Here is a 115,343-nt window from a genome sequence, read left to right as displayed (position 1 = left end):
TCGCTCCTGCACCGATCCAATCGAACCGGCGCGGAGTGGAGTTGCTTCTGCTCGGCGCTGCAGTTCTGATCACGACGATCTCGTTGGTGTTGGTCGAGGCCAGCCAGGAGCAGACCATCACCTGGGATCTCGCGAAGTACGCGCTCGCGTATCTCGCACTGATGACCGTGGCGCACTTGGCCGTACGACGCTTCGCCCCGCATGCCGATCCGCTGCTGCTCCCGATCGTGGCACTCCTCAACGGCCTCGGGCTGGTGCTCATCCACCGACTCGACCTGGCCGATCAGCAGCAGGCGCAGTATCTCGGCAACCCGATTCCGTCGCTCGACGCCAACCAGCAGGTGCTGTGGACGACGCTGGCGATCGCCGGTTTCGTGGCGTTGTTGGTGCTGCTGCGCGATTACCGCACGCTGGCCCGCTACGGCTACACCGTCGGGCTCGCGGGCCTGATTCTTCTCGCCATCCCGGCGATGCTGCCGTCCGCGTTCTCGGAGGTCAACGGATCGAAGATCTGGATCCGACTGCCCGGCTTCAGCATTCAGCCCGGCGAGTTCGCGAAGATCCTGCTGCTCATCTTCTTCGCTTCACTGCTGGTCGCCAAGCGCGAATTGTTCACCGTCGCGGGCAAACACGTGCTGGGGATGGACTTCCCGCGAGCCCGCGATCTGGGTCCGATTCTGGTCGTCTGGATCGTCTCGGTCGCAGTGCTGGTGTTCGAGAAGGACCTCGGCACATCGCTGTTGATCTTCGGAACCGTGCTCGTGATGATCTACATCGCGACCGAGCGGGTCGGCTGGTTGATCATCGGGTTCGGCCTGCTGATCGTCGGATTCCTGTTCGCGTATCAGGTCTTCGGCCACGTCAAGATCCGAACCGACACCTGGCTGCACCCGTTCGACGACTACAACGACACCGGCTATCAGATCGTCCAATCGATGTTCAGCTTCGCCACCGGCGGATTGGCGGGTACCGGACTCGGAAGCGGCCGGCCGTCCCAGGTGCCGTTCGCCAAGACGGACTTCATCATCGCAACCGTCGGCGAAGAACTCGGCCTCATCGGTCTGACTGCAGTGCTGATCCTCTACTTGCTGTTCATCATTCGGGGCCTGCGCACAGCGCTGGCCGTCCGGGACAGCTTCGGCAAACTGCTGGCCGCCGGCTTGTCGTTCACCATCGCAATCCAACTGTTCGTCGTCGTCGGCGGCGTCACCAAGCTCATTCCGCTCACCGGACTCACCACGCCGTTTCTGTCCTACGGAGGATCTTCGCTTCTCGCCAACTACCTGCTGCTCGCACTGCTGATCAAGATCTCCGATGCAGCCCGTGAGCCGGCAACCCCGAAGAAGAAGCCCACTCCTGCAGCACCTATCGCGGACGCTCCGACCGAAATGGTGAAGCGCCCATGAACACTCCTCTGCGCCGCGTGTCCATCGCCGTGATGGTCATGGTCGTCGCGTTGCTCGCCAACGCCACCTACCTCCAGGTCATCAAGGCCGACGATCTGCGAACCGACCCACGCAACTCGCGTGTGTTGCTCGACGAGTACTCACGCCAGCGCGGTCAGATCTCGGCCGGCGGCCAGGTTCTGGCCTCCTCCGTCGCGACCGACGACCGCTACAAGTACCTGCGTACCTACCCGCAGAACTCGATCTCTCCGGCCAGCCCACAGGCCAACGCCCCGATCACCGGCTACTACTCGATGCTGTACTCGAGCAACGGCCTCGAGCGGGCCGAGGACCCCGTGCTCAACGGATCCGACGACCGCCTCTTCGGTGGGCGCCTGTTCGACCTCATCTCGGGCCGAGATCCGCGCGGCGGCAACGTCGTCACCACCATCGATCCCGTCGTCCAGCAGGTCGCATACGACCAACTCACCGCCAAGGGGTACACCGGTTCGGTGGTGGCACTCGATCCCGCCACCGGCAACGTCCTCGCCATGGCCAGCACCCCCAGCTACGACCCCAACCTGTTGGCCAGCCACGACGGCAGCACGACGACTGCAGCGTGGGAGAACCTGAGCAACGACCCGGCCAGGCCGATGGTGAACCGGGCCATCTCGCAGACCTATCCCCCCGGATCCACCTTCAAGGTGATCACCACCGCCGCCGCACTCGAATCGGGTGCGACGCCCGATACCCAGCTCACGGCCGCGTCGAACATCACGTTGCCGGGAACCTCCACGACACTCGAGAACTACAACGGTTCGACGTGTGGGGGCGGCCAGACGGCAAGCCTGCGCGAGGCGTTCGCACGGTCGTGCAACACCGCGTTCGTGGAGCTCGGCATCGACACCGGAGTGGACAAGATGCGCGACGCCGCAGCCGCTTTCGGTATCGGCGAGGACACCTCCATTCCGCTCCCCGTGGCCGACAGCACCATCGGCCCGATCGACGACGACGCGGCCCTCGGCCAGTCCAGCATCGGCCAACGCGACGTTGCGCTGACCCCCTTGCAGGACGCCGTCATCGCCGCCACGGTCGCCAACGGTGGCGTACGGATGGCGCCGAACCTGGTGCAGCAGCTGCAATCTCCCGACCTGTCCGACCTGTCGAGCTACCAGCCGAAGTCCATGGGAGAGGCCATCAGCTCCGATACCGCTGCAACCCTGACCGATCTGATGATCGGATCCGAGAACAACACCAGTGGTGAGGGAAAGATCCCCGGAGTCCAGATCGCCTCGAAAACCGGTACCGCAGAGCATGGTTCCGATCCACGCAATACCCCACCCCATGCCTGGTACATCGGATTCGCGCCCGCGAGCGATCCCAAGGTCGCCATCGCAGTCATCGTCGAAGACGGTGGAGACCGAGCGTTGGCCGCAACCGGTGGCTCCGTGGCCGCACCCATCGGGCGCGCCGTCATCGCGGCCGCATTGCAGGGGAGGTGACATAAGGTGCCATTGAGCAACGGGGCCGTAATCGCCCAGCGCTATCGACTGCTGCGCCTCATCGCCACCGGCGGTATGGGGCAAGTGTGGGAGGCGATGGACAATCGTCTCGATCGCCGAGTGGCGGTCAAGGTACTCAAGGCCGAGTTCTCCGAGGACCCGGAGTTCTTGCAGCGCTTCAGGTTCGAGGCTCGGACCACGGCGCAGCTGAACTACCCGGGGATCGCGGGAGTCTACGACTACGGCGAGACTCGTGACGGCGCAGGCGAATCTCTGGCCTATCTCGTGATGGAACTGGTCAACGGTGAGCCGCTCAACGCAGTGCTGGGCCGCATGTCCAGATTGCCACTGGGCCATGCCCTGGACATGCTCGAGCAGACCGGCCGCGCTCTGCAGATCGCACACACGGCCGGCGTCGTGCACCGTGACGTCAAGCCCGGCAACATCCTGATCACCCCCACCGGTCAGGTCAAGATCACCGACTTCGGCATCGCCAAGGCCGTCGACGCATCCCCGGTGACCAAGACCGGAATGGTCATGGGCACCGCGCAATACATCGCCCCCGAACAGGCACTCGGCGAAGAGGCCACCTCGGCCTCCGACGTCTACTCACTCGGTGTCGTCGGATACGAAGTCCTCGCAGGTTCGAGGCCGTTCGTCGGAGACGGAGCCCTCACCGTCGCGATGAAGCACGTACGCGAGCAACCGGCACCGATGCCGGTCGACCTGCCGCCTGCCGTACGCGAACTCATCGAGATCACGATGGTCAAGGACCCGGCCGCGCGCTACGCCAACGGCGGCGAATTCGCCGACGCGGTCGCCGCCGTCCGTGCGGGTCGCCGCCCACCCGCGCCAGGGAACTCCCGAGGCTCGGGTACCGGCCGGGTCATGATGCCCGGCGTCGTGCCGAGTCCGCAGCCGCCTCCGCCGTCGAGCACCCAGATGATGCCCACGTCCCAACGCGAGTACCGCGGGCCGGCCACCGGGGCGGCTGCCGCAGCAGTGCCGGAGCCCGCCGGAATGTCCTCGGCACAGAAGGGACTGGCCTGGGGTGGCGGTGCCCTGCTGCTTCTTGCCATCCTCATCGGCGGTTACGTACTGCTGACCGGGGGTAGGGACGATACGCAGACACCGTTCGTGCCGCCGACCACCACGACGCAGCCGGTCACGACCACACGAACGACCACCGAGCCGACGACGACCACCACCGAAGAGACCACCACCGAAGAGACCACCACAACTACCACCACCACGACCACCGAACCCACCACCACCACGACGAGCCCCACCACGACGTCGGAGGAGCCGACGCAGACGACGACCACTACCCCCCGGCCGCTGTTCGAGAATCCGTTTCAGCAAGAGCCACAAGGACAACGATGACGACTCCCCGTACGCTCTCCTCTCGCTACGAGCTGGGCGAGATACTCGGTTTCGGCGGTATGTCCGAGGTTCATCTGGCTCGCGACACCCGACTCGACCGCGACGTCGCCATCAAGGTCCTGCGCGCCGATCTCGCCCGCGACCCCACGTTCTATCTGAGGTTCCGACGCGAGGCCCAGAACGCCGCTGCCTTGAATCACCCCGCCATCGTCGCCGTGTACGACACCGGTGAAGCCGAGACCGAAGCCGGTCCGCTCCCGTTCATCGTCATGGAGTACGTCGACGGCGACACCCTGCGCGACATCGTCCGTGCCGAAGGCCCCATGCCGCCGCGCCGGGCCATGGAGGTCATCGCCGACGTCTGTGCCGCGCTCGATTTCAGCCACCGCAACGGCATCGTGCACCGCGACGTCAAACCCGCGAACATCATGATCAACAATGCCGGCGCAGTGAAGGTGATGGACTTCGGCATTGCACGCGCCATCGCCGATTCCTCGTCGCCGATGACTCAGACCGCCGCCGTGATCGGAACCGCGCAGTACCTCTCGCCCGAACAGGCTCGCGGCGAGCAGGTCGACGCTCGGTCGGACGTCTACTCGCTGGGCTGTGTGCTGTTCGAGATCCTCACCGGGGAACCACCGTTCAAGGGAGACTCGCCGGTCGCCGTCGCCTACCAGCACGTACGCGAGGATCCACAGCTGCCGTCCCTCGTCAACGACACGGTGCCGCGCGAACTCGACTCGATCATTCTCAAGGCGATGGCGAAGAACCCGGCCAACCGATACCAGAGCGCTGCCGAGATGCGGACCGATCTGGTTCGCGTTCTCGGCGGTCAACGGCCGAGCGCCCCGATGGTCATGAACGACGAGGACCGCACCACCATCCTGGGTTCGGTCGACTCCCGCCAGGCCGACTTCTCGGGCCGGGACAAGCCTGCCGCGGCCGCCGAAGCATCTCGCCCCTCGCGGCACGCCGGACCCGACGAGGAGCGCCGGAGCCGGCGCGGCCTGAAGATCGGCCTCGTCTCGCTCGCGGCCGTGATCGTCGTCGCCATCGTCGGTGCCTTCCTGTGGTCGCTCGGACCCGGTGCGGACCCCAAGACCGTCACGGTGCCGACCGTCGCTGGACTGGCCGCGGACGAAGCCCAACGCCAGCTCGAGGAGGCCGGACTCCGCGTCACGGTCCAGGAGAAGCCCGATGCGTCGGTGCCGGAAGGATCTGCGATCGGTACCACTCCGGCGGCCGGGTCGCAGACCGAGTCCCCGGGAGCCATCTCGCTCGACGTGTCCTCCGGACCTCAGCAAGTGCAGGTTCCGCGACTGACCGGACGAACGCAACAGCAGGCGTCGGACGCATTGAACGAGGTGGGGCTCGAACTCGATCCCACCATTGCCCGCGCGCCGTCGACGCCGGAGAACCTGGACAAGGTCGTCGAGCAGAATCCGTCGTCGGGCGTGAGCATGAACGCCAACTCGCAGGTGCGCATCACCCTGGGATCCGGACCGGCGCAGGTACGCATGCCCAATGTCGTCGGCCAGCTCGTCGACGTCGCGCAGCCCAACGTGGAGGGTGCCGGCCTACGCGTGCAGGTCCAGAACATCGACTCCTCGCAGCCGGTGGGTCAGGTCGTCTCGACCGATCCCGGAGGCGGCACCAACGTCGCCGAGAACACCGTCGTCACGCTGCGGGTGTCGAACGGCGACAAGATCCCGATGCCGGACCTGTCCGGCCTCACCGAAGCGCAGGCTCTGACGGCACTGGAAACGGCAGGTTGGACCGGGACCGCGTCGAACCTGTCGGCGACGAGGCAGGCGACGCTGGATCCATTGATGGTCGGGCGAGTTGTCAGCCAGACTCAGCCTGCCGGCTCGGAGATCAGCAAGACCGACACGATCACCGTGAGCATCGGGGCGCTGGGAATTCCTACCGGCTAGGCGTCAGCTCAGGCGAAGGCTTCGGATACCTGAGCTTCGAGTGCGGCGACGAGGCCGGCGTCGGTGGGCATACCGCAGACGGCGAGCCAGTTGGCCAGCATCCGGTGCCCGCCCTCGGTGAGGATGGACTCCGGGTGGAACTGAACCCCGTGAATCGGGAGCTCGGTGTGCCGCATCGCCATCACCAGACCCGATTCGGTGCGGCCGATGATCTCGAGTTCCGCAGGAATCGTGTCCTCGCGGACGGTCAGTGAGTGATACCGCGTGGCGGTGAACGGATCGCTCATTCCTTCGAGTACACCGACGCCCGAATGATGCACCAGACTGGTTTTTCCGTGCAGCAGTTCCGGAGCTCTCTCGACGGTCGCACCGAATACGGCTCCGATGGCCTGGTGCCCGAGACAGACTCCCAGCAGCGGCGTCTTCGCGCGGGCGGCGGCCGACACCAGATCCATCGTGGCACCGGCGCGCTGCGGCGTACCCGGCCCGGGACTGAGCAGAATTCCGTCGAACTGCGCCGCGATCGCATCGCGATCGGTGAGGCGGTCGTCATCGTTGCGCCAGACCTCGACATCGACGTTCAGCTGGCCCAGGTACTGGACGAGGTTGAAGACGAAGCTGTCGTAGTTGTCGACGACGAGAATGCGCATGTCGACAGCGTACTCAGCGTGGCTGTGCGTACCGCATGCGCACCGATTCGGTGTACGCGGGCACCGAGACGTCCGCTGAGGTCTCGACGTCGTAGCGCAGGCCGTAGCGCAGCGCGTACTGCTCGTACAACCGCACGCCGGGCTCGTTCTTCAATGCCGCGCGCAACCGGTCCTGGTCGCCGATCGCCGTCATCACGTACGGCGGACTGTACGTCCGGCCGCCGAGCAGCAAGGTGTTGCCGATGCAGCGCGGAGCAGACGACGCCACCAACCGCTGATCCTGCATCGCGATCGCCGAGGCACCGCCGGCCCACAACGCGTTGAGGACACTCTGCACATCGACCTGATGGACCACCAGATCGTTGGGCGAGGCGTCGGATGCATAAGACCCGTCAGGGCCCCGGGGCGCGTCGGCCATCGTCACGGTCAGGCCGGCCCCGGACGCGGCCTCACGGCCCGCCGCATCGGAGAGGGCATCGATGCGGGCCAACGCGTCGGCGACGTCGGTGTCGCCGGAGGCGGTGCGCTGCTGGATGGTGTCCACCTGTTGCTCGAGCGCTTCCCTGCTGCGCCGAGCCTCCTCGTTGCTCCCACGAGCCGCGTCGACGAGATCGGCGAGACGGGTGGTGTCACCACTGCGCAACTCGTTGCCGTCCGAGACATGTCTGGTGGTACCGAGGAGCAGACCCACAACGGCACACACCACGACGGCGAGAACCCACCAGCGGGTGTCGGCGCGGGTCGATCGTCGTGTCACGGGTGCTCGCAATTTGTCCGATGGGTCGGTGCTGGGCTCACCTGGGTTAGCGTGTACAGCAACTGGGTCGGTGACCGTCACAGTCCTCGGGAAGACAATAGCCTGGGGATGAGCGACACCTGCCGATCCACAGGTCCCGTCGTCAGTTGTCCACAGGTCGGTCGCAGGACCGACAGCCGCCAAGAACGCGAAGAGGAAGCAATGCCGAAGTCGAAGGTACGGAAGAAGAACGACTACACGACCAACCCGGCGAACCGTACGCCGGTGAAGGTCAACGCCGGGCCGTCTCCGGTCTGGTACGTGGTCCTGATGCTGGGATTCATGCTGGTCGGCCTGCTGTGGCTGATCGTCTACTACCTCGCTGCGGACGACATCGCGTTCATCGGAAACCTCGGGGCCTACAACTTCTTGATCGGCTTCGGCTTCATGGTCGTCGGGCTCGTCATGACCATGCGGTGGCGCTGACAGTCGAGCGAGTTACACCGATGTCATTCATCCCCAATGTGGATAAACCCTGTGGATAACTTCTCGAACGATCCTCAGGGTGTGTACGAAGAGCGCTGGGCAACACCTGTCGTCGCCATCGGAGCACTGGTGGTGGGCGGTCTTGCCCTCGGAATCGGTGCCGTGCTGTCATCGACCGATGCCGCCGGAGCGTTCCTCGTCGGACTCGCAGCCGTCGGAATGTGGGTGATCGCCGCACTCGCCGCCGCGCAGCGTCCGCGACTGGCCATCACACGCGACGGTTCCCTGACGATGAAACGTCTCGGCGGCGTGCGTACGTACTCCCGCGCCGACATCGTGCGCGTCAAAATCGTGCGCTACCCGCGACTGGGCCGACGCGTCCCGATGCTCGAACTCGACCTCCGCCCACCAGGCGAGGACGACGACCGGCTGATCATCTTCGGTAGATGGGACCTCGGCACCGACCCGCGGGATGTATTCGACGCACTGAACACCCACGGTCTGGTGCCACCGAACTCCTGAAGGCCGACCGCCCCGGGGTACTCGATGTGACGTTCAGTGGCCTTTTCGGGGGTCAATGGCACATCGAGTGGACTCAGGGGCTGGGGGTCGGGGGACGGCGGAGGGTCAGATACCCATCTGCGCGCGGAGGTCGAGCACTCGCACCGCGATGATGCCGAGGGTCACCACAGCAACCGCGATCACCGAAATCCAGGCCATGGACACACCGGCCGAGGTTCGTGGACTCTCCGGCCCGCGGCGCCTGTTGGGGAGAAACACCAAGCCGGCGGTGGCGGCGGCACCGGCGACGAGTCCGCCAGTATGGCCCCACAGCGAGATGCTGGGGATCGAGATGCTGATGAAGATGTTGAGTGCGATGACGATCAGAACCGGTGCCGGGCTTCGCTTGAGTCTGAGCAGAATGACGGCCTGAGCACCCAGTAGCCCGAACACCGCACCGGACGCTCCGGCGGTGAGAGACAGTGGGTTCTCGAACACCATGACCGATGCGCTGCCGCCGAGCAGCGACAGGAAGTAGACAGCGAGATATCTGCTGCGCCCCAGGACCAGTTCGACATCGCGACCGATGAGATACAGCGCGAACATGTTGACCAACAGATGAATCGGCCCGATGTGCACGAAGCCACTGCCGATCAGGCGAAACACTCCGCCATCGGCCACGATCAGACTGTTCAGAGACCAGGCCTGAGCCAGAGCAGAACCGGTGAAGTTGCTGGTGACATTGCCCGACTGGGCGGCGGTGATGCCGAATACCACGACGTTGATCGCGATCAAGGCGTAGGTGAACGGGGTTTTGGCAGATCGCGTGACCGGCGCTCCGGCGACCGTCTGCGCAGTGCGGACGTTCTTGTTGCCCTCGCGTACACAATCGACGCAATGCTGACCTACAGCGGCGGCCTGCAGGCATTGCGGGCACGCCGGGCGACCGCACCGCGAACACGCCAGGCCTGTGGGGCGGTCGGGATGGCGGACGCACACCGACTGGGGTGGGTTGGGTTGGTCACCGTACGGGCCACCCCAGCCGGGGTTCGTCATCGTGAATCTTTCTGTGGAACTAGATCAGGCGATCGTGACGCTGTTGATGACGACCTCGTCCACCGGACGGTCACCGCGGCCGACCTGCGTGCTCGAGATCGCGTCGACGACCTTCTTGGACGCCTCGTCGGTGACCTCACCGAAGATGCTGTGCTTGCGGTTGAGGTGCGGGGTCTTGCCGGTGGTGATGAAGAACTGCGAGCCGTTGGTGCCGGGGCCTGCGTTCGCCATGGCGAGCAGGTACGGGCGATCGAACGACAGTTCGGGGTGGAACTCGTCCTCGAACTTGTAGCCCGGTCCACCGGAGCCGGTGCCGGTCGGGTCGCCGCCCTGGATCATGAAACCGTCGATGACGCGGTGGAAGACTGCGCCGTCGTAGAACGGTCCGGTCTTGGCACCCGATGCGTTCTGCGTCGTGTACTCCTTGGATCCGTCCGCGAGGCCGACGAAGTTCGCGACGGTCTTGGGGGCGTGATTGCCGAACAGTTCGATGACGATGTCGCCGCGGTTGGTGTGCAGCGTTGCCGTTTGGGTCTTGTTTGGTGAAGTCACGCCCCCCATCGTGCCATCTCGGGCGTCCGGGTAGTGAGCAGGTCGTGTATCGGGCGGGCCGGCGGGGGTCCTGTTGTGGAACAGTGAGGGCATGACGAGCACTACGAAAACCGAGCAGGTTCACTCCTCCACCGGCGCGGCGGCATCGACGCTGCTCGGTGCCGCTTCTGTCGTGAGCAAGGGACCTGCCGGAGTGGGTCTGCTGCTCGCCAAGCGCGGCTACGGACTGGCACGCAAGCAGGCCGCACAGCGTCGCGCTGCGACTGCGGAACGGATCGCCGAGGCCAACCTCACCAGGACGGCGTTGACAGTCGAGCCGAAGTCGGGAAACAAGCGCCGCGTTCTGGTGCTCGGCGTTGCCGCTGCGGTCATCGGTGGTGTCGTGTTCTACCTGGGCCGTCGCCGAAACGAAGTACCGCCACCCGCCGACGTTCCGCCGAGCCTGGCCGACTACGACGACGGCTCGTCATAGATACAGGAGCTTCTGCAGTAGGTCGTACAGGGCCGGCCTGGTTCTGATCACGGCGTCCTCGCTGCGGCCGGCCACAACAAGCGCGGTGTTCTGTCGACTGGTCGATCCCTCGGCGAAGTAATCGCTGTGACCGATCGACCCGGTGCGCCCGTCGGAGCCATCGGTCGAAAGCAGCGTGACCCCGTCCAACGTGCCCGGATCGCGGCCGAAGGCACCGAGGTCGGCCACGATATCGCCGACGGCTTCGGCCGAGAACACGTGCCCGTCCGGTAGCCGGAGGTCCGCGGCCGTGTGAGTACCCCACCCTGGGGATCCGAGCGCCACGAAGTCGTCGACCCCGGTGTCGGCTCGCAGTGCCGACGCTGCGGTGAGCGACCCGTAGGAGTGCGCCAGCACCGACAGGTGCGGATCGCTCGCCCGCGCTGCGTCGAGTCCGTCCAGAAATGGACCGAGCCGTTCTGCCCCCACGTCCGCCGCCGTCGCGGACAACACGGTTCGGCTGGGGTCGAGCAAATTCCAGCCGAGCTGCGGGGCCTGGTAGTTCATCCACGTCACGACCGCCGCAGTCTCCCCCTGGACTCCTGGAAGTAGCTGCTGCACAGTCGACTTCAACCCCTCCATATCTGCGTCGTAGCTCTCGATGTCTCCGTGCACGGTCGAACCGAGACCGGGTACGAATACGGCGACGTGAGTGGCTGTATCCACATCACCCACAGCAACAGCCGCTGTGGTCTCCTCGTACGAGGTGTTGTCCAACACCAGAAGTTGCCGATCTCCCTGCGCCAATACAGATTCGATCGCATCGAGCGACGCGAGTCGCTTGCGCGTCTGGTCCAACCCCGCGTCTGCGTCACTGAAGATTCCTCCGAACACGTTGCCGTCCAACTCGTTCCGTAGCTCGGCCTCGGCCGTGAGGAGGCGCGACCGCTCGGCAGCCAGTACCCGGCGGTTCGCACTGTCTCGCACTCGACCCGGCACACCGTCGAGATTGCCGATCAGCCCTGGTTTCTCCACCATGAGCCGGGTGCGCGCGGCAGGCGAGAGCGCGCTCCAGAACGCAGCATTGGCAGCCGAAGTCGCGCCCGGAGTCACCGAGGCCGTTACTGCGGTCGCGACCTGCATCTCCGAGGTCGCCCCGACGAGGCGTCGGGCAAAGGTTTCGTCGAAAGCCGTGGCTGTGCGCACCAACTGGCAGATTCCTGCCGCCAACTCCTCACGAAGACGCCGACGATCACGCGTCGTCGACCAGAGGTCCGAAAGCGCAACCGAGTACGACTCGAGCGTGTCGGTCACCGAACCGTCGGAGTCGATCCCGAACCGTGACTCGACGGCCTCCTGCTCCACCGCCCGTAGAGCCGCGATCAGACTCGCCACATCGATCGAGGCGTCGGCGATGCATATCGCGATCCGAAGCAGCTCGTCGGAGGAACTGCGTGCGTCGGATCGCACGTCTCTCATCAACTTTCGGGCCGCATCGGCGGCCGCACCGACCCATTCGTCGCCGAACGCGGCGTCCGGAAACGACCGATGTAGGACGACCAGTTCGCGCCATTGCCGCATCAGACCTTCGGAGGCCGTGATCAACTCACCGCTGTTCCACGATCTGAACTCGTCGAGTGTGACCATCGTGAATCCCCCGCAGCGTCGTCGTATTCGACGAGTCAACGCGACGGACGAACCTCGGTGCACAATCTATCCCCAGCCTGTGGATGAAATCTGGGGATCAAGGAGGCCAGGAGCGTCCTGTGCACATCACTGCGCGATTCGGTGAACCGGTCCGCTGAAGCCGTCTCCTGGGTCGGTCGGGCGACTGGCCCGAGGCGGCCTGCTCCGTTTCGCCCGGTAAAGATCTGCGTCGGCCGCCCGGTAGATCTCACCCCACCGACGACCCGCCGGCATGCACGCGAGGCCGACGCTCCATTCGGCCCGGTGGGCATGGCGCAACCGATCGATGATCTGCAAGGCTTCTTTCTCGAGAACCCCGGGCATGAACAACACGAACTCGTCTCCCCCGAGGCGACCGAGAACATCTCGTTTGGTCAGCTGCCCCTTCCACGCTTTCGAGACCCGAGTCAAAAGTACGTCACCCGCGATGTGGCCGTACTCGTCGTTGATCTCCTTGAAATTGTCGAGATCGAGCACCGCCAGGCTGACCGACAGTCCGCGGGCGGCGCAGGACGGAAGCATCTTTTCTATCTTGGACTCGAAGCCGAAGCGGTTGAGCAGCCCGGTCAATGCGTCGTGGGTCGAGAAATACCGCATCCGGCGTGCGAAGACGCCGAACACCTCGGTTGCGCCGACGATTCCGAGAGCGACGAGAATATAAGAGATGAACGGTGTCCCGTACGGCGCGATCGCAGCACCGATCACTGCTGAAACAGCAAGCACCGCAACCCAGATGCCTGCGTTTCGCTCCGACCAGAAGGCACCGATGTGCATTCCGAGGAACATCGCGGCCTGCACACAGATCAAGAAGGCCGGCATGGTGTCGCTGCTACCCAGCGCACACGCGAGTCCCACCACCGACAGCGCAGTCGCACAACCCACCGCCCGTTTCGGGCTGGGCACGCCCGCACGCACCAGAACCGCGATCGCCAGGGGACCCATTGCCAACGCAAGCGCGGCCAGAAACTGCTGGGGACCGGACAGGTTGGACCACGATGCGACAGCGCTCGCGGCGTAGAGGACGGTGGTCACGGCCGCGAACACTGCGAGCATGCGGCCGGATTCGTCGAACCTCAACCTGCTCACCAGTCGGTGCCGGTTGCGTCGAGCGATGCCTGCTCGCGGCAACGCACACCGAAACCAGCCACACCTCTCACCTGATACCCCCCAGGCACCATCGGGCCTCCCCACGCACTAGGGCCATCGACTCACATGACCCAACGATGCCCGGACTCTAACACCTCGAAGGCGCGACCACGACTCTGCGCGGGGAAGACGCAGCAGGTCAGGAAGCCTTCTCGGCGCGCTCGGCCTCCCTGGCGAGCAAGCGATCCCTGGACTCCTCGAACTTGGTCGCCTTGGATTCCAAGTCCTCCACGAACGCGGCCAGCCGATCGCGATCCCGCTCGCCCTCACCGGTGAAATCGTTGCGCTCGAAGACGTTCCACTTTCGCAGAACGGGCATCAGCACTTCGTCCAAATGCTGACGGAGGTCGTAGATTCCATTCTTGGCCAGAATCATGGCGTTCTTGCGGAAATTCGGCATGTTCAGGCCGGGCATCTGGAAGTCCGTTGCGACATCGGCGATAGCGCGAACCATCTGATCGGGCACGAGATCCAACGACGCCTCGCCGAGGTTGCGATAGAAGATCATGTGCAGATTCTCGTCCGCAGCAACACGAGCCAACATTCGATCAGCCACGGGATCCCCACACGCCAACCCCGTATTACGGTGCGACACCCGAGTCGCCAACTCCTGGAATGTCACGTACGCCACCGAATGCAGGAAGTTCGCCCCGTCCATCGGCGCATCCACGCCCACGGTCATGTGATGCATCCGAGCCCGCTCCAGCTCCACCGGGTCGACTGCACGTGTCACCACCAAATAATCGCGCATGACGATTCCGTGGCGATTTTCTTCCGCAGTCCAACGCCCCACCCACGTGCCCCAGGCACCGTCCAGCGAAAAGTTGTCCGCCAATCCTCGGTGATACGACGGCAGATTGTCCTCGGTGAGCAAATTGGTGATCATCGCGGTGCGGGCCAATTCCGACAGCGACGACTGCTCGAGAGACCAGTCCTCCCCACCCATCGCGGCGAAATTCCGGCCGAGATCCCACGGAACGTAGTCATGCGGATGCCATTCCTTGGCCATAGACAGATGGCGATTCAAGTTGGCTTCCAGGGTGCCGTCGAGTTCGGTCAACAGCTCTTCATGATCGAGAACACGTGTCATCTGCGGGGCTCCTTCGAACATCGAGGTGCCCGAACCGCCAATCGATTCGAGACAGTGGCGAACGACGTCCGCCGAGACAGTTGCGACGGCACACCCCCCTGCGGTGTGCCGTCACGACCGTTCACGCCGATCGTGGGACCGACGTTCTTGCACACCGACCACGCTAGGGACGACGCTCCCAATAGGAAACAGAACAGTCGAGGGTCTGGACATATGGGCGCCGGTGACAAGCGCACTTGGGTGCGGTCACAACCCCCTTCTGCGGTCGCCTCGGGTCCATCGGCACTCGATGTCACATTTGGTGGCCTTTTCGGGGGTCAATGGCACATCGAGTGGACTTTGGGCGGCGGTGTGGGTGCACACAAAAAAGGACGCCCACGAAGTGGACGTCCTTTTGATTGTGGAGCCTAGGAGATTCGAACTCCTGACATCTGCCTTGCAAAGGCAGCGCTCTACCAACTGAGCTAAGGCCCCGGGTGTTGCGGTTGAACGTGCACGAACATTACACGTTCGTTCCGAGCGACTGTCACCCGGTGGAGATGCTGTGCCAGACGCCGTCCGAGCTGCGCGTGGAGCGCACCTTCGATATTGTCACCACTGCGATCACCACCGATGCGACACGAAGAAGGATTTTCACGTCCTGCCTCTTTTCGTTCGTTCGGTGTGGGCCTAGGAGGACTTGAACCTCCGACCTCTTCCTTATCAGGGAAGCGCTCTAACCGCCTGAGCTATAGGCCCTCATCACTGCTTTGGGCCGAAGAATTGCTCTCCTCGAACCGAGGGATGAGATTACCGTATCGGGCCGCTGTCTTCCAAAACGGCCCGATACGGCTACTCGTTGTGCAGGTCAGTCGCGGTCTGCCAGTGTCACTTCGACACCACCGACCAGGTCCGACGACAGGTTGTAGATGAACGCACCGATTGTGGTCAGAGCGGTGAAGAGTACGACATTGATCACACCGATCACCGCTGCGTACCCGAACACCTGACCGGCGCTGACGAGTCCGCCGTCTCCGGACTCGTTGACGATCTCGGTGAACGCACTGTTGAGACGGTCCCAGACGCCCATGCCGTCCAGCACGGCGTACAGCAGGCCGACGGCAACCATCCACACGAAGAACAGTGACACCGCGATGACGAGTGCGATCTTCAGCGTCGACCACGGATCGATCTTGCGAATCTGAATAGTCGCGCGCAGGGGATTCCCGTCCGCGCTGGGCACCGCGGAGATGGCGGCGGGCACCGCGCGGTCGGTCTGGGTCTGTTCGGGATGTCGGACAGCGGACAGATCGGGCATGTCCTTCGCCAGATCCTTGCGTTCGATGTGACGGGTCGGCCCGTCGATCACCGCTGCCTTCGACCGGGCGGCCTCGCGCCGTTCGGTCTTGTCCTCGGTCGCTTCACGCTGAGCGGGCTCGGCGGTCGTGCGGGCAGACCGGTCGAACTCGGCATTGGGTGGAAGGGCAGCCCCGCGACCGGACAGATTGGTCTGAGGCTGGTTCTGCGGCTGCTGACGGTCCTCCGAGCCCTGCTGCGTCGGACGCTGACCGGCACCGCGCTGCCACGGCGGCGTTCCCGACCCACCCTGCTGACCTTCCGACTGAACGGGCATCGCCGCTGTAGCGGAGTGGTCCTGCTCACGAGCAGCCGGAGAAACCGATCGATCGGCGCGCGTCGCGTCGCCCCCGGCCGACCTCTCCGGTGCCTGTGATCCCTCGGTGACTGCCGGACCCTGCGGTGGGGCCGGACGAGAAGGCGGTCCTGCAGGTGCCTGTCGCTGTGTGGGCTGCCCGTTCGTCGGTCGATCCGCGGTGGCCTGGCCGGCACCGGGCTGATTCGGCCGAGCGGGCGGACCCTGGTTGGCCGCCCCCGGAGGAGCCTGCGGCGGGCGTCCCTGGGGTGCAGGCGGTCCCTGGGGTGCAGGTGGACGCTGCGGCGGTGAACCCTGCGTCGGTCGTGCCGGGCCGTTGGGAGCACCCTGTGCCGGACGCACCGGCGGGCGAGAGTTCCCCTGGGGAGCCGGTCCGCGGCCGGCTGCGGGTGCCGGACGAGCGGCGGGCTGCGGGCGGTTGCCCGGACGAGCACCCTCGGGCGGCGCAGGACGCGCGGGCTGCTCGGCCCGCGGTGCCTCGCGACCGTCCGGTGCGCCGCTGGGGCCGGGCCTGCTACCAGGCCGGTTGGGAGTGCTCACTTACGACTCCTTCGCTGCATCGTCTTCGGTGCCCACGGCATCCGGTTCGATCTCGTCGGCGTTGCGCGCGATCGCGAGCAGTGTGTCGCCTTCACCGAGATTCATCAACCGCACGCCCTTGGTCTGTCGGCCGGCTTTCCGGACCTGCTTGGCAGCAGTCCGAATGACACCACCACTGGACGTGATGGCATACAGCTCGTCCTCGTCGTCGACGATGAGAGCTCCCACCAGCGTGCCACGCTTGGGGTCGTACTGGATTGTCAGTACTCCCTTTCCGCCGCGGCCCTGCTGCGGGTAGTCCTCCATCGCAGTGCGCTTGGAGTAGCCACCCGAGGTCGCGACCAGCAGGAACTTGCCCTCGGCGACGACGTTCAGCGAAAGCAGCTCGTCCTCGCCGTTGAAGCGCATGCCCTGCACACCGGATGTCGCACGGCCCATGGGCCGGAGCACTTCGTCGGTGGCGGAGAATCGGATCGACTGACCGAGTGCGGACACCAGCAACAGATCGTCTTCGTTGCTGCACAACACCGCACCGACCAACTCGTCGTCGCCGCGCAGGTTGACCGCGACGATCCCGCCGCTGCGGTTGGAGTCGAAATCGGTCAGCCGTGACTTCTTGACCAGACCACCCTTGGTGGCAAGCACCAGGTAGGGAGCATCCTCGTAGGTCTTGATCTGGATGACCTGCGCGATCCGCTCGTCGGGCTGGAACGCCAGCAGGTTGGCGACGTGCTGTCCGCGAGCCGTTCGGTTCGCCTCGGGCAGTTCGTACGCCTTGGCCCGGTAGACGCGGCCCTTGGTGGTGAAGAACAGAATCCAGTCGTGCGTCGAGCAGACGAAGAACTTGCTGACGATGTCGTCCTGCTTGAGCCCTGCACCCATCACACCCTTGCCGCCGCGTTTCTGCGAACGGTAGAGGTCGGTTCTGGTGCGCTTGGCGTATCCGGTTTCGGTGATCGTGACGACCACGTTCTCCCGGGCGATCAGATCCTCGTCGTTGACGTCACCGTCCGCGGCGATGATGCGCGTACGACGGTCGTCGCCGAACTTCTCGACGATCTCGGCAAGCTCGTCCCGGACGATCTGACGCTGTCGCTCCGGCTTGGCCAGGATGTCCTGCAAGTCGGCAATGGTTCGTTCGAGTTCGGCCAACTCGTCGATGATCTTCTGACGCTCGAGAGCTGCGAGGCGCCGCAGCTGCATGTCGAGGATCGCCTGGGCCTGGATCTCGTCGATATCGAGCAGATCGATCAAGCCCTGCTTGGCCAGATCCACCGTCTGCGACGCGCGGATCAACGCAATGACCTCGTCGAGCGCGTCGAGGGCCTTGACGAGTCCGCGCAGAATGTGGGCGCGCTCCTCGGCTCTACGCAGCCGGTACCGAGTGCGCCGCACGATCACGTCGAGTTGATGAGTGACGTAGAAGCGGATCATCTGGTCGAGACGCAGAGTGCGCGGCACGCCGTCGACGATCGAGAGCATGTTGGCACCGAAGCTGGTCTGCAGCTGCGAGTGCTTGTAGAGGTTGTTGAGCACCACCTTCGCGACGGCGTCGCGCTTGATGGTGACCACGATGCGCATGCCCACACGATCGGACGACTCGTCGTCGATCTTCGAGATGCCGGACAGCTTGCCGTCGCGGACCTGCTCGGCGATCGAGGTAATTAGATTATCGGGGTTGACCTGGTAAGGCAGTTCAGTGATGACGATCGTGGTGCGACCGTTCGAGTCTTCCTCGATCTCGACGACGCCGCGCATGCGGATCGAACCGCGTCCGGTCGAGTACGCGTCCTGAATACCCTGACCGCCGACGATGAGACCGTGCGTGGGGAAGTCCGGGCCCTTGACGCGCTCCATGCAGGCCGCGAGGGTCGCTTCCTCGTCCGCCTCGAAGTTGTCGAGAGCCCAGAACACCGCGTCGCCGAGTTCACGCAGGTTGTGCGGGGGGATGTTGGTGGCCATACCGACGGCGATGCCGTTGGAGCCGTTCATCAACAGGTTGGGTACCCGCGACGGAAGTACCGTCGGCTCTTGGGTTTTGCCGTCGTAGTTGGGGATGAAATCGACGGTTTCCTCGTCGATGTCGCGCAGCATCTCCATCGCGAGCGGCGTCAGACGCGCCTCGGTGTATCGCATGGCGGCGGCGCCGTCGTTGCCGCGCGAGCCGAAGTTGCCCTGACCGTCGACCAATGGGTAGCGCATCGACCACGGCTGAGCCAGTCGCACGAGTGCGTCGTAGATCGAAGTGTCGCCGTGGGGATGGTAATTACCCATCGTTTCGGCAACGGGGCGTGCGGATTTCACGTAACTACGATCGGGCCGGAAGCCCGAGTCGTACATCGCGTACAGCACGCGTCGGTGCACCGGCTTGAGGCCGTCGCGGACCTCGGGCAATGCGCGGCCGACGATGACGCTCATCGCGTAATCGATGTAGCTGCGCTGCATTTCCTGCTGAATATCGACCGGATCGATCCGGTCTCCACCCTCGGCGTTCGTGGTAGAACCCGGCGGGGGTCCTACCGGCGGTTCGGTGATGTCAGACATACAAATCTCCTCGAGAAACGGTCACCCGCACGCGCCGAGAGCACTCGTCGGTGCGTGCGGGGAAGTGACTAAACGTCAAGAAAGCGAACATCTTTCGCGTTGCGGGCGATGAAGCTTCGGCGTGCGGACACGTCCTCGCCCATCAGGACGCTGAACAGTTCGTCCGCGGCAGCAGCGTCGTCGAGGGTGACCAGACGCAGCACTCGCACCGCCGGATCCATGGTGGTTTCCCACAGTTCCTTGGCGTTCATCTCGCCGAGGCCTTTGTATCGCTGGACGCCGTCTTCGACGTTGATCTTGCGCTTGTTGGCGAGACCGGCTTCGAGCAGTCCGTCGCGCTCGCGGTCGGAGTACGCGAAATCCGGTTCGCCGCGGCTCCACTTGAGCTTGTACAGCGGCGGCATCGCGAGATAGACGTGGCCGTTCTCGATCAGCGGGCGCATGAATCGGAAGAGCAACGTCATCAGCAGCGTCGAGATGTGCTGGCCGTCGACGTCGGCGTCGGCCATCAGCACGATCTTGTGATAGCGCAGCTTGCTGATGTCGAACTCGTCGTGGATGCCGGTACCGAACGCGGTGATGATCGACTGGACTTCGTTGTTCTTCAGCACGCGGTCGATGCGGGCCTTCTCGACGTTGATGATCTTTCCGCGCAGCGGCAGGATCGCCTGGAACATCGAATCACGACCGGATTTCGCCGAGCCGCCGGCGGAGTCGCCCTCCACGATGTAGATCTCGGACTTGCTCGGATCGTTCGAGCGGCAGTCGGCGAGCTTGCCGGGCAGGCCACCGATGTCGGTTGCGCTCTTGCGCCGCACCAACTCTCGTGCCTTGCGCGCGGCCATGCGGGCCTGCGCGGACGACACGGCCTTGTTGATGATGGTCTTCGCGTCGGCCGGGTTGGACTCGAACCAGTGCGAGAGGTGCTCGTTGCACGCCTTCTGCACGAACGACCGAATCTCGGTGTTACCGAGCTTTGTCTTGGTCTGCCCCTCGAACTGCGGCTCGCCGACCCGCACCGAGATGACGGCGGCCAAGCCCTCGCGGATGTCGTCGCCCGTGAGCTTGACGTCCTTCTCCTTGACCAGCTTCTTCTCGATCGCGTACTTGTTGACCGTCGAGGTCAGAGCGGTACGGAAGCCCTCTTCGTGGGTACCGCCCTCGTGCGTGTTGATGGTGTTGGCGAAGGTGTGCACCGATTCGGAGTAGCCGGCGTTCCACTGCATGGCGATCTCGACCTCGTGGCCCTCGCCCTTGCCGGTGAAGCCGACGACAGAATTGTGGATTGCCGTCTTGGTGCGGTTGATGTGCTTGACGAAGTCCACCAGACCGTCCGGGTAGTGGTACGTCCGCTTGCGCACCTTGGCCGGCTTCGCGTTGGCCGCGTCGGCCTGTTCCTCTTCGGCGGTCTTCGGCGCCTCGGCCGTCTCACCGAGTTCTTCCTCGGTCGCGTCGGTCGCTGCCACTCGCTCGTCGGTGAAGTTGATGGTCAGTCCCTTGTTCAGGAACGCCATCTCCTGCAGGCGGCGGTGCACGGTCTCGAAGCTGTAGTCGAGGGTCTCGAAGATCTTGCCATCGGCCCAGAAGCGCACCGTGGTGCCGGTCTCCTTGGTGTCGCCGACGGTCTCGAGGGGGCCGGGCTTGGCGTAGTCGTAGGTCTGCTTGTAGCGGTGTCCGTCACGCGCGATCTGCAACTCGACCTTGGTGGAGAGTGCGTTCACCACGGAGATACCGACGCCGTGCAGTCCGCCGGAGACGGCGTAGGAGTCGGAGTCGAACTTGCCACCGGCGTGCAGCTGGGTCATGACGACCTCGACGGTGGGAACACCGGAGGAGTGCATGGCGACGGGGATACCGCGGCCGTCGTCCTTGACCTCGACACTGCCGTCTTCGTGAATGGTGACGTCGACGGTGGAGGCGTAGCCGGCCATGGCCTCGTCGACGGAGTTGTCGACGACCTCCCAGATCAGGTGGTGAAGGCCCCGTTCACCGGTGGAACCGATGTACATACCGGGCCTCTTACGAACTGCTTCCAGGCCCTCGAGGACCGTGATGGAAGACGCGCCGTAATCCTTGCTGTTCTCACTGTTACCTGACTTCTGGGCAGCCACGGTTAGCTGGTTCTCCTTCTACGCGTCCACTACCCCGCTCACACCTGTTCCAGGTGCTACCGCAGAGGGTCGGCACGGGCTTTCGACCGTGCGCGTTCCATGCGTTTGTTCCGGGCTTGATGTCGTACCGGTCCATAGTACTGGTTGGTTGCGACAGCATGGGCACGATGACACCCCTAAAAGGCCCCTGATTGCCTCACAGGCGCATTTTTTCGGTATCGGACGACAAAGATGAAGGGTAAAACGGACCGCTCGGCTACAGATCGAGCACGATCCGTTCGCCGTCGGAGCGCGACACGCAGATCAACATCTCGTGCTTCTGCTCCTCGGACGTGAGGCGATTCTCCCGGTGCTGCGGTGTTCCACTGAGCACTCGCACCCGACACGTACCGCAGAACCCCTGTTGACACGAGTACGCGATGTCGGGCCGCACCCGTCGAATCGCATGCAGCGCAGTCTCTTCCGCACCGACAGCCAGGATCTGTCCCGAGTCGACGAGCTGCACCTCGAAGTTCGTACCGTTCTTGACCGGTGGCGGCGAGAAGCGCTCGAAATGCAGATGCGTCGCCGGGAGGGCGTCGAACGACGCGCGAACCAGATCGATCATCGGCGGTGGACCACACACATAGACCGATCCTCCCGGTGCCGTGGCTCCGAGCAAATCCATGCTCGACGGCATGCCGTCCACGTCGTCGGTGCGGACGGTCACTCGTGCAGGATCCCAGCCTGCGATCTCCTCCAGAAACGGCATCGACTCACGCGAGCGGCCGCAGTAGACGAAGTGCCAGTCCATCCCGAGATCACGCGCTCTGCGCACCATCGAGATGATCGCGGTGATACCGATTCCGCCGGCCACGAACACTGCATGTTCGGACGGTACGAAAGGAAATCCGTTGCGCGGCCCCCTGATCGACACCGGAGTGCCGACCGTCAGCGAGTGCATTTCCGCAGATCCGCCGCCGCCGTTCGGGACGAGTCGCACTGCGATCGAATACGTGTTCTCACTCGGCAGACCGCACAGCGAATACTGACGTCGACGACCGGACGGAAGGTAGAAATCCAAGTGCATTCCCGGCGCCCACGCGGGTAGAGCAGACCCGTCGGCCGCAGCGAAGGTCAACTGCACCACCTGTTCGTCCATGCAGAGCACCTCACGAGAGACCAGAATCAGTTCTCGGGTGCGCACAACCGGAGGTGCCGCGAAAGAGCCGTCGTACTCGTCGTTGTCGAGTAGGGCGAACCACTTGTCGAGCGCGTCGGTGACCAGAGACACCGTCTGATCAGGTTCGTTCCGCCCGTACAGATTTTGCGGAATCGTGCGACCGACTCGAAACGAGTCGACCTTCTGAGCCATTGCGCCGAGCCTGCTCCGCAACGTGCGTTTGGTCATCGATCAGCGGACCGCGCCGCCGGAGAGGTAGCGAGGTACTGCACGGCTTGAGCGGTCGAGCCTTCCTGGGACGGATGATAGGTGCTCTTGAAGTACCGCAACGACGCCTTGACCATGGACATCGGCGTGGGAAACAGACCGGCCTTGGTCACTCGTCGGAATTCACGGAACGACGGCGTGCGCTCCTTCGGCGACAGATGCGCCAACGTCGGATCCTGGCTCATGAGGTAGCGGACACCGCGCGTCCAGAACCAGACGAGAGTGGGTGCAATGACCACGTAGGTACGGATACGCCGGGCCGGCCGAACGTCGAAGTAACGCATCACCTCGTATGCCACCGAACGGTGCTCCACTTCCTCGGCACCGTGCCACCGCAACAGGTCGAGCATCACCGGATCGACGTCGGCGTCGTCGAGCTCGCGCGCGTTGAGAACCCAGTCGCCGAGGAACGCGGTCAGATGCTCGGCGGCAGCGATCAAAGCCAGCCGCTCGACCAGGCTGTTCTGACCGTGGCCCGAACGATTACCGAGCGCGCGACCGAACAGGAACTTCATCTGATCGACGTACGGATCGACATCGATTCCGTGCGTACGAAGCTGATCGTGGACCTCGGTGTGGGCCTGTGCGTGCATGGCTTCCTGGCCGATGAAGCCGATCACGTCGTCCCGCAGCTGGTCGTCGTGAATCAGTGGCAACGCTTCCTTGAAGGTGCGCACGAACCACTCCTCGCCCTCGGGCAGGAGCAGGTGCATCACGTTGATCAAGTGCGTCGCGAGCGGGTTGCCGTCCATGTAGTGCAGCGGCAGCGAATTCCAATCGAACTCGACGTTGCGTGCGTGTAGAAGGACCCTGTCTTCGGGGGTTCCGTCGACATCGACCGCTACTGTCGATGCTTTCTTCGTGGGTGCAGACACAACTTCTCCTCGTCCGATAGCCGCGCAGAACTTGTACTCGGTCCCCGACCGCTACGTGTTCCGAATCACGCTACGCACAAGGATCATCTCACAGCAACACCGGCCCCAACATCTGTTGAGGATCACGTGTACCAGGCAGTTCGCGAAGCTTATGTTAGGAGCTGTCACTATCCGTACGTGTCCCGCGGACCCCGCCCACGCACGTGCCGTTCACCTTTTCGCCAACTCTGAGTCGTCGGCCCGGTAATCCGGAGAGATGTCACCACACCATGACCGACCGCCGCCGCGATCTTCGCCAGAATCTGCGACTGCATCAGCCTGAGCTGCGTAGCCCAGGCCGTCGACTCGGCGGAGATACTGAGCACTCCGTCCTTGAGCCCGGTGGGTTCGGCGTGCGCCGAGATGTCCTCACCGACGACGTTGGCCCACCGCCCCAGCACAGCACCTTCGGACACCTTGGCCGACCAACCGCGCTTGGACGCGATGGAGTTGGCCAGCGCACCGAAGGCCTGCGGATCTCGGTCGTCGGGCCCGGCTCCCGACCAACCTCGACGCCGACGCCCCCGCAGCGCACGGACGCCCCCCGTCGGAGACGACCGCCCTTGCCCCACCGACTTACCGCTGGCTTTGGCCGCGGCGCGCGCATCCTCGAGTGCACGACGCGCGAGATCGACGCCCTTCAACTCCGGCGTCTCACCCTTGTCCGCAGCCGCTCCTTCGTCGTCGTTCATCGAACCTCGCTCTCCTCGCGTGCGGTGTCGATGGTGGCCGACAGGTCGGTGATGCGCGAAATACGCCCTGCTGCACCAGATTCCGACCTCTGCTGTGCTTCGACGCCATAGCGGCGAGCGTCGAGCTCGGGTGGTACGTCTTCCGGAACCGCGGCAGTGATGAGCACCTGCTCGGCGCCGGCCGCCACCGTCGCCAGCGCAGCTCGTCTCTTTCGGTCGAGTTCGGCAAACACATCGTCGAGCATCAGCACAGGATCCGTTCCGTCCTCGCGCAGCAAGCCGAACGAACCCAGCCGCAACGACAGCGCGTACGACCACGATTCACCATGACTGGCAAAGCCTTTGGTCGGCTGATCACCGAGCATCAAATCGACGTCGTCCCGATGGGGCCCTACCAGACATACGCCTCGTTCGATTTCTCGCTGTCTCATCACCGAAAGTTGGTGTAGGAAAGCAGCTTCCAACACATCGATGTCGTCCGGTTCCGGGGCCCGGTCGGCGTCGGAGAATTCCGGCGGCAACGCTTCGGCAAGACTGCAACGATAGGACAGTGTTGCCGGCCGTGATTCCGGCGCGATGGACTCGTAGGCCTGCTGCACGAAGGGCATGAGCTCGTGTACCAAACCTATTCTGGCTGCCAGCAATCGAGCACCGTGTGCCGCGAGGTGCCCGTCCCAGACATCGAGAGTGGCCAGAGCACTCGCACCGTCGCTCGACGACGATCCTCGACGCAACGAGCCACCGGCAGTCTTGAGCAGTGCCGAGCGTTGACGCAGAACCTTGTCGTAATCGACACGGACAGTAGCCATTCGAGGAATCCGACTGGTGAGCAGTTCGTCCAGGTACCGTCGGCGTTCGCCGGGATCACCGCGTACGAGCGCCAGATCCTCGGGAGCGAACAGCACACTCTGCAGCACACCCAAGATCTCCCGCGGCCGCCGCAACGGCGAGCGATTCATCCGCGCCTTGTTGGCCTTGCCCTCGAGCAGCTCCACATCGATGATCAGCTCGCGACCGTGATTGACCACGGCGCTGCCCACGAACGCCTTGGCGGCACCGGCCCGAATCATCGGAGCGTCCGTCGACACGCGATGCGAAGACAACGTCGACAGATAGTTGAGCGACTCGAGCAGGTTCGTCTTACCGTGCCCGTTCGGTCCCACGAACACGGTCGAGCCCGGTCCGAGGTCGACGGTGACGTCGTCCCAGGATCGGAAGTCGTGTAGTTGCAGAGACCGGACGAACACTTACTCGTGTTTCGGAGCCGGTGCGCGCAGAGTCTCGTCGGCGTCTGCCTTCTTGACAGCGTGCCCGCCGAACTGATTTCGCAATGCCGACACTGCCTTCATGGCCGGTGAATCTTCTTGTCGCGACGCAAATCTCGCGAACAGCGCCGCCGATATCACCGGGGCCGGCACAGCATGCCGAATGGCCTCCTCGACCGTCCAACGACCCTCGCCGGAGTCCTCGGTGTAGCCGGAGATCTCACTGAACTCCGGATCCTGACCGAGTGCTTCGACCAACAGGTCGAGCAACCAGGACCGCACCACTGTGCCCTTGCTCCATGCCCGCAGCACACCTTGTACGTCCTGCACGAGCTCTTCGGCTTCGAGAATTTCGTAGCCCTCGGCGTATGCCTGCATCAATCCGTACTCGATGCCGTTGTGCACCATCTTGGAGTAGTGACCTGCACCGACCGGGCCGGCGTGTACGAATCCGTCCGCGCGTTCACCTTCCGGACGCAAGGCGTCGAAGATCGGCATCGCGCGGGCGACGTGGTCGTCCTGACCGCCGACCATCAATCCGTAGCCGTTCTTCAGGCCCCACACGCCACCGGACACACCGGCATCGATGTAGCCGATTCCTTTGGCGTCCAACAGCTCTGCGTTGGGCTTGTCATCGGTGAATCGTGAGTTTCCACCGTCGATCACCAGATCGCCGGGCTCGAGAACGTCCGCCAGACCGGTGATGGTGTCGCGGGTGATCTGGCCGGACGGGACCATGACCCACACCACCCTCGGCGCCGTCAATGCCTGAGCCAGACCGGCCAGCGACGGGGTGTCCGTCACCTCCGGTCGGGGGTCGTAACCGATGACCTCGTGACCATGCTCGCGCAGCCGCTCGCGCATGTTGAAGCCCATTTTTCCGAGACCGACCAAGCCCAGCTGCATGATGACGCGTCCTTGTCTGTGTCAGGTGCGAAAGTGTCCGCGGGTTCAACAGTAACCAGGCAGGGTCAGCCCGGCAGCCTGACGGGCATCAGCAGATACGTGTATTCGGATTGCGGTGCCGCGAACTTACCCGAGTCGTCGGCGACCAGTTCTTCGTCCGATGTCGGGCGCAGCACTGCAGGTCGGCTCGGCGTCGTGAATCCGAATGTCACCTTCTCGCTGTGCAACGAGGACAACCCGTCGATGAGGTATCCCGGGTTGAAGGCGATGGTCAGTGCCTCGCCCTGGAAGTCGGCAGGCAGAGCTTCTTCGGCGCGACCCGCGTCGTCGCCGCCTGCGGACAGCAGGACACCGTCCGAGTTGAATTCCAGGCGAACCTGCGCACCACGCTCGGCCACGAGTGCCACACGCTTGATGGCCTCGATCAGCGATGCGATCTCCAGAGTCGCCACTGCAGTGTGCTCGGCCGGCAGCAACTGCCGGAACTTCGGGAATTCGGCGTCGAGCAGACGCGTCGTGGTGCGGCGCCCGTCGCTGACGATGCCCAACAAACCGTCGCTTCCGATGGACGAACCGGAGCCGAGAGCCAGCTCGACCGGTGAGCCGGCGTTACCGCCCAGAGTTTTGGCCGACTCGGACAATGTCTTGGCCGGGATGAGCACCGCAGTCGTGGTGTCGGCCCCGGCGGGAGTCCAGTCCACCTCACGAACCGCCAACCGAAAGCGGTCGGTGGCAGCGAGCACGACGTTGGTGCCGTCGATCTCGACGCGGATACCGGTGAGCATGGGAAGCGTGTCGTCCTTGCCCGCCGCAATGGCGACCTGGGCAATGGCCTCGGAGAAGACATCACCGGCCAGCGAACCGGTGTTGCTGGGCAACTCCGGGAGCTGCGGATAGTCCTCGACCGGCATCGTGGGCAGGGAGAACTTGGCGCTTCCGCAGTTGACCAGAACGCGGGTGCCGTCGACCGTGACGTCTACCGGCTTGTTCGGCAGCGACTTGGTGATATCGGCAAGTAGCTTGCCCGACACCAGAACTCGGCCTGCCGTGGCGACCTCGGCCGACACCTTGACCTGAGCGGAGACCTCGTAGTCGAATCCGGAAACTGTCAGACCCTGCTCGTCGGCGGCAAGGAGAACTCCACCGAGAACGGGAACCGGCGGCCGCGACGGCAGGCTACGGGCTACCCACGCCACGGAATCGGAAAAATCTTCACGAGCAACGCGAAACTTCAAACTTCCAAGCTCCATCGCTCGGCATTTCCTCTCGTTCGGTGGCGTTCGTCCTCACGGCCGGAGCGGTGCAACCACGATGGTTGCTGCTCGAACCGATGCAACGACGAGTGTGGCACATCCAGCGCAAGCACACCGTATGCCCTCCGAACCCGAGACGAAAGCTCGAGGTTCGTGCCGGACGTGGGATTCGGGTGATCCGGCGGGCCTGTGAACGGATCGCTCCCCAACACCTGTTTTCAAAGAAGTTCTTTCAAGGAGAAAACAGAAGTATTAATAGGTCCTGTGCAATCTGTGCACGGACGGTTCGATCTGCTGGTCGCCTCGCGTGGTGTCGTGGGGATGAATTCGGGACCAATATGCGATTGACGTTCGGCTGCCTGTGGACGAATCCCATCGGTGCACAGGCGCCCACACTCCATCCCCAGATCTTCGATGTTGTCCACATGGTTATCCACAGGTGTGAATCAATGGTCGAAGCAGAAAAATTGGGTCGCGATCGAGTCGGAAATCGGACCCGATCGCGGACGAGAGACAGCAACGGCACCGAACCCGCGATGGGATTCGGTGCCGTCTTCTGCGTTCGTATGTGCCCGGTGGGCTACCGCTTCGAGCGCTGCTTGATGCGCGCAGTGAGCTCTTGGACCTGGTCGTACACCTTGCGGCGCTCGGTCATCTCTTTGCGAATCTTCTTGTCCGCGTACATGACGGTCGTGTGATCTCGGCCGAACGTCTGACCGATCTTGGGCAGTGACAGGTCGGTGAGCTCGCGGCAGAGATACATGGCGATCTGCCTGGCCATCGCCAACGCCCTGGCCTTACCCGGGCCGCACAGGTCCTCGATGGAGGTGTTGAAGTACTCCGCGGTGACCGCCATGATCGTCGCGGCATTGATCTCGAGACTCGACGAATCGGGAATCAGATCGCGCAGCACCACCTCTGCCAGAGTGAGGTCGAGGGCCTGCCCGTTGAGCGATGCGAAGGCCGTCACGCGAATGAGGGCACCTTCGAGCTCACGAATGTTGCGTTCGATGCGGCTGGCGATGAGCTCGAGGACGTCGTGGGGCACGTCGAGGCGGTCCATCCGAGCTTTCTTGCTCAGGATCGCGATGCGTGTTTCGAGCTCGGGCGGCTGCACATCGGTGATCAGGCCCCATTCGAAGCGGGTCCGCAGCCGCTCTTCCAGGGTTGCCAGTTGTTTGGGGGGACGGTCGGACGAGACCACGATCTGCTTGTTGGCGTTGTGGAGGGTGTTGAAGGTGTGGAAGAACTCCTCCTGGATGCCTTCCTTGCCCTCGATGAACTGAATGTCGTCGACGAGCAACACGTCCGTCTCGCGATAGCGGCGCTTGAACGCCACCTTGCGGTCGTCACGGAGACTGTTGATGAAGTCGTTCGTGAATTCCTCGGTGGAGACGTACTTGACCCGCATTCCCGGGAACAGTCGCTGCGCGTAGTGGCCGGCAGCGTGCAGAAGATGAGTCTTGCCCAATCCCGACGCACCCCAGACGAAGAGGGGGTTGTACGCGCGGGCAGGTGCTTCGGCGATGGCGACGGCGGCTGCATGAGCGAATCGATTGGAGGCGCCGATGACGAACGTGTCGAAGGTGTACTTCGAGTTCAGGCTGTTGGCGCCCGACGACGGGGGCGTCGATTCAGGGGGTTTGGTGAAATACGTCGGCCACGAGTTCTGCACGCTGGCCAGCGCCTCGCGCTCGTCGTCCACCTCTTCGTAATCGGCGGTCTCGGAGTCGGAAGGTTCGTCGTCTCTGCTGGTCAGGATGCGGCGCCGGTAGGTGGGTGAACTGACGGCGTCGGGAAAGGCCGAGCGATCCGAGTCGATCTTCTCGTCCTCGGGAGCGGAGATGCGTACACCGAGGCCTTCGACGCCCTGACCGAGATGTCGGCCGAGTGCGCCCAGGATCGGCTCTCGAAGGTCTCGCTCGATGGCTTCTTGAGCGAAGGTCGAGGGAACGGCAAGCAGGGCGAAACCCTGCGTCAGCGTCAGCGGTTTGACCAGCGCGAGCCACGCTTTCTGGCCCTTGGTCAGCGGAGAGCCACTGTGTCGGTCGGAAGTGAGCTCCGCGACCACCTCGGGCCAGATACGCGCAAGCGCATCCGGATCGTCGTTCACGTCGATCCCTCCGTTGTCGAGCATCGGTGTCTCGGCGGTGGTTGGACCGTCGAGCGTTGGTCTCGGATGGGTACGACGCGTGAAACTCGTGCGTCGTTTCCGGTCCGCGCGGCGGCATCGTCGGATAGCGTCGTCGATCGTGCGTCGCCGCGGCTGAGACCAGGGTCCGTGGGTGGACCCCGCAAGGTACGAATATGCCACCTGATCTGTGTTTCCACACAATTATCCACAGGTGTGGATAAACGACACCGATGTGAGCCCAGGGCCGTTCCTGGCTCGTGCTATCACGCACGCACCAGTCTGACCTGCATCGATCGTTGCTGTCTGTCGTGCGATCGGACTAACCGCGTCGACTCGATGTGGCGTCGGCGAACGATGTCGGTGCGGATCACGCTCTCGGTGGCCGAATACGCCGGTGCCTGTGCATGAACTGCCGAGACGATCGGTCCGGAGCGAGTTTGACCACCGGTGACTCGATCAGTACTCTCGAACAGTCACCCAATAGCGAGGTGGCCGATGCTTGCTGGCTGCACACAGTCTGTCTTCACTCGGATTTCTCGCTCGGGAGGCAAGCGACTTCATCCGAACTCGCTGGAACCTTTACAGCAGGCGTCGATAGATCGGCGTCTTCGAATCTCGAGGAGTGTTGACCGTGGCCAAGGGCAAGCGGACGTTCCAGCCGAACAATCGCCGCCGCGCGCGCGTTCATGGCTTCCGTCTTCGTATGCGTACCCGTGCGGGTCGTGCAATCGTTTCCGCACGTCGCGGCAAGGGCCGCAAAGAACTCACAGCCTGATATTCGTTCGTCCGGACCTTGGAGCTCGGGATGCTTCCTGAGCCGAATCGACTACACCGAGCACGTGATTTTTCCGTAGCGGTGCGTCGAGGACGCCGAATGGGTAGATCGAATCTGGTCGTTCACGCCGTTGTGCGGGACGAGCAAGACATCGCATCCACCGTTCGGGGACCACGATTCGGACTGATCGTCAGCAAGGCAGTCGGGCCGGCCGTAACTCGCCACAGAGTTGCGCGCCGGCTTCGGCATATCTGTAGCGACGTGATCGGTGAGCTCCCCGAGAATACCGACGTGGTCATCCGCGCATTACCGGGTGCTGCGATCGCGTCGTCGGCAGATCTACTGGTTCAACTGCGTTCAGGATTGAAGAAGCTCGGTCTTCTCGAAGCTCCGAAGGGTCCGCCGTCATGACATTCATGGGCAACCTTCGTTCCATTCCTGCGCGATCTCTCATGTACTTCATCGGGTTGTACCGAACCTACGTGTCCCCGATGAGACCCCCTACCTGTCGCTTCTCCCCCACCTGCAGTGAATACGCCATCGAGGCGCTTCAGGTCCACGGGATGATGAAGGGCTCGTTGCTGGCAGTCGTTCGCCTTCTCAAATGTGCTCCCTGGCACTCTGGAGGATGGAACCCGGTGCCTGAGCCCGGTAGGTGGCGCGCGAGCGTCACCGAGATGACCGAAACCGAAGAACACCACGATCTCGTGCGAGTGGAAGAACAGAGGAGTACATAGAGCCGTGCTCGACTTCATTTACTATCCGGTTGCCTGGATTCTCTGGGTATGGCACAAGGTGTTCGGCTTTGTGTTCCAGGACCCCAGCAATGGATTCGCCTGGGCGCTGTCCGTCGTCTTCCTCGTCTTCACCTTGCGCTTGATTCTGTACAAGCCCTTCGTCAAGCAGGTTCGTACCACGCGGCAGATGCAGGAGCTGCAGCCGCAGATCAAGGCTCTGCAGAAGAAGTACGGCAAAGACAAACAAAAAATGGCCGTCGAGATGCAGAAACTGCAGAAAGAACACGGCTTCAACCCGCTGATGGGCTGTCTACCCGTGTTGGCACAGGCACCGGTGTTCATCGGTCTGTTCCACGTGCTTCGTTCGTTCAACCGCACCGGTACCGGCTTCGGTCAGCTCGGATTGACTCCCGAGGAGAACCGCGAGCTTTCGAACTATGCGTTCAACGTGTCCGACGTCCAATCCTTTCTCGACGCTCGCCTGTTCGGCGCTCCGATTTCTGCGTGGATCACCATGCCGCAGGATCAGCTCAACGCCTTCGCAGTAGGCCCTGACGCGTCCATTCCGGCCACGTGGGTCATTGCCGCTGTGTCGATCCCGCTCATGATCATTGCGGCCGTGATGACGCACCTGAACTCACGTGCGTCCGTGGCCCGCCAGAGCGCCGCAGCGGCTGCGAATCCGCAGTCCGCGATCATGAACAAGCTCGCGCTGTACGTGTTCCCGCTGGGTGTGCTGGTGTTCGGCGCCCTGCTCCCGATTGCGATCCTGCTGTACTGGGTGAGCAACAACACCTGGACTTACGCACAGCAGCACCTGGTATTCGGAAAGATCGACAAAGAAGAAGCTGCCAAAGCTGCCGCAGCGGTGGAGAAGCGTTCCGAGAATGCGCCCAAGCCGGGAGTGAAGCCGGTATCGGTGAGCAAGCCGAAGCCGGGTGCACGGCCCAAGCTGTCCAAGATGGCGCCGGTGGACAACGATTCGGCGGGCGACGTTGTCGACACCTCGGGTACGAACAACGGAGCAGCAACTCCGGTGAAGCCGAGACCGCAGGCGAACCGGAACAAGTCGACCAAGCGCAAGCGGCGCTGACCGACACGTCGAGAGAAGGACGAACATGGCAGCGGACGTAGACGAAACCCAGAACGACGAAGTACAGAAGCCAGTCGGTGCGGTATCCGGGGATGGAGTGAATGACGTGATGGTCGAGGCCGATCAGCTCAGTGCGGTCGATGCGGATGCGGATGGCAAGTCCGTGAACGAAGAAGCCGCCGTTGCCGAGGTGGTCGAAGAGAAGTCCGTGGATGCCGCGTCGGACGATGATGATGATGATGACGACGAGGACTACTTGGTCGAGGAAGGCGAGATCGCCGGCGATTACCTCGAACAGCTTCTCGATGTGCTCGACTTCGACGGCGACATCGATTTGGACGTCGAGGGTGACCGGGCCATCGTCAGCATCGACGGTGGGGACGATCTCGCCAAGCTCGTTGGCCGCAAGGGTGAGGTTCTCGACGCTCTGCAAGAACTGACGCGCTTGGCTGTCCAGCAGTCGACCGGAGAGCGCAGCAAGCTGATGCTCGATGTTGCCGGTTGGCGAGCGAAGCGTCGCAGCGAACTGGGCAACCTCGGTGCTGAAGCCGCGCGTCGCGTGTTGGAGTCGGGTGAGCGAGAAGAGCTGACTCCGATGACGCCGTTCGAGCGCAAGATCGTGCACGATGCAGTCGCGAAAATTGACGGTGTTGCCAGCGAGAGCACCGGCGTCGAACCGTCGCGACGGGTAGTTGTCGTCAAGGCATAGCAGCGTCGTTCAGCTTCACGATCTGATGGCCCCCACTTCGGTGGGGGCCATTGTCGTATCTGGACTAGGTCCGGCAGGCTCGGGCGGAATCACATCGGTGTAATTCGGCGGTGAGGAGATGGTGGAAGATGGATTTTCGATCAATCTGGTCGCCGGAAATTCGGATCCAGGTATGCGCAACGCTTTCGTCACTGTGACGCGTGTGCCGGCGACTGATTACCAGGCGTCCATAGAGTCGAACGCGTGGTTTCACGTGAAACAGACGACCGGCATCCTCAGGGGTTGAGAGGTAGCTCTGCAGCTCGTTGGTACCGATATGCGCGCCTTCGACATGTACGTATGTTTCACGTGAAACTGAGAGTACGTAGAGCTGGTGCACATCGGATCCCAGTGCTTGTCGTCGCCGGCCGATCATAAAACGCCTCTGGAGCTTTACTGTTCGAGTCGAGACGTGCCTTTCTACGTCCCGCCCGGGGCAGCGTCGCCTGACGGGTGTCGGATAGAACCGGGTCGCGACAATGGCCGCGTACATGATGGAGCGGGGTTCAACGACGAACGAAGAGTTGCTTCCATCTCGTGTCCGCCGTTTCCCAGCGGACTATCGTGATCGAAAGACTGATCCAAGAAAACGCGAGCAGCTGCCAGTAATTGATTACACGGAGACTGGGCATCGTGTGCGCGTAAACCCGCCGACAATGTCTGCGAGTGTGTAGACCGTCGAGTAAATTCGTCTGTGGACGTTGATGGCGCTGTGCAGCGGTCACCCCTCAGCCGGTACACCGCAACCGGCGTACTGCGTCGGACCATCGGAGATGTACCGAATGCGCGCCGGGGGCATCCGGTCGAGGACCTGTCACTGCGGCAACCGACCGCACCATGCTCTTTTATGATGTAGCGCTGCCCCCAGGCCGAAACGTGACCGTACAGTGCGACCCCATTGGCTCGCAGAATGTGGCTCGTCGGAGCCGCGATGTTTCACGTGAAACAGGAAGCACAGAGAGCTACTGCGCATAGAACTTCCTTTTGCTCGAGGCTGATCATGAAGAGGTCCTGCGCATCGAGTGCTCGAACCATGACCAGACTTCCTTGGCTCCGCAGGAGCAACGTCTCGCGTGCAGTGTCGAATACGAACCTGGGGTGGTGGGCAGAGCCCGGGAGAGAATGCGGCGAGGTCGACGACGACGGAGAAGTGCCCTGATCTGCTGTCCAGCTGATCTTGGTGAATGGTCGAGAGACGATCAGAGGAAACGGAGCACTCGCCTGTGTTCGGTTGCTCCGGTACTGGGGCGTCGTGCGCGCGGAACTCGGCGGATTGCGGACATGATCTGCGAGTGTGCAGACCGTGTGGTTGGTCTCTCTGTGATCGTCCTTGTCGCTATGTCGTGGTCCACTGGTGCCGGTGCCGCCCATCGCTGCGCATGACGCGTCGGCCCAACCAAGTCGAGCCGGCCTCCGCGCCGATGGTCCCAAATATCTGGAGCCGGTCGTGAATCGTTCCCCCGGCTTTTCCCCACAGGGTTCGGATTGTCTTTCGCGGCAAGAGGACGTGACAATCTTCGTGATGGGCACCCCGTTCCTCGAGTCCGACTCGCGACCGCCGGGTGCCACCCATCGGAGGGGGCCGATCTGGCGATGGAGTATTCGGTCGGTTTTACCTAAAGGTTCGGTCCCAGGAATTGCGGAGCTTGTCAGGTTCGACGAACTTCCGTCCTGTGGTGCACGCGGGTCGGATCAGAAGTCGCCGGACATGAAGGTGTGTCGGTTCATCCGCTGCGGCCATCATCACACTGGATTTGCTCCTCCCCTACCCAGAGCCTTCGGTCTTCGAGGAAGGCGACACCGGCAGAAGTCCGGGTGTGCCGAACCGCAGACGTTTCACGTGAAACATGGTTCCGCCGAATAGCCGGGAGCCACGGGACTCGACGGGCTGATGGGCATCAGGTGCTTCTCCAGAAGGGCGCACGATGCGTCGAGCGTGCAGTGTTCGTCAATGTGTCGACACCGTCCCGCGTGACAAAGGTCCACTCGCTCCTATCAAGTTTCTGTGGCGGTCGATGGTAGCTCGCAGCAAAATCACACGGGTACCGAACCGCTTACAGTTTCACGTGAAACATCGCGGGCTACCGACAGCGCTGGACGAACCTCGTGCCGGGTGATCGAGCTGTGTCGAATCACCGCGTCGTCGACACGTCCGGGTTCCCTCGCCAAGCATCGAAAGCGCTAAGCATCGAAAGCGCTAAGCATCGAAAACACAGAGCGGTACGCGGATGCTTCCTCAACACGGACGGAACCGCTCGGCTCGAAGGATTCCGGATGACCGTGAACGAGGGCGGTATCACGAATCGATGTGCTGTTATTCGTACTTACAGCAATGTCGTTTGGCGTTCCACGCCCGAGCACGGGAAGATGTTTCACGTGGAACAAGAGCGCTCGGATGGCACCCAGTTGATGGCAATCGCGGAGCAGGTATTCGGTGATCGAATCGAGTTGGCCCGGCGATATCACGACTCGCTGGCGACTGCCGGCGTAGAGCGGGGACTCATCGGACCTCGCGAGGTTCCACGGCTATGGGAACGCCACATCCTGAACTGCGCGGCAATCGGCGAACTCATAGACGAGGGCGAGACCGTCGTCGATATCGGCAGCGGCGCGGGTCTCCCCGGAATCCCGCTCGCGATCGCGCGGCCCGACCTCCGTGTCACTCTCGTGGAGCCGCTTCTACGCCGCACGGTATACCTGGCCGAGTTCATCGAAGAACACGATTTGAACGTCCTGGTTGTACGCGGGCGAGCCGAGCAGCCCGGCGTCAAGAAGGAGGCGGGCGGTGCCGATGTGGTGACGTCGCGGGCAGTGGCACCGCTGGAGAAGCTCGCCAAGTGGTCACTTCCTCTGGTTCACGATCACGGTCGCATGCTTGCCCTGAAGGGGTTGAGCGCCGCCGAAGAGATCGAGCGAGACCGGGCTTCCCTCACTCGGATGGGTGCTGGCAAGCTGGAGGTGGTTGAGTGCGGAGTGGGCCTACTGACTACTCCCACCATCGTCGTCAGAGCGGTCCGTCAGCCTCGGAGACCGGGCCGTCACTGAGCTTCGGTTGCGGGCTCGTCAGTCCCGCGCTCGTCCCTATCGATCGTTCTGAACACAATCAGTTCCGCACTAAGGAGCACATATGTCGGGTGGGTCCGATTCCGCTGTTTCACGTGAAACAGCATCCAAGAAGAACGCGTCCGAGTCGTCGGCGGTGAAGAAGACCTCCGACTTCGAGTACACCAACGCGATCTCGCCCGACGACACTCCTATCGGTGCCGCAGCACATCGAGCGAGTCAGGTTCTGCACCCAGGATCGGTGTCGCTCCCGAAGCCGGCAAAGCGTCGCATGCTGACGATCGCCAATCAGAAGGGCGGGGTGGGCAAGACCACGACCGCTGTGAATCTGGCTGCCGCGCTCGCTCTGCAGGGCCTGACGGTTCTGGTGGTCGATCTCGACCCCCAGGGCAACGCCAGCACCGCTCTCGGCGTCGAACACCACTCCGGTGTGCCGTCGAGCTACGAGGTGCTCATCGGTGAAGTCAGCGCCAAGGATGCAGTGCAGAAGAGCCCGCACAGCGACCGTCTGTTCTGCATTCCGGCCACGATCGATCTTGCTGGAGCAGAGATCGAGTTGGTGTCGATGGTTGCCCGCGAAGGCCGGTTGAAGACAGCTCTGTCGGTCGAGGAGCTTGCCGGTATCGATGCGGACTTCATCCTGATCGACTGCCCCCCGTCACTGGGCCTGCTGACTGTCAACGCGCTCGTGGCGGCAACCGAGGTACTCATTCCGATCCAATGTGAGTACTACGCACTCGAAGGCGTGGGACAACTCCTGCGCAATATCGAGCTGGTCCAGTCTCATCTGAATCCAGAACTTCACGTCTCCACGGTGATCCTGACGATGTACGACGGCCGCACGAAGTTGGCGGACCAGGTGGCGGAAGAGGTCCGCAAGCACTTCGGGGACGCCGTTCTGAGGGCCGTCATTCCTCGAAGCGTGAAGGTATCGGAGGCACCCGGATACGGCATGACGGTCCTCGATTACGACCCCGGTTCACGAGGTGCGATGAGCTACTTGGACGCCGGACGAGAACTGGCGGCGCGGTCGGCCGGCATCGACGAAGCACGAAAGAAGTAAGTAGATGAGTCAAACACGTAAAGGTGGCCTCGGCCGAGGTCTGGCCTCGCTCATTCCGACCGGCCCGGATGCCGGGCCACGCCTCGGCAACGCAGCCGCCGACGTTATTATCGGCGCTGATCGCAATGCGAAGGACAAGCCGGACACGTCCACGAAGCCGAAGCGCACGCCGTCGTCCGACGACGTAACGGAAACCGCTACTGCCCCTACACCGACCCCGCCGGTGCTCAACGGAGACGACTTGTCCCCCGTCGGTGCTGTGTATCGCGAGATCGCACCGGATCGAATCGAAGCCAATCCGAAGCAGCCGAGACACGTCTTCGACGATGAATCTCTGGGTGAATTGGTGCACTCGATCCGCGAATTCGGGCTCATGCAGCCCATCGTGGTTCGACTGGTTTCCGGTACTGCTGCCGCCGGTGACGCAAAATATCAGCTCGTCATGGGCGAGCGTCGGTGGCGTGCGAGCCAGGAAGCCGGCCTCGAGACGATCCCCGCGATCGTGCGCGAGACGGCGGACGACGCGATGTTGCGCGATGCGTTGCTCGAAAACATTCATCGGGTGCAGCTGAATCCGCTCGAAGAGGCGGCCGCGTATCAGCAGCTGCTCGAAGAATTCGACGTGACCCACGAGGAATTGGCCGCCAAAATCGGCCGTTCGCGGCCGGTTGTGACCAACATGATTCGACTGTTGAAGCTGCCGATTCCGGTACAGCGTCGAGTGGCGGCAGGAGTTCTGTCGGCCGGGCACGCGCGTGCGCTGCTGTCGTTGGACGCTGGTTCCGATGCACAGGAGTCGTTGGCCGCGCGGATCGTGGCCGAAGGACTGTCCGTCCGCGCGACCGAGGAAGCCGTCACTCTCGCCAATCGGGAAGATGGAACGACCCCGGAACCGGCGCCTCGACGTAAGCCAATTCAGATGCCGGGGCTTCAGGACGTCGCCGACAGGCTCTCCGATTCCTTCGATACGCGGGTGACGGTCAGTTTGGGCAAGCGAAAAGGCAAGATTGTCGTCGAGTTCGGGTCGGTGGACGACCTCGAAAGGATCGTCGAGATGATGGAAGCACAGAAGAAAAAGTAGTGGCGTTTTTTCAGGACCAGCCATACCCGGGTGAAACGTCACTGTGACGTAGCTCCGAATTCGGGGTCCTCGAAAGTTGCGATCGGTTCCCAAAACTATTGTTATGCAACATGTTTCGAGGAGACGGTCCGCGCGAGAGGGTCGACGACCGGATCGCCTACTCTTGTCGAGGAACGAATCGCATCCGAGACAGAATTTTTCCGTTTGAACGACTGCACGAAGGCTGAGGTAAGCGGTGTCGGCGATGGTGACCGGAGTGACTCTCGGTTCGTTCGAGCATCTGCCGTCGCATTCGCGGCGCTGTAGCTTTTGGGTGCTCGATCCTGCCTCGGAGGATTCGTCGGTCGATCTCGAGTTCGAGAACGAAGTGTGGTTGTCGACCATCATGCTCGAGTGGGGATCGTGTGGGCAGGTGTTGTCCGTCGACGGTAAGACGATCGGCTGCGCACTGTATTGCCCACCCCGGGCCGTTCCGCGGGCGAGTACGTTTCCGACATCGCCCGTCAGTCACGACGCGGTTCTGCTGACGCAACTACGGATCGATTCTCCGGATGATGCCGATCTGCACTCGGCCACGCTGATTCAGGCGGTGGTGGGAGATCTCGTCAATCGAGGTGTTCGCGCCCTCGAAGCATTCGGCATTCGACACAATGCCGACGACGCAGCGCCGGCGGTTCCCAACGCAACCGCGCATCTGACGTGCTCGGCGTCCACGTGCATGATCGAAGCCGATTTTCTCGAGAAGGTCGGTTTCGAAGTGATTGCACCCCATCACCGATTCCCCAGGCTACGACTCGAGCTGGACCGGGATCACGGATGGAAGCAGGATGTCGAATCCGCGTTGGAACAGTTGCTCATAGCAGCGAGCATCTCCGTCGTCGACATCGAACAGAAGTCGACCGTCGGTGCCCGGTGAATATCGACCGGTAGATCAGGGGCGATCGGCGGCGGCCAGTTCCTCGGCGAGCAATTCGGCGAACGTGAAAGTTCCGGTCGGCTGATCGTCCTGACCCAGGAGATACAGGCGTTTCACAGCGATCAGAATTGCCTCGGCGATGATGTCGCGGAATCGCGGATCGCTCAGTACCTCGACGTCGGATTCGTTGGTGAGGTATCCGACGTCGATCTGAATGGTCGGCATATTGGTCAGGCGCAACAGATCCCACGTCCGGCCGTGGCTACGGCAATCCAGAAGCGGTGTGCGAGCGACAATTTCGCGCTGCACGTAGCTGGTGAGCACCTGCCCGATCATGGACGTGGACCCGTGCGAATTGCCGAAGTGGAAACTGGCGACGCCGTTGGCCACCGGGCTGGTACTCGAGGCGCACCGCAGGGAGATCATCAGATCGGCACCCCAGGCATTGGCCGTTTCGGCGCGGTCGGCCACCGAAGGATTGGTGCCACGTGCGCGGGAGAGAAACGTGTCCATTCCGGTCGCAGCCATTCGACCTTCGAGTCGACTGGCCAGGTCCCACAGAATTTCCGATTCGGAGACTCGACCCAATGGTCCGTCGACGATGCGTCCGGTGTCGGCACCGCCGAGATCGGGATCGATGACGATGCGCTTACCGGTCAGCTGCGGCCCGGACTTTCGGACGAGCTCTTCCTCGCTCATCGCATGCGGTGATCCACCGGTGACACGGGTGCCGAGGAGGTCGAGCGAGCGCAACGTCGCCGGTCCACAGATGCCATCCGGGGAAAGACCGATTTCACGCTGGAACGAGGACAAGCCCTCGTGGGTGCGAGGGCCGAAGAAGCCGTCGACGCGTTCGTTGTAGAAACCGAGGTCCTGCAATCGCGTCTGCAAGGAAGCGACGTCGTCTCCGTACAGCGGAGCGGACAACTGGTAGATGAGGGTTCGCGCACCGAGGTGGTACGAGGCTTCTTTCAGAGCGCGATACGTGGCCGGGCCGACGACGCCGTCGACCAACAGGCCGCGGTGCTGCTGGAATGCACGTACGGCACCGCCGAGGGCAGCGTCGAAGACAGAGCCAGGAGCGGTCCAGTGACCGTCGTCCATCGGACCGGGCGGAACCACGGCCTCATGGAGAAAGCCGAGAGCCGACAGGGTGCCGCGGACCTCGGCGACGGCGGGTCCGGAATCGCCGTGACTGAGTTCCTGCATCCTCGAAAGCCTCCAGATCGTTCCGACTACACCGCATCCCGATGCGGCTGATGTGCCGACGCTGGGCATCGGCACATCAGATGATTGTCGCAGAAAGACTGCCTTCCGCTGCAATCCACACGATTCGGAGGTGAATCAGATAACGCCTTCGAGGTCCTTGAGCAGCGCGGCCTTGCCCTTGGCACCGACGATCTGCTTGACCGGCTTGCCACCCTGGAACAGGATGAGCGTCGGAATCGACATGACCTTGAAGTCGCGGGCGGCCTGCGGGTTGGCGTCGATGTCCAGCTTGGCGATCGTCAGCTTGTCCTTGTGCTCGGCGGCGATCTCTTCCAGAACCGGAGCGACCATCTTGCACGGTCCGCACCAGGTGGCCCAGAAATCGACGAGGACGGGCTTCTCGCTGGTCAACACGTCGTCGGCGAACGACGCGTCGGTGATGGTGACTGTGCTCTTGTCGTCGGACATTTCTATCTCCTCGATGTAGGAAGTGGTGTGTGTGACCGGGGCCGGTCAGGCGTTGACGGTGTCGACCGGCTGGTCGGCATGTTCGAGCGTGTTGCTGGTGATGTCGCCCTGCTCGGCCAGCCAGCGCTCGGCGTCGATGGAGGCGGTACAGCCCGTACCTGCGGCCGTGATCGCCTGCTGGTAGACGTGATCGACGAGGTCTCCGGCGGCGAAGACGCCCTCGACGGACGTGGCAGACGAGGGAGACGCGACCTTGACGTAGCCGGCGTCGTCGAGATCGACCTGACCCTTGACCAGTTCGTTGCGGGGATCGTGGCCGATGGCGACGAACATCCCGGTGACATCGAGAGTCGTCTTCTCTCCGGTCTCGGCGTGCTCGAGCGAGATACCGGTCACGCTGGTGTCGCCGAGGACTTCGAGGACCTTCGTGTCGGTGAGGAAGCGAATCTTGTCGTTGTTCTTGGCGCGCTCGAGCATGATGCGCGACGCGCGGAACTCGCTACGCCGGTGCACGATCGTCACGCTCCGAGCGAACCGGGTGAGGAAGGTGGCTTCTTCCATCGCCGAGTCGCCGCCACCGATGACGGCAATGTCCTGGTCGCGGAAGAAGAAGCCGTCGCAGGTGGCGCAGGCACTGACACCGCGTCCGAGCAGTCTTTCTTCGCCCGGGATCGACAGGTATCGCGCTGCTGCACCCATGGCGAGGATGACCGCGCGAGCCTGGTAGGTCTCGCCGCCCGCGGAGACGGTCTTGATCGGACCGGTGAGGTCGAGCTCCTCGACGTCCTCGGTGCGTATGTCGGCACCGAATCGCTTCGCCTGCTCGCGCATCTGCTCCATCAGATCGGGGCCCATGATGCCCTCACGGAACCCGGGGAAGTTCTCGACCTCGGTGGTCGTCATGAGTGCTCCACCGAATTGGGTTCCCTCGAACAGGATCGGCTCCAGCTCTGCGCGGGCCGCGTAGACACCGGCGGTATAACCGGCCGGTCCCGAACCGACGATGATGAGATCGTGAACCTTGGGGGTACTCAATGCAGACCTTCCGATCTTGTGCGGCGTGTTACTGGGCGCCGACAGCCGGGTGCACACTGCACGCGCCGGTCGACGTACATCTGGTCAACACCACCCTAGAGGCAGTTGTTCCCCGGAGAGAGATGTGTCAACCGATATCGCGCCGCGTCAGGACGTCAGGGTTGGTACCACCGCAGTCGTTACCCACCGCAAGGGCGATGAACTGGGCCGGCTGCGCTCCTGCCAGCACCAGTAGGGTTCCGTCTCGGCCGTCGATCCTGACCTGAGTGGATCCGAGAACAGACGTTGCGGGGTCGACGTCGTTGGCTGCGAGACACGCCTCGAGGTCCGCCGGATCCGACAGGGCACCCGCATCACGCTTGCCGAGAATGCTGAATGCGAAACCGGAGTCGAGGTCGGCGGAATCGAGGATCAGCGATCCCTCGGGTGTCGATGATGGTTCTGCGGCAACAGATTCGGGGGCATCCGGGGTCCGCCACACCGCTGCGAACACGATCGAGCCGGCCGCGAGAAGCGCTGCGGCGGCGGCAATTCCGAGAACGACATGACGCCGACGGGAGCGGAGCGGAACGACAACCGGATCGCTGAACTGCGGACCGGATTGCTCGACGGAATGGATGGTGCGATCGATTCGCTCCACGACGTCGGCTGGAATCGACATCGTTCCGGTCGGATCCTCGCCCACCTCGTTCAGTCGAGCCGACACCGCGTCGAGACCGGCAAGGATCTGCATCGACGCCTCGTCGCGTCGAACCAGCGGCCACAGGCGGCTGCTGACATCCTCGGGCAGGGCATCGGCATGCAGTTCGGCCAACAGCTCGGGTGAGAACGGGGCCTCGGGTAGCGCATCGGTGCTCGACGACACGATCCTGCCTCCCTTCGCCGAATCTGCTTTCTCTCTCACACGTTATAGACGCGAGAGGTCTAGATTCGGTTCCCTGCGTCTTTCAAGTACTCGAGCTGCGTCGACAGTTTGAGTCGACCACGAGCGCATCGACTCTTGACGGTACCGGTGGGAACGCCGAGCAGAACGGCTGCGTCGGCCACCGAGTAGCCCTCCATGTCCACGACGACGACGGCGGCCCGCTGATCGGGCGGCAGGGTCATCAGAGCCTGCCGAACCAGAATGGTGGTTTCCGTCTCGGAGATGCGGTCCCTGGGCGACGCGGGCTCGTGACTTTCGTTCTCGCTCAACGGAACCGAGGGCCGTACTTTGTTCCGGCGGATGCGGTCCAGGCAGGCGTTGACGACGATCTTGTGCAACCAGCTGCGGACGGCGGCATCGGCGCGGAACGATCCGGCCGTGCGATGGGCGGACAGCAGGGCCTCCTGCAACGCATCGGAGGCGTCCTCGGGTGTGTAGCTGGTGCGCCGAGCCGTCAGCCACAGATGCTCGTGGTGTCGATAGATCAGTGTTGCGAATGCGTTCGGCTCCCCGGCCGCATGAGCAGCCAGAAGTTCCGCATCCGTGCGCTCCCCTAGCGCCGAATCGATACGTTCGGTCATACGAAAACGGCTCCCCCCGTGTTAACGCATTGGGGGGAGCCTAGGCCATCGAGACTGCGAAGTACGAAACGAGCCCGTATTGCCTACCGAGCGTCGGTTCTAGGAGTCGAATCCGATCCCGGAGATCGATGTGGCGATGCGTCCGCCCTGCTCTCCGAGTGTGGTGATCCAGACGAGAACGTTCCCGGTGGGCTCGGCACCATCGAGCGCGATATCGGTTCGTCCGTTCTGCAGGGTGGCTTCACCGAGCAGAGTGGTGTCGCTCAGGCTGGGAGAGTCGTTCGGTGCCGACCTGATCTCGACGACTGTTCCCGGGGACGTCGACTCGATCCACGCATTCTGCAGCGCTGTCGATGGAATCGTCACAAGCAGGCCCACGCCGTTCTTCAGAGCGGGGAACTGCTGGAAGTACGAGTCGGTCGTCCATGCCGTACTGGGATCGTTGTCGATCACGTTGGACGCCGTGCCGGGGTTGTCGGCCGAACCCTGCGGCGAGAAGACACTGACACCGTTCAAGGCAACGGGCCCACCCGTCTCGGCAGGGGGCGCAGCAGTATCGCCTGCGGGAGGTGCCGCGGCCGGAGTGGTGAGGCCGAATTCCTGACTGTCGAGGGGCTCATCCGTGCTGTCACCGGCAATCGAGGTGAACAGCCAGTAGCCGGCGAACGCAAGAATGACGACCGTCAACGCGCCGAGTATGGCGATGGCGATGTTGGTTCTGGTCGATTTGGCCTTCTCGGCAGCAAGTTCCTCGGGGTCGGCGAGCGAATGCCCGCTGGCCCCCGGTGCGCGCTGCCCCAGTCGCAGAGCCGGCATCAGATCGGTCTTGTCGTTGACGACGGCTGCCTGATCGAGGACGTGTTGCACGGTGGCAGCCGTGCGGATGCCACTGTTCTGCTCCAGCGCCCGCACTGCGACCGCGGAAATCTCGAACGGAACGTCCGGACGAACCTGCCTCGGCTCGAGCGGTGCGCCCTTGTCGTCCCGGTCTGCCGGTCGCATGCCGCCGACGCTGCGAGCCGGAGCCGCATCATCGGCCACGACCGATCCGCCGGTGGTGTCGGAGAGCGGCCACCTGGCCGTGATCAAGGCGTAGAGCATTGCACCGAGGCCGCGGACGTCCGAACTCGGATCCGCGTCGGCCAGAGTTGCCGGGAAAGCGAGGACGGCGTTGCCGCTCGAGCTGATACGCACGCGATCGGGGTGATCGATCGACAGCGCGCCGCCGCTGCGGTGTGCTGCCTCGGCCGCCGCCGCCAGAACCTTGATCGCGCGGGCCGCCCCGGTGGGTGCAGGCACGGTGTCGGCCATTTCGCGCAGCGATCGGCCGGGCGTCCATTCCGCGACGACGATGCCGCCGGAGCTGCCACGCACCACGTCGAGCACGCGGGCGAGCCCGGGCGAATTGATCCGACCCAGGCGCAGTGTGCGCGAGAGAATCGCCTGTGGACCCTCGGTGCGATCGTTGGGGGACGCGGTGGACTGCTGGTCGGCGTCGACGAACGTCAGCGCGACCTCGCGGTCCAGCTTGACGTCGTGAGCCTGCCAGAACTTGAGTCCACGTGCGCCGCCGTGCGGAGCGAGGAGTCGGTACCGTCCACCGGCTACAGAGGCACCGGGAATGAGCGTCGGTCCGCGAAGCGTGCGCTCGGGGGCGGGCGCATCTGCACTGTTCGCTTCGGACTTGTCGACGGTGGACTCGGCCTCGGCGGTCGTCGGAGCCGGTGCAGTGTCGTCGGAAACGGACTCGGCCTTCGAGTCCTTGTCTGTCTTCTTGTCGGCAGGGCTGTCGACCGGCAGCTGTGCTTTCGAGATCGAGATGGTCTTGTCGGTCGGGCGCGACGCGAGAGCGGCCTTGGAAATGGAGACCGTTTTATCGACCGGCTTCGGGGCAGGCTTGTCGTCGGTTTTTTCGACGGTGTCGGCCTTGGTGTCGGCTTCGACCGGGTCTGTCGTCTCCGCCGACTTCTCGTTGCCCTTGTCGGAATCAGCAGCAGCGTTCGGTGCCTCCGAGGACGCCGGAGTGGTGGCTTTGGCGGGTGCTGCTGTCTTGGCCGGCTTCGTGGGCTCGGCCTTCACGGGCGCGGCTTTCACGGGGTCGGTGCGGTCCTGGGTGTCGACTTCGACTCCGCCGCTCGTTCGGTCGGCTTCGTTTGCTGGAGACTGTGCCGGCCCCCCAGCAACATCGTCGTCGGTCACTGTCACTCCTTCAGGCGAATATGCCCCGTGTTGTTCTGCAAACGGTCGACCCGCGTGGGCGTGTGCCCCCGGGTGCCGAGGACCAGGGTACGGGAGCCGATCCCGCGCAGTGTCCCATGTGGGCTCGGTTCGAATAACGGGAATCACGCCGGTTTCCGCAGCGGCCAGATCTGCGTCCTTGTCGGCGGGCGCGCCACGGAATCTACGAACGAGGCGGCTCAGTGCCACGGTGACCGCCAGCACTTCGGGAATCTTGCCGTACCAGAGTATCGAGAACGTGATGCCGAGCATGATGACGGCGTCGACCGCGACGCGGACGAAGTTGCCGAGCCAGCCGTTCGTCAGGGCGTCGAGCCCGAGGATTCTGTCGATCGCGAGCATGGCCGCGCCGCCGGCCAGCGAGGCGATGAGGACCAGCCAGATGGTTTTGCCGACATTGGCCATCCGCAGATTGCCCAGACTCTGGTGCAGCAGGTATCCGCCGATGATCGCTCCGACGGTGTAACCGAGGCCGGTGGCGGTACCCAGGAGCAGCACCACCTGCTCGGGCGAGGACGCGACGATCGGAGCGAGTAACGACAGGCCGATCTTGACGACGGTGATGCCGAGGATGATCCAGGTGGGTGTCCAGGCTTTCTCGCGGGCGTAGAACACGCGCAGGTGGATCAGGACCAGGGCATACGGGATGAGGGAGAACGCCGACCAGCTCACCGCCTCGCCGAGCCTGGGTGCGACATCGGCGAAGCGGCCGAACCCGTACAGCGCCTCGCCGACCCACGGCCCCGCGAACGTCAGGAACACGACGATCGGAACCAGCGCGACCATCGTCAGGCGGGTGGCGACCGAGAGATCGTCGACGACAGATGGCGTATCACCGTTGGCGGCGTTGCGGCTGAGTCTGGGCATGATGGCCGTCAGAACCGTCACGCCAAGGATGCCGTAGGGCAACTGCAGCACGATCCAGGCCTGCGAATAGATCACGTTGCTCGCATCATCGGTGCCCGACGCGATCCTGGTGGCCACGACCAGCCCGATCTGGCTGATGACGACGTAGAGCACGATCGCCGCGGCCATCGCGCCGAACTTCTTCAGACGCTCGTCGAATCCCCAGAGCGGGCGCAGGTCGATGCGTTCGCGGCGTAGTGCGGGAATCAGAGCAACGACCTGGGTGATGACACCTACGGTCACGCCGAGGCCGAGAACGAGGATTTTGGGGTTGCTCATCTCGACCGTGCTCAGGGTGATCTCGCCCGGAACGAAGGGGTACAGGGCGAAGACCCCGAGCACGACCAAGTTGTTGAACACGGGAGCCCAGGCTCCGGGCTTGAAGTTCTGCCGGGTGTTGAGCACCGCCGTGAGGAGGCCGGAGAGCCCGTAGAACATCAGTGCTGGGAGCACCAGATAGGTGAACGCGATTGTCAGGTCCTCGTTGACCTTCGGATCGCCGTCGAGCATCAGCCGTGCCAGCAACGGCGCGGCTACCGTCGCGGCGAGTGCGACGGTGCCGAGAAGCGCGACCGCGATGGTGAACAGGCGTCGAACGAATGCCCGCCCGCCGTCGGCGTCCTCTTGCTCGGCCCGAACCAGCACCGGAACGACGATGGCTCCCAGCACCGCACCGAGGACCAGCTCGGAGATCATGTTCGGCAAGATCGTCGAGACGGTGAACGCGCTGGCCAGAGCCGCGCCGAGGGTAGCCGTCATGGCGACCTGCTTGGCGAATCCGGTGATGCGGCTGACCAGGGTTGCTACTGCGATCGAACCCGATGCGGCCAGTAGTGACTTCTGCGGCCTCGGCTCGGGCTGCGGTGCGGGTTCTGTGCCGCCCGGCGGAATTTGTGTCGGAGGAACCGTTCCCGACGGCGCTTGGGGGTAGTCCTCGTCCCTGAACCGCGGGATGAGCTGGGTGACGGCGTCGTCGGCGGCGGGCTGGCCGTCCAGCGGCGGCGGTGCCGGGTACGAGCGCAGCTCTGGGCGCGACTGCCGTTCCCAGGGCGCAGACCGCGGTGGCGTCGTGCGTCGGAACACCTGCGATGCGGGCATCCGCGACCTCGGCAGGTCCCCGTCGTACGGGACGTTTCCTGTCATGGTCTCTCGTACCCTTCGTCGGCCGGGTCGGGTTGGCCTCTGAATCGATGCCAGAGTCGTCGACCTGCAAGTAACAGTAGGAGAGCGCCGGCGCAGGCGGTAATTATGGCCAGCGCCTGGCCGTACGCGTTCGACCGTACGGACACCGTGGACACTTCGCCGAGCCTGCTGCCGTCGAGTGTGGTCACGGAGAAGTCGACCGACAGGTTACGTGTGTCGTCCACCTCGGCCGGGACGGTGATGGTGCGTGATCCGCGAGCCGGGAGCTGGTTGACACCCACGTCGCTGATCGTCATTTCCGGCGGCGCATCGACCCGGAGCAGCACGTTGACCGGTATCGGCAGATCGTTGCGCGCGACGAGCAGCAACGGGCTCTGCTCGGAGGCGAGGGTATAGACGCCGCCCGGTGCCAACACGGTCACCGATCCGTAGATGGCGTCGATGCCGATTCGGGTAGCGGCGAGCCGGGTGAATGCCGTGGTGCCGGTCTTCTCGGCCATCGAACTGGCTCGGCCGGCCGTGGAGAGCGCGCGCAGCATGTCCTCGCGCAGCGGCGCCGTGAACAGGCGCGGGGTGAGCGCCGACTGGGGGTCTTCGACCAGCGACTGCATCAGGGTTTCTATCCGAGCGCTCTGCGAACGCACCAGGTCGATGGTGCCGGTGTCGAGCTCGGTGGCCGTATCGACGCTGGTCACCGGGGTCCCCGACGTGGGCTCGGCCAGCAGTTGGGAGAGCGGGCGGGGCGTCGCCAATCCGGAACGCAGCAGCGAGGACACCGTCGACAGAATGGCCGACGGCTCGTCTCCCCCTGCGGTCCAGTACTGCGGGGGCGCGACGGTGACAGCGCGCCCGGGCCGATCGGTACCGACCAGAGCGTGGAAGTTCACGGCACCGAGTGCGTCCTGCAGGCGCGCCGTACGCGAGTCCGTGCCGAGGTCGTAGCGCTGCTCGGCGGGAGTGAGGGCAGGGGTGGACGGGGTGGCTCCCACGCCGGCCAGTGCTGCTGCGGTGGCCGAGTCGTAGTGGGCGGCGGCCAGCGCCGCGTCTGGATCGGCGGCGGTGTCGGTCGAGAGCAGCTGGGCCATCGGTGCCGATGTCGGCGGGCTGAGGCTGTTGTCGGCTACCAGCACGCTTCCGGTGCCTGCCGAGCGCAGGGCGTCGGCGGTGTCGGCGTCCACGCCCCCGGTGGTGCTCCAGGTGAAACCCCGTGTCGAGGTGATTCCGAGGATGCCGTCGACGACATCCGCGGGCGTGGAGATTGCACTCTGGATCAGCGAGGCGTCACCGATGTCGGCCACCGCCCCCAGATCTGTCTGTGCGAACGGCAGCGCTGTCACGCAGGTGCTCGACGCGATGGTTTCGAGGCGGGCGAGCCACGCGGTCGCGGCTGCGCTGCCGGTTCCGTCCCGGGCTGTGCTGGCGGGATCGGCCGGGTCGTCGACGACGAGGTAGCCGCGGGTCATGTTCGAGACGGTGACGAGCAGGTCGGGATCGATGCCGATACACAGGCTCGACGCCAGGTTGCCCCCGGGATCCAGGCCCGGTTTCGTTGCGAATTCCACCGCCTTGAGCAGCGTGTCGAGCCGACCCCCCGAGGCGAGTTCTCCGGCCAGCTCGTCGTCGATCAGTCGCACGCGCTCGTCGATCGAGCCAGGAATTCCGGCAGCGAGGCGCGGGATGTCGGCCAGCGGCCACAGCACGGTCATCGCGACTGGGTTTCGGGTGTTCGGCGGCAGCGGTGCCGCGTCGGGGGCGACGGGATCCAGCTCACCGGGATTGCGGGGCAAGCCGACGACGGGGAGCAGGAAGCGCGCGTCGTCGAGTCGAGCGGTTCCGCCGTATTCGGGTGTGCCGTTGACGTTCAGCAGCAGCGGGTAGACGCCGGGCGTGTCGATTCCGAGTGACGGCTCGGTGGTGCTGCGCAGCTGCATCGACACGTCGAATTGGCGGCTCTCGTCCTTCTCCAGCGACTCGGCCACCGTGACGAAATCGCCGACGCGGTCGAATCGTTCCTGGTCGAGGGTGAGCGAGGTTCGGAGGCCTGCCGCGGTGTCGATCGCGGCCGAGGCCTGCATGCGGACGCTGACGTCGTCGACGCGTCGGTCCCCGGTGTTCTTCACCGTGGCCCGGACGGTCACGAACGGGTCGCTGCTGGTGGTGACGGTCGACGGGGCGACGGTCTCGATGCTCAGCGTCAGAAAGGGATCGCCGGCCTGTGTCCTCGGAGTGTCCGGGACGGCGCTCGTGGTCTCGCTCGTGTCGCCCGCGGAGGCATCGGGTTGGGCTGTGGCGGCCGCAAGCTGCGTGGGGACGACTGCGGCCACACCTGCGGCCGGTGCCACCGCAAGGAGAAACGAGGTCAGTGCGGCGGCAGTGACCTTCCGAGCCCGCACGATCACTTCTCGCCGGGGGTCGGTGCGCTCGTGTCGCCGTTCATGTCTTCGATGAGGCGGGTGGCGATGGCGGCGAGTTTGCGCTCGTCCGCGTAGGCGAGTCGCGAGGGCAGTTCGCTCAGCGGTACCCAGGCGACCTCGGTGACTTCCAGGTCTTCGTCCGAGAGTTCGCCGCCGAGGAATCGGAGTAGGTAGTGGTGGACGGTCTTGTGGACGCGTCGGCCCTCGGTGACGAACCAGTAGTCGATGCTGCCCAGCGACGCGAGGACGGTTCCTCGAATGCCGGTTTCCTCGGCGACCTCGCGCATGGCCGTCTGTTCGGCGGTTTCGCCTTGCTCGATGTGACCCTTGGGCAGAGACCAGAGCAGTCGTCCCCGGCGATCCGTGCGGCCGATCAGGGCGGCGCAGCGAGTGGCGGGCGGACCGTCGAGACCATCGACCACCAGGCCGCCTGCCGAGGTTTCGCGGACGGTCCGCAGTTTGGGTGCTTCGGTGTCGGCGCGTGCCTGACGCCGCCGCGGGTTGCGGCGACTCCTGTTCGATCGTTCGGCAGCAGACACCCGATCCATACTAGTTGCCCATGTGCGCTCTTCGACCGTGCCGCACCGCGGTCAGTGGCCGAGACAATCGTGTCCCCGCTGCGCCAGTAGGCTCTTCCACCGTGGCCGATCAGTCCCTGTCCTCCGTTTCCGCCGAGCAGACCCATGCCCGCCGGGAGAGGTTGCTGGCCGGAGCGGCGGTGACGCTGCGCGAGCTCGCCCCGGTGTTGACTCCGCTCGGTGCTCTGTTCGCAGCTGCCGGGCACGAGCTGTATCTCGTCGGGGGAACGGTTCGCGACGCGGTTCTCGGCCGTCTCGGTACCGATCTGGATTTCACCACCGACGCCAGGCCCGAGGCCGTTCAGGCGATGCTGTCGGGCTGGGCGGATCATCAATGGGACACGGGCATCGCGTTCGGCACCATCAGTGCGGCCAAGGACGACCAGCAGATCGAGATCACCACCTACCGCACCGATTCCTACGATCAGGTTTCTCGCAATCCCGAGGTGCAGTACGGCAACAGCCTCGACGAGGATCTCGTTCGACGCGATTTCACAGTCAATGCCATGGCCGTGCGTCTCGGGGCCGACGGCTCCCAGGAGTTCGTCGATCCGCTCGGCGGGATGGACGCTTTGCTCGAGGGCGTACTCGACACGCCGTCGGCACCGGAGGTCTCCTTCGGCGACGATCCCCTCCGCATGCTGCGCGCCGCGAGGTTCGTCTCCCAGCTCGGATTCTCGCTGATGCCTCGGGTGCATCGGGCCATCGAGGACATGGCGGATCAGATCGACCGGATCACGGCCGAGCGCATCCAGGTGGAGCTGGACAAGCTGATGCTCGGGGCGCACCCGATAGACGGCATCGACGTGATGTGCGAGACGGGGTTGGCGCAGCGGATCATCCCCGAGGTTCCCAACATGAAGCTCGAGATCGACGAGCATCACCAACACAAGGACGTCTACACGCACTCGCTGACAGTGCTGAAGCAGGCGATCGATCTCGAGGACGGCGACCCGGACCTCGTATTGCGTTGGGCTGCACTGCTACACGACATCGGCAAGCCCGATACCAAGCGCAACGAGCCGGGCGGTGGAGTGAGTTTCCATCACCACGAGGTCGTCGGTGCCAAGTTGGTGCGAAAGCGTATGCGCGCGTTGAAGTATTCCAAGAAGATGATCGAGGAAGTCTCGCATCTGGTGTTCCTGCATCTGCGATTCCACGGCTATGGGAAGGGTCAGTGGACCGACTCGGCCGTCCGCCGCTACGCCACCGATGCGGGCGAGCTGCTCCCCAAGTTGCACAAGCTCGTTCGGGCAGATTCGACCACCAGGAACAAACGCCGAGCGGCCGCGCTGCAGGCGACGTACGACGATCTCGAAGAGCGCATCGCCCGAATCGCCGAACAGGAGGATCTGGCGCGAGTACGCCCGGATCTGGACGGCAACGCGATCATGGAATTGCTCGGCATCCCGGCCGGTCCCGACGTGGGCAAGGCATGGAAGTTCTTGAAGGAACTACGACTCGATCGCGGTCCACTCTCCCGCGAGGACGCCGAAGCCGCGCTGCTCGAGTGGTGGCCGACTCAATAGGCGCGTCCCGCGCACGTGCACGAAACTTCGTAGCCCACTACGAATTTCCGTTCACGACGAGCGAACCTCGGCCTTGACGAGGTAGACGTTGTAGCTGTCCCACTCCGAGATGGTGAAGTACAGCTCGTTCGCCGTCGACCAGGGGTGGATGAAGCCGCCGTATGCCTTCGGGTACTCGGCGGTGTCGATCAACGTGCTGGGCGGGGTCCACTCCCCCTGCGGTGAATTCGCTTCTCGCAGCACGATATCACCGCGTATCGGATCGAGGTAGGTCATCTGCCAGAGGTCTCGGGCCTCGTCGTGATGGACAGACAGTTCCCCGGCCATACGATCGGCGATGGGGGTGGCCTCGTTCGAGTCGACCGGAGCCCAGGTGCCGTTCACCCAGTATTGGTAGGCGGTCTTGTTCAGTACGTCCGCTTTCGGGACCCGAGCGAGACCGACCTGTCCGACGCGTCCGTTGACGGTACCGAACATGTAGACGTACTCCCCCGCCGGGACCATCGTCGACACCTGGAACTTGGAGAAGCCGAACACGTTGTCCCACTTGGCATGATCGTCCTTGACCCAGGTGGAACCGTTGTCGTCGGAATAGGCGATGCCGCCGTAGTTGGTCCACCACAGCCCGGGGATCGAACTCCAGCGCCTGATGGACATGTACGACATGTACTGCCGATCGTCGACGGCGAACCCGGAGGTGGGAATGACCGTGGTCTCCCAATTCTTGATCTTGCGCGACGGCAGCAATTCGGCTGCGTGACAACGGGAATCCTGCACCATCGAGTCCAGGGTCATACCGTCGGACAGGTCGGCGTCGGTGCTGTGTCCCAGTACGTTCGAGCGCCAATCGTCTCCGCCGACGACGCCGAACTGCCACCCCTTGCCGAAGGAATCGCCGAATGCGACGGCGACCTCGCCCGGTTTGCTCTCCCACATGATGCCGAGGTCGGTGCCGTCGACCTGCCAGCGCTTGTCGGTGCGGTTCTCCGATCCCGGTCCGGTCAGCTGCGAGACCACATCGACTGCTCCGACGGCGGGCGCGGCCGGCGGTGTTGTACTCGGCCCGGGCTCTGCTGCGGTGACGGCCGGGGCAGGCGGCGGTGTTGCCGGAGTGCCACCGGGGCCGGGGATCGGGATGGGGATGGTTTCGGGCTGTGGGTCGATTTCGATTCGAGGGAAGGGCAGGCGGCCTGCAGACCCTGTTCCGGACGTGGGTGATTCGGTGGGGTCGGTCAGGTCCGGGCAGGGGTCCGCGCAGGGGTCGCTGAGCGGATCGGCCTGGACGCGGGTGGTGTTCGGCGGCGGGTCGGGTACCGGAACGAGTTCGAGGGACGGATACGGCACCGGTATCACCAGGCGGTCCGGTAGCGGGGGGAGCTGCGGCGGGTTACCCGGGCCGATGGGTTCGGGTGGGTAGTCCTTTGGATCGAATCCTGTTTCGCCGCAGGAGTTCACCGGGGGTGGGGGTGCGGCGAATGCCGGGGGCGCAGCAAGGACGGCTGTTCCCGCGGCGACCGCGACGATGCAGCCGAGCGATGTTGTACGGCCGTACATGCGGTTCCCCATTCCTCCGACGAAACCTCCCGGTCCGATACGGAAAGGTACACCACGTCAGCGTTGTGTGCGCCTGCTGACGAGGGCCACTGCAACCAAGCCGAGGGCATAGAGACCCGCTCCGGCGAACACCAGGGCGTGCGCGGTGGGATCCTGGCTCAGATCGGTGGTGGTGGGCCCGACGGCGAAGGCCGCAGCGGCCAGAGCGCCGACGAACGCGATGTTGAAGACGGTGTCCTGCAGCGCGAACACGCGTCCGCGATGCGCATCGTCGATCTCGATCTGCATCGCGGCGTCACCGCTGAGTTTGACGGTCTGCCCGGCGATCCCGAGAAAGAAGGCGCCGATCAGCAGGCTGTTCTGGGTCAGGCCGGAGACGGCTCCGAGCTGCGCCGCGATGGCGAGGACGAGGGCGGTGGCGATCGTGGGGGTCCGCCCGAACCGCGGAACGACGAACGGGGTGATGACGGCGGCGAGGAACATGCCGACGGCCGTGGCACCGACGGCTATCCCGAAGCCCGCGAGCCCTCCGGGCAAAGTGCTCGCAGTGGCCTCGCGCAGCACCAGCACCATGATCAACGTGTTGATACCGAACACCACGCGATGTGCGCCGATACCGATCATCGCGGCCGTCACACCGGGTGCTCGCCAGACGGCGAGAGCACCCGACTTCAGCCCCGCAGCAACATCTTCGAGGGGATTCTCGGTTCGGATCTCGGTGCCCGGTCCGAGTGACCGCGGTCGGAAGCGGGCCGCCGCGATCGCTCCGACGATCGATCCGGTGGCCGCGACACCCACTGCAACCCCCGAACCGAGATCGCCGGCCCCGACGATGCTGATCACAGCGACGGCGAGACCGGCACCGGCGGCCGCGAAGCCGGACCCGACGGTGGCCAATACCGAGTTCATCGGGACCAGCCACGACTGCCGAACCACATGCGGCAGTGAGGCCGAGGCCCCGGCCAGGACGAACCTGCTCAGCCCGACGGTGGCCAGCGCCAACAGCAGCAACGGCGTCGCATCGACCCCGGCGCACAGCAGGCCGGCAGTAGCCACGATCAGAACGATGCGAACGATGTTCGCCCACAACAGAACCGACCGTCGGTCCCAGCGATCGAGCAGGGCTCCAGCGAACGGCCCGACCAGCGAATACGGCACGAGCAGCACCGCGAATCCGGCCGCGATCTCGGCCGGATTCGTCGCGCGTTCGGGGTTGAACAGAATCGCGCCGCTCAATGCCGCTTGGAACAGTCCGTCGCCGAACTGACCGGCGAACCGAACGGTGGTGAGCTTGCCGACTCCCGGGGACTCGCGTAGGCGGGTACGGAAGGAGGCGTCGTTCACCGAGGGGACTCTAGTTGCCGCTGACGACCGCAGGAACCGCAGCCTTCCACCACGCCATCGTTGCGGCGGTGCCGTCGGCGAGCGAGGTGGGTTCGAGTCCCAGGATCGCCTCACTGCGGCTGGAGTCGAGTAGGTAGGGGTAGCGGAACTGGTAGAGGGTGTCGCCGAGTTCCTTCATCGGCCCTGGCACGACGCTCAGTGCGCGCATCACCCAGGCCGGAATGGCACCTACCTTGGGAGTGGACACGTGGGCTGCAGCAGAGAACATCTCGATCATCGAACGCTGCGATACCGCGGGAGCGGTAGGTGCGTGCAGGACGGTGTTCCAGGTCGTCGGTGACGCGGCGGCGGTGATCATCGACGCGGCGAGATCCGGTACGTAGGTGAACGAGTGGGGTAGGTCTGCGGAGGCGATGACGCGGATCGTCTTGCCGGCCAGAATCGGTGCGATGACTCGCTCGCCCATGTGGGACGAGATGAGACGGGGCCCGTAGAAGTCCGAGGCCGCGACGCTGACGGTGGGAGTCGAGTGCTGGTCGCGAGCCGCGAGGAGCTGGGTACGCACACCCAGTTTCCGGTAGGTGGCGTCGCGGGGAGTGTCCTCGCGGATCGGACCGTCGACGCGGCCGTAGGCGTAGAGACTTTCGGGGAACGCGACGATCGTGCCCGCGGCCGCGTCGAGCACCCGCTTTTCCATCGCTTCGAGCTTGTCCCGCCAGACCGTGTCGTCGTAGGCGGCGTGCGTGCAGTGGTAGACGGCGGTGGCACCGTCGAAGTGGGGGCGCAGGTCGTCGGACTCGATGTCCACCGATCGTCGCTCGATCATGGGGTGCTCGGGTCCGCTGCCGGAACGGGTGAGGATTCGGACCGAATGGCCCTGCGCAGCAAGTTGTTCTGCGACAGTCCAGCCGACGGGCCCGGCTCCGGTGACGACGTGTAGTTCGGTCATGATGTGCTCCTCGGATAGAAACGAGAGCGGTGCTCTCTGCTGTTTTCGAGTGTGCACCGCCTCCGGAGAAAAAGCAAGAGCAGTGCTCTCTCGAAAGAGCGGCAGTTACAGTAAGCCCATGGCGAGCACCCCCCGCACCCGAGCCCGCGCGCAGACCCTGGCCGACATCACCCGTATCGGGCGCGAGCATCTGGCCGCCGGTGGTGCGGCCGCATTGTCGTTGCGCGCCGTCGCGAGAGACCTCGGCGTCGTGTCCTCCGCGGTGTACCGATACGTCTCGAGCCGGGACGAACTGCTGACCCTGCTCGTCGTCGACGCCTACACCGAGCTCGGCGTTACCGTCGACGCAGCGGTGGACTCCGCCGAGGGACCGAGGGAGAAGTTCCTGGCGCTCGGCCGAACGGTGCGGCAGTGGGGCTTGCGAGAGCCGGCACGGTATGCGTTGCTGTTCGGTAGTCCCGTACCCGGCTACCACGCCCCCGCCGAGCAGACCACCGGGCCGGGTACCCGCGTGATCACAACGCTGGTCAAGGTCCTCGATACTGCCTGGGCGGGCACTCGGCTCGCCGCTCCGACCGATGTCCCGGCACCGGCATCACTGCACGGCAGCTTCGAGGAGATCCGCCGGGAGATGGGGACAGACTTGCCCGACGAGCTGATGGCCCGAGGAGTGATGGTGTGGGCGTCGCTGTTCGGCGCAATCAGCTTCGATGTGTTCGATCAGTACGGTGCCACGACATTCGCCAGCAGGGACGATTTGTTCGAGTATCAGTTGGGATTGTTGACGAAGATCGCCGGGCTCGAGTAGGAGCTGGGGCGGGAGTGGAGCCTGCGGAACGACCCAGGGGGACTGGCCGCGTCGCTTGCGCCACATCCGGCGGTGCGCGGTGCCACAATGGCTACGTGGCAACGCATGCGGAGGAACCCGAGGACCAGACGGCGTCGGCCCTGCGCGATGTCCGGCCCGGCAGTCTGTTGGTGTCGTCGATCGAGCTCGTCGAGCCCACATTTCGACGCACTGTCATCTACATCATCGAACACAACGATGCCGGCAGCCTCGGCGTCGTCATCAATCGTCCCAGTGAGACCGCGGTGCAGAATGTGCTGCCCGACTGGTCCGAGCTCGCCGCCAAGCCGCAAGCGCTGTATGTCGGCGGTCCGGTCAAGCGCGACTCGGCCCTGTGCCTGGCGACACTGCGAACCGGGGCCTCGATCGACGGCGTTCCCGGATTGCGCCGCGTCGACGGCCGAGTGGTGATGGTCGATCTCGATTCCGATCCCGCCGATATCGCCCCGTTGATCGAGGGCGTGCGGGTATTCGCCGGCTACTCGGGTTGGACATTCGGGCAACTCGAAGGCGAACTGGACCGCGAGGACTGGATGGTGTTGTCTGCCTTGCCATCCGATGTCATCGGCCCGCCACGCATCGATCTGTGGGCACACGTGTTGCGTCGTCAGCCGATGCCGTTGGCGTTGCTCGCATCCCACCCGATCGACGTCGACCGAAACTGAGCGGCGGAGCCGCTCAATGGGCGAAAGCCTGCGCGCTCGAATGCCCACCCGACTTCAGGCCATCGATCACTTCGTCGATGGCAATGCACAGCATGCGACCGAGATCCGCGCTGAAGCCCTCTCGAACAACGACTCTGAGTACCGCAACGTCGGTTGCGTTGTCGGGCATCGTGTATGCGGGCACCTGCCAACCGCGGGCGCGCAGCTCGTGGGAGACGTCGAACACGGTGAAGTTGCAGTGGTCCTTCAGCATGAACGAGAGCACGGGGATGGCCGATCCGTCGGTGATCACCTCGATGTCCGCATGCTTCTCGAGGTGTCGGCTGACGCGAACAGCAGTGTCGCGCAACGCCTTCATGATGTCTGTATAGCCGGAGCGGCCGAGCCGTAAGAAGTTGTAGTACTGACCGATCACCTGGTTGCCCGGCCTGGAGAAGTTCAGCGTGAAGGTGGGCATGTCGCCGCCGAGGTAGTTCACGCGGAACACCAGATCCTCGGGAAGGTCTTCCTTGGTCCGCCAGACGGCGAATCCGATTCCTGGATAGGTCAATCCGTACTTGTGCCCGCTGGCATTGATCGACTTGACCCGAGGCAACCGAAAGTCCCACTCGAGTTCCGGATACAGAAACGGGACGACGAAGCCGCCGCTGGCCGCGTCGACGTGAACCGGGACGTCCGGCCCACCGTTGTCGGCCATCGCGTCGAGCACAGCGCAGATCTCCTGCACCGGTTCGAGTTCGCCGGTGAACGTGGTACCGAGGATCGCGACCACGCCGATGGTGTTCTCGTCCACCGCATCTCGAACCTGCTCGGGGGTGATGACGTAGCGACCGCGCTCGACCGGAAGATACTTCGGCTCCACGTCGAAGTAGCGGCAGAACTTCTCCCACACCACCTGAACATTGCTGCCCAACACCAGGTTCGGAGTGCCGGTGCCGGCCCCTTTGGCTCGCCAGCGCCACTTGAGTGCCAAGCCGGCCAACATGACGGCTTCACTGGACCCGATGGTCGAGACCCCGGTGGCCGACGACGGGTCCTCGCGGTCGAGTCCCGGGGCATGGAACAGATCGGCGACGATGTTGACGCACCGTTCCTCGATGGCCGCGGTGGACGGGTACTCGTCCTTGTCGATCATGTTCTTGTCGAACGTTTCCGCCATCAGCTTCTCGGCCTGGGGGTCCATCCAGGTGGTGACGAACGTCGCCAGATTGAGGCGCGAGCTGCCGTCGAGCATCAGTTCGTCGTGAATGTAGCGGTAGGCCGCGTCGGGGTCGAGTTGTTCCTCGGGAAGTCGTAGTGCGGGAACAGGATTGGTGGCGAACCGGCCGGTGTAGGCCGCGGAGACGACTCCGTCGGTATGACGCTTCCTGGTCATCGTCTTCTCCCCATCGCCTCGAGTGACATCCAACCTAGTCCGCCGCGGCGGCCGCTGGGCTCGGTTCCGGTCGTCGGGCGAAGCGCTGAGCGATCACGGTGCACACCATCAACTGGATTTGGTGGAAGAGCAGCAACGGCAACACGATCAGCCCGACGGGCTGGCCGACGAACAGCACCGCGGCCATCGGTAGGCCGCTCGCAAGGCTCTTCTTCGATCCACAGAACAGCAGCACCAGGCGATCCTCGAGCGGAAAGCCGAACCATTTACCGGCGTACCAGGTGATCGTCAGTACGACGGCCAGTAGCACCACGCAGACTCCGACGACGACGGCAATGCGCCACACCGCCACCGAGGACCACACCTGCTGGTTCATCGCCTCACTGAACGCGGCGAACACCACCAACAGTATCGAGCCGCGATCGACGAGCTTGGTCGGTGCGCTCTGCCGCGTCAACCATCCCGTCACCCAGGGCCTGACCAACTGACCGACGGCGAAGGGCAGCAGTAGCTGGATCACGATGTCGAGGATCGAACTCGGATCGATGCTCACCGACCCGGTGGTGGTCATCAACGCGATCACCAGCAGGGGGGTGACGAACACTCCGATGATGTTGGAGAACGAGGCACTCACCACCGCGCCGGCGACATTGCCGCGAGCGATGGACGTGAAGGCAATCGAGGACTGCACGGTCGAGGGCACGAGACACAGAAACAGCACCCCGGTGTAGAGGTCCTCGCTGATCAGGCCGGGTTCGAGTATCCGCAAGGCCAAACCGAGGGCGGGGAACAGCAGGTACGTCGACGCCAGGATCACCGAGTGCAGCCGCCAGTGTTTGACGCCTTCCCAGGCATCCCGCGGTGACAGCCGTGCCCCGTAGATGAGGAACAGCAACCCGATTGCGATCCGGGTGACCCAGCTCAGCACGTCCTCGGCCGTGCCCGTCGCCGGGAAGAGACTGGCCAGTACCGCCACGGCGAAGATGCTCAGCAGGAAGGGATCCAGCACGGTATCCCGCAACAACTTCACTCGGCTAACTTAATCCACCGTCGTGCTGCGGGTGCGGGCGGTCAAGCTGTTCAGGGTGCCGGCAATCGCGTCGGCCTGGTCGGAACCGATGGTGAGCCGGTCGCCGTTGGCGAAGGTGACAAAAGCGGCGGGGCCGGATTCGGTCGCGACGGCGTAGTTTCCGCGCCCCTTGGCCCGCAGCCCCCAACCGCCGAAGTCCTTACCCGGATCGACAGCCCGCACCGAGGCACCGGTGATCTCGTCGATGTCGTAGTCGAAGGCCGCCATGCCCAGGCTGGACACGTAGAGCCCGTCGCTGTCGATGTGCACGGTGAAGCGCAGCAGCGACAGAATCAGAATCGTCAGCGGGACGAAGAGAAAGATCGGCCATGGCGAGCTGGTCAGGTAGCAGGTCAGCGCGGCTCCGGCGAGAGAAATCACGACGACGGTGATCCCGGCGACACGACTGGCGCCGACGCGGACCACCAGCGGTAGTTCGGGATTGCAGCGCGGGAGATCGGCGTGCGGCGCGGACGTGGCGACGACGCGTTCGCGGTGGTCGCGCAGCCTGGACGCACCGAACAGCCCGGCGGCGAATCCGATGACGGTCCCCATGGCGATGGCCCAGCCAGGGATGGTGACGCTCTGGCCGGACTCGAGGTCCAACTCCCGGGTCAGGGTGGCGATCTGCAGAACGCCGATCATTCCGACGACGGTCAGCCCGATGACGAGCATCGTGCGGCGCATGATCAGCAGCACCCGGGCCAACGACGCGACTGCACTGCACCCGCCGCCCACCAGCACGATCACGATCGCGAGGGTCCAGGTGTTGGAGAGCGGGTTGGAGAAGTCGTCCGGTTCGGTACCGCTGAAGTGGGTGGCGACCTCGTCCGGTAGTCGGCCCTGCCACAGGTAGGCAAGAACGAGACACAGGGCAGCGACCGCAAGGGGAACGGCAACGCCGAAGACCACCCCAGCGGGATCGAATGTGCGTGACGCTCTCGTCCTCATCTGCTCAGCTCGGCTGGCAGGCGTCCTTGAGGCTGCACGAGATGCAGGACTGTCCGCATCCGTCCGCCTCGGCGGGGGCCGGGACGGCGGCCGCGGCGCGGGCCCCGATGGATCCGCCGGCTGCGGCGATGAACAGCGCGGCCACGAGGGCGACGACCACTGCGACGACGGCCGACACGCCGCTCAGAGCAAGAGCGGCGACTGCGCCGAGGGCCAGCACCAGTGCCGATGCCGCGGTCGTGGGACCTGCAACGCGATTGGCCAGGACGAACGTCTCGTCGTCGCGCATGGCCTCGGCGGTGCGGACACCGGCGAAACGGTTACGCGGGAGCCGGCCCAGCAGCGACAGGGCGGCTACAGCGCCGACGATGAGGGCGAGTACGAACAACACAACCGCGACGATGACCACTTCGCCAGGATACGGCGCAGCGAGGTCCTGGTACCAGGCGGGCCGCGTCACACTTTAGGCTGGTCGATGTGACCGATTCCGTTGACGCACCCACCGAGTCCGCCCCCGAGTACCGCTACACAGCCGAACTCGCCGGGCACATCGAGGAGCAGTGGCAGGACCTGTGGGAGACCCAGGGCACCTTCGACGCACCCAACCCGGTCGGCACGCTCGCCGGAGACGTCCCGAGAGACAAGCTGTTCGTCCAGGACATGTTCCCGTATCCGTCGGGCAGCGGACTGCACGTCGGCCATCCCCTCGGCTACATCGCCACCGACGTCTTCGCGCGCTACCACCGCATGCAGGGACGCAACGTGCTGCACGCGCTGGGCTACGACGCTTTCGGATTGCCCGCCGAGCAGTACGCCGTGCAGACGGGTACGCATCCGCGCAGCACCACCGAGGACAACATCATCAACATGCGACGCCAGTTGCGTCGCCTGGGCCTCGGGCACGATCGTCGACGGTCCCTGGCGACGACGGACGTCGACTTCTATCACTGGACACAGTGGATCTTCCTGCAGATTTTCAACTCCTGGTTCGACGACGAGCTCGGCAAGGCGCGGCCCATCTCGGAACTGGAGGCCGCTTTCGCTTCGGGTGAGCGGACCTTGGACGACGGTCGATCCTGGGAGTCGCTGACCGTCGGCGAGCGCCGTGAGGTGATCGACGGCTTCCGTCTGGTGTACGAGTCCAACTCGATGGTCAACTGGTGCCCCGGCCTGGGTACGGTGCTGGCCAACGAAGAGGTCACCGCCGACGGGCGTAGCGATCGCGGCAACTTCCCGGTGTTCCGAAAGAACCTGCGGCAGTGGATGATGCGCATCACCGCGTACTCCGACCGGCTCGTCGACGACCTCGAGTACCTGGATTGGCCCGAGAAGGTCAAGACCATGCAGCGCAACTGGATCGGACGCTCCCGCGGTGCGCAGGTCTCGTTCTCCGGCATCGAGGTGTTCACCACTCGCCCCGACACTCTGTTCGGCGCGAGCTACGTGGTGCTCGCCCCCGAGCACGAACTGGTCGACGGGCTGATCGCTCCCGAGTGGCCGGCGGATGTCTCCGACACGTGGACCGGCGGAGCCGGGACCCCCGCGGAAGCCGTTGCGGCATATCGGGCGTCGATCGCCGCCAAGTCCGATCTGGAGCGGCAGGAGAACAAGGAGAAGACCGGCGTCTTCATCGGTGCCTACGCCGAGAACCCGGTGAACGGCGAGCAGGTGCCGGTGTTCATCGCCGACTACGTGCTCACCGGTTACGGCACCGGCGCCATCATGGCCGTACCCGGCCATGACGCGCGTGACTGGGAGTTCGCTACGGCATTGGGTCTGCCTGTGCGCGAGGTCATTTCGGGCGGAGACGTCACCGAGGCAGCCTATGTCGGCGACGGCGCGCTGGTGAACTCCGGCTTCCTCGACGGCCTACCGGTGGACGAGGCCAAAGCGGCCGTCATCGCTCGATTGGAAGCAGACGGCACCGGCCGCGGCACCATCCAGTACAAGTTGCGCGACTGGCTGTTCGCTCGTCAGCGCTACTGGGGCGAGCCGTTCCCGATCGTGTGGGACGCCGAGGGCAACCCGCACGGACTGCCGGATTCTGCTCTGCCGGTAGAGCTTCCCGAGATCGAGAACTATGCCCCGGTGTCGTTCGACCCCGACGACGCGGGCTCCGAGCCGTCCCCACCACTGGCCAAGGCCGACGAATGGGTGAACGTAGAACTGGATCTGGGCGACGGGTTGCAGACCTACACCCGCGACACCAACGTGATGCCGCAGTGGGCCGGTAGTTCCTGGTACCAGCTGCGCTACGTCGACCCGACCAACTCCGAGGCCTTCGCGGACCCCGAGAACGAGAAGTACTGGGTGGGGCCGCGTCCGGAGATCCACGGACCCAACGATCCGGGCGGCGTCGATCTCTACGTGGGTGGCGTCGAGCATGCGGTGCTGCACCTGTTGTACTCGCGCTTCTGGCACAAGGTGCTGTTCGATCTGGGTCACGTCAGTTCGAGCGAGCCGTACCGTCGCCTGTACAACCAGGGCTACATCCAGGCGTACGCGTTCACCGACGCGCGTGGGGTCTACGTGCCCGCGGCCGAGGTGATCGAACGCGACGGCGGCTACTTCTATCAGGATCAGCCCGTCAACCGCGAGTACGGGAAAATGGGTAAGTCACTGAAGAATTCGGTCTCCCCCGACGAGATCTTCGCCGAGTACGGTGCCGACACCCTGCGCTTCTACGAGATGTCGATGGGCCCGCTGGACACCTCGCGGCCGTGGGCGACGAAGGACGTCGTCGGCGCGCAGCGGTTCTTGCAGCGTGTGTGGCGACTGGTGCTCGACGAGGTGACCGGCGAGGTTCGCGTCACCGATGCCAAGCCCACCGAGGACACGCTGCGAGTGCTCAACCGCGTGATCGACGGCGTACACGCGGATTACGCTGCGCTGCGTGACAATACGGCCGGTGCCAAGTTGATCGAGCTGACCAACCACATCACCAAGGCGTACCCGGACGGTGCTCCGCGCGGGGTGGTGGAGCCGTTGATTCTGATGCTGGCTCCGTTGGCTCCGCACCTGTCCGAGGAACTGTGGAGCAAGCTCGGTCACGAGAAGTCGTTGGCGCACGGGCCGTTCCCGCGCGTGGAGAAGAAGTGGCTCGTCGCCGATACCGTCGACTACCCCATCCAGGTCAACGGCAAGGTACGCAGTCGCATCACCGTCTCAGCCGATGCGACGAAGGACGACGTCGAGAAGACGGCTCTGGCGGACGAGAAGATCGTGGCCCTGCTCGACGGCAAGGCCCCGACCAAGACCATCGTCATCCCGGGTCGAATGGTGAACATCGTTCTGAAGTAGCCCCGCCTCCGCCGAGCTCGAAGTTATGGATGAAAATCTGGCGATTTCCGTCCATAACTTCGAGTTCGGGAGCTTTTCGTTATCCTCACGACATGACCCAGCCCGGCTTCGGTGCGAACGACGAGCGACCACTGTCCGACCTTGCTCGACAGATGTTGGCGACCGCACCGCCCGCGAGTATTCCGGTGCCGCTCAACGCGGTGTTCAGTCCCGTGGTTCGAGCACTGGCGCGCCGGAGAAACAAGGGTGCCATCGCAGAAGCTTTGCGCCACCATCAGGTCGACGTTCACATCACGGACTACGCGGGATCGACCGTCACCGAGTTGAAACCTCGGAACCACCCTCGTACGGTGGGCGACGACTACCTCGTCTACGTACACGGAGGAGCGTTCGTCGTCGGTGAACCGGTGGACTCGATCGCCGTCGGCCTGACCGCCTCGACAGGGTTGACGTGCTTCTCCCTGCATTACGGCCTGGCCCCGGCCACTCGGTTTCCCACATCGCTGCATCAGGTCGAAAAGGCTTGGGATGCACTCACATCCGGACTATCCGGCCGGCCGGTCCTGGTTGCCACTTCGGCCGGCGCAAACCTGGCACTGGGCGTGCTCGAGCAGTTGCTCGAGCGAGACGGTGCGGGCTCATTGCTGCCCGCCGCCGTGGTGTTGTTCAGTCCCGCTGCCGACCTCCACGACTTCGATTCCGCCCGGCTGGTGAACGAGGGCCTCGATCCGGTCGTGAAATGGCACGGAATGCTGGACAAGGCGTTGCCTGCGTATCTGGGCGGACACGACCCCGACGATCCGCGAGTGTCACCGATCCTGGCGGACTTCACAGGCCTGACTGTGCCGACTCTTCTTGTGACCGCGGAGCGCGATCTCCTGCGCCCGGATGTCCTGAGCTTGGCACGTCGTCTGGAACAGCACGGGGTGCCCGTCGAGGTGGACGACGCGCCCGGACTCTGGCATGCGTATCAGCAGGTACCGACGCCGGAAACCTCTGCATCGCTCGAACGTGTCCGACGGTTCGTCTCGGCGCAGCTTTCCGCGTAGCTGCAACCGCGCACTCGGAGATCGATGCGATCAGATCGCCCCGAGATCGGCCGACAGCCAATGCTCCGGTTGCAGGTAGAACACCACGTTTTCTTCGTGTTCATTGTTTGCCATCTCGAGGTACCCGTCGACCTTCTCCGGGGGTAGGTAGCGCGCAGCCATGGCGCGCAGAAGCTCCGGCGTGCTCGGCTCTTCTCGGATCACCGGACCTTCGGCGCTGACGTAGCGGATCGTCGGATCGGACTGTTCGATCATGAGGGTGAATCGCCCTGCAGCCCTGATCAATTGGGCCTTCTTGGACGTCTTACCGGTCAGTACCCAGGCTTCACCGCCGGGGGTGTAGTCGTACCAGATCGGGACCGTCAGCGGGCCGCGATCCGGTCCGGCCGCCACTGACAGCGCGGCGATATGCGATTCGGCCAGATACTCTTCGCGTTCTGCCTTCGACAGTGCCATGTCTCTACGGTAGGACTTCCCGCGTCGAACATCCAGACTTCGAGGGGCGTCAGGTGACGGATCGCCGTCCAGCGTGGACAGTGGAGGGATGCCGATCGACGAGCGAGAGATTCCGGGTAGGCCCGTCGGCCGTCGAGTCGTGCTCGGCCTGGTGGCAGCGGGTGCCGCGGGCATCGTGGGCGGCGGGGCACTGCAGAAGGGTCTCGCGTCCGTGCTCGGCCCACTCGGCAATCACGATCCGACGGGCTTGATCGGACTGATTCCCGTCGGAAACAATTTTCGGTTCTATTCGGTGACGCTGGGCGCGCCGCGCAAGGACGAGAAGTCCTACGCCTTGACGGTGGGTGGTTCGGTCGACTCACCGCGGACGTTCACGCTGCAGGACCTGCGTTCGATGCCGCAGACGTCGTTGGTGCGCGACTTTCAGTGCGTCACGGGATGGCGGGTACCCGAAGTTGCGTGGAGCGGAGTGCGATTGGCCGATATTCTCGATGCCGTCGGACCCACCGCGTCGGCGAACTCGCTTCGCTTCACCTCGTTCGACGGGACCTACACGGAAAGTCTGACGCTCGAGCAGGCACGTTCGAACGACGTCCTGGTTGCGTTGACCATGCTCGACGGCCCGGTGACCCACGACCACGGGGGGCCGGTGCGGTTGTTCGTGGCCTCGATGTACGGCTATAAGAGCATCAAGTGGCTGGGCGGGATCGAGCTCACCGACAACGTGGTGCCGGGCTATTGGGAGAATCGCGGATACGACATCGACGCGTACGTCGGCGAATCGAACGGGCGTCGTGATGACCCCACGGCTTGACGAACTCGCTCGCTTCGGGCGGGTCGAGCGATACGTGCACTGGGCTGTCGGCATCTTGGTGATCGTCTGCATGGTGACCGCTGCGATCCTGTACATCGGGTCGCTCGCAGTGCTGGTGGGACACCGTCCGATCGTGGAGTTCGTGCACGTGTGGTCGGGCTTCCTCCTTCCGGTTCCGTTGATCGCCGGGGCGGTATCAAGAGGATTCCGACAGGACATGACGCGTCTCAACAGATTCGTCGACGACGACTGGAAGTGGTTGCGTTCCAAGGCCCGTCGTCTCGGCGCGGTGGGGGTCGGTAAGTTCAACGCCGGCCAGAAGTTGAACGGTGCGCTCAGCGGTGGATCGATTCTGGTGCTGCTGTTGACCGGTGTCGTGATGTACTTCCAGAACTGGAGCCCGCTCGACTGGCGCATCGGCGCCACCTTCGTGCACGACTGGTTCGCACTGGGATTCGGGCTTCTGGTCGTCGGGCACATCACGTATGCGTGGCGCGATACCGAGGCGATGCGCGGAATGACGGAGGGCGTCGTCACGCGGGAGTGGGCGGAAAACGAGCATCCGGACTGGGTGGACGAGGGTCGGGACGGGTGACCTCGCCACGCTCGTGCTTTAGGTACCGCCCAACTCGAAGTTGTGGACGAAAGTCGACCGGATTCCGTCCATAACTTCGAGTTCGGCGAGCCTTGTGCCGCGCAACTACAGTCCTGTGGCCGACACAATTCCCCACAGCAGGAAGGTGATCAGGAATCCGGCCACACCGAGTGCCGTTGTCAACACGGTCCAGGTACGCAGACCGTCGCCCACCGAGAGGCCGAGGAATCGGGTGACCACCCAGAAGCCGGAATCGTTGACGTGGGAGAAGCCGAGTGCGCCGAATCCGGTGGCGAGCACCAGAAGAGCCACCTGGATCACGGTGTAGTCGCCCGCGGTGACCGCGGCACCCAGCAGGCCGAGCGTGGTGACGATCGCGACCGTCGCCGAACCCTGCGATGCCCGCAGAGCCGCCGCGACGACGAAGAGCGAGACGATCAGCGGCAGACCGGCGTCGGACAGTGATCCGGCCAACGCGTCGCCGATGCCCGACTCGGTGAGAACCCTGCCGAACACGCCACCTGCGCCGGTGACCAGGATGATGATCGCCGCTGGAGCCAGGCCCGAGTCGAGTGCCTGCCCGATCTGCTGCGAACTCAGCCCACGCCGCACGCCGATCAACCAGTAGGCCAGGGCTGTGGTGACCAGCAGTGCGACGGCGGGAGCTCCGACGAACCCGACGACGCCTGCCGCGGTGGAATCCTCGTCGAACAGCAGGCCGCCGACGGTGCCGAACATGATCATGACGATGGGTAGCAGGATGAGCAACACAATGGAGCCCCAACCGGCGGGGTTGTCCCGACCGGCCGTGGCGATGGGATCTTCGTCCCCGGAGCCGTCGGAACCATCGGATCCTGTTGCAACCGAGGTGGTCCCGGACCCACCGGTGCGGGTGCCGGCCTTGGTGTTGGCGGTGAACGCGGCGAAGCTGCGTGCGGTCTCGCGCAGCATGGGGACGTCACGACGGTTGAGCATCCGAGCGAGGTAGTAGCTCAGCACACCCAGCGGGAGGCAGACGACCAGGCCGAGGATGGTGAGCCAGCCCAGGTCTGCGTCCACCAGTGCACCACCGCCGACGACGCCGGGGTGCGGCGGGACGGTGACGTGAATGGCGAGCATGATGCCTGCGACGGGCAACCCCACCTTGACGGGGTCGACGCCGAGAACCACGGCGAAGCCGTAGATGATCGGAACCAGCACAATGAAGCCGACATCGAAGAAGACCGGGATGGCCAGCATGAAGGCCACCGCCACCAATGCTGCAACCAGTCTTTTCTGCCCGAAGACCTCGGCTGCCTTTTCCGCCAACGACCTGGCGCCGCCGGAGATTTCGATCAGTTTGCCCAGCATGGTGCCGAGGCCGACGAGCAAGGCGACGTTGCCGAGGGTTCCGCCCATACCGGCGACGATGGTGTCCACCACGTCGCCGAGGGGGATGCCGGCGACGATCGCCGTGAGGACGCTGACCCCCAGCAATGCGAGGAATGCGGGCACCTTCAGTCTGATGACGGCGACCAGTAGTAAAGCGACGCTCGCCACGGCGACGAGCAGTAATCCGGTGGTGCCCACGACGATCTCCTTCGAAGAATTGCTGATGAAAGTGTTAGTGCGAGTGCTTATTCGGTGCGACAGCGCGGATCACGGCAGAGTCGTCGAGCGCACCGAGACCCTGCGCCTGACCGATCAGGTAGAGCTGTTCCGCTGCGCTGGCGACGGGTGTGGCCAAGCCCAGACCGCGGGCTGCGGTGGTGACGATGCCCATGTCCTTGACGAAGATGTCGAGCCGGCTCAGTACCTCTGCGCCGTCCTCGTTGTATGCCTCGAGAATGCGAGGCCCGCGATTGCCGAGCATGAAAGATGCTGCCGCGCCGCTCTGTAGCGCGTCGAGCGTGCGTGTCGGGTCGAGTCCGAGCGAATCTGCCAGGGCCAGAGCCTCGGCCGCGGCAGCGATGTGGACTCCACACAGCAGCTGGTTGACGGTTTTCAACGCCTGTCCGTCACCGGGATTGTCACCGACGACGACGAGCGTGGACGACATCGCCTCGAGCACGGGGGCAGCGCGGTGGCGAGCATCGGGCGTTCCGCCGACGACCACCAGTAGATCGCCCTGTCCGGCGCGCACCGGCCCGCCCGAGAGGGGGGCGTCCACGAGGTCGACGCCCAGTTCCAGGAGTTGGGCGGCAGCAGCTTTGACCGGTTCGATGCCCACGGTGCTGGTCATCAGGACCACGGCGCCGCTGCGCAGCGAGGACGCGATGCCGTCGTCGCCGAACAGCACATCGTGTAGCTGCGCCCCGTTGCGGACGGCGAGCAGAACGACGTCGGCATCGGCCGCTGCCTTTGCGCCGCTGGCATGAGTGGTGATGCCGGCGTCGTCGGCCAGGGCCGATCGTTGGCTGTTCGGATCGAACCCGTGTACCTCGGTGATGGTGGCGAGGTGGGTAGCCATGGGCAGGCCCATCGCGCCGAGGCCGAGCACTGCAACTGTGGGGTTCATGCGATTTCCTTCGAGAGAGTTCGGACGACCTCGGTGAGCGAGGTGGTGCCGCCGACATTGCCGGCGAAGACGACGTACGGAATGCCCAGGCCGGGTCCGTCTTTCGGCTCCCACAGGGAGACGATGCCGGGGAGCATGGGGCCCTTGGCGACGGCACGAGACATGCCGAGGCCGTGGGCGGCGAGATCGGAGGAGGTGATGCCGCCCTTGGCGATGACGAAGCGTGGCGCCCGGAGTTCGAGCACGGTGCGCACGATGTGGACCAGCGCTGCCGAGACTTGGCGCGAGATGTCGAGGCTCCCTGCACCGTCAGTGGTTTTCACCAGGGTTCGCGAGGTGCTGACCACGACGGTCCGATCGGCCAGAGCGGCGTACACGGCGTCGACGAGCTCGGCCAGGTAGGTCTCGCGTCGAGCGGGATCGATCACCGTGGGCACGTCGACCACGATGGACGTCTGGTCGATGTCACTGGACGCGAGGTCGTCGAGTTGGCGAGTGGTGAGGCCGACGTGTGAGCCGACCACCACCAGTCCGCCGGTGGCGGGACTGTCCGATGTGTCAGCGTCAGATGTGAAAATGTCTGCTGCCGTGAGGGGTTCGCGAGGTTTCTGGCCAACTATCGCGCGGACGAACGGCGGCCCGACGCGGTAGAGGAAGTGCTTGCCATTGCTCTGCGCCAACTGGATCCCGAGGGCGACCTCGCGCAGATCTTCTTCGACCACCATGTCGACGATCACGGGAATTGCGTTGGAGGCGGCTCCCAGGATCTCGGCCACTCCTTCGGCGCCCTTGACCCGGATGGTGCGCAGGTCGATGTGCAGGACGTCCTCGGCGGCGACGCGGCCGGCGGTCTTCTCCTGGACCCACGATGCGAGATCGGACGAGGCGAAACCGAAGGTGGCGTCCCGGGCGAACTCGGTCTCCGCTACCGGTACTGCGCGGAAGTCCTGGTTCGGATCGACGAAGTAGTGCACGCCGTCCACGGTCACCCGGCCGGCATCGGGGAACGCCGGTACGAGGATGATGCCGTCGATGTCGGAACCGCCGGACGCGGTGATCTGCCGAATCAACGTGTCGGTTTCCAACGGAAAGTGACCGCGCAGGGTGGAGTCGCTGCGGGAGACGAAGGCGATGTCGATGCCGAGTCGCCCAGCGACGGACAGGGCCACGTCGGCGATCTCCCGGTTGCGGTGCTCGGCCTCCGCCGGGTCGAGGCTGCGGGTGTTGGTGAGCACGTACACGGCCGGGACCGACTGCGAGAGCGCCCACTCGAGGTGTTCGGGGTCCCACCGGGTGAGCACCGGCAGATCGTGGACCGACTGCGTGCCGGTCGGATCGTCGTCGAGTACTACGAGCACGGGCGCGGTGGCGGCGCCCTTTCGTACAGTCGCGGCGCTGACAGTGGGTGCGGGTGCGTGCTCTGCGAGCAGTGCATCGAGGGTGGGCATGCAGCGTCCTAATCGGTAGAAATCAGATGTCTGACATCTTGCGACTGTGATGGGTGTCATGTCAAGGCCCGAACTACCGAACGGTCACACTTCTATGTGTCGGCGATGACGAACGCGTGCAGATCATCGAGGGTCTGCTGCATGTGTTCGGCCATGGCGGCCCGCGTTCGCTCGGGGTCCGAGTCGGCCATCGCGGCCAGGATGTTCTCGTGCATCGCGATGGCGTTGACCTGAATGGCCGGTACAGCCGAGGTCTCGCGTCGAGTCTGGGACAACAGCCGCCGCACCGGGTCGTACACAGCGGGAACCAGCAGATTGCCCGACGCCGCTAAGATGACGTCGTGAAACGCTAGGTCGGCTTGGACGAAACCGTCGACATCGCTCGCGGCATGGGACTCGCGCATGCGGTCCAGATGCTCGCGCAGGGCGGCTACGTCGTCCTCGGTCCGCCTCGCGCCGGCCAGCTCCGCTGCTCCTACTTCGATGATGCGTCGCATCTCGAGCATCTGAATCGACACCTCGTGGGCCCGACCGCTCGACGACGCGGCCCGCACCACGGCGTCGATGGACGTCCACTGCGAGACGTCGTTGACGTACGTTCCTCGGCCGCGAACCGCGGTGAGAACGTTGATGGCAGCCAACTGCTTCAGCGCTTCTCGCACCGTCAGACGGGAGACGTCGAACTGGGTTCCGATCACCGCCTCCGACGGGAGCATGGTGCCCGGCGGGAGCTCGCCCGAGACAATGCGTTCCAGAACGTCGTTGGACACCACCGAGACCAACGAGTCACGCGCCATGAAGGACACTTCTTTCGGGGCGCGTGGTCGCTGGATCGGTCATGGACCGACTATAAACCGAGCTCTCCACGGTCAGTGCCTTCAGACGTGGTGCTGCACCATCCGAGGATTCGGGATTCGTGTAGATGCGGTGTCGACATCGCGCTGTCGGTACCCAGCCGAGGTTGGACAATTCACCCCGGGACGGCCTATGGCATCTGCCACCGACCCGACGAGGTGCGTTGGCGAATTTCAGCGGGGTGGCTCCGAGCGACTTCGAGGCCGAGACAGGCGCGGAGGGTGCGCTTGCTGAAAGTTACCCAGTCGATGCTGTGCGTGAGCCTTGGGTGATCTACGAACTTCGATTCACCAATTTCGTTGTCGTGAACGGAAACTCGACCAACACTACGAAGTTCCGCTCACCTGGTGCGCAGCACCAATTCCGTCGGGTGAGCATCGGCCGGCGTATCGATTGCGTTGCGCACCGCGAGGGCAACGGTGCTGGGCTGCAAGAACTTCGACCCGTCGTACTCTCCACCCTCGTGCGCGACGATCTCCTGCTGCATCTCGGTATCGATGCGGCCGGGATGCACCGAAGTCACTCGCAAAAGTGGCTCTTCCAGTCGCAGTGCATCACCGAACGCACGAAGTGCGAACTTGCTCGCCGCGTAGGCGCCCCAACCCGGGTTCGCTCGAATGCCCGCTCCCGAATTGATCAGCACCACATGGCCGTTGGCGGCACGCAGTGCAGGAAGCAACAGTCGAGTGAGTTCGACGACCGCGATGACATTCACCTCGTACTGGCGACGCCAATCATCGGCCGTCGACTCCTCGACGGTCCCCAGTGCCGCCACTCCGGCGTTGTGCACCAACACGTCCAGAGAATCGATGCTCGACGCGGCCGCTGCCACCGCGTCGGGATCGGTCAGTTCCACCGGCCACGGGGTGGATCCGGCCAGTTCCGACGCGATCGGCTCCAGAGATTCGACTGATCGTCCCCCCAACAACACGTGATGATCCGGAGCGAGGAGTCGAGCGATATGGGCCCCGAGGCCACGGCTTGCTCCGGTCACCAGTGCAGTTCGAGTCATACAGTCAGGTTAATTGGGTCGTTCCTGCAGGCTCCACTCCCGGGCTACTCAGAAGCTCATCCCCGCCTCGGAGGCCCAGGTCTGGGTGGTGTTCGCACCGTCGAGTTCCTCGCGAATGATGTCCGCGTGGCCGGCGTGCTGGGAGATCTCGCGCAGGATGTGGAGCACGGTGAATCGGGCACTCTGCCAGATGCGTTCGGGTGCCCAGGGGGCCGTCGGGACCGGCACGGCGAGATCGAGGTCCAGCGAGTCCAGCGCCGCAGAAGTTGCGCGTGCCACCTCTTCCCATTCCGCAACCAAACCCGCCACGGTTTCGTCCTCCGCCATGACGTACTCGCCGCCGGCGCTGGCCATGTCGAACTCGGCCGTCTCGTCCAGCTCCGCGATCACCGTCATCCAGTGCCGCTCGTTGCTGATGACGTGGTGGAGCAGCCCGCCGAGGGTCAGCTCGCTCGAGGTCGTCCGAGTGCGCGCCTGTTCGTCGGTGATTCCGCGAACGGTGATGAGAAAGTTGGCGCGCTGTTCGGTAAGCATCTTCGCGATGTCGGTGTTCTCGGTGGCCATTGGTTCCTCCTGGTAGCTGGTGAAACCGACACTACGATCGATCGCGGACAGATTCGGTCCGCAATCGAAACGAGCGGAATTCCTCGGATGGACGCAAACTGTCTGCATGGGCGATCGAGGCTTTACTTCCACGCAGCTGGCGGCTCGGGCGGCGTATCTGCTTCGAGGTAACGACCTGGGCACCATGACCAGCGCGGCCCCGAGGCTGTATCCGCACATGTGGAGCTGGGACGCGGCATTCGTCTCCGTCGGTCTGGCACCGTTGAGCGTCGAGCGTGCAGTGGTGGAAATGGACACGCTGCTCTCGGCACAGTGGAAGAACGGGATGATTCCGCACATCGTGTTCGCCAATGGGGTCGACGGCTACTTTCCCGGTCCGGCGCGGTGGGCCACCGGGACCCTCGCTCCCCACGCTCCGATGAATCCGCAGACCTCCGGCATCACCCAACCGCCGGTGCACGCGATCGCCGTGCAGCGCATTCTCGATCACTCCAAGCGCCACGGGCGGACCACGCGTGCCGTCGCCGAAGAGTTTCTCGATCGACGCTGGGGCGATCTGGTGCGCTGGCATCGTTGGCTCGCGCAGGCGCGCGACGTCGACGACAACGGACGCATCGCGTTGTTCCACGGCTGGGAATCCGGCATGGACAACTCGCCGCGCTGGGATGCGTCCTACGCCAATGTTGTGCCCGGAGGGATGGACCCGTACTTCAGAGAGGACAAGGCCGTCATCACCGACGCCTCTCAGCGGCCGAGCAACCTCGAGTACGACCGCTACATCTGGTTGGTGGAGGAGATGAAGCAGGTCGGATACGACGACGACGCGTTGAAGACCAAGATGAGCTTCGCCGTGGAGGACGTGTTCGTCAGTGCGATCTTCGCGGTGGCGTGCGACGTGCTCGCGACCATCGGGGAGGACCATTCGCGTCCGCACTCCGATGTTCGCGAGTTGCGCTCGTGGGCCGAGAAGTTCCGCAAGGGTGTCGTCGCAACAACGGATGCCCGCTCCGGTGGGGCTCGTGACTTCGATCTGCGCACCGGCCAGTGGATCGGCACCGAGACCATCGCGATGTTCGCGCCGTTGCTGTGCGGTGGCCTCCCCCGCGAGCAGGAGCGCAATTTGCTGCGAATATTCGAGGGCACACGTTTCTGCGGCCATCCGGATCTGCGGTACGCCGTCCCGCCGTCGACCTCGCCGGTGTCCAAGGACTTCCGCGCCCGTGAATATTGGCGTGGGCCGGTATGGCCGGTGATGACGTGGTTGTTCTCGTGGGCGTTCGCGCGTCGCGGTTGGTCCGAGCGGTCACTGACCTTGCGGGACGAGGGACTGCGGCAGGCCAGCGACGGTAGCTTCGCCGAATACTACGAGCCGTTCACCGGCAAGCCGCTCGGCAGCATGCAGCAATCCTGGACGGCCGCGGCCGTGCTGGACTGGCTGGGATAGGGCGAGAAATCAGCTGAGGTAGCTGTCCACCAACGGGCCGACGACGTCGAACGAGGTGGCGTCGGGCACGAGGTACTTGGCGACGGTGCCGCACACGAAGGGGTGCCAAGCGGAACCGGAGTCGGTTCCCAGGGACGAGACGGCGAGGATGTCGCCGAAGAAGACGCCGGGCAGGTGCCGCTGAACGAGTTCGTCGTTGTGCGCGGCGACAGCCAGCAACTCCTCGACGTGACTGCGATCGATGTCGTCGCCCATGGACGCGAGAAGATCTGCTCCCTCGGCGCGGGCCCGGACCGGGTCGCTGTCGAGCAGCGTCAGTGCGCCGACGGTGACGCCGCGGCTCTGTAGTTCGACGGCGATGGCGTGTGCGAGAACTCCGCCGAACGACATCCCCAGCAGGTGGACTGCACCGGAGGACTGGACGCGAAGGATGTCGTCGGCGTAGGAGGCGGCCAGTGCAGCCAATGACTCGGAGCGTTCACCGGACGTCGGTACCTGCACGCCGTAGATGGGCCGCGCGTCGTCGACGTGAGGGGCCAGACCTGCGTAGCAGTCGACCAGACCCACCAACGGGTGGACGCAGAACACCGGGTCGAGGTGACCGGCGGTACGGATCGGTGCGATGGTCGGCACCGCGTAATCGGACGGGTCGAGCTCCGTGAGAGCCAAGTGCGACAGATCGTTCACGACAGTCATGGGTGCGCCTCCGAGCCAAGAGATGTAGTTCGTGTTTGCATGGGGTTTGTTGGTGCCGACTCTGGGTATGTCGCCATCGGCAGCGTGAGTGTTACCCACGTCTCATTACCGACGACTCAACCACGTCTGTGGACCGAGCGCATTAGTGACTGTTCACCATCGAGTGGCCTTTCTTTTTCCCAGGAAGTACGTCGTCACATACAAGGAGCAGGTACGGGGGCGGTCGGCTACACCGCTGTCGCCGAGCGTCCGACCGTCAGCTCAACGAGCGCTCCAAGGTCGGCCACGAGGCCCGCAGCGCGTCCTGCCAGTACTGCCACGAGTGCGTTCCCGCGGCCGGGAAGTTCGTCGTGACCGGGATGCCGAGTTCGCCGAGGCGGTTCACCAGATTGTGGGCGCAGGCGTTGGCTCCGGCCTCGATGAGACCACCGAGCACCACCTGGTCGGGCAGCGGCGGCGAGCCGGCGGCGCGCAGGTTGCCCGGCATCTCGTAGGGTCCGGGCAGCCCGCTGGCATTGGAGACGAACAGATCGAGTCCGCGGAGTTTCTCGGCGTTGACGAGCGGGTCGTGTTCCACCCACCGCGGATCACCGTCGGGTCCCCACATGTTGTCGGTGTTCCCGCCGCCGCGTAGCTGTACCAACGCTCGAATGAAAGTGCGAGTGACCGGATCACTGGTCTGCGCGCAACCGCTGTACGACGCCACCCCTCGGTACAGTCCGGGGGTCTGAATCGCGAGATCGAGCACCGAACCCGCCGACATCGACAGCCCGCCGATGGAATTGACGCCGTTGGCCCCCAACGCCGCGTCGAGAACCGGTGGTAGCTCGTGGGTGAGAAACGTCTGCCACTTGTTTCGACCGAGCTTCGGGTCGTCGCGTTCCCAGTCGGTGTAGTAGCTCAGGTATCCACCGACGGGCATGGCGACGTTGACGTTCTTGTCCGCGAAGAAGTCCACGATGTCGGTCTTGGCCAACCAGTTCGCACCGTCGACGCCTGCGCCTGCCCCGTTGAGCATGTACAGCGTGGGCCGCGGCACCGACGAGTCGGCGGGCCGGATCACCTGAATCTTGATGTCGGCGTCCATCGACGGCGAGTACACGAGCACATCCCAACGGACGTTGTCGATCTTGTCGATTCCGCGGACGGTTCCCACCGGCCCTCGGTCCTGCTCGGCAGCGGGTGTCACCGGATCTGCGGTTGCTACGGCGGGCAGGCCGAACAGCAATCCGGTGGACAGCGTCAGCACCGCGAAGCGGCGGACGACGGCCGTCGGGAATGGAGCTTTCATCGATTCGTCAGTTCTTTCTTCTCGGCGGAGCGAAGTTCGTGGGCGATGCGAGGCCCGATGGCGGCGAGAGTGGCAGGCGCGCACATCTGCCAGTGCGTGGACTGTGCCGAGACGACGGTGGTCGAGCCGGCGATATGCGGATACCACTGTCCGACGCCATCTCCGGCGTCCAGTCCGGCCGCGACGTACAGGACATCACCCGGATAGACACTCGGCCGATGTCGTTGCAGCAGTTGGTGATTGTGCTGTGCCGCACCGATGAGTCGCTCGATGTCGGCGCGGCCGAGGATGCCACCGGTGTCGATGGAGTCGAGCAGTTCGCCGGCGGAATCGAGGGAGACGACCTGACCGTCGGGCACCGCGAAATCGAGCCCGAGCCCGGACATCAGATCCGCCACCGGAATCGCCTCGGCCCACTCGCCCCGATCTCCGTGGTGAGCATCGAGCAGCGTCAGCGAGGCCACGGTTCGGCCGGACGCTACCAGTTGCGCCGCCATCTCGTGTGCGATGACGCCGCCCAGCGACCATCCGAGAAGGTGTACCGGGCCTTCGGGGGCAACGCGGATGACCTCGTCGAGGTAGCGGGACGCCAACTGCGCCAACGTGGTCGGCAGCTCTGTCGGTGTCGGGGTTTGCAGACCGTACAGCGGGTTGTCCACATAGCTCCCCAATCCGGCGTAACACCAGGACAATCCGAGGATCGGGTGGATACCGAACATCGGTGCCCCCTCGCCGGACTCCCGGATCGGCAGCAGCACGGCCAACTCCTCGGTGTCGACCGAATCGGACGAGATACGCGCGGCAACGGAGGTCACCGTCGCATCCATCAGCAGCGACTGCAGGCCGATGTCGTAGGAGCGAGCTCGAAGCTCGCCGATGACGCGCATCGCGGACAGTGAGCTGCCACCGAGGTCGAAGAAGTTGTCGTCCAGCCCTACTCGTGGTGTCTCCAGTACTGCCTCGAAGGCCTCGACCACGGCGATCTCGGCGGCTGTTCGTGCGGGTCGGTAGCCGGTGGTGCCGAACACCGGTGCCGGGAGAGCGGCGACATCGAGCTTTCCGGTTCCGGTGCGGGGAACCTCGTCGATCACCGTCACCGCGGACGGCACCATGTGCGCGGGCAACAGTCGTCGCGCATGCTCGCGTACGGCCTCGGGTGCCGCGTTACCGGTGATGTACGAGACCAACGTCTGCTCCCCCGCGGGGCCGAGAACGGCGAGCGTCACCGAGACATCGACGTCGGCGTGCGTGGTCAGCGCCGCGTCGATCTCTCCGGGTTCGATGCGGAAGCCGCGAACCTTCACCTGCTGATCACTGCGGCCGCTGTAGAGCAACCGACCGTCGACGGTGCGCCATACCACGTCGCCGGTGCGGTACATCCGCGTGCCCGGGTCGAGTGGGTCGGCCACGAATCGTGTTGCCGTCAAGCCGGATCGGCGATGGTAGCCGCGTGCCAGTGCCGGCCCGGCGACGTACAGCTCTCCGCGCACTCCGACCGGCACCGGGTGCAGGCGTGCGTCGAGCACCATCGCGCGCAGCCCGTGCAGTGGTCGGCCCAGTGTGATCTGCTCACTATCGCGCACCTCGCCGAGCGTCGAGATGTCGGTGGCCTCGGTTGGCCCGTAGCCGTTGAGCATCAGCCGCTCTCGGCTCCACGTGGCCACCAGCTCGGCGCTGCAGGCCTCACCGCCGACACACAAAACTTCGAGGCAGTCCAGACCCTCCGGATCGAGGGTCGACAACGCCGAGGGCGTCATCAACGCATGGGTGATCCGCTCGTCGCGGATGAATGCGGCCAGCTCGGCCCCGCCCAGAATCGTCGGCGGAGAGATGACGAGTGTCGCGGCGGCCGAGAGGGCGGAGATCATCTCGCCGACGGCCATGTCGAAGCTGGGAGACGTGTTGTGCAGGAACCGAGACGACGGTTCGACGCGATGCAGCTCCTTGCGCGACGCGGCAAGGTTCGCGAGTCCCCGGTGGCTCACCACAACGCCCTTCGGTAGGCCGGTGGACCCGGAGGTGTAGATGACGTACGCGGCGGTGGAGGCCGACACCGGGCCGGTGAGTTCGGCTGGTGCGGGCGGTGTCTCGGCAGCGTGCTCGAGTTCGGCCACGGACGCGGGATCGTCGAGTTCCACCCACGGCAGCTCCGGCGGCAGGTCGCGTCGTACCGTCGAGGACGTCAACCCCAGGACGGCACCGGAATCGGTGATCATGTGCGCGATGCGCTCGGCAGGGTAGCCCGGATCGACCGGTAGATACGCAGCACCGGTTCGCGTGACGGCCCAGGTGCACAGAACCGATTCCGCCGACCGCGGAAGGGCGACGGCCACCACGGTCTCGGGTCCGACCCCGTACCCCAGCAGCACGCGGGCCAACCGATTCGCATACGCGTCCGCCTGGCGGTACGTGTAGTCGATCCCGTTCCAGCGCAGGGCAACTGCGTCGGGCCGGGCCGCAACGGCGTCGTCGATCAGCTGACCGAGGGTGCGGAACGGAACATCGGGCGGGCCGTCGAGCACGGCGTCGTGGGACGGGGCGAGATCTCCGACCGGTGCCGCCGGATCGACCAGTGCTGCGTCGAGCAGAGAGGTGAATTCGTCGACGAATCGCCCAGCGGTGGCTGCATCGAACAGATCGGTTGCGTAGCGCAGCGATCCGGTCAGCCGATCGGAATCGGTGACGGTCAATGCGAGATCGAATCGAGTGACCTCGGATTCGTACGGGAACGGGGTGATCTCGAGACCGGGCAACTGCATGTCTTTCGGTCGCTCGGTCTCCAGTGCGATCAACGCCTGGAACAGCGGGGAATGCGCGGTCGAGCGTGCCGGTGCCACGGCCTCGACAACCCGCTCGAACGGAACGTCGGAGTGTTCCATCGCGGCCAGATCGACGGAGCCGGTCTGCGCAACGAGTTCGGTGAACGATCGGCTCGGGTCGACGTCGAGCCGCAACACGAGCGTGTTGACGAACATTCCGACGACGTCGTCCAGTGCACCCGATCCGCGGCCCGACACCGGGGTGCCGATGGGGATGTCGGTACTTCCGGTGAGCCGGGCCAACACCGCACCGTACGCCGCATGCAGCACCATGAACACCGAGGATCCGGTGCTCCTGGCGAGGGATCGGACGCCCGCTGTGGTCTGCTCGGAGAACGAGAAGTGCACGGCGCGTCCACGTTTGGACGCCACAGCCGGCCGAGGTCGGTCGGTCGGCAGTTCGAGTACGGCGGGCAGGTCGGCCAATGCCTGCGTCCAGTACCGAATCTGTTGTGCCAGAACCGAATCCGAATCCTCGGCTCTGCCCAACACATGTCGCTGCCACACGGCGAAGTCGGCGTACTGCACCGGAAGTGGAGTCCACTGTGGCGGAGTGCCGTGGGACCGCGCCCCGTATGCCAGAGCGACATCGCGGGCCAGAGGAGTCATCGACAGACCGTCGGCACTGATGTGATGCACGACGAGGACGAGCACGTGCGCGCTCGGCGCGGTCCGCAGCAGCGCGCCGCGCAACGGCACACTGTCGGTGACGTCGAACCCGCGGCCGACCAGCGCCGCCACCCGGGCGAACACCTCGCTGTCGTCGACGTCCACCGGGCGTAGATCGACTGCCACGTTCCGGACGATCACCTGCGCGGGATCGCCGTCGACCACCGGGAAGTAGGTACGCAACGACTCGTGTCGGGTCAGCACATCGTCGACGGCGAGCTGCAACGCCGCACCGTCGACGGCACCGTCCAGTCGCACCGCGAAGGCGATGTTGTACGCCGCCGACGTCGGATCGAACCGATTGAGCAACCACATGCGCATCTGCGCGAACGACAGGGGGATCACCGGCGGACGCGGACCGGCGACCAGACGCGGCAACGCGGAGCGCTCGGCCGAGTCGACCACCACGGCCAACAACCGCACCGTCGTCGACTCGAACAGGGCGCGGACCGGCAGCGCGGTGCCGGCGGCGTCGTTGATGTGCGCGATCACCCGGGTGGCCGACAGCGACGTGCCGCCGAGGGCGAAGAAGTCGTCCCCGGCACCGACGGGTTCGGTGTCGAGCACCACCGTGAAAGCCTCGGCGACGATGCGCTCGGTGGCAGTCGCGGGCTCGACGAAGGCCTGCGTCGAGACGGTCGGGGCCGGCAGCGCCGCCCGATCGATCTTGCCCGGGCCGGTCCGCGGCAGAGCCTCCAGAATCATGATCGACTGAGGCACCATGTGAGTGGGCAGGAAGCGGCGGGCGTGTTGTCGAATCTGCTCGGGGTCCAGCACCCGACCGACTGCAGGGACGACATATCCGACCAGCTGAGAACCGATCACGGCACTCACCGACTGCGCGACGCCGTTGTGGTCGGCCAGTACCGCGTCGATCTCGCCGAGTTCGATCCGGAATCCGCGTACCTTCACCTGAGCGTCGCGTCGTCCGATGTACACGTAGCGGCCCTTGTCGTGCCGAATCAGGTCGCCGGTCCGATACATTCTCCGGCCTTGGTGGTCAGCAACGAAACATGTTGCCGTCAAGCCGAATCGACGATGGTAGCCGCGTGCCAACCCATCTCCGGTGAGGTAGAGCTCCCCGACGGATCCGGTGGGCACCGGGTTCAGGCGGTCGTCGAGAATCATCGACTCGACACCCCGCACCGGGCCCCCGATCGACACCGGAGCCCCTGGCTGGAGCGGTCCCTCGATCGTGGCGAAGATGGTCGTTTCGGTGGGTCCGTACCCGTTGAACATGCGTAGGCGAGCGGACCATGCGTCGGCGAGCGCCGGTGGGCAGGCCTCGCCGCCGACGATGATCGTGGTCGTCTCCGGAACTTCGGACGGGTCGACAGTGGCCAGTGCGGCCGGGGTCACGAAGGCGTGGGTGACGCGGTGCAACACCGCTGCGAGTTCGTTCCCACCGAGTACGTCGGGGTCGGCGATCACCATCGCCGATCCAGCGCCGACGGCCAACAACAGTTCCAGCACCGAGGCATCGAAGCTCGGTGACGCGAAATGCAGAGTGCGCGAGGAGTTGTCGAGCTCGAATCGATCGACCAGATCGGCCACCAGATTCACCAGTCCGCGGTGCGAGACGACAACGCCCTTCGGTTGCCCGGTGGTGCCCGAGGTATAGATCATGTAGGCAGGATGATCCGGTCGGAGCATCTCGGTTCGGTCCAGGTCGCCCACCGGCGTACAGTCCGAGTCCATGTCGGCCTCGTCGTCGATGGACATCCACGTGGGTCCGTGTGGCAGAGAGCCGAGATGCCGGTCATCCGTGATTCCCAGTGTTACAGCGGAATCCGCGAGCATGTATGCGAGGCGCTCGGCTGGATAGGCGGGGTCGATCGGAACGAAGGCGGCACCGGTCTTGGCGACGGCCCAGGTGGCGAGTATAGAGGACAGGCCACGACGCAGCGCGACCGCCACGTACTGCTCGGGTCCGACGCCACGTCGAATCAGCCTGCGCGCCAATACGGTTGCAGCGTCGTCCAGCTCGGAGTAGGTCCATCGGACTTCCCCGGCGTCGACAGCGATCGCGCTGCCGCCTGCACTCATGACAGCTCCCGCCAGCAGATCCGGCAGCGTGCGGTGCGCCAGTGCCGGTGCGCCGTACAGCCGCGCGGACTCATCGGCGAACAGGACCGGAATGTCTCCCACCGGGAGATCCGGATCCGCGAGCGTCGAGGCGAGGATCGTGCGATACCGCTCGGCAAACCCGGCGACGGTGTGGGCGTCGAATATGTCGGTGGCATAGACGAACTCCACCGATGCAGCCTCGGGGGACGACGAGAACGAGACGGTGACGTGGAGGTCGAACTTGGCCGCTACGTGCGCGGTATCGAGGGGGCGGACGGACAGGTTGGGCAGCTCCACCACCGGCGGCGACGCGTCCTCGATCGACAGCATCACCTGGAAGAGCGGGTGATGTGCCGTCGAACGCGGCGGCTGGAGAATCTCGACCAGTCGCTCGAAGGGGATGTCGGCGTTGGCGTAGGCGTCGAGATCACGTTCACGCGCCGCGTTCAGGACGTCGTAGAACGTGTCTGACGGCTCGATCTGCGAGCGCAACACGAGAGTTCCGACGAACATTCCGACGAGGTCGTCCAGTTCGCGCTGGCCGCGGCCCGCGACCGGAGTACCGATGGTGATATCGCGGGTACCGGAAATGCGAGCGAGCGCGACGGCCAGTGCCGCGTGCGCGACCATGAATCGCGTCGTGCCGGTGCGTCGCGCCATCGACGTCAGCGAAGCGACGGTGCCCGGCTCCAGGTCGATCGACAGTCGGCCCCCTCGATGTGACGCCACCGGCGGGTGGGGCCGGTCGGTCGGCAACGCGAGTCGCTCGGGCACACGGTCCAAAGCATCTGTCCAGTACCGAATCTGCTGGGATGCAGTCGAATCGGGATCGTTCTCGGCACCGAGACGGTCGAGAGTCCACAGCGCGTAATCGGCGTACTGCACCGGCAGCGGCGTCCAGTGCGGGGCGTGGCCGGCGGCGCGGGATCCGTACGCGATCATCACATCCCGAGCCAGTGGGTTCATCGACCAACCATCGGCGGCGATGTGGTGTGCGACGACGACGAGCACGTGCTCCTCGGGAGATACCTCGAGTACCGCCACCCGCAGCGGCGGGGCCACCGTCACGTCGAATCCTCGAGCTGCGAGTGCGTACAGGGCCCCGTCGAGCAGCGGCTCGGTGGTCCGGGCGACGGTCACGTCCGGGTACTGCGAGGTGACGACCTGCTGGGGCCCGTTCGGCCCGTCGGGGTAGACGGTGCGCAGAATTTCGTGGCGTTCGATCACGTCGATCAGACCGGTACGCAGCGCGTCGATGTCGAGGGCACCGACAACCCGAAAGGCGGCCGCGATGTTGTACGCCCCGGACGACGGATCGAATCGGTTGAGCAGCCACATCCGGTGCTGGGCCGGCGACAACGGAATCCGCTCCGGTCGAGGTCCGACCACGATGCCGTGGCGGCCGGCACCACGTCCCAGACGCGTGGCCAGCGAACGCACGGTCGGGGCCTCGAACAGGTCCCGGACGCCGAGGTCGGACTCCAAGTCCGCGTTGATTCGCGCGATCACCTGGGTGGCGGTGAGCGAGTCGCCACCGAGGGCGAACCACGATCGGGTGACGCTCACCCGATCGGTGACAAGAACGTCGGAGAAGATCTGGGCGACAGACTCTTCGGACTCCCCCGATGGTGCTACGAACTCCTCCGTCGTCACGAGCGGATCCGGGAGTGCGGTGCGGTCGAGTTTTCCAGTGGTACCCAGCGGCATCGCGTCGAGCACAACGATGGTCGACGGCACCATGTATTCGGGCAGGGTGCGGGCCGCGTGCGCCGTCGCGGATTCGGTGCTCGCGGTGCCGACGATGTAGGCGACCAGACGGTCCGAGCGCACGACGGCAACGGCCGAGTGCACACCGTCGACCGCGAGCAGGGCCGATTCGACCTCGCCCAGTTCGAGACGTTGCCCGCGAAGCTTGACCTGAAAGTCGTTGCGTCCCAGATACTGCAGCGAGCCGTCGTCGGACCACCGAACGAGGTCTCCGGTGCGGTACAGCCGGGTTCCCGCATCAGCGGCCACGAAGCGGGCGGACGTCAGGTCCGGCCGCGCAGCGTAACCGCGGGCCAGCTGTACTCCGCCCAGGTACAGCTCGCCGGCGACACCCACCGGCACGGGCTGGAGCAGTGAATTCAATACGTGAACAGTGGTGTTCCACACCGGGACGCCGATCGGGACCGGGCCTCGGTCGCCGGCTCGGGTGCGATGGTAGGTGACGTCGATTGCGGCTTCGGTCGGTCCGTAGAGGTTGTGCAGTTCGGCCTCGATCGCCTGGTGAAACCGGTCGACGATGGCGCGGGGCAGCGCCTCACCGCTGGCGAACACCTGCCGTAGCGACGTGCAACGCTCGGGGGTGCCGTAGGTGAGGAACAACTCCAGCATGGAGGGTACGAAATGGGCTGTGGTGATGCCGTGTTCGCGTATCAGACCCGACAGATACATCGGGTCGCGATGGCCTTCGGGTTCGGCGATGACGGTCGTAGCCCCGACGAGAAGCGGCCAGAACAGTTCCCACACCGATACATCGAACGTGGCCGGAGTCTTGTGCAGCACGATGTCGCGGGGCGTCAGCGGATACTCGTGCTGCATCCACAGGAGTCGGTTGACGATCGCCCGATGGGAGACCGTGACTCCCTTGGGCTTCCCGGTCGAGCCGGAGGTGAACAAAACGTAGGCAGCGTGATCCGGCCGCAGCTCGGGCACGGGGTCGAGGGGCGCGGTGCTGAAACCGCTCAGATCCAGTGTGTCGAGGTCGACAACATCGACCGAAACATTGACCAACACACCGAGAATCAGCGACGGTGACGCGGTGGAGATCAGGTGCTCGATACGGGAGTGCGGCATCGACGGGTCGACGGGCAAGTAGGCACCGCCGGCGGCCACGACGGCGTGCACCGCGACGAGCTGATCGAGGGAGCGCGTCATCGCCACCCCCACCACGTCGTCGGGCCTGATCCCGACACTGCGCAGGTAGCGAGCCAGGCACCGCACTCGGGCCCAGAAGTTCGCGTACGTCAGGCTCTTGCCCTCGAACACCGCTGCGGTCGCGGTAGCGTGCTCCCGCGCCGCCACCGCGAGCAGGTCGACCAGCGTTACCGCGGCCACCGGATGCTCGGTGCGGTTCCAGGCTGCTCGACGCGAATGCTCCTCCTCGGACAGCAGGTCGAGTTGCGCCACCGCACGCTGTGGGTCGCCGGTGAGCCTGTGGAGAGCACAACGCAATCGCTGGGCGATCGACGCTGCTCGAGCCGGATCGATGCTTCCTGCAGCATATTTGAGTGTCATCCGCACCGTCGGCTCGAGGACGGTGATCAGTGTCAGCGGGTAGTGGGTGGCATCGGTGACGCGCAGGTCACGTACCCGGAGCCCGGCGATGTCGGTGTTCCGATCGAGCGCAGAGTGGTCCACTGGATAGGACTCGAACACCGTCAGCGTGTCGAACCCGGCACCGGCACCCACTCGCGAACGGACGTCGGGCAGCCCCACGTGATGACTGTCCAGCAGGTCCACGCTCTGCGCCTGTACTCGGGCGAGAAGTGATGCAACGGTGTCGTCTCGGCGCACCCGAACCCGTACCGGGAGGGTGTTGATGAACAGGCCGAGAGTCTCCTCGACGCCGGTCAGATCGGCGGGTCTACCCGAGACGGTCGCCCCGAACACGACGTCGTCGCGACCGAGTTCGGCGGCGAGCACCAGAGCCCACGCCGCCTGCACGACGGTGTTGACCGTGACCGAGAGGTCCCGAGCCGCGGCTCTCACTGCCACCACCGCGGTGTCGTCGAGGGGCACCGACAGCTCGGCGGGCAGCGCGTGGTCCGCCCCGTGGCCCGGTGCGAGCAGCGACGGCTCTTCGACCCCCGCCAAGACATCGGCCCACTTGTCCAGTGCACTTTGCTGATCGCGCGCGTCGAACCACTTAAGGTAGTCCCGGTACGTCCTGGCCGGAATCGGAATGGGACCGTCGGCGGCATAGAGCACCAGTAGTTCCTTGACGAAGATCGGCATCGACCAGCCGTCGAACAGAATGTGGTGGTCGGTGACGACGAGCGTTGCGCCGCCCTCGGTGTTCACCAGGACGAACCGCAGCAAGGGTGCTGTGCCCAGGTCGAACCGCGTGGTGCGTTCGGCATGGGCGATCGCGGGCACCTCGGCGGCATCGGCATCGATTGTGCGCCAGGGCAGTTCGGGATCGGTGAGAACCAACGCAGCCGGGGTTCCCCGATTGTCGCGAACGAAGGCCGTGCGCAGGCTGTCGTGGCGGGCGAGCAGTCTGCGTGCTGCTCGCTGCAGTCGTGCCCCGTCGATGTCGCCGCCGAGCTCGAACACCAATTGAGCGGTGTAGACGTCGACGTGTCCGCGGGTGAGCTCGGAGTGGAACAGCAGTCCGTGTTGCAGCGGAGCGAGTGGCCAGATGTCGGCGAGTTCGCCGTACGTACTCTCCCATCGGTCGATCTGGTTCTGATCGACATTCACCAGCGGTACATCGCTCGGCGTGAGTCCACCTGCATCGGGTGCGGATGCATGCGCGGCCAGGAGCGCCAGCGCCGACGTCCACCGATCGGCCAACCTCTCGACCTCCGGGTGGTCGAGCACGCCACGAGGAAACGCGAACGTGGCCTGCAAGTGCCCGTCGACGACCACCGCATTGATGTCGAGTGCGACCGTCGCCGGTAGTCGATCACCACTCCCCGATCCGATGTCCATCGTTGCGTCCGGGATCCAGCCGCGTCCGCGCAGGGCGTCGGGAATGTCGGTGGCGATGCGCCCCAGATAGTTGACATTGATCTGCGGAGAATTGCATTGGGCGAGTACGGAACTGGTGTCGTCGTTCAGGTACCGCAGTAGACCGAAGCCGGCGCCCGCTCCCGGGATCGCCCGGATCTGCTCCTTGACGCGTTTGACGGCATCGGAGGCCGACACGTGACCGGCCAGGATGCGCTCGACATCGATGCCGTCCAGGGACAGGCGTACCGGATGGGCGGAGGTGAACCAGCCGACCGTCCGACTCAGATCGGCTCCGGGTACCAATTCCTCGTCACGGCCGTGACTTTCGACCGACACGAGGAACGACGACGGCCGTTCGGACCAGACCGCCAACGCCAGCGCGGTCAGTAGCACGTCGTCGACGGTGCCGCGGTAGGCGTTCGTGAGCGGCCCGGTCAGTGCCTCGGTGACCTCCGCGGTGAGCTCAACCGAAACCTGATCTCGGGTGGCACCGACGTCGAGCGCCGGATCGAGTGGACGGTGACCGATCAGCTCGTTGGGGCCATCGAGAAGTGCTGTCCAGGCGTCCAATTCCGACTCGACCTGCACAGCGACGTCCTTCAACCCATGGGCCCACCGGCGCATCGAGGTGTTCACCGGTTGCAGTTGCACCGAGGACTGTGCCTGCACCTGATGCCACGCCGAGGCGAAATCGGGGACCAGGATGCGCCAGGACACGCCATCGATCACCAGGTGATGCGCGATGACGATGATCCGTCCGATGCAATGGGTGTCGATGATCTCCGGGTGACCGGTCTCGGGGGCCACCCAGACCACCTGCAGCATCACGCCGTCACGAGGTCGCAGGCGCGCAGCGAACACCCGAGCGGATTCGCCCAGTACAGAGCTGAACTCGCGGCTGCCCGGCCTGCTGGCGGTGGACACGCGGGAGACGACCGTATCGAGATCGACGCTTCCGGTCGGCCGGATCGTCAGGCCGTCGTCGGTCGAGATCGAGCGCAGTGCATCGTGATGGTCGAGTATCGCGGAGACGGTCCGGCGGAGACCATCCAGTTCGAGATCTGCCGGCGCGGTCAGCACCACGGTCTGGTGGAACGCGTCCATCCCGTCGGGCCGGGTCAGCGACCGAACTGTCTGAGTCATGATGGGGGTCAACGGCATATCGCCGACGCCTCCGCCCGGTAGCTCGTCGAGCGTCACCTGATGCGCTGGGTCCGTTGCGACCTCGGCCAGTCCGGCGACGGTGCGACGCTCGAAGACGTCACGGGAGGTGATCACCACCCCCAGCGACTTCGCGCGAGCCACCAGTTGGATCGCGATGATGCTGTCACCGCCGAGTGCGAAGAAGGATTCGTCGACACCGACCGAGTCTCGCTGCAACACCACGGCCATGGCGTCGGCGAGGATTCTCTCCACGGGCGTCGATGGGGCGCGGTAGGCCGTGGCGTCGGACTCGAAGGTGGGTTCTGGCAGTGCGGATCGGTCCACTTTGCCGGTCGGGGTCAAGGGTACGGCGTCGAGTTCGACGAACACCCCGGGCACCATGTGCGTGGGCAGGGATCGAGAAGCGAAGGCACGCAACGCAGAGTGATCGAGAGTGTGGGTCGGCTTGACGTAGGACACCAGGATCGATGCATCACCGCGACGGTGCACCACCGACACCGCGAAGTCGACGGCCTCGAAACGGGAGAGGACCGAATCGATTTCGCCGAGCTCGACGCGTTGGCCGTGGATCTGCACCTGGAAGTCGCTGCGGCCGACGAACTCGAGCTCGGCCGAGTCCAGCGGACCGATCCACCGCACGACGTCTCCGGTGCGGTAGAGACGCCGTCCGTGTCCGAATGGATCGGCCACGAAACGCGCGGCCGACAGCCCACTTCGGTGGTGGTAGCCGCGGGCGATACCGGGGCCGCCGAGGTAGAGCTCTCCTGCCGATCCCGGGGGCACGGGCCGTAGCCGGCGATCGAGAACGACTGCGTACGAGCCCTGGACGGGACGGCCGATCGTGATGTTGCGCGGATCGGTCTGTGGCTGTGTCATCGTCACGACGATGGTGGTCTCGGTGGGTCCGTAGCTGTTGAACAGCAATGCTTTTGCGCCGAACCGGTCCACCAGATCCGGTGGCATGACGTCGCCGCCGACGACGACTGCGTCGAGATCGTCGAGCTCGGTGGCGTCGACGGTGGTGAGCAATGCGGGTGCGCAGATGATGTGGGTGACGCGATGCTCACGGAGGAAGTGAGTCAGTTCTCCACCGCCGATCACGGTGGGCGGGGCGACGATCATGGTCGCTCCCGCACTGAATGCCTGGATAATCTCGAACAGGGACGCGTCGAAACTGGACGACGAGAAGCGCAGCAGTCGCGACGTGGTACCCACGCGCAGTTCCGGTCTGGCGTCCGAGGCGAACGTCGCCAAGCCGGCGTGGGTGACGAGAACTCCTTTCGGAGTACCGGTGGAACCGGAGGTGTAGATCATGTATGCGGCGTGGTCCGCGAGGAGGGTCGCGCGCCGATGCGCGTCGGTGATCGGCGCAGTCGATCTGCCCGCACATTCCTCACGAAACTCATCGTCATCGAGGTCGAGCCAGCTCACCTGCTGCGGAAGCTGCTGCGAGAGTGTGTGTTCGCTGATCCCGATCCTTACCGCGGAGTCGTCGAGCATGTGGTTGATGCGCTCGGGCGGATAACCGGGATCGACTGGGACGAACGTGGCACCGGACGCAGCGACAGCCCACAGCGCGACGATAGAGGCTGTCCCGCGCGGTAATGCGACGGCGACCACGGTGCCGGGACCGGCTCCGCGCGCGATCAGGGATCGTGCGATCGCGTTGGCACGTTCGTCGAGTTCGCGGTAGGTCAGCGTCTCGGCACCGAACTCGACGGCGATGTTGTCGGCCGCAGCGTCGACGCCGCGGCGCAGCAGGTCCGGAAAGAGCACGGGAACGACTGCATCGGGCCCGACGAGCGGGACGAGGGCCGATCGCTCGGCGTCGTCGAGCACATCGAGTTCGAGAATCGGTGTGTCGGAGTCGGCGGTGAGGAAGTGCTCGAACAGCGTCAGGAAACGGCGGTGCAGGTCCGTGAACTGTTCGGCTCCGTAGATGTTGGGGTTGCCCTCGAACTCCAAGCGGGAGCGTCTTCCGTCCGACGCCGGGTAGATATTGATCGAGAGATCCTCCACGGGTCCGGTGGAGAGCACGTTGAATTCGCCGGTGAGCGGGCCGAACGGCACCTCGGTCTCGTACGCCATGATGTTGATCGCCGGGCCGAAGAACCCGCGGGTCTCACTCCCCGCACCGGCGTCACGGCGAATGTCCTCGGCTCGATAGCGCTGGTGCCGCAGCGCACCGGTCAGTTCCAACTGCACGTCGGTGACCAGTGCCGCCAACGTGGACTGCGGCCCGATGCGTACCCGGACGGGCAGCACGTTGGAGACCATTCCACCGGAGCGGCGCAACAGGGCGGTCGTGCGGCCGGCGACGGGAAGACTCAGCACGACGTCGGTGGTGCCGGTCATGCGAGCCAGGAAGGTCGCCACGGCGGCGATGGCGAGCGGAGCGAAGGCCGAGTCGAGTCGGTGCGCGGCGCTGTCCATTACCCGTTCGATCGGCTCCGGGAGGTACCCGCCGCGCACGTGTGCCCGTGCGGATGGAGGAGCGAAAACTCCGGTGATGGACGGCGGCGGGGGCAGATCGGTCGTCTTGCTCCGCCAATATTCGCGATCCTTGGCGAAGCGGGGCGACTGCCGGTACTGCGCCTCGGCGGCGTAGACCTCTCCGAGTGAGCCGGCCCTCGACGGTGCGGGCTCGCGGCCCTCGCTGACGTCGGTGTAGATCGATGCGACGCGTCGCATGAACTGAACCGAGCCGTAACCGTCGAGCACGATGTGATGAACGTGGGAGTACCAGAACGTGCGGTCGTCCGAGATGCGGAGCATCGCAGCCCTGATCAGGGGACCGTTCGTCAGGTCGACAGCAGTGCCGTAGGAGGCGCGCATCCACTCGCGCGCGGCATTCTCCGGATCGGATTCCTGGCGGAAATCCACGGTTTCCGAATTCTCGCTTTGCTCGACGTCGATGTACTGGTGGGGTTCGCCGTCCTTCTCCAGCAAACGCAGAGAACCCACGCCGAACTCGCGCGCAGTGCGGCGGCAGGCATAACGCATCAGTTCGAGATCGACGGCACCGCGAATATCGAGGTAATTGGCGATGGTGATCGGAACCGTACTCAACAAATGTTGAGCAAACCATAAACCACGTTGGGCGGCGGTGAGCGGAAGAGGTTCGGTGTCTTCCATGGACGTCCGATCCAGTACTTCTTCCCGAATCGTCAGTGAATCAACGGATTCCAATGACTCGCCTCTTCGTGCACATAAGGGAGCGGGTACCGGCACGCCGTCGTGCGATGAAAGGAAATCGACGTTGCCCCGAAACGTCCTCCAGTTCGAATGCGTCCGAATGGAGTTCCAGCTACCGGCCTATCGACGTAGGTTTACACACCCGTTACCAACGGGTCAACTGCCTTTGGCGCATCGCCCGAGACCTTGTGAATTAACAACATCCCCGTCGGGCATTCGATGACAACTGACAATGCCGAAAGGCACTTACAGTCGACTTTCGCCGACTATAAGTGCCCCGGTCAATGCGAAACAGTGACGGCTAAGCCGACTTCCACACTGCGACGACGGACGGTCGCGGTTGGGTGTCGCCGCCGTCGGGCCAATGCGAGATCGGCGCGTCGGCGGTCGCGTCATCGCTCTCACCGGGGTGCTGCACGCACACCATGACACGCTCGTCGGTGACGATCGGTCCGCAGGTCTCGCCGCCCGCCGGCACCGTCAGGAACTGCCGGGTCTCGCCGCGACGTTCGCCGTCGAGCACCACGGCGAACAGTCCGTCGTTGGAGTCGAGGGCATTGCCGTCGGTGGACACCCAGAGATTGCCCTTGGCGTCGAACGCGAGGTTGTCGGGGCACGAGATGGGGCTGACCTGACTCTTGTCGAAGCCGCCGAAGTAGGTGTCGGCCTCGTTGGGGTCACCGCACACCAACAGCAGATTCCAGGTGAACGACGTGCCCGCGTGATCGTCGTCGAGCTCGAGCACCTGACCGTTCTTGTTGGTGTTGCGAGGATTGGCCTCGTCGGCCGCAGCCTTGCCCTCGGTGCCGCGGTTGGAGTTGTTCGTCAGCGCGACGTAGACCTTGCCCGTCACCGGGTTGGGCTCGAAGTCTTCCGGACGGTCCATCTTGGTGGCACCCACCTTGTCGCCTGCCTGGCGGGTGAACACCGCGACCTCCTCGGCCGACATACCGTCGACGAGGGACCTGCCGCGGCCGTCCTCGCCGGTCTCGAGCAGCGGGATCCAGGTTCCGGTGCCACGGAACTCACCGTTCGACGGTAGGGTGCCGGATCCGTCGATCTCGTCGGGAGTATCGCCGGTGAGGGTGGCGACGTAGAGCGTTCCCGCGTCCAGCAATGTCAGGTTGTTGCGCATTGCGGCTGCGCCGGTGCCGGGCATCATCTTTCGGCTCGAGACGAACTTGTACATGTAGTCGAAGCGCTCGTCGTCGCCGCTGTAGGCCACCACAGTGCCGTCGTCGGTGACGTGGATCGTCGCAGCCTCGTGCTTGAAGCGGCCGAGTGCGGTGTGCTTGATGGGGGCCGACTGCGGATCCCACGGATTCACCTCGACGATGTACCCGAAGCGATTGACCTCGTTGGGCTCCTGGGCCAGATCGAAGCGCTTGTCGAAGGTCTCCCACTTGCGATCGCTGGCGGCACCCTCGACGCCGTAGCGCGAGAGCCGCTCGGCCACAACGGGATCGGTGACCGATTCGGCGTTGCCGAAGTACTGGTTGAAGTTCTCCTCGCCGGAGAGCACCGTTCCCCACGGCGTCAGGCCTCCCGAGCAGTTGTTGAACGTACCCAACACCTTGGTGCCGGTCGGGTCGACGCTCGTCTTGAGGAAGTTGCTGCCCGCAGCCGGGCCGGTGACGACGAACTCGGTGGTTCCGGTGATGCGGCGGTTGTACTGCCCCATGGCGGGGGTCAGCTTGCCGGTGCCCGATTCGCCCTGCACCTGCACCACCGAAAGACCGTGTGCGGCAAGGGCGATGTCGAACTGTTCCCGGGTGGGCTTCTCGGCGTCGTAGCCCTTGAACATGGCCGGCTCGGTGCTGTACTCGTGGTTGACCACCAGCAGGTGCGCGTTCGGGGTGCCCTCGATCGGCAGCAATCCGGCGAAGTCGTTGTTGAAGCCGAACTGCTTCTCCTGCGCTGCAGCAGTCTGGTTGTCGAAGTCGAATGCCGGTGCGCCTGCCACGACGGCGTCGCCCCAGCGGATGACGATGCCCTGCTCGTAGCCCTCGGGTACCACAACGGCGTCCTCGGTGTTCGGTTCCACCGCAACAAAATCCACACCGTCCACCGGAGGAGTGTCGGCGCCCGAGGTGGTGGAGGTTCCGGTGGCGGCCGGCTCGTCGGTGGAGCACGCCGCCAGAGCACTGCCCGCGCCCACGGCGAGCACAGCCATCGCGCCACCTTTGATGACGCCGCGCCGCGACATCGCGGTCTTGACGATGTCGCCGAAGTACTCGCCCTTCGACGTGTTCGGAATCTCGTGGAAGCACGCATCACCGCACTTGTACTTGCAGGTCAGTGATGAGCGCTTGGAGCTTCCGTCGTGAACGGCGAACAAGGGTAGTGGCTTCATGTCACAGCACGCTGTCACCCAAAAGCGAAAGTAAAGGAACGTTCAGGTGAAGTCGCGGATAACGAGGCTGCCCTAAGCTGCTACAGCACTTGCGACAGAAACGTTTTCAGTCGATCGGTGTGCGGATCGTCGAACAACTGCTCCGGCGTTCCGGTTTCGACGGCGCTGCCGTGATCCATGAACAGCACTCTGTTGGACACCGATCGCGCGAAGCCCATTTCGTGGGTCACCACCACCATCGTCATTCCGCCCTTCGCGAGGTCGGCCATCAGCGCCAACACACCCTTGACCAACTCCGGGTCGAGAGCGGAGGTGGCCTCGTCGAAGAACATCACCTCCGGCTTCATGGCCAGGGCGCGGGCAATGGCCACGCGCTGCTGCTGGCCGCCCGAGAGATTGCCCGGACGCGAGTCGGCCTTGTTTGCCAGGCCCACCAGTTCGAGTTGATCCATCGCCGCCGCGCGCGCAGCGTCCTTGGACAGGCCGAGCAGCTTCTGTGGGCCGAGCGCGATGTTGTCGGCAACGGTCTTGTGCGGGAACAGGTTGAACTGCTGGAACACCATGCCGATGCGCTGACGCAGCTTGTCGGGATCGTCTTTCAGAACCGACTTGCCGTCGAGCAGGATGTCGCCCTGCTCCGGCTCGTGCAGTCGGTTGAGGGCGCGCAGCAACGTGGATTTGCCTGACCCGGACGGCCCGATCACTGTCGTCGTCGTGCCGGCCGGGACGTCGATACTCACCCCTCGCAGCACCTTGTTGGTACCGAATGACAGGTGAATGTCCTTGCCTGCGAGCGAAACAGAAGTCATGTCAGCCTCTTTCCACGACGACGGCCTGCTCCACCGGGTCGAGCGTCTGCTCGGCCTTACCGGTGCGCAATCGCTTGTCGATGTAGTTCACGAGATGGGTGAGCGGCACGGTCAGCACCAGGTAGAACAGTCCGGCTGCGACGAGCGGCGACAGGTTTCCGGTCTGCGCGTTGAGATCTCGACCGACGGCGAACAGCTCACGTTGGGTGGCGAGCAGGCCGAGGAAGTAGATCAGCGACGAGTCCTTGATCAGGGAGATGAACTGGTTCATCAACGCCGGCAGCACGCGCCGAACACCCTGGGGAACGACGACGAGATTCATCGAGCGACGTCGGCTGAAGCCCAGTGCCCGCGCTGCCTCCATCTGCCCGGCCTCGACGCTCTGGATACCGGACCGGAAGATTTCGCCGATGTATGCCGCGGCGAGCAGCGAGAGTGCCGCAGCGCCCAGCCAATACGGATTACCCCCGGTCAGACCCTGCACCACCGGTCCGATGCCGAGTCCGATGATCAGAATGATGACCACCGCGGGCAGTCCGCGGAAGATGTCGGTGTAGACGCGAGCGGGCCAGCGTAGCCAACGCGTGCGCGAGAGGCCCGCCAGGGCCAGCAGCATGCCCAGGACCGTACCGATGATGCCCGACGCCAACGCCAGAATCAGCGTGTTGGGCAGACCCACCTTGAACAGATCCGGGATGGCGGACTTGTACAGCGACCAATCGAAGAACGTATCGCCCAGCTGCGCCAGCGTCGATTTGGGCTGAACGGCAACGGCTTCGGGAGCATCGGCGGCGTTCTGCGCTGCGATGGCCGCGAAGTCGGGTAGCTCCGGCTGCGGGGCGGCCTTGCTGCCGGGCTTGAAGCCGTCGGGTAATTCGCGCGGGACCCAGTCGGAGTAGAGGGTGGCCCACGTGCCGTCGGCGATCACCGCGTCGAGACCGGAGTTGAGTGCGTCGATCAACGGTTGATTGTCGCGGGCGACGGCCCAGCCGACGAAGTTGTTCAGCGAGAACGTGTTCTGGGTGATCGCGGTGCCGTCCTCGGGCTTGACCAAGCCCTCCGCCTGCTGCGAGGGAGCCACCCATGCGTCGATCTGCCCGGTGCGCAGATTGGCGTACGCGGTGTTGTAGTCCGGGAACTTCACCGGGTCGAGGCCGAGCGTGTTCACCACGTAGTCGTCCTGCACCGTGCCCTGCACCACGCCGATCCTGGTGCTCGGGTTCAGGTCCTCGAACTTGGTGATCGGACCACCCGCAGTGGCCACGAGGGAGAAGTAACCGAAGTCGTAGCCGTTGGTGAACCCGACGGTGTTGCGGCGCTCGTCCGTCGTCGTGATCGAGGACGATCCGACGTCGAAGCGGCGGCCGGCAACCTGCGCGAGCAGGCCCGAGAACTCGGTGCCCGAGAAGTTGATCTGCAGGCCGAGCTTGTCGGCAACGGCCTTCAGCAGTTCGTTGTCGTAGCCGGTGTACTGGCCGGTGGAGTCCAAGCAGATGCTCGGCGGCGCGTCGGACAACGTACCGACAGTGAGTACGCCCGGCGTCGCCAATCCCAGAGCGTTCGTGTCCACTCTGTCGAGCGGCGTGACGTTCGCCGTCGTGTACTTGTCCTCCGTCGCGGCCGCGGCCGCGGCATCGAAGTTCGTCGGAGTGGACGACGCGCTGTCGACACCGGGAGGGGCACACAGGTCGGTGGGACCTGCGGCCGCCTGATCGTCGGAAGAGGACGTTCCACACGCGGCGAGCGTGAGAGCCATCAACAGTCCGAGGACGAGAACCACGAGCGCGCGTGAAGCGCGTACGGCAACCATGGACAAAACCCTAAGCGGACCAGGGCCCACTCACCCAAACGCGCCGCGCGCAAGGGTTTCGCTCAACGAACTGGTGTCTACCGGTGTGCGTCCCGCCACTCGATGGCCTGGCCCAGCTCGGCGAGGTCGTAATCGGGTCCGTTGACGCCGACGGTGAACAGCGTTGCTCCGGCGTCGACGAAATCCTGGGCGGTGTCCGCGCCCGGCCACGCGACCGATCGAGTGATGCCCGAGACGTCCCGTCCGACGGTGGTGCCGTGCTCGGCGAGGATCTCCGACTTACGCTTCAACGCCTCGAGGTCGGCGAAGCTGTGCCAGATGTGTGCGTACTCGGCCACCATCTTCAGCGTCTTCTTCTCACCGCCGCCGCCGATGAGGATCGGGATGTCGCGGGTGGGGGCCGGATTTCCGACGTCGAGGCGGTGGCGAATTCGAGCCAGACTGTCCTTGAGTAGCGCCAATCGTGAACCGGCCGTGCCGAATTCGTAGCCGAAGTTGTCGTAGTCCTTCTCGTTCCAGCCGGCACCGATGCCGAGGATCAAGCGGCCGCCGCTGATGTGATCGACGGTGCGCGCCATGTCGGCCAGCAGGTCCGGGTTGCGGTAGCCACCGCCGGTGACGAGAGCGCCGATCTCGACGTTCGACGTCTGCTCGGCCCAGGCACCCAGCATCGTCCAGCACTCGAAATGAGCACCGTCGAGATCGCCGTACAGCGGGTAGAAGTGATCCCAGTTGAAGACGATGTCGACGCCCGCATCCTCCGACCGCAGCACCGCGTCGCGGATGAGTCGGTAGTCGGGAGCATGCTGGGGCTGAAGCTGAACACCGATCTTGACGGTCATGTACGTCTCCTCGTCGTGTGGGCTGTCTCACCCATGATGCACCCGAATCTGCCTAGCCGATGCGGACGCCGCTCTCGGCCATCATCGCCCGCAACACGAACCCGGCCTCGGAACCGACGATCTCGCCGACGAGGGTGATGTAGCGATCCACGAATGCGCCACCGTGCTGCGGCTCGTTCTCGTCGGCGAAGTGGTGCGCGAGCTCGTGCAGAACCACCAGTTCGCGCAACGCCCAGGCTTGGTTGCCTCGGTGCAGGGGAACGGCGATGGTGGCTGTGTCCGGTTCGTAGTGCGCGGCACCCGAGCCCGAGCGAGCTCGAACGGTGATGACACGACCGGCGTCGGGCCACGTGGCGGCGACCCAGTCCAGCGCCAGCACAGCATCGACGTAGGTCTGCACGGATGTCAGCGAGGCAAATTTTCGCTCGATCGGCAACGTGATCTGCGAGCCCATCACCTGTACGACACGAATGTCGCGCTCCTCGGCGCGATCGAACATGGTGCGCACCAACTGCTCCGCGTCGTACACCGCGGATCGCTGCGTGTCCCTCGCCCTGCTCACCCGGTCAGCCTAATTTGTCTCGCCCGCTCGACTCGCCTACTGTCATCTATCGACAACGATTGTCGAAGTCGTTCCCAATTTCAGCGTTCAGGAGATCACGTGCTCGTCGTCGACGAACTCTGCATCGACGCCGGCCGCACCCGCATCGTCGATCACGTGTCTTTCGAGATACCCGACGGTCGACGCCTGGGTCTCCTGGGTGCCTCGGGCTCGGGCAAATCCTCCATCGCGTCGGCTCTGGTCGGCTATCTGCCGCCGGGCCTCACGTGCTCCGGTCGCATCGTGGTCGACGGCCACGACGTCGCAGGCGTCCCGACGCCGCAGCGACCGTGCACCGCTCGTCCAGCCATGGTCTTCCAGGACTCTGCGACCGCGCTGAATCCGATGGTCACCGTCGGGAGGCAACTGCGTACGTCCGACGCCGCCGCGCTGCTCGAGCGTGTGGGTCTGCGCGACACCGAACGCATCCTGGCCTCGCACCCGCTCGAACTGTCGGGCGGTCAGCGTCAACGCGTCTGCATCGCAGTGGCATTGGCGCGCGAGAGCTCGCTGGTGATCGCCGACGAGCCGACGACCGCGCTCGACGTGGTGAGCCAGGCGCGCGTCCTCGACGCTCTTCGGCACGTGCCCTCGCTGTTGCTGATCACCCACGATATCGCCGTCGCCGCGCAAGTGTGCGATCACCTGCTGGTTCTGGATTCCGGCCACATCGTCGAATCCGGTTCCACTGCAGTCGTACTGAAGAACCCGCAGTCGGCATCGACGCGACAGATGATCGATGTGGCGAGGTCGGCCGATCCGTTCCGTCAGCTGGTTGCATCGTGAGCGCGGAAGGATCTGTCGGTCTGGTTGCCACCGCAGTCACGAGACAGTTCGACCGACACGGCACGTCCCACACCGCCGTGGATGCGGTCTCGTTCGTGGTATCACCGACCGCCCGAATTGCAGTGGTCGGTGAATCCGGCTCCGGCAAAACGACGTTGCTGCGTCTACTGCTGGCCGTCGATGCCCAGAGCGGCGGAAAGATCACTCTCGATGGGCAGCCCGTGCGGCCCGGGCCGGCCCGAGGCATGCGGTGGTTCCGCCGCCGCGTGCAGTACATCCCGCAGGACCCGGCGACGAGTCTCGACCCGCGCCGCAGCGTCCTCGACCTGGTTGCCACGCCGCTACGCCTACTCGGGGTCGAGGGCGATCACCGCGTCACGGCGAGCACCGCGCTGTCGGCCGTAGGACTCGATGCGCGGTTCCTCGCTCGCCGACCGGCCGAGCTGTCGGGTGGACAGAGGCAACGCGTCGCCATCGCCAGAGCAGTGGCCTGCGCGCCGCAGTACTTGATGGCGGACGAACCCGTCAGTGGTCTCGATCCCGACCTACGAGAGCAGGTGCTCGACGTGCTGGTCGGTCTACCGGGCGCGCTGCTGATCGTCAGCCACGACCTGTCGGCCGTGGCGCGGTTGTGCACCGACGTATCGGTGATGCACGCCGGCCGCATCGTCGAAACAGGCCCTGTACGAGCCGTTCTGACGCGACCCCAGCACCACCAGACCCGAGACCTGATCGACGCCGTCCCCCGGCTCACGTGAGAACACCAGGAGTTATATTGACCAGCAACATGTTTCGCATCGGTGCCCTCGCGGCGGTGGGTACGCTGACCCTCACCGGATGCTTTTCCGCCGGTACCGCCTCCTCCGACGACGGCGAAAACCGGGTGCGGGTGGCGATGCTGCAGCCTCCCCGTTCGGGACTGTCCCAATTCAGCGACGACGCCTTCAAACTCTCGCGCTGGTCCACGGCGGAAACGCTGATCGTCCTCGACGATCTCGGCGAGGCGGAGCCGGGTCTGGCCACCACCTGGAATCGTGTGGACGACCGCACGTGGAACTTCGACATCAGGCCCGACGTCACGTTCCACAACGGTGCTCCGCTCGACGCCGCGGCCGTCGTGACTGCGCTCACCGCAGCCACGCAGTCGGCCCCCAAGCCGCGCATCCTCGACGGCGTCGACATGACGGTGACTGCCACCGATGCCGACAGCGTCGCCGTGACCACTGCCGATGTGGATCCACTGGTACCGCAACGACTGTCGAGCCCGCAGCTGGCCATCCTGGCACCCGACGCGTACTCGACGGGCAGCAGCAACCCCATCGGAACCGGCACCGGGCCCTTCGTGCTGAAGGCCGTGAACGGCACCTCCACGGCAACCCTCGACCGTAACGAGAACTACTGGGGTGAGCCGGCGAAGATCTCGGGCATCGACGTCGACTTCGTACCCGACGGAACGGCGCGCGCCGCGGCGCTGCGCAACGGCACAGCCGATGTGGTGGAAGCAATTCCGGTGTCGCAGGCCGCCAACGTCGACCAAGCATTGGTGCACGAGGTGCCGATGCCGCGCACCAACACCCTGTATCTGAACACCGCGTCCGGGGTCTTTGCCGACCCGGCCATGCGCGCAGCCGCCCGGGATTCGATCGACCGCGGCCGTCTGGTCGACCAGGTGTACGAGGGCCGCGCCGACGCCGCGAACGGACTGCTCGGCCCGGCTCTGCCGTGGGCCGCCGACCGTCCGGCGCGTACGCAGACCCCGGCCGGCGACGCCGCGGGGAAGAAGATCACCCTCGCCACGTTCACCGATCGGGCCGAACTCCCCGAGGTCGCGGTGCTGCTGCAGCAGGAGCTCGAAGCCAAGGGTTTTGTCGTCGAACAGGTCGTGCGCGAATACCAGTTCATCGAAACCGATGCTCTCGCCGGTGCATTCGACGCCTTCATTCTCTCCCGCGCCACCGTGCTCGACTCCGGCGACCCGGCGGCATACATGTACTCCGACTTCGCCTGCGAGGGATCGTTCAACATCTCGCAGTTCTGTGACCCGCAGGTCGACGCGGCATTGGCCGACGCCGCAGCCACCGAGCCCGGCGACAACCGCCGCACCGCCATCCTCGAGGCCGAGAAGCTGATCCTCGAAAAGGACGCCGCGGTGCCGCTGCTGCACGAACGCGTCATTCAGGGAGAATCCGAGAACGTGACCGGCGTGGCCCGCGATCCGCGCGAGCGCACCCTGATCACCAACCAGACCGCGTTCGAGTAGGCAGTGAGAACGACTGTCTCACGGCTGCTCTCGGTGGCGGCCGTCGTACTTCTCGTCGGCATGCTGCCCTGGCTGTCCGACCGAGATCCCGCGCTGAGCATTCTGCGGGCACGATCGGCCGAGCAAGAAGCGACCCCCGAGGCACTCGCCGCCATCCGCGTCGATCTCGGCGTCGACGCCGGCCCGCTACGAACGTTCTGGAACTGGCTCACCGGCCTCGCGTCGGGTAATCCCGGGACATCCTGGAACACCGGTAGACCCGTACTGCCCGGTGCACTCGAGGCGCTGTCCGTCTCGCTGACTCTGATGGCGTTCGCGATGGTCGTCGCAGCGGTCACGGCTGTCCTCGTCGTCGGGCCCAGCATGCGGGCGGGACTGCGCGGTACCCCGAAACGCACCGGCGGCAGCATTGCGGCCGCCCTGACGTCTTTGCCGGAGTTCCTGCTGGCATCGGTACTGGTGGTCGTCGGCGCAGTGTGGTTGTCGTTTCCGGCCTACGGATGGAACGGACCGGAGTACGCGGTGTTACCCGCACTGGCACTGGGCCTTCCAGCGGGTGGCTTGCTCGGTCGCCTCCTCGCCGACGCCGTGGCGGTCACCTTCACCGAGGGATGGGTGATCACGTGGACGGTGGCCGGGTTCTCTCGGCGGCAGATTGCCGTCGCTGTGCTGCGCCGCGCAGTCCCCGGTCTCGCCTCACAGGTCGGTCTGGTCATGGTTGCGATGACGGGCGGCGCGGTGGCCGTCGAAAAGGTATTCGCCATAACAGGATTGGGTCGCTCGACCCTCGGAGATGCCCAGTCTCAGGACCTGCCCGCCTTACAGATCGACATCCTGCTGCTGCTGGCCGTCAGTGCCGCGCTCGGTATCGCGGCGGAACTGTTACGCCGTCTACTGCTCGGCAGCGCACTGCACGAGAAGGCCATGCCGATCCCGGCCGGGGTGTTCCACCCGTCCCCGCGCCGATGGGTCGTGCCGATCGCAGGCGCATCGTTGCTCGCGGTCATGGTTCTGGTGGGGTTGCCACGAGACGGTCAGGTCACCACTCGTGAGAAGTTCGCTCGACCGTCGTCGACGTTCCCGTTCGGAACCGACGCGTCCGGCCGTGACCTACTCGCCCGAGTGGCGGACGGTGCCGTGCGATCGATCGGACTGTCGCTGGCGGTCACGCTGGCAGCGTTGTGCGTCGGGGTGCTGCTGGGCTTGATCCCCCGGGCGACCCGAGGCCTCGTGGAAGTCACCAATGCCGCCCCTCCCGTCGTCACCGGCATCCTCATCGCCGCGATCTGGGGTCCCAGCGCCGGCGGTGCCGCGGTGGCGGTGCTGATCGTGACCTGGGCTCCTCTCGCCGCCCACACCGCCGCACTCGTCGACGAGGCGCGAGCCCAGCCCTACGTCTCCATCCTGCCCACACTCGGTGCCGGTCGAGGCCGAATCCTGTTCGGCAGCATCGTTCCCGGCGTGCTGCCGGCCGTTCTTCGACACGCCATGATTCGACTGCCCGGTGTCGCGCTGGCCCTGGCCGCCCTCGGATTTCTCGGTCTCGGACCGCAACCGCCGACCGCGGACTGGGGGTTGATCCTGTCCGACGGGGTAGCGGCCGTCGAGCGAGCACCGTGGGTTGCGGCAGCTCCACTGGCGTCTCTCATCGCCTTGGCCGTCATCGCCGTATCCGTCGCCAGTGCCACCTCGGGGCGAGTGAGGTCGACCGGTAGCGTCGTCGAGAGAGTCGATGCAGGAGGGCGCGTTACATGAGTTCGAGGACCGACGAGTCGCCGACGCGATGGCGGTGGTCGTTTCTCGTCGATCTACGGCGGGCCACCCCCACCGTCCGACTGCTCGTACTGACGCAGATGACATTCAACATCGGATTTTTCATGGTGTTGCCGTATCTGTCGGTGCATCTGACCTCCGATCTGGGACTCGGTGCGGCGCTGGTCGGTGTCGTGCTCGGAATCAGGACGTTCTCGCAGCAGGGGCTGTTCTTCGTCGGTGGCACCCTCGCCGATCGGTGGGGCATCAAGCCGGTGGTCCTCGTCGGCTGTGTATTGCGTGTGTTCGGATTCCTCGGTCTGGCGCTGTTCGATTCCCTCGCCGGTGTCTTGGCCGCCACGGTGATGGTTGGGTTTGCTGCGGCATTGTTCTCTCCTGCAGTTGAATCCGCGGTCGCCATCGAGGCGGGCAAGAGTGAGCGCAGTGGCTCCGTCACTCGAGTGGAGACGTTCGCACTCATGTCGGTGTGTAGCCAGATCGGATCGTTCACCGGCCCGCTCATCGGATCTCTGTTGCTGTTGGCCGACTTTCGGGTCGCATGCCTTGTCGCCGCAGCAATCTTCGTCCTCGTCGTTGTCGCACACATCCGATGGTTGCCACGTGAGCCCGGCGAGCATCGTGACGATCCGTGGCTCTCGGGCTGGACCGATGTGGTGCGCAACAGAACTTTTGTGCTCTTCGCGGTGGCGATGAGCGCGCAACTGGTGGCGTACAACCAGCTGTACCTGCTGCTGCCCCTCGAGGTGGAGCGGGCGTGGGGATCGCAGACGGTGCTGGGCTGGTTCTTCGCGATCTCGGCTGTGCTCGTGGTGTCGGCGCAGCTGCCGATCACCCGACGCGTCGCGGGTACGGCACCGCGCCTCACGCTGCCGCTCGGATTCGCCGTCATGGCGCTGTCCTTTGTTCTCGTCGCCGTTGCCGCACCCCTCGAACTGCACGGATGGGTCGGTCTGGTTCCGGCAGCGCTGTTCGTGCTGCTTCTCGCTCTCGGGCAGATGATTGCCATGCCCCAGGCCCGAGACCTGGTGCCGCGCATGGCCGCCGAACGTCGACTGGGTTCCTACTACGGCTTCATGGCCTCGCTCGGTGGCATAGGAGTATTGATCGGATCGATCGCACTCGGGGCGGTGATCGACGCCTCCCCCGACACCGGCTGGGGTGCCGCCATCCCGTGGCTGGTCGCTGCACTGTTCCCCATTGCCAGTGTCGTCGGCCTTCGCGTGGTGCTCGCTCGCCTGGATTGAGTGTGGCTCTGGACTCTCGCAAACGCGCGCGCGTTCGCCATACGCGAGCAGATTCGCGACGGATTCGGAGCTATTTCGCGCGCACCTGGCAAACGCGCTCGCGTTTGCGGCGGCCCCGGCTACACCCGAGAGTCGACTCTCCCCCAGGGGGAGGGGCCAGAATGTGGGCATGAACGGATTGCTGACGATCGGCGAGTTCTCCCGGATCACGCACCTGTCGGTCAAGACGTTGCGGCGTTATCACGAGTCGGGGCTGCTCGAACCTGCCACCGTGGATGCTTTCTCGGGCTACCGGTACTACGACACGCATCAGGTGACGACGGCGCAGATCATCAGCCGGTTTCGCAGTATGCAGATGCCCGAGCGTGACGTGCGGGCGATCATGAGCACACCGGACCCTGATGCTCGAGCACGATTGATCACCGAACATCTCACCCGGCTCGAGCGCCAATTGGACGACACCCGATCAGCCGTCACGGCGCTGCGTCGACTGTTGGCCCCGTCTCCCCCTGCCATCGATGTTCGACGCGTGTTCTCCGAAACAATCTCTGTAGCAGCCATTTCCGAAGTCGTGGATGCGTCCGATGTGTTGGGCTGGTACTCCGACGCGATGGCCGAGATCGACGCAGCCGTTTCCGGCACGACGGGACCACCGGGCGGGCTCTACGACAACGAGTTGTTCACCGAGGGCCGCGGCGAGATGACGGTGTACGTGCCGACGGACCTGGCACCGTCGTCGGGCCGAATCCAGCCGCTGGCTGTGCCTCCCGTCGAACTCGCGGTGACGGTCCATCACGGACCTCACGACGACATCGACGTCACGTACGGTGCGCTCGGGGTGTATGTCGAGACCAACGGGCTTGCCATCGCGGGGCCGGTTCGCGAGGTCTACGTCGTCGGCCCGCGGGATACCGAGGATGCGACGCTGTGGCGCACGGAAATCGGCTGGCCGGTGTTCACGGCGACGTCGGCCACGCCCTGATCAGCGACCCAGCTGTCTGCTTGCGCCGTCTATTTCGGCATGCCCACCGATTTTCGCGTTTCGGCCCGCTCGATCTCCGGCCTTGCGGGCTCCCTCGGAGTACCCGGCATTCGCGCTCTGGCCCCGCCAGTGCCCTCGCGCAGTCGAGGTCTGCCGGTAATAATCGCGCAACTCGATCTCTTTGTTGCGCAACACCAATGCGGTACCGGCACCCTGCTGTTCCTGAGCGATCGCTTGTGCCTCGGTGTCCTTTTTCACCTCGCCGAGCCGTTGACCGATGCGCGACGCGAATGCCGTCTGGAAGTTCAACCGTGCCGTCACAGCAGCGACGGGCACTTCCTCGCGCCGGGTGTAGCGTCGGCGATTCTTGATCTCGGTGACGGTACGAATGGCCGTCTCGGATTTGTAGGCACCGGATTTGATGTACGCATCCGATGCTCGCACCATCTGGATCAGCAGCGAGGAGTACAGGGCCTCGGTGGTCTCGATGTCGGAGTCGAAGCCGTAGGCGAACACCTGCGTCGACGATCTGGACACGTCGCACTGGACATCGTTCGCATGCGCGATGGCGACGAACAGTTGAACGTAGGTCTTGAGCCCGCGCTTGCCCGGTTCACCGATGGGGATGACCTTCTGGGTCGGCGTCGCCTGCCGTTCGCGGGATGCGCTGTGCGAACGCGCAACAGCAAGATCCACCGATGCCGACGTGGCCAAACGTTGAGCAGCCTCCATGAAGGCCTCGGCCTCGTGGGGGTTGTCGGTGGACTCTGCCTGGCGTAGCAGTCCGCCGATTCGCGTCAGCATCTTGTCCGAACTCATGAGCGAAAGGCTACCGGGCACCTCCGACACGTCCGGGTTGACCGATTCAGGAACTCGATAATGACCACCAGTCGGTGAGTTGTGTGCCACAGTACCCATCGACATATGTGTCGGGGGAGCATCACTGCACGATTCTGCATGCCGATCTCCGGGCGCATACCACCGCGTAGAAGTAAGTGGAGAGAACACATGGCGTCTTTGATCACGAAGGTGGCAGTGGTTGCGACAGCAGCCACGCTGCTGACGCTCACCGGATGTTCGAGCGACAGCGGTTCGAGCGGCGATTCGGGTGCTGCATCCGAAAACGCCGACGGCCGTGGACCTATCACCTATGTGGAGGGCCAGGACACCACCGAGACCGGTGTCGTCCAGCAGATCGTCTCGGCGTGGAACTCCAGCCACCCCGACGAGCAGGTCACCTTCAAGGAACAGTCCGCCGACGCCGATCAGGCCCACGACGACTTCGTTCAGCAGCTCCAGGCACAGCAGAGCGACTACGACGTCATGGCACTCGACGTCGTCTGGACCGCCGAGTTCGCGGCCAAGGGTTGGCTCGTCCCGCTCGAGGGCGAATTCGCTCTCGACAACGCAGGCGTTCTGCCCGCGACCGTCGCGAGTGCGACCTACAACGGCACGCAGTACGCGGCACCGAAGAACACCAATGGCGGACTGCTCTACTACCGCAGTGACCTGCTCCCCGAGCCGCCCACCACCTGGGCCGAGCTCACCGAGGATTGCCAGGTCGCCCGGGACAACAACATCGATTGCTACGCCGGGCAATTCGCCCCCTACGAGGGTCTGACGGCCAACGCGTCGGAGATCATCAACGCACACGGCGGATCGATCGTTGCCGAGGACGGCAAGACCCCCACGGTCAACAGCCCGGAGGCCAAGGCCGGACTGCAGACTCTGGTCACCGCGTTCGAGACCGGCGTCATCCCGGCCCAGGACACCACGTTCAAGGAGTCCGACAGCCAGCAGGCGTTCCAGGACGGAAAGACACTGTTCCTGCGCAACTGGCCGTACGTCTACGGCACCGCCGCAGAGGAAGGTTCGGCTGTGGTCGGCAAGTACGCGGTCGCGCCGCTTCCCGGAGTCACCGGAGTGGGCACCTCGACGCTCGGCGGCTACAACGCTGCGATCAGCGCGTACTCCGAGAACAAGGCCACCGCGGCCGACTTCCTGCGCTTCATGCAGGGCGAGCAGGCACAGCGCATCATCGCCGAGGGCGCTTTGCCGCCCGTGCTCTCGTCGCTGTACGACGATCCCGCACTGATCGCCGCGATGCCGTACCTTCCCGCATTGAAGAAATCCATCGAGAACGCCGTTCCGCGTCCCGTCACCCCGTTCTACCCGGCCGTCTCGAAGGCCGTGCAGGACAACGTCTCTGCCGCCATCAAGGGTGAGAAGAGCGTCGACCAGGCGATCACGGACATGCAGGCCGGTATCGAAACCGCCGGCGCCAACTGATTTCGGGAGAACCAATGGCTGTACCTGCTGGTGTGACCAGTGGGGCCGCCGCAACCACCGCGGCCGGGGGCTCGTCCCCCGGCCGCGGTCGGCATGTGCGGTCCAAGAACAAGCGGTTCGGCCTGACGCAGGGTCGGGCCTGGCTGTTGATCGCACCGACGATGGTGATCCTCGCGATCGTCATCGTCTACCCGGTGATCCGAGCTTTGGTGATGTCCTTCTCCAAGGATCCCGGTCTCGATCCCGCTACCGGCATGTTCGTCACCGGCGGTTCTGCCGGCTTCGACAACTACACGCATTGGATTCTGCAGCAGTGCACCTCGGCGTCGGGCACGTTGGTGCCCTGCCCGCCGGGAACTCTCGGGTCTCAGTTCTGGGGCGCCGTCGGCAACACCGCGTTCTTCACGGTCGTGACGGTGTCCATCGAGGTGGTGATCGGCTTCGGAATGGCCGTCATCATGGGCAAGACCTTCGCCGGACGCGCCCTGCTGCGCGCCGCGATTCTGATCCCCTGGGCAATCCCTACCGCCGTGACGGCCAAGCTCTGGTACTTCATCTTCGCGTACGACGGTATCGCCAATCGCATTCTGGGAACGAACATTCTGTGGACCGGCGACGCCTGGCCCGCTCGTTTTGCGGTCATCATCGCCGACGTGTGGAAGACGACGCCGTTCATGGCGTTGCTGATCCTGGCCGGGTTGCAGATGATTCCCGCCGACGTCTACGAGGCGGCCCGCGTCGACGGGGCGTCGGCGTGGCAGCGTTTCACCAAGATCACGCTTCCGTTGGTCAAGCCCGCGTTGATGGTGGCAATTCTGTTCCGCACCATGGACGCGCTGCGCATGTACGACTTGCCCGCGATCCTGACCGAGGGAAACCCCGCCACGCGAACCATCTCGATCCTGGTGGTGGAGCAGATCCGGCAGGGATTCAACAGCGCTGCGTCGTTGTCGACCATCTCGTTCATTTTCATATTCGTCGTGGCGTTCATCCTGGTGAAGTTTCTCGGTGCCAATGCCGTTGCTACTCAGGACAATCAGCGTAAGGGGCCCGGCCGATGAAGCAGGCTCGCATCTACCTCGGTGTCGTCGTCATTCTCGTCTGGGGTCTGACACCGTTCTATTGGATGGTCGTCACGGCATTCCGCGACCCTCGCTACACCTTCGATACGACGCCATGGCCGACCCATGTCACGTGGCAGAACTTCGAGAACGCACTGTCGACGGCGAACGGCAACAATTTCCTGCGTGCCGTGGGCAACAGTCTGATCGTCGGCGGCGCGACCACGCTGATCGCATTGGTCATCGGTATCTTCACGGCATACGCGCTCTCGCGCATCGACTTTCGCTTCAAGTACGTGGTGACAGGCATCATCCTGGGTGCGTCGATGTTCCCCGTCGTCGCATTGGTGACCCCGCTGTTCCAGTTCTTCACCAACATCGGGTGGATCGGCAGTTACCAGGCGATGGTAATCCCGAACATCTCGTTCGTGCTTCCGTTGACGATCTACACCTTGGCCGCGTTCTTCGCCGAATTACCCTGGGAACTCGAAGAAGCCGCGCGGATCGACGGTGCCGGACGTTTCCAGGCATTCCGCCTGGTGATGCTCCCACTTGCCGCACCTGCCCTGTTCACCACCGCGATCCTCGCGTTCATCGCGGCGGTCAACGAATACTTGCTCGCGAGCCAACTTTCGAGCGACAAGACCGAACCGGTGACCGTAGCCATCGCGCGGTTCACCGGCAACGATCCACTCGTGGTGCCGTATGCCGCGATCATGGCCGCGGGCACCATCGTGGCTATTCCTCTGGTGATCATGGTGCTGTTGTTCCAGCGCCGCATCATCTCCGGACTGACGGCGGGCGGCGTCAAGTCGTGACGGCGCAGGACCACCTGCAGTTGCTTGCCGGAATCCTCGGGTTCTTCGCACTGGTGGCACTCGGTTTCGCCGTAGCCGGGATCATCGGTGGTGATCCGGGCGTGCTGCCGTCCGTAGCGTTGCTCGGTCTGCTTGCCGCACTGTGGTTCGTGATCAAGAGAATTCGCTGATCCACAGCGGACGGCCTCGTCAGGGATGCCTGTAGTTGGCCTCGTAGGTTTCGCGGTCGCGCTCTGCGCGGGGCATCGTGCGAGGAATCGATGCAGCATCGATTCCGTGTTGCCCGAGCCGGAACGCTCGATACACCAGATGCAGCCCGGAGGCGAAGTAGAGGACCGGGATGAAGATGAGCAGCATCATCAGGACTGCGATCCAGTTCGGTCCCGGAAACAGTAGGAACAACAGGAGCGCAGGGATCAGCGGCAGCAGGAACCGAGCCAGGTACCGAGCGGTGGATCTGGGTCCGGTCAGTTCCTGCAGGACCCAGTCCTGCAGGTCCGGCGGGAGGACGCCTCCGAGGTCGTAGCGCAGACGCTGACGAAAGGTGGGTGTCTTCATGTCCTGACGGTAGGTCCGCACCTGCCGTGGGCGCTGGGGCACGAGGTCCCGATCGGCGCGCCGAACGACTCTTGTTTCGAATGTCGATCAGGGTGAACCGAAGGCACTCTTGGCCAGCGACAGCAGTTTCGCGGACGCGGCGCTCGGGTTCGGAGTCCAGACGAGCGCCAGAAGTGCCGACGTGGTCGAGTCCGTCAGTTCCACAGCGGTCAGGCGATCTCGGTAGGTCTCGATCATCGATGCGCTGAGGATTGCGACGCCGAGACCGCGAGCAGCGAGATCGGCGACTGCGTCGGGAGCGCTGGCCTGCAACATGATCGACGGTGACAGTCCTACACCGGCGCAGTCCCTGTCGAATACGGCCCGGATTCCGGTTCCGTGTGGAAGGGCGATGATCGGGTGCGCGCACACCTGCGCCAAGGTCGCGTTCTCGTGGGCCGCCAGCGGATGCTCAGGCGGAACGGCCGCGACGATCCGTTCGTCGATCACCACCGTCGATTCGAGCCCGTCGGGGCTCCGCGCGGCGATACCCACGAGCGCGAGATCGAGATCTCCGGCGCGAACGGAAGCTACCAGGCGGTCCGAATTATCCTCGCGCAGAGCAAGTTCGACGCCGGGGTGAGCCGCGTGGAAGCGTGCCAACGCGTCGAACAGGGGTGGAACGGTGCAGGCGGTGACCATACCTATGCTCAGTGAGCCGCGCAGTAGGCCTGCCACATCGTCGACGGACTGTTTGACGGATCCTGCTGCGGCCAGTGTGGCGCGAGCCTGCGTCAAGGCTGCCTGGCCGGCCGTCGTCAATGTGGCTGTGCCACCGGATCTGTCGATCAGCTCGGCACCGAGTTCTTTTTCGAGTGCTCGTATCTGAGCGCTGACACCGGATTGGCTGATGTGCACTCGGGCGGCGGCGCGGGTGAAGTTCGCTTCCTCTGCGACAGCTACGAAGTATTCGAGTTGTCTCAGTTCCATTGCTGGACTCCAAGATCAGGACCTTCGCCGGCGTCGAGCCTCGCAACAGAGCGCTTCGGTGCGGTGATGCGATAGCTGCAGTCGATCAGTTCGGCGGCCTCGGCCCAGACATCGCTGTCGGGATCGGACAGGTCGAATCCGACCCAGCCTGCGGGTCCGAGGTAGGCGGGATGGAAGTAGCGCGGTTCGAGCTCGCAGGCTCGCTGCTCTTCGGAGCTCTCGCATTTCACCAGGATCGACAGGTCGAACTGGTCGCCGCCCTTCACACCACCGCCGAAGTAGACGAATACCGAGGTTGTGCGAAAGGTCGGTCTGCCATGCGAGATCTTCTCGGTCACGTCGGGGTACGCGAATGCCAGAGCGCGGACGCGTTCGAGGACAGGATGCTTCGAGGTGGGATCGATGGCCACGCGAGAACGATAGCGCGAGTTGTCTAGCTGCGGCTATGAGTAAAAGTTCTCACGATGATAAGAACCAACTGTTGGACTTCTGACTCGGTCGGTTCGAGACTCGAATTCATGACACAGACACCCGCAGAAATCGCAGCGACCTACTTCGAGGCCTGGAAGGCGAAGGACTTCGACACCCTGGTGTCGATCCTGGATGACGACGCGACTTTCCGGGGGCCACTCGGCACAGCGGCCAGCGGTGCCGAATGCGTGGCTGGATTGAAGGGAATGTCGCAGATCGTGACCGACATCGACATCGCGCACGTCTTCGTGGACGGTCCGAACGTACTGACGTGGTTCGACCTACACACATCGATCGCACCACCGGCCGCCACCGCCAACTGGCAGCGAATCGAGAACGGGAAGATCACGGAAATCACGGTGACCTTCGATCCGCGCGACATCATCGCCGCGGGATAAGCGAACGCCCGCCGGCACTCGATGTGACATTTGGTGGCCCTTTCGGGGGTCAATGTCACATCTAGTGGACCGGCGGGCGGTGTTCGCGATGGTGCCGCAGAGATTTACGCGTCGATGATGAACGCTTCGAGCTGCTCACGAGCGACGTCGTCGGCCAGCTGCTTCGGCGGGCTCTTCATCAGGTATGCGGACGCCGGGATGACGGGTCCACCGATGCCGCGGTCCTTGGCGATCTTGGCGGCGCGGACTGCATCGATGATGACGCCGGCGGAGTTCGGCGAGTCCCAGACCTCGAGCTTGTACTCGAGGTTGAGGGGAACGTCACCGAAGGCGCGGCCTTCGAGGCGGACGTAGGCCCACTTGCGGTCGTCGAGCCAGCCGACGTGGTCCGACGGTCCGATGTGGACGTCCTTGGCGTTGAACTCCTTCTGGAGGTTCGACGTCACGGCCTGGGTCTTGGAGATCTTCTTCGACTCGAGGCGGGTGCGCTCGAGCATGTTGAGGAAGTCCATGTTGCCACCGACGTTGAGCTGCATGGTGCGGTCGAGCTGGACGCCGCGGTCCTCGAACAGCTTCGCCATGACGCGGTGGGTGATGGTGGCACCGACCTGGCTCTTGATGTCGTCGCCGACGATGGGGACGCCTGCGTCCTCGAACTTCTTGGCCCAGACGGGGTCGGAGGCAATGAAGACGGGCAGTGCGTTGACGAAGGCGACGCCTGCGTCGATGGATGCCTGTGCGTAGAACTTGTCGGCTTCTTCGGATCCGACGGGCAGGTAGGACACGAGCACGTCCACCTTGGCGTCACGAAGAGCCTGGGCAACGTCGACTGCTTCGCCGTCGGCCTCGGTGATGGTCTCGCGGTAGTACTTGCCGAGGCCGTCGAGGGTCGGTCCGCGCAGGACGTGGACGTCCTTCGGGGGCACGTCGGCGATCTTGATGGTGTTGTTCTCGCTGGAGAAGATCGCGTCGGAGAGGTCGAAGCCGACCTTCTTGGCGTCCACGTCGAACGCGGCGACGAACTCGACGTCGCGGACGTGGTACTTGCCGAACATGACGTGCATGAGGCCGGGGACAGTGGCGTTCGCGTCCGCGTCCTTGTAGTACTCGACACCCTGGACCAGGGATGAGGCGCAGTTGCCCACACCCACAATGGCCACGCGGATTGCGTTGTTGTTCTCACCCATGGTCGGGTTCTCCTTCTGTCTTGACTGTCCGGTTCGGTGCTGTGTGGGACGGTGCTGGGTTGGGGCCGGCCTGCTCGGCTGCGATGACTTCGTTGAGCCAGCGCACCTCGCGTTCACTCGATTCGAGACCGAGTTGATGGAGCTGCCGGGTGTAGCGGTCGAGTGTTCCGTTCGCCTTGGCCACAGCGTCGCGGAGCCCTTCGCGGCGCTCCTCGACCTGGCGTCGTCTGCCTTCGAGGATGCGGACTCGAGCTTCTGCTGGGGTTCGACTGAAGAAGGCAAGATGTACGCCGAATCCGTCGTCGGTGTAGTTCTGCGGTCCGGTGTCGGCCACCAGTTCGGCAAATCGTTCCTTGCCGAGTGGGGTGAGCACGTACACCCGCTTTGCCCGTCTTTTCACGAGCAATTCGGGACCGGCGTCCTCGGCGATGAGGCCGTCGGTTTGGAGTCGACGGAGCGCCGGGTACAGCGATCCGTACGAAAACGCTCGAAAAGCTCCGAGTAGGCCGGTGAGCCGTTTGCGGAGCTCGTAGCCGTGCATGGGTGATTCGAGAAGCAAACCGAGAATTGCGAGCTCGAGCATGCAACTCCCCTTTCTCGAATACAACGACACAACACGGCGATGCGATTGACTGCACTATCGAATAATGTATCGCGCCGATACATTGAAAGACAAGGCGGTGCCGAGTATCGGTCCGCAATCCCCCGCACAGCCGGTGTACTCCACGGCCCGCGTGACGACATCGACAGAGGCCACACGAGTCGACGAACGTATCCTGCGACGCATGACCCCGGTCGACGCGCTCTCCGCCGCTGCCGCCCTGCATCTGGGCTTTCAGCTGGTGGTGACCGCCGTTGTCTACCCGGCGTTGGCGGAGGTGCCGGACGACGACTGGCCGCGTGCCCACGACGCCCACTCGCGGCGGATCACCCTTGTCGTCGGACCGGTCTACGGGTTACTTGCTGCTGCGTGTCTGTGGGTGTTGGTGTCCGGTTCAACCCACCCTTTTGTCCTGATCAGCGTTGCCGGCGCGGTGATTTCCGCGCTCGCCACTGCATTCGGGGCCGCTCCCGTTCACGGCGATCTAGGGCGGACGGGACGCACGTTGCACTTGATGGGGCGGCTGCGATCAGCTGACCGCGTACGTCTCGGTGGTGCAGTGTTGTGTGCCGTCTTCGCTCTGTTGGCGTGATCGAACGCGGGCCGGATGAGCGGTTCACCGAACCGGTGCCACCATGAGCACCGCGTCCACTCGGTACTCGCCCCACTGTTGCGCAGCCGTCCCGATTCGGTGCCAGCCTCGCCTGTCGTAGAAGCCGAGAGCGGCGCTACTCGGATCTACCAGCAATACAGGTACCCGGCCCAGGTCCCGTGCCGCATTCACTGCATGAGTGAGCAACGTCGTTCCGCTGCCCGGTACGGCGCCGTCGGTGACCAGGCGTGAGACGACGGCGAGTCGATCGGCCGCGACGCCCGTTGCTCGCTGCCACTGCTCGCTAGCGTCGTCCGTACCGGGATCCTGTCCGGGTGTTGCCGTCGGATGCAGCGCGACATGTCCGACGACGGCGTCGTGATACTCCGCTACCCAGGCTTCGAGTTCGTCCGGTGCGGCAAGCCAGTCTGCTCGTACCACTGCTGCGCGCACGGGATAGCGATGCGTCGAGTGCGAACGTTGCAGGATGGGGAGGAGGGCGCTCAGGTCGTCGTCCCGTCGGGGTCGCACGCGGATTCCCGATGTGGCGAACATGTGAACGAGTGTAAGGACCGGACGAACCTGTTCACCGCCGTTCGAGACCCACACGCAGCGAACGCGTTACGGCCGAAAGGGGCCCCCTTCGCCGCCGAGGCGGGGGTTCGCACGTCCCCATCTCGGAGGGCGCACGTACTCTGGTCCTCGTGCGACTTCAGCGACAGGTGGTGGACTACGCCCTTCAGCGTCGGTCGCTGCTGGCCGAGGTCTACTCCGGTAGGACGGGTGTAGCAGCGGTCTGCGACGCGGATCCGTACCTGCTCCGCGCCGCCAAGTTCCACGGACGCGGGAGCGATGTGGTGTGCCCCATCTGCCGCAAAGAGCAGCTCACCTTGGTGTCCTGGGTTTTCGGTGAGAAGCTCGGTGCGCTGTCCGGGTCGGCGCGAACGGCCGACGAACTCGTCCGGCTCGCTGCGACCCAGGAGGAATTCTCGGTCCACGTGGTCGAGGTGTGCCGTTCCTGCAGTTGGAACC

Annotated in this window: 91 protein-coding genes and 2 tRNA genes (2 of these 93 only partly in view); 37 read left to right on the top strand and 56 right to left on the bottom strand. The window is 64.6% G+C overall.

Annotated elements, in window-relative coordinates:
* The 4 genes in view from ASG84_RS18155 to pknB are tightly spaced (at most 6 nt apart) and all read left to right on the top strand, a layout consistent with a single transcriptional unit that may run on beyond the window.
* Positions 1-1,406: the 3' portion of an FtsW/RodA/SpoVE family cell cycle protein gene (locus tag ASG84_RS18155; RefSeq protein WP_057478392.1), read on the top strand. 52 nt of this gene lie to the left of the window's left edge; the window shows 1,406 of its 1,458 coding nt (coding positions 53-1,458); the start codon falls outside the window, past its left edge; its stop codon occupies positions 1,404-1,406.
* Positions 1,403-2,887: a peptidoglycan D,D-transpeptidase FtsI family protein gene (locus tag ASG84_RS18150; RefSeq protein WP_057478391.1), complete on the top strand. Its 1,485-nt coding sequence runs from the start codon at positions 1,403-1,405 to the stop codon at positions 2,885-2,887. Before ASG84_RS18155 ends, ASG84_RS18150 begins: the two co-directional genes overlap by 4 nt.
* 6 nt (positions 2,888-2,893) lie before the next feature.
* Positions 2,894-4,270 carry a serine/threonine-protein kinase gene (locus tag ASG84_RS18145; protein WP_057478389.1) on the top strand — a complete coding sequence of 459 codons (1,377 nt, stop codon included), beginning with the start codon at positions 2,894-2,896 and terminating at the stop codon, positions 4,268-4,270.
* On the top strand, positions 4,267-6,204 hold the full coding sequence (pknB, locus tag ASG84_RS18140) for a Stk1 family PASTA domain-containing Ser/Thr kinase (RefSeq protein WP_057478388.1): 1,938 nt from the start codon (positions 4,267-4,269) through the stop codon (positions 6,202-6,204). The genes ASG84_RS18145 and pknB overlap by 4 nt, the downstream gene beginning before the upstream one ends.
* 8 nt (positions 6,205-6,212) lie before the next feature.
* Here the strand turns inward: pknB and ASG84_RS18135 are convergent, their stop codons facing one another.
* Positions 6,213-6,854, bottom strand: a complete 642-nt coding sequence (locus tag ASG84_RS18135) for an aminodeoxychorismate/anthranilate synthase component II (RefSeq protein ID WP_057478386.1) — start codon at positions 6,852-6,854, stop codon at positions 6,213-6,215.
* Positions 6,855-6,867: 13 nt separating this feature from the next.
* A complete protein-coding gene (locus ASG84_RS18130) occupies positions 6,868-7,611 on the bottom strand; it encodes a DUF881 domain-containing protein (protein WP_057478385.1) in 744 nt (247 codons plus the stop codon).
* 201 nt (positions 7,612-7,812) lie between these two features.
* On the opposite strand from ASG84_RS18130, the gene crgA reads away from it, so the two are divergent.
* Both crgA and ASG84_RS18120 read left to right on the top strand, forming a co-directional pair.
* Positions 7,813-8,076, top strand: coding sequence for a cell division protein CrgA (gene crgA / locus ASG84_RS18125; protein ID WP_057478384.1), 264 nt, complete (start codon positions 7,813-7,815; stop codon positions 8,074-8,076).
* A 36-nt stretch (positions 8,077-8,112) separates the two neighbouring features.
* Positions 8,113-8,598: a PH domain-containing protein gene (locus ASG84_RS18120; RefSeq protein ID WP_057478383.1), complete on the top strand. Its 486-nt coding sequence runs from the start codon at positions 8,113-8,115 to the stop codon at positions 8,596-8,598.
* Positions 8,599-8,703: 105 nt separating this feature from the next.
* Here the strand turns inward: ASG84_RS18120 and ASG84_RS18115 are convergent, their stop codons facing one another.
* Complete coding sequence (locus tag ASG84_RS18115; RefSeq protein WP_057478382.1) at positions 8,704-9,633, bottom strand: rhomboid family intramembrane serine protease; 930 nt, start codon at positions 9,631-9,633, stop codon at positions 8,704-8,706.
* A 24-nt stretch (positions 9,634-9,657) separates the two neighbouring features.
* The gene (locus tag ASG84_RS18110; protein WP_156399583.1) at positions 9,658-10,194 is read right to left on the bottom strand and encodes a peptidylprolyl isomerase; all 537 of its coding nucleotides are present in this window, start codon (positions 10,192-10,194) and stop codon (positions 9,658-9,660) included.
* An 82-nt stretch (positions 10,195-10,276) separates the two neighbouring features.
* Between ASG84_RS18110 and ASG84_RS18105 the strand changes: the two genes are divergently transcribed.
* Positions 10,277-10,657: a hypothetical protein gene (locus tag ASG84_RS18105; RefSeq protein WP_057478381.1), complete on the top strand. Its 381-nt coding sequence runs from the start codon at positions 10,277-10,279 to the stop codon at positions 10,655-10,657.
* Here ASG84_RS18105 and ASG84_RS18100 read toward each other — a convergent pair.
* From ASG84_RS18100 to dnaA, 15 genes are all read right to left on the bottom strand, one after another.
* A complete protein-coding gene (locus ASG84_RS18100) occupies positions 10,652-12,283 on the bottom strand; it encodes an alpha/beta hydrolase (RefSeq protein ID WP_057478380.1) in 1,632 nt (543 codons plus the stop codon). The genes ASG84_RS18105 and ASG84_RS18100 overlap by 6 nt on opposite strands.
* Positions 12,284-12,409: 126 nt before the next feature.
* Positions 12,410-13,408 (bottom strand): GGDEF domain-containing protein, encoded by a 999-nt coding sequence (locus tag ASG84_RS18095; protein WP_235581724.1) that lies wholly within the window; start codon positions 13,406-13,408, stop codon positions 12,410-12,412.
* Between the two features lie 199 nt (positions 13,409-13,607).
* Positions 13,608-14,558: an acyl-ACP desaturase gene (locus ASG84_RS18090; protein ID WP_057478502.1), complete on the bottom strand. Its 951-nt coding sequence runs from the start codon at positions 14,556-14,558 to the stop codon at positions 13,608-13,610.
* 401 nt (positions 14,559-14,959) lie between these two features.
* A tRNA-Ala gene (locus ASG84_RS18085) sits at positions 14,960-15,032 on the bottom strand.
* Between the two features lie 190 nt (positions 15,033-15,222).
* Positions 15,223-15,296: transfer RNA gene (locus tag ASG84_RS18080), tRNA-Ile, on the bottom strand.
* Positions 15,297-15,405: 109 nt separating this feature from the next.
* Positions 15,406-16,749 (bottom strand): DUF3566 domain-containing protein, encoded by a 1,344-nt coding sequence (locus ASG84_RS28270; protein WP_235581723.1) that lies wholly within the window; start codon positions 16,747-16,749, stop codon positions 15,406-15,408.
* Positions 16,750-19,293 carry a DNA gyrase subunit A gene (gyrA, locus tag ASG84_RS18070; RefSeq protein WP_057478379.1) on the bottom strand — a complete coding sequence of 848 codons (2,544 nt, stop codon included), beginning with the start codon at positions 19,291-19,293 and terminating at the stop codon, positions 16,750-16,752. It abuts the gene before it with no gap.
* 68 nt (positions 19,294-19,361) lie between these two features.
* Complete coding sequence (gene gyrB / locus ASG84_RS18065) at positions 19,362-21,404, bottom strand: DNA topoisomerase (ATP-hydrolyzing) subunit B (RefSeq protein ID WP_057478378.1); 2,043 nt, start codon at positions 21,402-21,404, stop codon at positions 19,362-19,364.
* 256 nt (positions 21,405-21,660) lie between these two features.
* Positions 21,661-22,794 carry a PDR/VanB family oxidoreductase gene (locus ASG84_RS18060; RefSeq protein ID WP_082521068.1) on the bottom strand — a complete coding sequence of 378 codons (1,134 nt, stop codon included), beginning with the start codon at positions 22,792-22,794 and terminating at the stop codon, positions 21,661-21,663.
* Positions 22,791-23,708 (bottom strand): metal-dependent hydrolase, encoded by a 918-nt coding sequence (locus ASG84_RS18055; RefSeq protein WP_057478376.1) that lies wholly within the window; start codon positions 23,706-23,708, stop codon positions 22,791-22,793. Before ASG84_RS18055 ends, ASG84_RS18060 begins: the two co-directional genes overlap by 4 nt.
* 167 nt (positions 23,709-23,875) lie before the next feature.
* The gene (locus ASG84_RS18050; protein ID WP_057478375.1) at positions 23,876-24,439 is read right to left on the bottom strand and encodes a DUF721 family protein; all 564 of its coding nucleotides are present in this window, start codon (positions 24,437-24,439) and stop codon (positions 23,876-23,878) included.
* The gene (gene recF, locus ASG84_RS18045) at positions 24,436-25,686 is read right to left on the bottom strand and encodes a DNA replication/repair protein RecF (protein WP_057478374.1); all 1,251 of its coding nucleotides are present in this window, start codon (positions 25,684-25,686) and stop codon (positions 24,436-24,438) included. The genes ASG84_RS18050 and recF overlap by 4 nt, the downstream gene beginning before the upstream one ends.
* Positions 25,687-26,610, bottom strand: coding sequence for a phosphogluconate dehydrogenase (NAD(+)-dependent, decarboxylating) (gene gnd / locus ASG84_RS18040; protein ID WP_057478373.1), 924 nt, complete (start codon positions 26,608-26,610; stop codon positions 25,687-25,689).
* A 65-nt stretch (positions 26,611-26,675) separates the two neighbouring features.
* Positions 26,676-27,860: a DNA polymerase III subunit beta gene (gene dnaN, locus ASG84_RS18035; RefSeq protein ID WP_057478372.1), complete on the bottom strand. Its 1,185-nt coding sequence runs from the start codon at positions 27,858-27,860 to the stop codon at positions 26,676-26,678.
* Positions 27,861-28,443: 583 nt separating this feature from the next.
* Positions 28,444-29,976 carry a chromosomal replication initiator protein DnaA gene (gene dnaA / locus ASG84_RS18030; protein WP_057478501.1) on the bottom strand — a complete coding sequence of 511 codons (1,533 nt, stop codon included), beginning with the start codon at positions 29,974-29,976 and terminating at the stop codon, positions 28,444-28,446.
* A gap of 652 nt (positions 29,977-30,628) precedes the next feature.
* On the opposite strand from dnaA, the gene rpmH reads away from it, so the two are divergent.
* The 9 genes from rpmH to ASG84_RS17980 all read left to right on the top strand — a co-directional run bounded on the left by rpmH (position 30,629) and on the right by ASG84_RS17980 (position 39,473).
* A complete protein-coding gene (rpmH, locus tag ASG84_RS18025; protein ID WP_026347786.1) occupies positions 30,629-30,772 on the top strand; it encodes a 50S ribosomal protein L34 in 144 nt (47 codons plus the stop codon).
* 30 nt (positions 30,773-30,802) lie between these two features.
* Positions 30,803-31,183, top strand: coding sequence for a ribonuclease P protein component (gene rnpA, locus ASG84_RS18020; RefSeq protein ID WP_057478371.1), 381 nt, complete (start codon positions 30,803-30,805; stop codon positions 31,181-31,183).
* Positions 31,180-31,509 carry a membrane protein insertion efficiency factor YidD gene (gene yidD / locus ASG84_RS18015; RefSeq protein ID WP_057478370.1) on the top strand — a complete coding sequence of 110 codons (330 nt, stop codon included), beginning with the start codon at positions 31,180-31,182 and terminating at the stop codon, positions 31,507-31,509. The genes rnpA and yidD overlap by 4 nt, the downstream gene beginning before the upstream one ends.
* 4 nt (positions 31,510-31,513) lie before the next feature.
* Positions 31,514-32,602 (top strand): membrane protein insertase YidC, encoded by a 1,089-nt coding sequence (yidC, locus tag ASG84_RS18010; RefSeq protein WP_057478369.1) that lies wholly within the window; start codon positions 31,514-31,516, stop codon positions 32,600-32,602.
* Between the two features lie 25 nt (positions 32,603-32,627).
* The gene (locus ASG84_RS18005) at positions 32,628-33,311 is read left to right on the top strand and encodes a Jag family protein (protein ID WP_057478368.1); all 684 of its coding nucleotides are present in this window, start codon (positions 32,628-32,630) and stop codon (positions 33,309-33,311) included.
* Positions 33,312-35,717: 2,406 nt separating this feature from the next.
* Positions 35,718-36,395 (top strand): 16S rRNA (guanine(527)-N(7))-methyltransferase RsmG, encoded by a 678-nt coding sequence (gene rsmG / locus ASG84_RS17995; RefSeq protein ID WP_057478500.1) that lies wholly within the window; start codon positions 35,718-35,720, stop codon positions 36,393-36,395.
* Between the two features lie 82 nt (positions 36,396-36,477).
* The gene (locus ASG84_RS17990; RefSeq protein WP_057478366.1) at positions 36,478-37,476 is read left to right on the top strand and encodes a ParA family protein; all 999 of its coding nucleotides are present in this window, start codon (positions 36,478-36,480) and stop codon (positions 37,474-37,476) included.
* Between the two features lie 4 nt (positions 37,477-37,480).
* Entirely contained in the window at positions 37,481-38,557 is a 1,077-nt protein-coding gene (locus tag ASG84_RS17985) for a ParB/RepB/Spo0J family partition protein (RefSeq protein WP_057478365.1), read from the top strand.
* 235 nt (positions 38,558-38,792) lie between these two features.
* The gene (locus ASG84_RS17980; RefSeq protein WP_057478364.1) at positions 38,793-39,473 is read left to right on the top strand and encodes a hypothetical protein; all 681 of its coding nucleotides are present in this window, start codon (positions 38,793-38,795) and stop codon (positions 39,471-39,473) included.
* A 15-nt stretch (positions 39,474-39,488) separates the two neighbouring features.
* Here the strand turns inward: ASG84_RS17980 and ASG84_RS17975 are convergent, their stop codons facing one another.
* From ASG84_RS17975 to ASG84_RS17940, 8 genes are all read right to left on the bottom strand, one after another.
* Positions 39,489-40,682, bottom strand: a complete 1,194-nt coding sequence (locus ASG84_RS17975; protein WP_057478363.1) for an N-acetylmuramoyl-L-alanine amidase — start codon at positions 40,680-40,682, stop codon at positions 39,489-39,491.
* A gap of 135 nt (positions 40,683-40,817) precedes the next feature.
* A complete protein-coding gene (gene trxA, locus ASG84_RS17970) occupies positions 40,818-41,150 on the bottom strand; it encodes a thioredoxin (RefSeq protein WP_037152116.1) in 333 nt (110 codons plus the stop codon).
* 45 nt (positions 41,151-41,195) lie between these two features.
* Positions 41,196-42,185: a thioredoxin-disulfide reductase gene (trxB, locus tag ASG84_RS17965; protein WP_057478499.1), complete on the bottom strand. Its 990-nt coding sequence runs from the start codon at positions 42,183-42,185 to the stop codon at positions 41,196-41,198.
* A 127-nt stretch (positions 42,186-42,312) separates the two neighbouring features.
* The gene (locus ASG84_RS17960; RefSeq protein ID WP_156399582.1) at positions 42,313-43,050 is read right to left on the bottom strand and encodes a hypothetical protein; all 738 of its coding nucleotides are present in this window, start codon (positions 43,048-43,050) and stop codon (positions 42,313-42,315) included.
* A 59-nt stretch (positions 43,051-43,109) separates the two neighbouring features.
* On the bottom strand, positions 43,110-43,691 hold the full coding sequence (gene sigM / locus ASG84_RS17955; RefSeq protein WP_057478361.1) for an RNA polymerase sigma factor SigM: 582 nt from the start codon (positions 43,689-43,691) through the stop codon (positions 43,110-43,112).
* 99 nt (positions 43,692-43,790) lie between these two features.
* Positions 43,791-47,978: a lipid II flippase MurJ gene (locus ASG84_RS17950; protein ID WP_082521067.1), complete on the bottom strand. Its 4,188-nt coding sequence runs from the start codon at positions 47,976-47,978 to the stop codon at positions 43,791-43,793.
* Positions 47,975-50,377: a hypothetical protein gene (locus tag ASG84_RS17945; RefSeq protein ID WP_057478360.1), complete on the bottom strand. Its 2,403-nt coding sequence runs from the start codon at positions 50,375-50,377 to the stop codon at positions 47,975-47,977. The genes ASG84_RS17950 and ASG84_RS17945 overlap by 4 nt, the downstream gene beginning before the upstream one ends.
* A complete protein-coding gene (locus tag ASG84_RS17940) occupies positions 50,374-50,931 on the bottom strand; it encodes an NUDIX hydrolase (RefSeq protein ID WP_057478497.1) in 558 nt (185 codons plus the stop codon). The genes ASG84_RS17945 and ASG84_RS17940 overlap by 4 nt, the downstream gene beginning before the upstream one ends.
* A 101-nt stretch (positions 50,932-51,032) precedes the next feature.
* On the opposite strand from ASG84_RS17940, the gene ASG84_RS17935 reads away from it, so the two are divergent.
* A complete protein-coding gene (locus ASG84_RS17935; RefSeq protein WP_057478359.1) occupies positions 51,033-52,499 on the top strand; it encodes a CCA tRNA nucleotidyltransferase in 1,467 nt (488 codons plus the stop codon).
* Positions 52,500-52,550: 51 nt separating this feature from the next.
* Here ASG84_RS17935 and ASG84_RS17930 read toward each other — a convergent pair whose 3' ends face one another.
* From ASG84_RS17930 to ASG84_RS17920, 3 genes are read right to left on the bottom strand one after another with little or no spacing between them, the layout of a single operon-like run.
* Positions 52,551-54,053 carry a DUF4185 domain-containing protein gene (locus ASG84_RS17930; protein ID WP_057478496.1) on the bottom strand — a complete coding sequence of 501 codons (1,503 nt, stop codon included), beginning with the start codon at positions 54,051-54,053 and terminating at the stop codon, positions 52,551-52,553.
* Positions 54,054-54,110: 57 nt separating this feature from the next.
* A complete protein-coding gene (locus tag ASG84_RS17925; protein WP_057478358.1) occupies positions 54,111-55,397 on the bottom strand; it encodes an MFS transporter in 1,287 nt (428 codons plus the stop codon).
* A 10-nt stretch (positions 55,398-55,407) separates the two neighbouring features.
* Positions 55,408-56,346: an NAD-dependent epimerase/dehydratase family protein gene (locus ASG84_RS17920; protein ID WP_057478494.1), complete on the bottom strand. Its 939-nt coding sequence runs from the start codon at positions 56,344-56,346 to the stop codon at positions 55,408-55,410.
* Between the two features lie 118 nt (positions 56,347-56,464).
* Here ASG84_RS17920 and ASG84_RS17915 point away from each other — a divergent pair, with 118 nt between their 5' ends.
* Together ASG84_RS17915 and ASG84_RS17910 are read left to right on the top strand one after the other, a co-directional pair.
* Positions 56,465-57,154 carry a TetR/AcrR family transcriptional regulator gene (locus ASG84_RS17915; protein ID WP_057478357.1) on the top strand — a complete coding sequence of 230 codons (690 nt, stop codon included), beginning with the start codon at positions 56,465-56,467 and terminating at the stop codon, positions 57,152-57,154.
* Between the two features lie 95 nt (positions 57,155-57,249).
* A complete protein-coding gene (locus ASG84_RS17910; protein ID WP_057478356.1) occupies positions 57,250-57,858 on the top strand; it encodes a YqgE/AlgH family protein in 609 nt (202 codons plus the stop codon).
* Positions 57,859-57,871: 13 nt separating this feature from the next.
* On the opposite strand, the gene ASG84_RS17905 is transcribed toward ASG84_RS17910, so the two are convergent.
* From ASG84_RS17905 to ASG84_RS17890, 4 genes are read right to left on the bottom strand one after another with little or no spacing between them, the layout of a single operon-like run.
* A complete protein-coding gene (locus ASG84_RS17905) occupies positions 57,872-59,233 on the bottom strand; it encodes a glutamate decarboxylase (protein WP_057478355.1) in 1,362 nt (453 codons plus the stop codon).
* Positions 59,234-59,267: 34 nt separating this feature from the next.
* Positions 59,268-60,263 (bottom strand): bile acid:sodium symporter family protein, encoded by a 996-nt coding sequence (locus tag ASG84_RS17900; RefSeq protein WP_057478354.1) that lies wholly within the window; start codon positions 60,261-60,263, stop codon positions 59,268-59,270.
* Between the two features lie 9 nt (positions 60,264-60,272).
* Positions 60,273-61,253 carry a DUF1648 domain-containing protein gene (locus ASG84_RS17895; protein WP_057478353.1) on the bottom strand — a complete coding sequence of 327 codons (981 nt, stop codon included), beginning with the start codon at positions 61,251-61,253 and terminating at the stop codon, positions 60,273-60,275.
* A 4-nt stretch (positions 61,254-61,257) separates the two neighbouring features.
* The gene (locus tag ASG84_RS17890) at positions 61,258-61,662 is read right to left on the bottom strand and encodes an SdpI family protein (RefSeq protein WP_057478493.1); all 405 of its coding nucleotides are present in this window, start codon (positions 61,660-61,662) and stop codon (positions 61,258-61,260) included.
* Positions 61,663-61,730: 68 nt separating this feature from the next.
* Between ASG84_RS17890 and leuS the strand changes: the two genes are divergently transcribed.
* Both leuS and ASG84_RS17880 read left to right on the top strand, forming a co-directional pair.
* The gene (gene leuS, locus ASG84_RS17885; protein ID WP_057478352.1) at positions 61,731-64,553 is read left to right on the top strand and encodes a leucine--tRNA ligase; all 2,823 of its coding nucleotides are present in this window, start codon (positions 61,731-61,733) and stop codon (positions 64,551-64,553) included.
* A 92-nt stretch (positions 64,554-64,645) separates the two neighbouring features.
* On the top strand, positions 64,646-65,602 hold the full coding sequence (locus tag ASG84_RS17880; protein ID WP_057478351.1) for an alpha/beta hydrolase fold domain-containing protein: 957 nt from the start codon (positions 64,646-64,648) through the stop codon (positions 65,600-65,602).
* Between the two features lie 30 nt (positions 65,603-65,632).
* Here ASG84_RS17880 and ASG84_RS17875 read toward each other — a convergent pair whose 3' ends face one another.
* Positions 65,633-66,058, bottom strand: a complete 426-nt coding sequence (locus tag ASG84_RS17875; protein WP_057478350.1) for a pyridoxamine 5'-phosphate oxidase family protein — start codon at positions 66,056-66,058, stop codon at positions 65,633-65,635.
* Between the two features lie 88 nt (positions 66,059-66,146).
* Here ASG84_RS17875 and ASG84_RS17870 point away from each other — a divergent pair, with 88 nt between their 5' ends.
* Positions 66,147-66,872, top strand: a complete 726-nt coding sequence (locus ASG84_RS17870) for a molybdopterin-dependent oxidoreductase (protein ID WP_057478492.1) — start codon at positions 66,147-66,149, stop codon at positions 66,870-66,872.
* Positions 66,856-67,467 carry a cytochrome b/b6 domain-containing protein gene (locus ASG84_RS17865; protein ID WP_057478349.1) on the top strand — a complete coding sequence of 204 codons (612 nt, stop codon included), beginning with the start codon at positions 66,856-66,858 and terminating at the stop codon, positions 67,465-67,467. Before ASG84_RS17870 ends, ASG84_RS17865 begins: the two co-directional genes overlap by 17 nt.
* A gap of 105 nt (positions 67,468-67,572) precedes the next feature.
* On the opposite strand, the gene ASG84_RS17860 is transcribed toward ASG84_RS17865, so the two are convergent.
* The 6 genes from ASG84_RS17860 to ASG84_RS17835 all read right to left on the bottom strand — a co-directional run bounded on the left by ASG84_RS17860 (position 67,573) and on the right by ASG84_RS17835 (position 73,843).
* Positions 67,573-69,036, bottom strand: coding sequence for a GntP family transporter (locus ASG84_RS17860; RefSeq protein ID WP_057478348.1), 1,464 nt, complete (start codon positions 69,034-69,036; stop codon positions 67,573-67,575).
* 34 nt (positions 69,037-69,070) lie between these two features.
* Complete coding sequence (locus tag ASG84_RS17855; RefSeq protein ID WP_057478347.1) at positions 69,071-69,964, bottom strand: NAD(P)-dependent oxidoreductase; 894 nt, start codon at positions 69,962-69,964, stop codon at positions 69,071-69,073.
* Positions 69,961-71,412 carry a four-carbon acid sugar kinase family protein gene (locus ASG84_RS17850; RefSeq protein WP_057478346.1) on the bottom strand — a complete coding sequence of 484 codons (1,452 nt, stop codon included), beginning with the start codon at positions 71,410-71,412 and terminating at the stop codon, positions 69,961-69,963. The genes ASG84_RS17855 and ASG84_RS17850 overlap by 4 nt, the downstream gene beginning before the upstream one ends.
* A gap of 92 nt (positions 71,413-71,504) precedes the next feature.
* Positions 71,505-72,209: a FadR/GntR family transcriptional regulator gene (locus tag ASG84_RS17845; protein WP_057478491.1), complete on the bottom strand. Its 705-nt coding sequence runs from the start codon at positions 72,207-72,209 to the stop codon at positions 71,505-71,507.
* A gap of 398 nt (positions 72,210-72,607) precedes the next feature.
* Positions 72,608-73,279 (bottom strand): SDR family oxidoreductase, encoded by a 672-nt coding sequence (locus ASG84_RS17840; RefSeq protein ID WP_057478345.1) that lies wholly within the window; start codon positions 73,277-73,279, stop codon positions 72,608-72,610.
* 48 nt (positions 73,280-73,327) lie between these two features.
* Positions 73,328-73,843 carry a DinB family protein gene (locus ASG84_RS17835; RefSeq protein ID WP_057478490.1) on the bottom strand — a complete coding sequence of 172 codons (516 nt, stop codon included), beginning with the start codon at positions 73,841-73,843 and terminating at the stop codon, positions 73,328-73,330.
* A 106-nt stretch (positions 73,844-73,949) separates the two neighbouring features.
* Between ASG84_RS17835 and ggh the strand changes: the two genes are divergently transcribed.
* Complete coding sequence (gene ggh, locus ASG84_RS17830; protein ID WP_057478344.1) at positions 73,950-75,287, top strand: glucosylglycerate hydrolase; 1,338 nt, start codon at positions 73,950-73,952, stop codon at positions 75,285-75,287.
* Between the two features lie 9 nt (positions 75,288-75,296).
* Here the strand turns inward: ggh and ASG84_RS17825 are convergent, their stop codons facing one another.
* The 8 genes from ASG84_RS17825 to ASG84_RS17790 all read right to left on the bottom strand — a co-directional run bounded on the left by ASG84_RS17825 (position 75,297) and on the right by ASG84_RS17790 (position 98,283).
* A complete protein-coding gene (locus ASG84_RS17825; RefSeq protein WP_057478489.1) occupies positions 75,297-75,983 on the bottom strand; it encodes a thioesterase domain-containing protein in 687 nt (228 codons plus the stop codon).
* 256 nt (positions 75,984-76,239) lie between these two features.
* On the bottom strand, positions 76,240-77,274 hold the full coding sequence (locus tag ASG84_RS17820) for an alpha/beta hydrolase (protein WP_082521065.1): 1,035 nt from the start codon (positions 77,272-77,274) through the stop codon (positions 76,240-76,242).
* Positions 77,271-91,847, bottom strand: a complete 14,577-nt coding sequence (locus tag ASG84_RS17815) for a non-ribosomal peptide synthetase (RefSeq protein ID WP_057478343.1) — start codon at positions 91,845-91,847, stop codon at positions 77,271-77,273. Before ASG84_RS17815 ends, ASG84_RS17820 begins: the two co-directional genes overlap by 4 nt.
* Positions 91,848-92,208: 361 nt before the next feature.
* Positions 92,209-94,260: a PhoX family protein gene (locus tag ASG84_RS17810; protein ID WP_057478342.1), complete on the bottom strand. Its 2,052-nt coding sequence runs from the start codon at positions 94,258-94,260 to the stop codon at positions 92,209-92,211.
* Between the two features lie 80 nt (positions 94,261-94,340).
* The gene (locus ASG84_RS17805) at positions 94,341-95,069 is read right to left on the bottom strand and encodes an amino acid ABC transporter ATP-binding protein (RefSeq protein ID WP_057478341.1); all 729 of its coding nucleotides are present in this window, start codon (positions 95,067-95,069) and stop codon (positions 94,341-94,343) included.
* Between the two features lies 1 nt (position 95,070).
* The gene (locus tag ASG84_RS17800) at positions 95,071-96,879 is read right to left on the bottom strand and encodes an ABC transporter substrate-binding protein/permease (RefSeq protein ID WP_057478340.1); all 1,809 of its coding nucleotides are present in this window, start codon (positions 96,877-96,879) and stop codon (positions 95,071-95,073) included.
* Between the two features lie 77 nt (positions 96,880-96,956).
* Complete coding sequence (locus tag ASG84_RS17795; RefSeq protein ID WP_057478339.1) at positions 96,957-97,721, bottom strand: LLM class F420-dependent oxidoreductase; 765 nt, start codon at positions 97,719-97,721, stop codon at positions 96,957-96,959.
* 52 nt (positions 97,722-97,773) lie between these two features.
* Positions 97,774-98,283 carry a TIGR04338 family metallohydrolase gene (locus tag ASG84_RS17790; protein WP_057478338.1) on the bottom strand — a complete coding sequence of 170 codons (510 nt, stop codon included), beginning with the start codon at positions 98,281-98,283 and terminating at the stop codon, positions 97,774-97,776.
* 99 nt (positions 98,284-98,382) lie between these two features.
* Between ASG84_RS17790 and ASG84_RS17785 the strand changes: the two genes are divergently transcribed.
* The 6 genes from ASG84_RS17785 (at position 98,383) to ASG84_RS17760 (ending at position 105,367) form a co-directional block, all read left to right on the top strand.
* Positions 98,383-99,108, top strand: a complete 726-nt coding sequence (locus ASG84_RS17785) for an ATP-binding cassette domain-containing protein (RefSeq protein WP_057478337.1) — start codon at positions 98,383-98,385, stop codon at positions 99,106-99,108.
* On the top strand, positions 99,105-99,866 hold the full coding sequence (locus ASG84_RS27810; RefSeq protein ID WP_057478336.1) for an ABC transporter ATP-binding protein: 762 nt from the start codon (positions 99,105-99,107) through the stop codon (positions 99,864-99,866). Before ASG84_RS17785 ends, ASG84_RS27810 begins: the two co-directional genes overlap by 4 nt.
* Positions 99,867-99,883: 17 nt before the next feature.
* On the top strand, positions 99,884-101,368 hold the full coding sequence (locus ASG84_RS17775) for an ABC transporter substrate-binding protein (protein WP_235581721.1): 1,485 nt from the start codon (positions 99,884-99,886) through the stop codon (positions 101,366-101,368).
* A 3-nt stretch (positions 101,369-101,371) separates the two neighbouring features.
* Complete coding sequence (locus tag ASG84_RS17770; RefSeq protein ID WP_200936617.1) at positions 101,372-103,123, top strand: ABC transporter permease subunit; 1,752 nt, start codon at positions 101,372-101,374, stop codon at positions 103,121-103,123.
* Entirely contained in the window at positions 103,120-104,385 is a 1,266-nt protein-coding gene (locus ASG84_RS17765; RefSeq protein WP_057478334.1) for an MDR family MFS transporter, read from the top strand. Before ASG84_RS17770 ends, ASG84_RS17765 begins: the two co-directional genes overlap by 4 nt.
* A gap of 169 nt (positions 104,386-104,554) precedes the next feature.
* On the top strand, positions 104,555-105,367 hold the full coding sequence (locus ASG84_RS17760; RefSeq protein ID WP_082521063.1) for a MerR family transcriptional regulator: 813 nt from the start codon (positions 104,555-104,557) through the stop codon (positions 105,365-105,367).
* Here ASG84_RS17760 and ASG84_RS17755 read toward each other — a convergent pair whose 3' ends face one another.
* A complete protein-coding gene (locus ASG84_RS17755; RefSeq protein WP_057478486.1) occupies positions 105,368-106,186 on the bottom strand; it encodes a DUF2786 domain-containing protein in 819 nt (272 codons plus the stop codon).
* Between the two features lie 189 nt (positions 106,187-106,375).
* Here ASG84_RS17755 and ASG84_RS17750 point away from each other — a divergent pair, with 189 nt between their 5' ends.
* The 4 genes from ASG84_RS17750 to ASG84_RS27980 are packed head-to-tail and all read left to right on the top strand — an operon-like array spanning position 106,376 to position 109,705.
* A complete protein-coding gene (locus ASG84_RS17750; protein ID WP_057478333.1) occupies positions 106,376-107,656 on the top strand; it encodes an ABC transporter substrate-binding protein in 1,281 nt (426 codons plus the stop codon).
* 14 nt (positions 107,657-107,670) lie between these two features.
* Entirely contained in the window at positions 107,671-108,717 is a 1,047-nt protein-coding gene (locus ASG84_RS17745; protein WP_179276039.1) for a carbohydrate ABC transporter permease, read from the top strand.
* A complete protein-coding gene (locus ASG84_RS17740) occupies positions 108,714-109,535 on the top strand; it encodes a carbohydrate ABC transporter permease (RefSeq protein WP_057478332.1) in 822 nt (273 codons plus the stop codon). The genes ASG84_RS17745 and ASG84_RS17740 overlap by 4 nt, the downstream gene beginning before the upstream one ends.
* Positions 109,532-109,705, top strand: coding sequence for a hypothetical protein (locus ASG84_RS27980; RefSeq protein WP_200936616.1), 174 nt, complete (start codon positions 109,532-109,534; stop codon positions 109,703-109,705). Before ASG84_RS17740 ends, ASG84_RS27980 begins: the two co-directional genes overlap by 4 nt.
* Positions 109,706-109,724: 19 nt before the next feature.
* Here ASG84_RS27980 and ASG84_RS17735 read toward each other — a convergent pair whose 3' ends face one another.
* From ASG84_RS17735 to ASG84_RS17725, 3 genes are all read right to left on the bottom strand, one after another.
* A complete protein-coding gene (locus tag ASG84_RS17735; RefSeq protein ID WP_057478484.1) occupies positions 109,725-110,093 on the bottom strand; it encodes a DUF5313 family protein in 369 nt (122 codons plus the stop codon).
* Between the two features lie 87 nt (positions 110,094-110,180).
* A complete protein-coding gene (locus ASG84_RS17730) occupies positions 110,181-111,062 on the bottom strand; it encodes a LysR family transcriptional regulator (RefSeq protein WP_057478331.1) in 882 nt (293 codons plus the stop codon).
* Positions 111,053-111,472: an MmcQ/YjbR family DNA-binding protein gene (locus ASG84_RS17725; protein ID WP_057478330.1), complete on the bottom strand. Its 420-nt coding sequence runs from the start codon at positions 111,470-111,472 to the stop codon at positions 111,053-111,055. Before ASG84_RS17725 ends, ASG84_RS17730 begins: the two co-directional genes overlap by 10 nt.
* A 108-nt stretch (positions 111,473-111,580) precedes the next feature.
* Here ASG84_RS17725 and ASG84_RS17720 point away from each other — a divergent pair, with 108 nt between their 5' ends.
* A complete protein-coding gene (locus ASG84_RS17720) occupies positions 111,581-111,931 on the top strand; it encodes a nuclear transport factor 2 family protein (RefSeq protein ID WP_057478329.1) in 351 nt (116 codons plus the stop codon).
* 104 nt (positions 111,932-112,035) lie between these two features.
* On the opposite strand, the gene ASG84_RS17715 is transcribed toward ASG84_RS17720, so the two are convergent.
* Entirely contained in the window at positions 112,036-113,118 is a 1,083-nt protein-coding gene (locus ASG84_RS17715) for an inositol-3-phosphate synthase (RefSeq protein ID WP_057478328.1), read from the bottom strand.
* Positions 113,111-113,701, bottom strand: coding sequence for a PadR family transcriptional regulator (locus tag ASG84_RS17710; protein WP_057478327.1), 591 nt, complete (start codon positions 113,699-113,701; stop codon positions 113,111-113,113). Before ASG84_RS17710 ends, ASG84_RS17715 begins: the two co-directional genes overlap by 8 nt.
* A 64-nt stretch (positions 113,702-113,765) precedes the next feature.
* On the opposite strand from ASG84_RS17710, the gene ASG84_RS17705 reads away from it, so the two are divergent.
* Positions 113,766-114,311 (top strand): hypothetical protein, encoded by a 546-nt coding sequence (locus tag ASG84_RS17705; protein WP_235581720.1) that lies wholly within the window; start codon positions 113,766-113,768, stop codon positions 114,309-114,311.
* Between the two features lie 24 nt (positions 114,312-114,335).
* Here the strand turns inward: ASG84_RS17705 and ASG84_RS17700 are convergent, their stop codons facing one another.
* On the bottom strand, positions 114,336-114,866 hold the full coding sequence (locus ASG84_RS17700) for a GNAT family N-acetyltransferase (RefSeq protein ID WP_156399580.1): 531 nt from the start codon (positions 114,864-114,866) through the stop codon (positions 114,336-114,338).
* Between the two features lie 149 nt (positions 114,867-115,015).
* Between ASG84_RS17700 and ASG84_RS17695 the strand changes: the two genes are divergently transcribed.
* Positions 115,016-115,343, top strand: partial view of a DUF5318 domain-containing protein gene (locus ASG84_RS17695; protein ID WP_170944655.1) — the 5' portion only. 104 nt of this gene lie beyond the right edge of the window; the window shows 328 of its 432 coding nt (coding positions 1-328); the start codon lies at positions 115,016-115,018; its stop codon lies beyond the right edge, outside the window.

The organism is Rhodococcus sp. Leaf278, assembly GCF_001426085.1.
Lineage (GTDB): Bacteria > Actinomycetota > Actinomycetes > Mycobacteriales > Mycobacteriaceae > Rhodococcoides.
This window is presented reverse-complemented; position numbering and strand designations above follow the sequence as displayed.

What these genes read in the sequence shown, in the direction of transcription:
- ASG84_RS18150 (WP_057478391.1), top strand. Translation starts at nt 1,403, where the DNA reads ATGAACACTCCTCTGCGCCGCGTGTCCATCGCCGTGATGGTCATGGTC.
- pknB (WP_057478388.1), top strand. Translation starts at nt 4,267, where the DNA reads ATGACGACTCCCCGTACGCTCTCCTCTCGCTACGAGCTGGGCGAGATA.
- ASG84_RS18135 (WP_057478386.1), bottom strand. Translation starts at nt 6,854, where the DNA reads ATGCGCATTCTCGTCGTCGACAACTACGACAGCTTCGTCTTCAACCTC.
- crgA (WP_057478384.1), top strand. Translation starts at nt 7,813, where the DNA reads ATGCCGAAGTCGAAGGTACGGAAGAAGAACGACTACACGACCAACCCG.
- ASG84_RS18120 (WP_057478383.1), top strand. Translation starts at nt 8,113, where the DNA reads ATGTGGATAAACCCTGTGGATAACTTCTCGAACGATCCTCAGGGTGTG.
- ASG84_RS18115 (WP_057478382.1), bottom strand. Translation starts at nt 9,633, where the DNA reads ATGACGAACCCCGGCTGGGGTGGCCCGTACGGTGACCAACCCAACCCA.
- ASG84_RS18110 (WP_156399583.1), bottom strand. Translation starts at nt 10,194, where the DNA reads ATGGGGGGCGTGACTTCACCAAACAAGACCCAAACGGCAACGCTGCAC.
- ASG84_RS18105 (WP_057478381.1), top strand. Translation starts at nt 10,277, where the DNA reads ATGACGAGCACTACGAAAACCGAGCAGGTTCACTCCTCCACCGGCGCG.
- ASG84_RS18100 (WP_057478380.1), bottom strand. Translation starts at nt 12,283, where the DNA reads ATGGTCACACTCGACGAGTTCAGATCGTGGAACAGCGGTGAGTTGATC.
- ASG84_RS18090 (WP_057478502.1), bottom strand. Translation starts at nt 14,558, where the DNA reads ATGACACGTGTTCTCGATCATGAAGAGCTGTTGACCGAACTCGACGGC.
- gyrA (WP_057478379.1), bottom strand. Translation starts at nt 19,293, where the DNA reads ATGTCTGACATCACCGAACCGCCGGTAGGACCCCCGCCGGGTTCTACC.
- ASG84_RS18060 (WP_082521068.1), bottom strand. Translation starts at nt 22,794, where the DNA reads ATGACCAAACGCACGTTGCGGAGCAGGCTCGGCGCAATGGCTCAGAAG.
- ASG84_RS18050 (WP_057478375.1), bottom strand. Translation starts at nt 24,439, where the DNA reads ATGAACGACGACGAAGGAGCGGCTGCGGACAAGGGTGAGACGCCGGAG.
- gnd (WP_057478373.1), bottom strand. Translation starts at nt 26,610, where the DNA reads ATGCAGCTGGGCTTGGTCGGTCTCGGAAAAATGGGCTTCAACATGCGC.
- dnaN (WP_057478372.1), bottom strand. Translation starts at nt 27,860, where the DNA reads ATGGAGCTTGGAAGTTTGAAGTTTCGCGTTGCTCGTGAAGATTTTTCC.
- rnpA (WP_057478371.1), top strand. Translation starts at nt 30,803, where the DNA reads ATGCTTCCTGAGCCGAATCGACTACACCGAGCACGTGATTTTTCCGTA.
- yidD (WP_057478370.1), top strand. Translation starts at nt 31,180, where the DNA reads ATGACATTCATGGGCAACCTTCGTTCCATTCCTGCGCGATCTCTCATG.
- ASG84_RS18005 (WP_057478368.1), top strand. Translation starts at nt 32,628, where the DNA reads ATGGCAGCGGACGTAGACGAAACCCAGAACGACGAAGTACAGAAGCCA.
- rsmG (WP_057478500.1), top strand. Translation starts at nt 35,718, where the DNA reads ATGTTTCACGTGGAACAAGAGCGCTCGGATGGCACCCAGTTGATGGCA.
- ASG84_RS17990 (WP_057478366.1), top strand. Translation starts at nt 36,478, where the DNA reads ATGTCGGGTGGGTCCGATTCCGCTGTTTCACGTGAAACAGCATCCAAG.
- ASG84_RS17985 (WP_057478365.1), top strand. Translation starts at nt 37,481, where the DNA reads ATGAGTCAAACACGTAAAGGTGGCCTCGGCCGAGGTCTGGCCTCGCTC.
- ASG84_RS17975 (WP_057478363.1), bottom strand. Translation starts at nt 40,682, where the DNA reads ATGCAGGAACTCAGTCACGGCGATTCCGGACCCGCCGTCGCCGAGGTC.
- trxA (WP_037152116.1), bottom strand. Translation starts at nt 41,150, where the DNA reads ATGTCCGACGACAAGAGCACAGTCACCATCACCGACGCGTCGTTCGCC.
- sigM (WP_057478361.1), bottom strand. Translation starts at nt 43,691, where the DNA reads ATGACCGAACGTATCGATTCGGCGCTAGGGGAGCGCACGGATGCGGAA.
- ASG84_RS17950 (WP_082521067.1), bottom strand. Translation starts at nt 47,978, where the DNA reads ATGACAGGAAACGTCCCGTACGACGGGGACCTGCCGAGGTCGCGGATG.
- ASG84_RS17930 (WP_057478496.1), bottom strand. Translation starts at nt 54,053, where the DNA reads ATGTACGGCCGTACAACATCGCTCGGCTGCATCGTCGCGGTCGCCGCG.
- ASG84_RS17920 (WP_057478494.1), bottom strand. Translation starts at nt 56,346, where the DNA reads ATGACCGAACTACACGTCGTCACCGGAGCCGGGCCCGTCGGCTGGACT.
- ASG84_RS17915 (WP_057478357.1), top strand. Translation starts at nt 56,465, where the DNA reads ATGGCGAGCACCCCCCGCACCCGAGCCCGCGCGCAGACCCTGGCCGAC.
- ASG84_RS17905 (WP_057478355.1), bottom strand. Translation starts at nt 59,233, where the DNA reads ATGACCAGGAAGCGTCATACCGACGGAGTCGTCTCCGCGGCCTACACC.
- ASG84_RS17895 (WP_057478353.1), bottom strand. Translation starts at nt 61,253, where the DNA reads ATGAGGACGAGAGCGTCACGCACATTCGATCCCGCTGGGGTGGTCTTC.
- ASG84_RS17880 (WP_057478351.1), top strand. Translation starts at nt 64,646, where the DNA reads ATGACCCAGCCCGGCTTCGGTGCGAACGACGAGCGACCACTGTCCGAC.
- ASG84_RS17875 (WP_057478350.1), bottom strand. Translation starts at nt 66,058, where the DNA reads ATGGCACTGTCGAAGGCAGAACGCGAAGAGTATCTGGCCGAATCGCAT.
- ASG84_RS17870 (WP_057478492.1), top strand. Translation starts at nt 66,147, where the DNA reads ATGCCGATCGACGAGCGAGAGATTCCGGGTAGGCCCGTCGGCCGTCGA.
- ASG84_RS17865 (WP_057478349.1), top strand. Translation starts at nt 66,856, where the DNA reads ATGACCCCACGGCTTGACGAACTCGCTCGCTTCGGGCGGGTCGAGCGA.
- ASG84_RS17855 (WP_057478347.1), bottom strand. Translation starts at nt 69,964, where the DNA reads ATGAACCCCACAGTTGCAGTGCTCGGCCTCGGCGCGATGGGCCTGCCC.
- ASG84_RS17850 (WP_057478346.1), bottom strand. Translation starts at nt 71,412, where the DNA reads ATGCCCACCCTCGATGCACTGCTCGCAGAGCACGCACCCGCACCCACT.
- ASG84_RS17845 (WP_057478491.1), bottom strand. Translation starts at nt 72,209, where the DNA reads ATGGCGCGTGACTCGTTGGTCTCGGTGGTGTCCAACGACGTTCTGGAA.
- ASG84_RS17840 (WP_057478345.1), bottom strand. Translation starts at nt 73,279, where the DNA reads ATGACTCGAACTGCACTGGTGACCGGAGCAAGCCGTGGCCTCGGGGCC.
- ASG84_RS17835 (WP_057478490.1), bottom strand. Translation starts at nt 73,843, where the DNA reads ATGGCCACCGAGAACACCGACATCGCGAAGATGCTTACCGAACAGCGC.
- ggh (WP_057478344.1), top strand. Translation starts at nt 73,950, where the DNA reads ATGGGCGATCGAGGCTTTACTTCCACGCAGCTGGCGGCTCGGGCGGCG.
- ASG84_RS17825 (WP_057478489.1), bottom strand. Translation starts at nt 75,983, where the DNA reads ATGACTGTCGTGAACGATCTGTCGCACTTGGCTCTCACGGAGCTCGAC.
- ASG84_RS17820 (WP_082521065.1), bottom strand. Translation starts at nt 77,274, where the DNA reads ATGAAAGCTCCATTCCCGACGGCCGTCGTCCGCCGCTTCGCGGTGCTG.
- ASG84_RS17815 (WP_057478343.1), bottom strand. Translation starts at nt 91,847, where the DNA reads ATGGAAGACACCGAACCTCTTCCGCTCACCGCCGCCCAACGTGGTTTA.
- ASG84_RS17810 (WP_057478342.1), bottom strand. Translation starts at nt 94,260, where the DNA reads ATGAAGCCACTACCCTTGTTCGCCGTTCACGACGGAAGCTCCAAGCGC.
- ASG84_RS17805 (WP_057478341.1), bottom strand. Translation starts at nt 95,069, where the DNA reads ATGACTTCTGTTTCGCTCGCAGGCAAGGACATTCACCTGTCATTCGGT.
- ASG84_RS17800 (WP_057478340.1), bottom strand. Translation starts at nt 96,879, where the DNA reads ATGGTTGCCGTACGCGCTTCACGCGCGCTCGTGGTTCTCGTCCTCGGA.
- ASG84_RS17795 (WP_057478339.1), bottom strand. Translation starts at nt 97,721, where the DNA reads ATGACCGTCAAGATCGGTGTTCAGCTTCAGCCCCAGCATGCTCCCGAC.
- ASG84_RS17765 (WP_057478334.1), top strand. Translation starts at nt 103,120, where the DNA reads ATGAGTTCGAGGACCGACGAGTCGCCGACGCGATGGCGGTGGTCGTTT.
- ASG84_RS17760 (WP_082521063.1), top strand. Translation starts at nt 104,555, where the DNA reads ATGAACGGATTGCTGACGATCGGCGAGTTCTCCCGGATCACGCACCTG.
- ASG84_RS17755 (WP_057478486.1), bottom strand. Translation starts at nt 106,186, where the DNA reads ATGAGTTCGGACAAGATGCTGACGCGAATCGGCGGACTGCTACGCCAG.
- ASG84_RS17750 (WP_057478333.1), top strand. Translation starts at nt 106,376, where the DNA reads ATGGCGTCTTTGATCACGAAGGTGGCAGTGGTTGCGACAGCAGCCACG.
- ASG84_RS17745 (WP_179276039.1), top strand. Translation starts at nt 107,671, where the DNA reads ATGGCTGTACCTGCTGGTGTGACCAGTGGGGCCGCCGCAACCACCGCG.
- ASG84_RS17740 (WP_057478332.1), top strand. Translation starts at nt 108,714, where the DNA reads ATGAAGCAGGCTCGCATCTACCTCGGTGTCGTCGTCATTCTCGTCTGG.
- ASG84_RS17735 (WP_057478484.1), bottom strand. Translation starts at nt 110,093, where the DNA reads ATGAAGACACCCACCTTTCGTCAGCGTCTGCGCTACGACCTCGGAGGC.
- ASG84_RS17730 (WP_057478331.1), bottom strand. Translation starts at nt 111,062, where the DNA reads ATGGAACTGAGACAACTCGAATACTTCGTAGCTGTCGCAGAGGAAGCG.
- ASG84_RS17720 (WP_057478329.1), top strand. Translation starts at nt 111,581, where the DNA reads ATGACACAGACACCCGCAGAAATCGCAGCGACCTACTTCGAGGCCTGG.
- ASG84_RS17715 (WP_057478328.1), bottom strand. Translation starts at nt 113,118, where the DNA reads ATGGGTGAGAACAACAACGCAATCCGCGTGGCCATTGTGGGTGTGGGC.
- ASG84_RS17710 (WP_057478327.1), bottom strand. Translation starts at nt 113,701, where the DNA reads ATGCTCGAGCTCGCAATTCTCGGTTTGCTTCTCGAATCACCCATGCAC.
- ASG84_RS17705 (WP_235581720.1), top strand. Translation starts at nt 113,766, where the DNA reads ATGTATCGCGCCGATACATTGAAAGACAAGGCGGTGCCGAGTATCGGT.
- ASG84_RS17700 (WP_156399580.1), bottom strand. Translation starts at nt 114,866, where the DNA reads ATGTTCGCCACATCGGGAATCCGCGTGCGACCCCGACGGGACGACGAC.